The 115,343-nt window shown below is 48.3% G+C and carries 106 protein-coding genes, 1 pseudogene and 3 riboswitches (2 of these 110 cut by a window edge); of the genes and pseudogenes, 24 read left to right on the top strand and 83 right to left on the bottom strand.

Features of this window, described 5'->3' with window-relative positions; translation table 11 throughout:
• The 8 genes from QP794_RS23235 to QP794_RS23200 all read right to left on the bottom strand — a co-directional run.
• A protein-coding gene (locus tag QP794_RS23235; RefSeq protein WP_285079092.1) for a 3-oxoacyl-[acyl-carrier-protein] synthase III C-terminal domain-containing protein crosses the window boundary here: on the bottom strand, positions 1 to 875 show its 5' portion. It extends 70 nt beyond the left edge of the window; 875 of the gene's 945 nt are visible here — the first part of the coding sequence; the start codon lies at positions 873 to 875; its stop codon lies beyond the left edge, outside the window.
• An 18-nt stretch (positions 876 to 893) separates the two neighbouring features.
• The gene (locus QP794_RS23230; protein WP_285079090.1) at positions 894 to 1,772 is read right to left on the bottom strand and encodes a hypothetical protein; all 879 of its coding nucleotides are present in this window, start codon (positions 1,770 to 1,772) and stop codon (positions 894 to 896) included.
• The gene (locus QP794_RS23225; RefSeq protein WP_068964052.1) at positions 1,772 to 2,032 is read right to left on the bottom strand and encodes an acyl carrier protein; all 261 of its coding nucleotides are present in this window, start codon (positions 2,030 to 2,032) and stop codon (positions 1,772 to 1,774) included. Before QP794_RS23225 ends, QP794_RS23230 begins: the two co-directional genes overlap by 1 nt.
• 18 nt (positions 2,033 to 2,050) lie before the next feature.
• A complete protein-coding gene (gene lysA, locus QP794_RS23220) occupies positions 2,051 to 3,337 on the bottom strand; it encodes a diaminopimelate decarboxylase (protein WP_285079089.1) in 1,287 nt (428 codons plus the stop codon).
• A complete protein-coding gene (locus tag QP794_RS23215) occupies positions 3,337 to 4,725 on the bottom strand; it encodes a preATP grasp domain-containing protein (RefSeq protein ID WP_285079088.1) in 1,389 nt (462 codons plus the stop codon). Before QP794_RS23215 ends, lysA begins: the two co-directional genes overlap by 1 nt.
• A complete protein-coding gene (locus QP794_RS23210) occupies positions 4,664 to 5,407 on the bottom strand; it encodes a 3-oxoacyl-[acyl-carrier-protein] synthase III C-terminal domain-containing protein (protein ID WP_285079087.1) in 744 nt (247 codons plus the stop codon). The genes QP794_RS23215 and QP794_RS23210 overlap by 62 nt, the downstream gene beginning before the upstream one ends.
• Positions 5,404 to 5,673, bottom strand: coding sequence for a hypothetical protein (locus QP794_RS23205; protein WP_285079086.1), 270 nt, complete (start codon positions 5,671 to 5,673; stop codon positions 5,404 to 5,406). Before QP794_RS23205 ends, QP794_RS23210 begins: the two co-directional genes overlap by 4 nt.
• A 111-nt stretch (positions 5,674 to 5,784) precedes the next feature.
• Complete coding sequence (locus QP794_RS23200; RefSeq protein WP_285079085.1) at positions 5,785 to 6,081, bottom strand: hypothetical protein; 297 nt, start codon at positions 6,079 to 6,081, stop codon at positions 5,785 to 5,787.
• Between the two features lie 183 nt (positions 6,082 to 6,264).
• Here QP794_RS23200 and QP794_RS23195 point away from each other — a divergent pair, with 183 nt between their 5' ends.
• A complete protein-coding gene (locus QP794_RS23195) occupies positions 6,265 to 7,515 on the top strand; it encodes a helix-turn-helix domain-containing protein (protein ID WP_285079084.1) in 1,251 nt (416 codons plus the stop codon).
• A gap of 130 nt (positions 7,516 to 7,645) precedes the next feature.
• Here the strand turns inward: QP794_RS23195 and QP794_RS23190 are convergent, their stop codons facing one another.
• Both QP794_RS23190 and fosB read right to left on the bottom strand, forming a co-directional pair.
• On the bottom strand, positions 7,646 to 7,870 hold the full coding sequence (locus tag QP794_RS23190) for a hypothetical protein (protein WP_285079083.1): 225 nt from the start codon (positions 7,868 to 7,870) through the stop codon (positions 7,646 to 7,648).
• Positions 7,871 to 7,976: 106 nt separating this feature from the next.
• The gene (gene fosB, locus QP794_RS23185; RefSeq protein WP_285079082.1) at positions 7,977 to 8,399 is read right to left on the bottom strand and encodes a metallothiol transferase FosB; all 423 of its coding nucleotides are present in this window, start codon (positions 8,397 to 8,399) and stop codon (positions 7,977 to 7,979) included.
• Positions 8,400 to 8,567: 168 nt separating this feature from the next.
• Here fosB and QP794_RS23180 point away from each other — a divergent pair, with 168 nt between their 5' ends.
• The 4 genes from QP794_RS23180 (at position 8,568) to QP794_RS23165 (ending at position 14,376) form a co-directional block, all read left to right on the top strand.
• Positions 8,568 to 9,467 (top strand): glucose 1-dehydrogenase, encoded by a 900-nt coding sequence (locus QP794_RS23180; protein WP_285079081.1) that lies wholly within the window; start codon positions 8,568 to 8,570, stop codon positions 9,465 to 9,467.
• 199 nt (positions 9,468 to 9,666) lie between these two features.
• On the top strand, positions 9,667 to 11,277 hold the full coding sequence (locus QP794_RS23175; RefSeq protein WP_285079080.1) for a gamma-glutamyltransferase family protein: 1,611 nt from the start codon (positions 9,667 to 9,669) through the stop codon (positions 11,275 to 11,277).
• A gap of 411 nt (positions 11,278 to 11,688) precedes the next feature.
• Positions 11,689 to 12,696 (top strand): BMP family lipoprotein, encoded by a 1,008-nt coding sequence (locus tag QP794_RS23170; protein WP_218831780.1) that lies wholly within the window; start codon positions 11,689 to 11,691, stop codon positions 12,694 to 12,696.
• Between the two features lie 27 nt (positions 12,697 to 12,723).
• On the top strand, positions 12,724 to 14,376 hold the full coding sequence (locus tag QP794_RS23165) for a methyl-accepting chemotaxis protein (RefSeq protein WP_285079079.1): 1,653 nt from the start codon (positions 12,724 to 12,726) through the stop codon (positions 14,374 to 14,376).
• A 506-nt stretch (positions 14,377 to 14,882) separates the two neighbouring features.
• Here the strand turns inward: QP794_RS23165 and QP794_RS23160 are convergent.
• The 10 genes from QP794_RS23160 to QP794_RS23115 all read right to left on the bottom strand — a co-directional run bounded on the left by QP794_RS23160 (position 14,883) and on the right by QP794_RS23115 (position 26,981).
• Positions 14,883 to 16,562 carry an NAD(P)H-hydrate dehydratase gene (locus tag QP794_RS23160; protein ID WP_285079078.1) on the bottom strand — a complete coding sequence of 560 codons (1,680 nt, stop codon included), beginning with the start codon at positions 16,560 to 16,562 and terminating at the stop codon, positions 14,883 to 14,885.
• Positions 16,563 to 16,703: 141 nt separating this feature from the next.
• A complete protein-coding gene (locus QP794_RS23155; RefSeq protein WP_285079077.1) occupies positions 16,704 to 17,336 on the bottom strand; it encodes an NAD(P)-dependent oxidoreductase in 633 nt (210 codons plus the stop codon).
• A 256-nt stretch (positions 17,337 to 17,592) separates the two neighbouring features.
• The gene (locus tag QP794_RS23150) at positions 17,593 to 19,362 is read right to left on the bottom strand and encodes an alpha/beta hydrolase family protein (protein ID WP_285079076.1); all 1,770 of its coding nucleotides are present in this window, start codon (positions 19,360 to 19,362) and stop codon (positions 17,593 to 17,595) included.
• Positions 19,344 to 20,804, bottom strand: coding sequence for a hypothetical protein (locus tag QP794_RS23145; RefSeq protein WP_285079075.1), 1,461 nt, complete (start codon positions 20,802 to 20,804; stop codon positions 19,344 to 19,346). Before QP794_RS23145 ends, QP794_RS23150 begins: the two co-directional genes overlap by 19 nt.
• Positions 20,801 to 21,601, bottom strand: a complete 801-nt coding sequence (locus QP794_RS23140; protein ID WP_285079073.1) for a GNAT family protein — start codon at positions 21,599 to 21,601, stop codon at positions 20,801 to 20,803. The genes QP794_RS23145 and QP794_RS23140 overlap by 4 nt, the downstream gene beginning before the upstream one ends.
• Complete coding sequence (locus QP794_RS23135; RefSeq protein WP_285079072.1) at positions 21,579 to 24,311, bottom strand: class III lanthionine synthetase LanKC N-terminal domain-containing protein; 2,733 nt, start codon at positions 24,309 to 24,311, stop codon at positions 21,579 to 21,581. The genes QP794_RS23140 and QP794_RS23135 overlap by 23 nt, the downstream gene beginning before the upstream one ends.
• A 92-nt stretch (positions 24,312 to 24,403) precedes the next feature.
• Complete coding sequence (locus QP794_RS23130; protein WP_285079071.1) at positions 24,404 to 24,541, bottom strand: hypothetical protein; 138 nt, start codon at positions 24,539 to 24,541, stop codon at positions 24,404 to 24,406.
• A 165-nt stretch (positions 24,542 to 24,706) separates the two neighbouring features.
• Positions 24,707 to 25,999: an MFS transporter gene (locus QP794_RS23125; RefSeq protein ID WP_285079070.1), complete on the bottom strand. Its 1,293-nt coding sequence runs from the start codon at positions 25,997 to 25,999 to the stop codon at positions 24,707 to 24,709.
• Positions 25,980 to 26,357 carry a ribbon-helix-helix domain-containing protein gene (locus tag QP794_RS23120; RefSeq protein ID WP_285079068.1) on the bottom strand — a complete coding sequence of 126 codons (378 nt, stop codon included), beginning with the start codon at positions 26,355 to 26,357 and terminating at the stop codon, positions 25,980 to 25,982. Before QP794_RS23120 ends, QP794_RS23125 begins: the two co-directional genes overlap by 20 nt.
• A 210-nt stretch (positions 26,358 to 26,567) precedes the next feature.
• Positions 26,568 to 26,981 carry a GNAT family N-acetyltransferase gene (locus QP794_RS23115; protein WP_285079067.1) on the bottom strand — a complete coding sequence of 138 codons (414 nt, stop codon included), beginning with the start codon at positions 26,979 to 26,981 and terminating at the stop codon, positions 26,568 to 26,570.
• A 217-nt stretch (positions 26,982 to 27,198) separates the two neighbouring features.
• On the opposite strand from QP794_RS23115, the gene QP794_RS23110 reads away from it, so the two are divergent.
• The gene (locus QP794_RS23110) at positions 27,199 to 28,119 is read left to right on the top strand and encodes a hypothetical protein (protein WP_285079066.1); all 921 of its coding nucleotides are present in this window, start codon (positions 27,199 to 27,201) and stop codon (positions 28,117 to 28,119) included.
• 201 nt (positions 28,120 to 28,320) lie between these two features.
• Here QP794_RS23110 and QP794_RS23105 read toward each other — a convergent pair whose 3' ends face one another.
• The 6 genes from QP794_RS23105 to QP794_RS23080 all read right to left on the bottom strand — a co-directional run bounded on the left by QP794_RS23105 (position 28,321) and on the right by QP794_RS23080 (position 35,550).
• A complete protein-coding gene (locus tag QP794_RS23105; RefSeq protein ID WP_024632202.1) occupies positions 28,321 to 28,560 on the bottom strand; it encodes a YezD family protein in 240 nt (79 codons plus the stop codon).
• Positions 28,561 to 28,785: 225 nt separating this feature from the next.
• Entirely contained in the window at positions 28,786 to 29,661 is an 876-nt protein-coding gene (gene cysW / locus QP794_RS23100; RefSeq protein ID WP_285079065.1) for a sulfate ABC transporter permease subunit CysW, read from the bottom strand.
• A 219-nt stretch (positions 29,662 to 29,880) separates the two neighbouring features.
• Positions 29,881 to 30,717 carry a sulfate ABC transporter permease subunit CysT gene (gene cysT, locus QP794_RS23095; RefSeq protein WP_285079064.1) on the bottom strand — a complete coding sequence of 279 codons (837 nt, stop codon included), beginning with the start codon at positions 30,715 to 30,717 and terminating at the stop codon, positions 29,881 to 29,883.
• Between the two features lie 82 nt (positions 30,718 to 30,799).
• Positions 30,800 to 31,879, bottom strand: a complete 1,080-nt coding sequence (locus QP794_RS23090) for a sulfate ABC transporter substrate-binding protein (RefSeq protein WP_285079063.1) — start codon at positions 31,877 to 31,879, stop codon at positions 30,800 to 30,802.
• Between the two features lie 481 nt (positions 31,880 to 32,360).
• Entirely contained in the window at positions 32,361 to 34,235 is a 1,875-nt protein-coding gene (locus QP794_RS23085; protein ID WP_483311943.1) for a rhamnogalacturonan lyase, read from the bottom strand.
• Between the two features lie 256 nt (positions 34,236 to 34,491).
• Positions 34,492 to 35,550 carry a lactonase family protein gene (locus tag QP794_RS23080; RefSeq protein ID WP_285079062.1) on the bottom strand — a complete coding sequence of 353 codons (1,059 nt, stop codon included), beginning with the start codon at positions 35,548 to 35,550 and terminating at the stop codon, positions 34,492 to 34,494.
• A gap of 408 nt (positions 35,551 to 35,958) precedes the next feature.
• Here QP794_RS23080 and QP794_RS23075 point away from each other — a divergent pair, with 408 nt between their 5' ends.
• Positions 35,959 to 36,630 carry an S-layer homology domain-containing protein gene (locus QP794_RS23075; RefSeq protein WP_285079061.1) on the top strand — a complete coding sequence of 224 codons (672 nt, stop codon included), beginning with the start codon at positions 35,959 to 35,961 and terminating at the stop codon, positions 36,628 to 36,630.
• A 113-nt stretch (positions 36,631 to 36,743) separates the two neighbouring features.
• Here the strand turns inward: QP794_RS23075 and QP794_RS23070 are convergent, their stop codons facing one another.
• Positions 36,744 to 37,370, bottom strand: a complete 627-nt coding sequence (locus QP794_RS23070; protein WP_063566195.1) for a nitroreductase family protein — start codon at positions 37,368 to 37,370, stop codon at positions 36,744 to 36,746.
• Positions 37,371 to 37,619: 249 nt separating this feature from the next.
• Positions 37,620 to 38,084, bottom strand: coding sequence for an Rrf2 family transcriptional regulator (locus QP794_RS23065; protein ID WP_285079060.1), 465 nt, complete (start codon positions 38,082 to 38,084; stop codon positions 37,620 to 37,622).
• Between the two features lie 424 nt (positions 38,085 to 38,508).
• Between QP794_RS23065 and QP794_RS23060 the strand changes: the two genes are divergently transcribed.
• Both QP794_RS23060 and QP794_RS23055 read left to right on the top strand, forming a co-directional pair.
• Positions 38,509 to 39,234 carry an MBL fold metallo-hydrolase gene (locus QP794_RS23060; protein ID WP_285079127.1) on the top strand — a complete coding sequence of 242 codons (726 nt, stop codon included), beginning with the start codon at positions 38,509 to 38,511 and terminating at the stop codon, positions 39,232 to 39,234.
• Complete coding sequence (locus QP794_RS23055; protein ID WP_024632212.1) at positions 39,231 to 39,803, top strand: TetR-like C-terminal domain-containing protein; 573 nt, start codon at positions 39,231 to 39,233, stop codon at positions 39,801 to 39,803. Before QP794_RS23060 ends, QP794_RS23055 begins: the two co-directional genes overlap by 4 nt.
• 95 nt (positions 39,804 to 39,898) lie before the next feature.
• Here QP794_RS23055 and QP794_RS23050 read toward each other — a convergent pair whose 3' ends face one another.
• Together QP794_RS23050 and QP794_RS23045 are read right to left on the bottom strand one after the other, a co-directional pair.
• Positions 39,899 to 41,029 (bottom strand): hypothetical protein, encoded by a 1,131-nt coding sequence (locus QP794_RS23050; protein WP_285079059.1) that lies wholly within the window; start codon positions 41,027 to 41,029, stop codon positions 39,899 to 39,901.
• 117 nt (positions 41,030 to 41,146) lie between these two features.
• Positions 41,147 to 41,356, bottom strand: coding sequence for a hypothetical protein (locus tag QP794_RS23045; RefSeq protein ID WP_285079058.1), 210 nt, complete (start codon positions 41,354 to 41,356; stop codon positions 41,147 to 41,149).
• Positions 41,357 to 41,573: 217 nt separating this feature from the next.
• Between QP794_RS23045 and QP794_RS23040 the strand changes: the two genes are divergently transcribed.
• Positions 41,574 to 42,059: a CcdC family protein gene (locus tag QP794_RS23040; RefSeq protein WP_285079057.1), complete on the top strand. Its 486-nt coding sequence runs from the start codon at positions 41,574 to 41,576 to the stop codon at positions 42,057 to 42,059.
• 199 nt (positions 42,060 to 42,258) lie between these two features.
• On the opposite strand, the gene QP794_RS23035 is transcribed toward QP794_RS23040, so the two are convergent.
• The 9 genes from QP794_RS23035 to QP794_RS22995 form a co-directional block, all read right to left on the bottom strand.
• A complete protein-coding gene (locus tag QP794_RS23035) occupies positions 42,259 to 42,915 on the bottom strand; it encodes a response regulator transcription factor (RefSeq protein WP_094938118.1) in 657 nt (218 codons plus the stop codon).
• 30 nt (positions 42,916 to 42,945) lie between these two features.
• A complete protein-coding gene (locus QP794_RS23030) occupies positions 42,946 to 45,270 on the bottom strand; it encodes a sensor histidine kinase (RefSeq protein WP_285079054.1) in 2,325 nt (774 codons plus the stop codon).
• Positions 45,271 to 45,302: 32 nt separating this feature from the next.
• Complete coding sequence (gene comX / locus QP794_RS23025) at positions 45,303 to 45,485, bottom strand: competence pheromone ComX (protein WP_094938120.1); 183 nt, start codon at positions 45,483 to 45,485, stop codon at positions 45,303 to 45,305.
• A gap of 248 nt (positions 45,486 to 45,733) precedes the next feature.
• Positions 45,734 to 46,651 carry a polyprenyl synthetase family protein gene (locus QP794_RS23020; RefSeq protein ID WP_285079053.1) on the bottom strand — a complete coding sequence of 306 codons (918 nt, stop codon included), beginning with the start codon at positions 46,649 to 46,651 and terminating at the stop codon, positions 45,734 to 45,736.
• 141 nt (positions 46,652 to 46,792) lie between these two features.
• Positions 46,793 to 47,899 carry a site-2 protease family protein gene (locus tag QP794_RS23015; protein ID WP_094938122.1) on the bottom strand — a complete coding sequence of 369 codons (1,107 nt, stop codon included), beginning with the start codon at positions 47,897 to 47,899 and terminating at the stop codon, positions 46,793 to 46,795.
• A gap of 11 nt (positions 47,900 to 47,910) precedes the next feature.
• Positions 47,911 to 48,093 (bottom strand): hypothetical protein, encoded by a 183-nt coding sequence (locus tag QP794_RS23010; protein WP_094938123.1) that lies wholly within the window; start codon positions 48,091 to 48,093, stop codon positions 47,911 to 47,913.
• Positions 48,090 to 49,661, bottom strand: a complete 1,572-nt coding sequence (locus tag QP794_RS23005; RefSeq protein ID WP_285079052.1) for a S8 family serine peptidase — start codon at positions 49,659 to 49,661, stop codon at positions 48,090 to 48,092. Before QP794_RS23005 ends, QP794_RS23010 begins: the two co-directional genes overlap by 4 nt.
• Entirely contained in the window at positions 49,645 to 51,795 is a 2,151-nt protein-coding gene (locus tag QP794_RS23000) for a peptidase domain-containing ABC transporter (RefSeq protein ID WP_285079051.1), read from the bottom strand. The genes QP794_RS23005 and QP794_RS23000 overlap by 17 nt, the downstream gene beginning before the upstream one ends.
• Entirely contained in the window at positions 51,788 to 52,048 is a 261-nt protein-coding gene (locus QP794_RS22995; protein WP_094938126.1) for a helix-turn-helix domain-containing protein, read from the bottom strand. Before QP794_RS22995 ends, QP794_RS23000 begins: the two co-directional genes overlap by 8 nt.
• 244 nt (positions 52,049 to 52,292) lie before the next feature.
• Between QP794_RS22995 and QP794_RS22990 the strand changes: the two genes are divergently transcribed.
• The 3 genes from QP794_RS22990 to QP794_RS22980 all read left to right on the top strand — a co-directional run bounded on the left by QP794_RS22990 (position 52,293) and on the right by QP794_RS22980 (position 56,241).
• On the top strand, positions 52,293 to 52,481 hold the full coding sequence (locus QP794_RS22990) for a mersacidin family lantibiotic (protein ID WP_094938127.1): 189 nt from the start codon (positions 52,293 to 52,295) through the stop codon (positions 52,479 to 52,481).
• 63 nt (positions 52,482 to 52,544) lie between these two features.
• On the top strand, positions 52,545 to 52,781 hold the full coding sequence (locus QP794_RS22985; protein ID WP_094938128.1) for a mersacidin family lantibiotic: 237 nt from the start codon (positions 52,545 to 52,547) through the stop codon (positions 52,779 to 52,781).
• A gap of 190 nt (positions 52,782 to 52,971) precedes the next feature.
• Positions 52,972 to 56,241, top strand: a complete 3,270-nt coding sequence (locus QP794_RS22980; RefSeq protein WP_285079050.1) for a type 2 lanthipeptide synthetase LanM family protein — start codon at positions 52,972 to 52,974, stop codon at positions 56,239 to 56,241.
• 148 nt (positions 56,242 to 56,389) lie between these two features.
• On the opposite strand, the gene QP794_RS22975 is transcribed toward QP794_RS22980, so the two are convergent.
• Positions 56,390 to 57,403 carry an NADP-dependent oxidoreductase gene (locus tag QP794_RS22975; protein ID WP_285079049.1) on the bottom strand — a complete coding sequence of 338 codons (1,014 nt, stop codon included), beginning with the start codon at positions 57,401 to 57,403 and terminating at the stop codon, positions 56,390 to 56,392.
• A gap of 185 nt (positions 57,404 to 57,588) precedes the next feature.
• The gene (gene map / locus QP794_RS22970) at positions 57,589 to 58,335 is read right to left on the bottom strand and encodes a type I methionyl aminopeptidase (protein ID WP_285079048.1); all 747 of its coding nucleotides are present in this window, start codon (positions 58,333 to 58,335) and stop codon (positions 57,589 to 57,591) included.
• Positions 58,336 to 58,545: 210 nt separating this feature from the next.
• Between map and QP794_RS22965 the strand changes: the two genes are divergently transcribed.
• A complete protein-coding gene (locus tag QP794_RS22965) occupies positions 58,546 to 58,722 on the top strand; it encodes a hypothetical protein (protein WP_173405241.1) in 177 nt (58 codons plus the stop codon).
• 130 nt (positions 58,723 to 58,852) lie between these two features.
• On the opposite strand, the gene QP794_RS22960 is transcribed toward QP794_RS22965, so the two are convergent.
• Positions 58,853 to 59,695 (bottom strand): serine/threonine protein kinase, encoded by an 843-nt coding sequence (locus tag QP794_RS22960; protein WP_285079047.1) that lies wholly within the window; start codon positions 59,693 to 59,695, stop codon positions 58,853 to 58,855.
• 122 nt (positions 59,696 to 59,817) lie between these two features.
• The gene (locus QP794_RS22955; RefSeq protein ID WP_285079045.1) at positions 59,818 to 60,471 is read right to left on the bottom strand and encodes a MerR family transcriptional regulator; all 654 of its coding nucleotides are present in this window, start codon (positions 60,469 to 60,471) and stop codon (positions 59,818 to 59,820) included.
• A gap of 501 nt (positions 60,472 to 60,972) precedes the next feature.
• Between QP794_RS22955 and QP794_RS22950 the strand changes: the two genes are divergently transcribed.
• Positions 60,973 to 61,926, top strand: a complete 954-nt coding sequence (locus QP794_RS22950) for an L-lactate dehydrogenase (protein WP_285079044.1) — start codon at positions 60,973 to 60,975, stop codon at positions 61,924 to 61,926.
• 130 nt (positions 61,927 to 62,056) lie between these two features.
• On the opposite strand, the gene QP794_RS22945 is transcribed toward QP794_RS22950, so the two are convergent.
• From QP794_RS22945 to QP794_RS22920, 6 genes are all read right to left on the bottom strand, one after another.
• Positions 62,057 to 64,771 carry a PAS domain S-box protein gene (locus QP794_RS22945; protein WP_285079043.1) on the bottom strand — a complete coding sequence of 905 codons (2,715 nt, stop codon included), beginning with the start codon at positions 64,769 to 64,771 and terminating at the stop codon, positions 62,057 to 62,059.
• A 282-nt stretch (positions 64,772 to 65,053) separates the two neighbouring features.
• The gene (locus tag QP794_RS22940) at positions 65,054 to 65,788 is read right to left on the bottom strand and encodes an ABC transporter permease (RefSeq protein ID WP_285079042.1); all 735 of its coding nucleotides are present in this window, start codon (positions 65,786 to 65,788) and stop codon (positions 65,054 to 65,056) included.
• A gap of 1 nt (position 65,789) precedes the next feature.
• Positions 65,790 to 66,506, bottom strand: a complete 717-nt coding sequence (locus tag QP794_RS22935) for an ABC transporter permease (protein WP_285079041.1) — start codon at positions 66,504 to 66,506, stop codon at positions 65,790 to 65,792.
• Positions 66,503 to 67,417 carry an ABC transporter ATP-binding protein gene (locus tag QP794_RS22930; protein ID WP_024632223.1) on the bottom strand — a complete coding sequence of 305 codons (915 nt, stop codon included), beginning with the start codon at positions 67,415 to 67,417 and terminating at the stop codon, positions 66,503 to 66,505. The genes QP794_RS22935 and QP794_RS22930 overlap by 4 nt, the downstream gene beginning before the upstream one ends.
• Before the next feature lie 82 nt (positions 67,418 to 67,499).
• Positions 67,500 to 69,029, bottom strand: coding sequence for a HAMP domain-containing sensor histidine kinase (locus QP794_RS22925; RefSeq protein ID WP_285079040.1), 1,530 nt, complete (start codon positions 69,027 to 69,029; stop codon positions 67,500 to 67,502).
• A 14-nt stretch (positions 69,030 to 69,043) separates the two neighbouring features.
• The gene (locus QP794_RS22920) at positions 69,044 to 69,727 is read right to left on the bottom strand and encodes a response regulator transcription factor (protein ID WP_079348744.1); all 684 of its coding nucleotides are present in this window, start codon (positions 69,725 to 69,727) and stop codon (positions 69,044 to 69,046) included.
• 217 nt (positions 69,728 to 69,944) lie between these two features.
• Here QP794_RS22920 and QP794_RS22915 point away from each other — a divergent pair, with 217 nt between their 5' ends.
• On the top strand, positions 69,945 to 71,699 hold the full coding sequence (locus QP794_RS22915; RefSeq protein ID WP_285079039.1) for an alpha-glycosidase: 1,755 nt from the start codon (positions 69,945 to 69,947) through the stop codon (positions 71,697 to 71,699).
• 147 nt (positions 71,700 to 71,846) lie between these two features.
• Here the strand turns inward: QP794_RS22915 and QP794_RS22910 are convergent, their stop codons facing one another.
• The 32 genes from QP794_RS22910 to serS all read right to left on the bottom strand — a co-directional run bounded on the left by QP794_RS22910 (position 71,847) and on the right by serS (position 106,322).
• On the bottom strand, positions 71,847 to 72,359 hold the full coding sequence (locus QP794_RS22910) for a PadR family transcriptional regulator (RefSeq protein WP_285079038.1): 513 nt from the start codon (positions 72,357 to 72,359) through the stop codon (positions 71,847 to 71,849).
• Between the two features lie 107 nt (positions 72,360 to 72,466).
• On the bottom strand, positions 72,467 to 73,684 hold the full coding sequence (locus QP794_RS22905; RefSeq protein ID WP_285079037.1) for a YhgE/Pip domain-containing protein: 1,218 nt from the start codon (positions 73,682 to 73,684) through the stop codon (positions 72,467 to 72,469).
• Positions 73,685 to 73,941: 257 nt separating this feature from the next.
• Positions 73,942 to 74,892, bottom strand: coding sequence for an L-serine ammonia-lyase, iron-sulfur-dependent, subunit alpha (sdaAA, locus tag QP794_RS22900; protein WP_024632229.1), 951 nt, complete (start codon positions 74,890 to 74,892; stop codon positions 73,942 to 73,944).
• Entirely contained in the window at positions 74,882 to 75,571 is a 690-nt protein-coding gene (gene sdaAB / locus QP794_RS22895; RefSeq protein ID WP_024632230.1) for an L-serine ammonia-lyase, iron-sulfur-dependent subunit beta, read from the bottom strand. Before sdaAB ends, sdaAA begins: the two co-directional genes overlap by 11 nt.
• 112 nt (positions 75,572 to 75,683) lie before the next feature.
• Positions 75,684 to 75,825: riboswitch (glycine riboswitch) on the bottom strand.
• Positions 75,826 to 75,829: 4 nt separating this feature from the next.
• A riboswitch (glycine riboswitch) is annotated at positions 75,830 to 75,953 on the bottom strand.
• A gap of 338 nt (positions 75,954 to 76,291) precedes the next feature.
• On the bottom strand, positions 76,292 to 77,569 hold the full coding sequence (locus tag QP794_RS22890) for an MFS transporter (protein ID WP_285079036.1): 1,278 nt from the start codon (positions 77,567 to 77,569) through the stop codon (positions 76,292 to 76,294).
• Positions 77,570 to 77,598: 29 nt separating this feature from the next.
• Positions 77,599 to 78,690, bottom strand: a complete 1,092-nt coding sequence (locus tag QP794_RS22885) for a phosphotransferase enzyme family protein (protein ID WP_285079035.1) — start codon at positions 78,688 to 78,690, stop codon at positions 77,599 to 77,601.
• 228 nt (positions 78,691 to 78,918) lie between these two features.
• Positions 78,919 to 79,674 (bottom strand): phosphate ABC transporter ATP-binding protein PstB, encoded by a 756-nt coding sequence (gene pstB, locus QP794_RS22880; RefSeq protein ID WP_024632233.1) that lies wholly within the window; start codon positions 79,672 to 79,674, stop codon positions 78,919 to 78,921.
• Between the two features lie 12 nt (positions 79,675 to 79,686).
• Positions 79,687 to 80,574, bottom strand: a complete 888-nt coding sequence (gene pstA / locus QP794_RS22875) for a phosphate ABC transporter permease PstA (protein ID WP_024632234.1) — start codon at positions 80,572 to 80,574, stop codon at positions 79,687 to 79,689.
• A gap of 2 nt (positions 80,575 to 80,576) precedes the next feature.
• Positions 80,577 to 81,485, bottom strand: coding sequence for a phosphate ABC transporter permease subunit PstC (pstC, locus tag QP794_RS22870; RefSeq protein ID WP_094938148.1), 909 nt, complete (start codon positions 81,483 to 81,485; stop codon positions 80,577 to 80,579).
• A gap of 142 nt (positions 81,486 to 81,627) precedes the next feature.
• Positions 81,628 to 82,554, bottom strand: coding sequence for a phosphate ABC transporter substrate-binding protein (locus QP794_RS22865; RefSeq protein WP_094938143.1), 927 nt, complete (start codon positions 82,552 to 82,554; stop codon positions 81,628 to 81,630).
• Positions 82,555 to 83,313: 759 nt separating this feature from the next.
• Positions 83,314 to 84,606 carry an arsenic transporter gene (locus QP794_RS22860; protein WP_079348736.1) on the bottom strand — a complete coding sequence of 431 codons (1,293 nt, stop codon included), beginning with the start codon at positions 84,604 to 84,606 and terminating at the stop codon, positions 83,314 to 83,316.
• Between the two features lie 188 nt (positions 84,607 to 84,794).
• Positions 84,795 to 86,879, bottom strand: a complete 2,085-nt coding sequence (locus tag QP794_RS22855) for a methyl-accepting chemotaxis protein (protein WP_285079034.1) — start codon at positions 86,877 to 86,879, stop codon at positions 84,795 to 84,797.
• A 226-nt stretch (positions 86,880 to 87,105) separates the two neighbouring features.
• Complete coding sequence (locus QP794_RS22850; protein WP_285079032.1) at positions 87,106 to 88,149, bottom strand: EAL domain-containing protein; 1,044 nt, start codon at positions 88,147 to 88,149, stop codon at positions 87,106 to 87,108.
• Positions 88,150 to 88,358: 209 nt separating this feature from the next.
• On the bottom strand, positions 88,359 to 90,617 hold the full coding sequence (locus tag QP794_RS22845) for a bifunctional 2',3'-cyclic-nucleotide 2'-phosphodiesterase/3'-nucleotidase (protein ID WP_285079031.1): 2,259 nt from the start codon (positions 90,615 to 90,617) through the stop codon (positions 88,359 to 88,361).
• A 476-nt stretch (positions 90,618 to 91,093) separates the two neighbouring features.
• Positions 91,094 to 91,510, bottom strand: a complete 417-nt coding sequence (locus QP794_RS22840) for a pyridoxamine 5'-phosphate oxidase family protein (protein WP_076290637.1) — start codon at positions 91,508 to 91,510, stop codon at positions 91,094 to 91,096.
• A gap of 442 nt (positions 91,511 to 91,952) precedes the next feature.
• Positions 91,953 to 92,411, bottom strand: a complete 459-nt coding sequence (locus QP794_RS22835) for an NUDIX domain-containing protein (RefSeq protein WP_285079030.1) — start codon at positions 92,409 to 92,411, stop codon at positions 91,953 to 91,955.
• Between the two features lie 67 nt (positions 92,412 to 92,478).
• On the bottom strand, positions 92,479 to 93,246 hold the full coding sequence (locus QP794_RS22830; RefSeq protein WP_285079029.1) for a LamB/YcsF family protein: 768 nt from the start codon (positions 93,244 to 93,246) through the stop codon (positions 92,479 to 92,481).
• The gene (locus QP794_RS22825; RefSeq protein WP_285079028.1) at positions 93,243 to 94,271 is read right to left on the bottom strand and encodes a 5-oxoprolinase subunit C family protein; all 1,029 of its coding nucleotides are present in this window, start codon (positions 94,269 to 94,271) and stop codon (positions 93,243 to 93,245) included. Before QP794_RS22825 ends, QP794_RS22830 begins: the two co-directional genes overlap by 4 nt.
• Positions 94,268 to 94,978, bottom strand: coding sequence for a 5-oxoprolinase subunit PxpB (pxpB, locus tag QP794_RS22820; protein WP_285079027.1), 711 nt, complete (start codon positions 94,976 to 94,978; stop codon positions 94,268 to 94,270). Before pxpB ends, QP794_RS22825 begins: the two co-directional genes overlap by 4 nt.
• A gap of 39 nt (positions 94,979 to 95,017) precedes the next feature.
• Positions 95,018 to 95,848 carry a DUF2785 domain-containing protein gene (locus QP794_RS22815; protein ID WP_285079026.1) on the bottom strand — a complete coding sequence of 277 codons (831 nt, stop codon included), beginning with the start codon at positions 95,846 to 95,848 and terminating at the stop codon, positions 95,018 to 95,020.
• A gap of 3 nt (positions 95,849 to 95,851) precedes the next feature.
• The gene (locus QP794_RS22810) at positions 95,852 to 96,442 is read right to left on the bottom strand and encodes a histidine phosphatase family protein (protein ID WP_285079025.1); all 591 of its coding nucleotides are present in this window, start codon (positions 96,440 to 96,442) and stop codon (positions 95,852 to 95,854) included.
• On the bottom strand, positions 96,439 to 97,029 hold the full coding sequence (locus tag QP794_RS22805; protein WP_024632247.1) for a DUF1572 family protein: 591 nt from the start codon (positions 97,027 to 97,029) through the stop codon (positions 96,439 to 96,441). Before QP794_RS22805 ends, QP794_RS22810 begins: the two co-directional genes overlap by 4 nt.
• A gap of 27 nt (positions 97,030 to 97,056) precedes the next feature.
• The gene (locus tag QP794_RS22800; RefSeq protein WP_024632248.1) at positions 97,057 to 97,386 is read right to left on the bottom strand and encodes a DUF952 domain-containing protein; all 330 of its coding nucleotides are present in this window, start codon (positions 97,384 to 97,386) and stop codon (positions 97,057 to 97,059) included.
• 51 nt (positions 97,387 to 97,437) lie between these two features.
• Positions 97,438 to 97,995 carry a GNAT family N-acetyltransferase gene (locus tag QP794_RS22795; RefSeq protein ID WP_285079023.1) on the bottom strand — a complete coding sequence of 186 codons (558 nt, stop codon included), beginning with the start codon at positions 97,993 to 97,995 and terminating at the stop codon, positions 97,438 to 97,440.
• A 19-nt stretch (positions 97,996 to 98,014) separates the two neighbouring features.
• Positions 98,015 to 98,413 (bottom strand): ribosomal maturation YjgA family protein, encoded by a 399-nt coding sequence (locus QP794_RS22790; RefSeq protein WP_285079126.1) that lies wholly within the window; start codon positions 98,411 to 98,413, stop codon positions 98,015 to 98,017.
• A 6-nt stretch (positions 98,414 to 98,419) separates the two neighbouring features.
• Positions 98,420 to 98,971, bottom strand: a complete 552-nt coding sequence (locus tag QP794_RS22785) for a GrpB family protein (protein ID WP_285079022.1) — start codon at positions 98,969 to 98,971, stop codon at positions 98,420 to 98,422.
• Positions 98,972 to 99,103: 132 nt separating this feature from the next.
• Entirely contained in the window at positions 99,104 to 100,210 is a 1,107-nt protein-coding gene (locus tag QP794_RS22780) for an Ig-like domain-containing protein (RefSeq protein WP_285079020.1), read from the bottom strand.
• A 320-nt stretch (positions 100,211 to 100,530) separates the two neighbouring features.
• Positions 100,531 to 101,637, bottom strand: a complete 1,107-nt coding sequence (locus QP794_RS22775) for an undecaprenyldiphospho-muramoylpentapeptide beta-N-acetylglucosaminyltransferase (protein ID WP_285079019.1) — start codon at positions 101,635 to 101,637, stop codon at positions 100,531 to 100,533.
• Positions 101,586 to 102,611, bottom strand: a complete 1,026-nt coding sequence (locus QP794_RS22770) for a polysaccharide biosynthesis protein (protein ID WP_285079018.1) — start codon at positions 102,609 to 102,611, stop codon at positions 101,586 to 101,588. Before QP794_RS22770 ends, QP794_RS22775 begins: the two co-directional genes overlap by 52 nt.
• A gap of 169 nt (positions 102,612 to 102,780) precedes the next feature.
• Positions 102,781 to 104,166 carry a sensor histidine kinase gene (locus QP794_RS22765; RefSeq protein ID WP_285079017.1) on the bottom strand — a complete coding sequence of 462 codons (1,386 nt, stop codon included), beginning with the start codon at positions 104,164 to 104,166 and terminating at the stop codon, positions 102,781 to 102,783.
• Positions 104,159 to 104,806: a response regulator transcription factor gene (locus QP794_RS22760; RefSeq protein WP_285079016.1), complete on the bottom strand. Its 648-nt coding sequence runs from the start codon at positions 104,804 to 104,806 to the stop codon at positions 104,159 to 104,161. Before QP794_RS22760 ends, QP794_RS22765 begins: the two co-directional genes overlap by 8 nt.
• Before the next feature lie 217 nt (positions 104,807 to 105,023).
• Positions 105,024 to 106,322 (bottom strand): serine--tRNA ligase, encoded by a 1,299-nt coding sequence (gene serS / locus QP794_RS22755; protein ID WP_285079015.1) that lies wholly within the window; start codon positions 106,320 to 106,322, stop codon positions 105,024 to 105,026.
• 382 nt (positions 106,323 to 106,704) lie between these two features.
• Between serS and QP794_RS22750 the strand changes: the two genes are divergently transcribed.
• Positions 106,705 to 107,940 (top strand): MFS transporter, encoded by a 1,236-nt coding sequence (locus QP794_RS22750; protein WP_285079013.1) that lies wholly within the window; start codon positions 106,705 to 106,707, stop codon positions 107,938 to 107,940.
• Between the two features lie 183 nt (positions 107,941 to 108,123).
• On the opposite strand, the gene QP794_RS22745 is transcribed toward QP794_RS22750, so the two are convergent.
• Positions 108,124 to 108,612, bottom strand: a complete 489-nt coding sequence (locus QP794_RS22745; protein WP_285079012.1) for a DUF2798 domain-containing protein — start codon at positions 108,610 to 108,612, stop codon at positions 108,124 to 108,126.
• Between the two features lie 185 nt (positions 108,613 to 108,797).
• Between QP794_RS22745 and QP794_RS22740 the strand changes: the two are divergent.
• The 7 genes and pseudogenes from QP794_RS22740 (at position 108,798) to QP794_RS22710 (ending at position 114,553) form a co-directional block, all read left to right on the top strand.
• Positions 108,798 to 109,184, top strand: a pseudogene (locus QP794_RS22740) (VOC family protein).
• A 17-nt stretch (positions 109,185 to 109,201) separates the two neighbouring features.
• Positions 109,202 to 109,978: an NAD-dependent epimerase/dehydratase family protein gene (locus QP794_RS22735; RefSeq protein ID WP_285079125.1), complete on the top strand. Its 777-nt coding sequence runs from the start codon at positions 109,202 to 109,204 to the stop codon at positions 109,976 to 109,978.
• 55 nt (positions 109,979 to 110,033) lie between these two features.
• Positions 110,034 to 110,146: riboswitch (TPP riboswitch) on the top strand.
• 226 nt (positions 110,147 to 110,372) lie between these two features.
• Positions 110,373 to 111,413, top strand: coding sequence for an ABC transporter substrate-binding protein (locus tag QP794_RS22730; protein WP_285079011.1), 1,041 nt, complete (start codon positions 110,373 to 110,375; stop codon positions 111,411 to 111,413).
• 246 nt (positions 111,414 to 111,659) lie between these two features.
• The gene (locus tag QP794_RS22725; protein WP_024632265.1) at positions 111,660 to 111,950 is read left to right on the top strand and encodes a thiamine-binding protein; all 291 of its coding nucleotides are present in this window, start codon (positions 111,660 to 111,662) and stop codon (positions 111,948 to 111,950) included.
• The gene (locus tag QP794_RS22720; protein ID WP_079348698.1) at positions 111,950 to 112,708 is read left to right on the top strand and encodes an ABC transporter permease; all 759 of its coding nucleotides are present in this window, start codon (positions 111,950 to 111,952) and stop codon (positions 112,706 to 112,708) included. Before QP794_RS22725 ends, QP794_RS22720 begins: the two co-directional genes overlap by 1 nt.
• Before the next feature lie 43 nt (positions 112,709 to 112,751).
• A complete protein-coding gene (locus QP794_RS22715; RefSeq protein ID WP_285079010.1) occupies positions 112,752 to 113,651 on the top strand; it encodes an ABC transporter ATP-binding protein in 900 nt (299 codons plus the stop codon).
• A gap of 95 nt (positions 113,652 to 113,746) precedes the next feature.
• On the top strand, positions 113,747 to 114,553 hold the full coding sequence (locus tag QP794_RS22710; RefSeq protein WP_285079009.1) for a TatD family hydrolase: 807 nt from the start codon (positions 113,747 to 113,749) through the stop codon (positions 114,551 to 114,553).
• A gap of 72 nt (positions 114,554 to 114,625) precedes the next feature.
• On the opposite strand, the gene nfsA is transcribed toward QP794_RS22710, so the two are convergent.
• Positions 114,626 to 115,343 carry the 3' portion of an oxygen-insensitive NADPH nitroreductase gene (gene nfsA, locus QP794_RS22705; protein WP_285079008.1) on the bottom strand. Its footprint extends 26 nt past the window's final position, so the window shows 718 of its 744 coding nt (coding positions 27–744); its start codon lies beyond the right edge, outside the window — the gene reads right to left on this strand; it ends in the stop codon at positions 114,626 to 114,628.

The raw sequence follows: 115,343 nt of genomic DNA, 5'->3' as shown, positions 1-115,343 counted from the left end.
CCCTTCGTGCAAACCCAGTCCTGTTCCAGTCCCGAGCTCAAATTAATAAACGGATCCGTGGAGAAGGTATGACCGATGCGCTGAATGTTATCCAGATAGATTCGCTCCTGCTCAAATCCCGTTCTTCGTGAGAATTCCCTCCAGGTCGTCCAGTTGACGTTATGGGGAAAGATATGATCCACATCCTGAAGAGTCAAGCCTTCCTTGGACAGCAGCTCTTCCATGCCTTGAATGATATGATCCACATACAATCGATTAAATGCTGTGATCTCATCTGCGGTGGCGTGATAACCTGTATGGAACCGGGTATCCCGAAAGATATGCGTCGCCTGAACGACGTGCCGGTGACTATCCCGGCTTAACAGAACAGCTACAGCAGAATCGCCCAGGATTGCTGACTTGCGTAAATAGCGCCATTCAGAGGGAAGAAAATTGAATTGATCTGCGCAAACCAGCAGCACATTCTGAATGTGAGGCTGTGTTTGTGAAAGACGTTCAAGCCATTGAAGAGCTGCTATCGACGATGCGCAGTTCATTTGCGATATACCATAAAAAGGTACCTGATCCATTCCGAAACGTTGCAGCACACGCTGTATAAGCCTGTAATCGCCGGGTGTCTGCACCTGAAAGGAGTGCACATAGAGAACAAGGTCAATTCCGTTGAGGGGCTGCCTGGTCTGTAGGCGTTCCACAGCCAACGCGATCGTATCATCCAGCATCTGACTCGGGTCCGTCACGGGCACACCTTCCAGGTGATGGCATTTACGCAAAAACTGAAGTTCACCCTTTCCCAGTTCCAGGGCAGCCAGTACTTCTTCCGGCTGCTGGATCTGTTCCGGCAGATAGACGCCAATATCCACAATACCGAATGCCACAGTGCTTCCTCCTCCTTGTTACTGGCAATTCACCCTTGCATCATCGGTCTGGATTAACAGGGCGTGAATGAATGAATCGGTTTGCTCCAAATGCATAAGGCATATGTACTCACTCCTGTCCTTCTCCTCTAGAAGCTCCTGCAACGCGAAGAACGGAGCCGCACTCCAACGTGATGGATCATAACACCCCTTCCATTCACACTCCTCATACCATGAAGTGCCCGAACATTCCTGCTCCAAATCAGGGTGGATGAGCAAGGTGATCTGACTCTGATTAACGGATGTCTCCCTGCATAATTGATCCAGTACCAGAGCAGCTGTATCGGATATGGACTGGTCGGCATATCTCATCTCTACGCCCAGCAAGCAGGGTCCCCTGCCTGCTACACGGTCAAGCAAAATGACTGCAGCCGTATCCGGCCCAGGCGGTCCATTCAATTCCATGGTTTCATAGGGAAGAGCCGTCTGATCCATGATCAGCAGCATGCCCTTATTGAATCCCTCCCGGTTCAAATAATGCTGAAGCATGTGGAGTGCTGCAAAGGGGGCACCAAAACCAAGATCGTTTACAGCAAAGCTGATAAAGCGCGCCTGATAGCGATCCATCAAATAGTTCACAATGGAAATATCCGGGCGAATATTCGGAAAATTGTACGCCAGCAGCAGCACATCCACATCCTGCATGATCTGATCAAGTCCCGTTGCTTCCAACAGTTCCACGCTCATGTCATGATAGGCATTGTTATTACGTTCCTGCAAAAGATGAACATCGTACTTTACCGAAGTTTCAGCAAACATATCCCGGTGTAAGCGCAGCAAGTCGGGATGCTCAAATGGAGGATTACGGTCCGAAAAGAGCCTGACCCCCATCTCCCGAATAGCAACAGGCGAAGCCATCAAGCCGCAATCAGCTGCTTCTCGATATAAGCAGCCAGGGAGCCCACCGTATCGAATACATCCGGCTCCAGCTCGTCCGGATCGATTTCCAATCCCTCAATTCGGTCCTCCAGCGTCATCAACAGTTCCAGAACCGAAGTTGAATCCAGATAAAGCTCGTCAAATAAAGAAGTGCTTAATTGGATATCCTGCCTGGCTTCCGTGTTCAATACTTCAGCAATCGCACCCTTAATCTCTTCCAGCAATAGTGCAGTTGTCATGGTCATCATCTCTCCTTATCAATTGGTTATTGCAGAATGGGACACTTGTATCAAACGCTGTTTGCCCAGCAGATCCTCTGGAGTATCCCTATCCCGAATCAGATGTGCCTCTCCGCCAATGATCAGAACTTCCGCTGGACTTCCGTGACTCAAAAAGTGCGTTGGAGAAGCTGTTGGTCCATAAGCTCCGGAGTGAAATACACCAATCAGATCGCCCTGTGCAATAGGCGGAAGCGGAACACGTTTGCCAACAACATCATTAGGGGTACACAAGGGGCCCGTGATGTTAAACTCGGCTACAGGGGTTTCTCCATAACGTGTCAAGGATGCAATTGGAAAGTTGCGCTTCACGTATGATCCCGTGCCTACCGCTGCCATATGACAGTTCGTTCCTCCATCCGTCACGACAAAGTTCTCTCCATACGATTGCTTGACGTACAAAGCACGGCTGACTAACATGCCGGAGGTGCCTACCAGATAGCGCCCAAGCTCCATGAACAACCGGGTGTTTGGATGCCCAAGGCGAAAAGCTTCAAACTGGGGATTCAATCGTTCCGTCAGAGATGCTATGGATAACGGCTGCTCACCTTCATGATATGGAACACCCAATCCCCCACCGACATCAACCATGCGCAGCGTAATATCAAGCTCATGTTCAAGACGCTCCGCCAAGTCCAGAATATGGCGTGTATTCTCGACAATCGGTTCTACCTCCAGCATGCGGGTTCCCATGTACACGTGAAGTCCCATGATCTCCACATGGGAGTAATTCTCGAACAGCTTCTTCCCCTGAAACACACTCTCTTCATCCATGCCGAACTGGCGCGGTTTGCCGCCCATAGTCAGCCTTGATCCTTTTACGGAAAAGGAGGGATTGACCCTCAGCGCCACCGCTACGATTCGCCCTTCGCTGGCGGCAATCATCTCAATACGCTCAAGCTCCTGAAATGATTCGCACACGATAGCGTAAATGCCATAACGAATACAGGCTAAAATCTCTTCATCGCTCTTTCCGGGTCCAAGAAAAATAATACTTTCCGGAGCTACTCCCGCCTTTAAAGCCGTGTGCAATTCGGTCAGGGAACACACCTCGGCCTGCGCGCCCATTTCTCGGAGCATGTGAACTATCGAAACATTCGGATTAGCCTTTAATGAATAAAACAGCTCCACGTGGGGCGTAAGCGAACCCCGAAGCTCCTGATACACCTGTTGCAGTACTTCCCCGTCATAAACATACAGGGGCGTCCCGAATTTCTCGGCTATTTCCGAGATGGGCAACTGCTGAACCTGATATTCCGCAGACATCACATCACCTCATTTATGGAAGTTAAGACGCCTTCTACCGATGCGTCAATGGATTGCAGCCGTTCAGGAGAGGGCGCAATAATTACGCCATACAGGCGTCCGGAAAAAAGGTTCCCCTCACTTTTGAATGCGGCATTGACCGTGGCAAAGTTATTGATGAACAGCCCTTCGCCATTCTCTGGTGTGAACATCAGCTCGCCCAGTCTTGAACGCAGCTCGCCATATTCCAGCAAGCGCTTGAGCCGAAGTGTGTATTTTTTGGCGAGACCGAACATGCCGTCCGGAAGCCAACGATTTTGAATATTCGTCTGGTATGTAGACATGTTAAACCTTGCGTTGATTTCAAGGTTGGGCCAAACCGTACCATCCTCATCCAGAATGGCATCCATGCCTGCAATGCCGTAATATCCGTCCCGATACAAAGCTGCACCGATTTGCAGGGCTGCCTCCCGAATAATGCCAAGCTGATTATCATCCAGGCGAGAGGGCATGAGATGTCCCTGATGGACGCCCAGTTCTACCAGCGATTCCTTTATACCAAGGAATTCGACTTCACCGGACCGGTCGATAAGGATCTGGTAATTCAGGTCACAGATTTTGTCAATCCATTGTTCAAGTACGTAATTAATTCTGCGAATGTCCTTTTTACTCGCCTGCTTCTCCAGCATGCTCATACATTTGTGAAACCGGGCTTCATCAGAGATTACTGTAATGCCTTTACCTGATACCCCCATGGAATCCTTCAGCACAAGGCGTCCACCCTGCTCAAGCACCGGCTTCAGACGCTCGAAACCGGACGCAAGCTCCTCCAGAGACGTACACTCTACGCCTGGAATCTGGCGAATGCCCAACTCGGCGTTTAGGCGGCGGGAATACCCCTTGTCATTCACCTTGCGAAACACGTCTGCAGAAGGAACTGCAAGAGGAATTCCGGTAAGGCGGGAGAGCTCCTCTTCCTGATCGGATGTCCCGAAGGGGACCAAATAAGCCTGTGTTTCGGAATCCTCGGACAATTGCCGCAGCTTGTCCAGCGTATCTGGACAACTGAGGAGGTTTTCAGTAATATTCAGTGCGGGTTCATTGGATTTCGCAGCAATGCACCGCGACCGGCCAAAACCGAGCGACTGCGCCTCTGCCATGAACGCTTGATCCGGTAGACTCTTAAGCAAAATGATATCGTTCTCTCCAGCCAGAAACAGCCCCAATTCTTCCATCCGATTCACGACGTCTGCAGCAGAACCGATGCTCAATGAAGGCAGCTTAAGAACCCCCTGCTCACTCCAGTATTCCTCAACCTCAAAATTGTTCAGATATATAAAAGTAACATTATGCCGACCCGTTAGCGCCCACTTCAACTTGCTCGAAAAATCGGTCAACACTGTCGTCACGACCATCGCCTCCAATTCCTGCATATTGCATTACCGCTACGCTGAAGGTAACCCCAAGACCAACTGTAACAAGCAGATAATAATCATCCGGTTGCAGAAGCTCCTGCTCCAGAACAGCTTGAAGGTTGATATACGGATCTGAACAGAAGCAGTGACCAATCTCCTGCACATTTGATGTATACATACGCTCAAGGGGATACGATAGTCGGGCGGCTACTTTTTTCCAGGAGGATAGATTCACATTGTGCGGTACGATATATCGAATGTCCTGCAGTGTAAGACCCGCCTGCTCCACAGCTTCAAGAATGGCAGCACATAGCCGGGGCGTGTATATCTCCTGGAATTCCCTTTGTAGTTGAGGATTTCCCGTAAGCACATTGCAGTACTGACCGAGCGTAATATTCGTAAGGCCAACCATCCGGCTTCCATCTCTGCCATTGCCGACAAGGACAGCCGCGGCTGCCTCCCCCATCACGGTTGTGTTGGGAATCAGTTGCACAACGGGGCTAAACGTTTTCTCCCCGGTCAAAATTAAAATATGATCATCCGCTTCCAATGAAGGCAGCAAAGTCTCGGCAACATTCAGGGCAACCAGACCCGATGCACAGTTCTGCTGCGTAAGTGAAAACGCGATGGCATGCTGCAATCCATGCGCCCGTTTCAGGCCCTGCAAAACTTTCATAGGAAAGGGAAATTTTCCTGAATTGTGTGGCAATAAATGATATACTTAATCGAAGCAGGAGCTACCTTCTGATGATTAACCACCTGGGTAAGCACGCGCCCGAGCAGGGCGGCCAGATCTCCGTCTCTGTCTTGCCGAACCTGTTTCAAACCATGAATTTTTTCCAGCACTTTCGTCTGGGCAGTGTTGAGTCCCAGGGCATCGTTCAGTTTCCGAATGGGTACGACATGTTCTGGAATATAAGACCATATTTGCTTAATATGCATCGGCTCAAGACACCTCGTTATCACCAATGTGCGAATCTCTCTGAATATAGGGAGAGAGCTTCCGTGGAAGCTCCCATCTATGAATCTACGTAATGCGATAAGTAAGTAAAATCAGGCACGGGCTGCCGCAGCACGAGCTTCTGCTGCACGGGCTACTGCTGCGCGAGATTCTACTGCACGAGCCGCTGCTGCGCGAGCTTCTACTGCACGAGCCGCTACTGCACGGGCTTCTACCGCACGAGCCTCTACTGCACGAGCTTCTACTGCACGAGCCTCTACTGCACGAGCCTCTACTGCACGGGCACTGACTTCACGAGTCTCACCCAGTACGTTAGCTTCCATTTGTGCTGCTTCGATTTCTTTGCGTTTCAGTTGTTCCAGTGTAATGGGAGTCGCCTTAAGGACCATTCATTTCTCCTCCTTTCATCTTGGATACTATCATTCTATAATCTCCCAAATTGGAATTAAACGGTAAATGGAGGTAAATGCTCCTCACACTCCTTGTCCCTTGTTTTTGCCTACTCCATGGACTCAACACACAATTCACAATCTAGTTAAGTTCAAATTATATTTAAGGGACGGTGAATGAACATGGTCGGACCCAAAATCCGGGAAATTCGGGAGCAGCTTGGACTTTCGCAAAAGCAACTGGCGGGAGAGGACATGACGCGCTCATATATCAGTCTTATTGAAAAGGGCAGAGCCGTTCCCTCCCAGCGTATGTTGAAGATCATTGCGAAAAGATTGAATACACCCATGGAGTATTTTTTGGAAGGAAATGTAGGGACTGATACGGATATTGGTGAAGCCGTGCTGGATAAGGCCAAATTATATTTTGAGGAAAACAACGACCATGCTTGCATTCGCATGGCACATAATGTGCTCACATTGACCAAGGATACGATAGACCAGACAGAAGCCTACCTCCTGATTATGCGCAGCCATAACCGAATGGGAGAACATCGGGAAGCCATGGACAAGGGAGAAGCCGCCGCCTTTACAGTAACCCGCACCGGAGATCGGGGCCGTATCGTTCAATATTATCTGGAAATGGGGCGTTCCGCTTTTCATGCAGAGCTGTTCCATGCCGCTCGGAAATATTATGAACAGGCGTATACCTACAGCAGCAGGCTTAAACACCTGCAGGATGATCATATTCGTGCACTGACGTATCTTGGAACCACTCATTTGCGTTTGGGGAATGTCGATCAAGGCCTGGATTTTTATCATAAAGCAGAAAAAGAAGCCCGGATGACAGGACAGCAGGAACTTTATGGTGAGATTACGCTTGGACTGGGCAAAGCCTACTACATGTCTGAACAGGAAGGGCACCTGTCATTAAGCCAGGATTGGACCAAAACCTCGGCAGATGCATACAAACAAGCAAAGAGTGAATCGTATGTTCTGGCCCTCCACAACCTTGCTGTAATTCAGCTTCATATGGGGCAAAAAAAAGAAGCTCTTCCTTTGCTGGCTGAATGCGCCGATATATACGACAAACGCAAACTGCCCGACAAGAAGGCTTCCATATTGGAGGAGATCAGTAAAATTTATCTGGAGGAACGCGAACTGCTACAGGCAGAGGCTGCCATCAAAGAAGCCCTTCAACTCCTGGATCAGCGAGATGAAGGGATACTGCGGGCAAAACTATATCGTCTTCTCGGTCTGGTGTTCCATGAGAAAGACAATTCGGACGAAGGTTATTACTTTCTACGCATGAGCCACGACCTGCTAAAACGGATCTATGCAGAGCGTGAAGCGAACATAAGCCACCAATTACTCCTCTTAAGCAAACAGGATCGTAAGATGGACTACAATGACTACAAATCTTTTATCAAGTAGACACACACCCAATCTTCACCTAACAACTGCAAAACAAAACGAAAAGGTTTTATGAAATTCAGGGTCTCTGGGATAGAGGCCCTCATTTTCGACCTTAGCTTCAAAACGTCACAGGATTAAATAAACATGCTCATCTACGCGGGACCGGATCATTCAGATCAAGCAGAGTTACAGGTAGAAGTCCGTCATTCTGTTGAACCGAAAATCCAGAAAGCCCCGGGCGTTCCCCCGATATGGAAATCTCCCCCGTAACTGAAACCAGTACGACTGTGGCCATGCAGATTCCACTTGCAATTACCCGTAATTTGGATCCTTTGCTCTCCACGCCCATCTCTCCTTCTGTATCGTTTGGCATTAGATAGATATATCCTATATCCTCGCGAACCTGAGACCTATTCTACGGGTAATTACAATGACATTAAATACGTTAAATACCATTTACCTCCATTTGCGCAATCGTTTTATGAATAAAAGGTCATATGAGGTTTGTCCTCCCGGTAATAATCCAGCCTTTGTTTCATAGTTCCGGTATGCAGCTCGAACAGATGACCATCCGGATCGGTAAAATAAACGGATAATGCATCCTTGGGATCACGTGGTCTTCCGGGAAGAATGTCAGCCCCGGCTGCTCGCAGCTGTTGCACGGACTCATCAAATTCCTCTTCTTTTACGGTAAATGCAATATGTGTATACGTTCGTTCCGTATAGTTGCGAATGACGTCGTCTTCCTGATTTAAAGCGATCCACAGACCGGCAAGTTCGAAATACGCCAGCTTCCGGCCTTTCACTTGAATACGGGCACCGAGAGCCTGCTCATAAAAGGTAATGGACCGATCCAGATTGGATACGGAAAAGCACAGATGATTAATTCCCTGAATATTCATTCGGCTTCTGACACCTCCACATTTTAATGACCTGCTGCAATAGCTACATCCTTATTATGGTATATTTTGCGCTAAAAACAAATGCCCTTCTTCCTCCTGTCGCACCTTCTTCTGGGCGAATGCATAGTTTAGGCGTATGAACGAACGTGCGAGGAGGATGTAAAACAAATGAATCCTGTCTATCCTTTTTACGGTGAGAAGACGGTGTGCAAGGAACAAAAGCTGGCTTTCCCACCCCAGCATCAGGATCAGCAGCCTGGTCTGGAAACCCTGATGGTGCCTGAACCCATCAGCGAAGATCCTGCCTATATTGGCAGCTGCAAGCTGGAAGGCAAGGTGGCGATTATTACCGGTGGTGACAGTGGAATCGGCAGAGCGGCAGCCATAGCTTTTGCCAAGGAAGGTGCAGATATCACCATCGCTTATCTATATGAACGGACCGATGCCGAAAGGACACGTGATCGCATTGAAGAGCTGGGTCAACGGTGTCTGTTGATCGAGATTGATCTCCGCTTGAAGAAAAACTGCGAGGCGGTCATCCGTACAACCATGGAGACGTTCGGAAAGATCGACGTTCTGGTCAACAATCATGGCGTGCAATATGTACAGCCGAGCATTGTCGATATTACGGAAGAGCAGCTGTACCATACGTTCCAGACGAATGTGTTTGCCTACTTTTTTCTGATTCAAGCGGCTCTCCCTCATCTTTGCAAAGGAGCATCCATCATCAATACGGCTTCCATTACGGCCTATAAAGGTGAAGTGCAGTTGATCGATTACTCTTCCAGCAAAGGGGCTGTAGTCTCTCTGACTCGTGTACTCGCCAAATCGCTCGCTGCTCAGGGTATTCGGGTCAATTGCGTCGCACCCGGACCGATCTGGACACCGCTTATTCCTTCCAGCTTCTCCGCTGAAGATGTGCAGGTATTTGGAACTGAGACACCGATGGGCCGCGCAGGCCAGCCTTATGAACTTGCTCCAGCCTACGTCTATCTCGCTTCCCGCGACTCTTCCTATGTCACCGGTGAGTGCATTCATGTCAATGGCGGGGATATGGTAACCACCTAGTCATCTGGAGAACACTTTATATTGGGAAGATAAAATGTTCTGATATGAATGAAACTGTATTATCTCTGTCCATGGGCCATGTCAGGTTGGATTTCGTACGGTCAGCAGGAGAACAGCAGCTTCGCTGCGAAGAGGGTTAGGAGTAATTGATCCGGCAAGCCGGAACCTGACATCTTGCGACAAGGAGCTGAACAACCTGATGAACTACGATCCACTCTACCAACCGTATCCGTCATACCGTGTGCCCGTCTACGCCAAACAGGGCATGGTCGCCACTTCACAACCTTTGGCTGCGCAAGCCGGTCTGGATGTGTTAAAAAAGGGCGGCAATGCCATTGATGCCGCTATCGCAACTGCTGCTGCACTAACCGTGCTGGAGCCAACGTCCAATGGCATTGGGGGCGATGCTTTTGCCCTCGTCTGGACCGAGGGCAAGCTGCATGGCCTGAATGCCAGTGGGCCTGCGCCTCAGAGTATTTCAATTGAGGCGCTCAAGTCGGCAGGCCATACGGAGATTCCGAAGCTGGGGGTCATTCCGGTGACGGTGCCTGGCGCACCGGCGGGTTGGGCCGAGCTGAGCCGCCGATTTGGACGGCTCACGCTGGCGGAAGCGCTGGAACCGGCTGTCCGCTACGCGGAAGAAGGTTACCCGCTTGCGCCGGGGCTGGCCCGCCATTGGGCACGGGCAGCCGATATCTATGCACGCCAGGGTGATGCGGAAGCCGGGCGAGCATGGTTTGATACATTCGCCCCAGGCGGACGTGTTCCGGCCGTGGGCGAAATGTGGCGTTCGCCGGATCATGCGGCTACACTGCGCCGGATTGGCGAGAGCGGAGCGCGAGACTTCTACGAAGGTGAACTCGCGCAGCGTATTCATTCTTTTATGGCAGAGCACGGCGGTTACTTGACGAAAGAAGATCTGGCCGCATTCCAGCCTGAATGGGTTGATCCGATCTCGGTCTCTTATCGCGGATATGACGTGTGGGAGATCCCACCAAACGGTCAGGGGCTGATTGCTCTGGCAGCGCTCAATCTGTTGAAAGGCTTCGATTTTGACGAGGAAGAGTCCGTACTGGGGTACCATCAACAACTGGAAGCCATGAAGCTGGCATTTGCCGATGGTGAGCAATACATTACCGAGGAACGCAAGATGGGCGTAACCGTACAGGAGCTATTGTCCGAAGCGTATGCAGACGAACGGCGCAAGCTCATTGGCGATATGGCACTTCCGCCCGAAGCAGGCGATCCGCGGGCAAGCGGAACGGTCTATCTGGCTACAGCGGACGGTGAAGGCAATATGGTTTCTTTCATTCAGAGCAACTATATGGGCTTCGGCTCAGGGCTGGTTGTGCCGGGAACAGGCATTGCCCTGCAAAACCGGGGACATAATTTCTCGCTTGATCCGGATCATGCCAACGCGCTGGAGCCGGGCAAACGGACGTATCATACGATCATTCCGGGCTTCCTCACATGCGGCGATGAAGCGGTCGGTCCATTCGGGGTGATGGGCGGTTTCATGCAGCCCCAGGGTCATGTGCAGGTCGTCATGAATACGGTGGACTTCCACCTCAATCCGCAGGCTGCGCTCGACTCTCCGCGCTGGCAGTGGACCAAAGGCAAAACGATCCTGGTTGAGCCCGGATTCCCTCAGCATATTGCACAGGCACTCGCCCGCAAGGGGCATGATATACAGATCGCCCTCGACCCGTCGATGTTCGGACGCGGTCAGATTATATGGCGAGATCCGGACAGCGGTGTATTATGCGGTGGCACGGAAAGCCGGGCTGATGGCTCCGTAGCAGCGTGGTAATCCATTGCATGTGCAGCTAATTAAGAGCGGAAAAGCCTGGAGCACTGCATATGCTGGGTGAACGGGAAAACCATTAATATATATGAATGTATTGATTCATGCGAAAGTGTAGTTCATATGAAATTATGTTTGGATCACAGGCAGAGAAGAGATCAAATTGGTCTCTTCTTTGCCTTTTTTGTCTATCTTTTTTCTCGTTGACCCGCAAGATGCACAGGTTCCGTCGATAATGCATGCCTCTTCCAATGAAAATCTAATGTATAATTCATGGTTTTCATTGAAATTTCATTGTATTTTCGTAAATTTTCATCATTCCCCATTACGGAGACTCTGCTCCCGTCCGATATAAATATAGGGGAATTGCTCATCTCATACATCATCTCCATCTTATAGAAAAGAGGTCATAAGCACATGAAAACACAGTGGAAATACAAACTCGGGTTCACCATGATGATGATTCTGGTTGTCCTGGTGCTAGGAGCGTGTTCGACAACCGATAAGGCCTCCCCCGCAGATCAGCGAACCAAAGTCGGCATCGTTCTTACCGATGTCGGCCTAGGTGATCATTCTTTCAGTGATGCAGCATTTGAGGGTTTGGTACAGGCCAGAAACGAGAACAGTATTGTTTTTGATTACAAGGAACCGGGAAAGGATTTGACATCCGAGGCAGCCTTTGAGCAATTTGCGAAGGATAAAGTCGATTTGATCATTGGTCTGAGCGACACGGTAAAAGCCGATCTGGAGAAGGTTGCTCAGAAATATCCAGATCAACATTTCCTCATCATTGACGGGCATTCCGATCTCCCCAATGTGACCTCCATGTCCTTCAAAGCAGAAGAAGGCAGCTATCTTGCGGGCATTATTGCCGGCTTTGCAACAACCGAAGACCATGTAGGCTTTTTGGGTGGAATGGATATCCCCGTACTCCACAATTTTCAGCAAGGCTTTGAGCAAGGTGTCCAGGCTGCTAATCCGAATGCCACAGTCCATGTCGTGTACGCCGGAGATTTCGGCAATCCTGATCTTGGAGGACAGCTCGCAGCACAGATGATTCAGGAACAGCGTGTTGATGTCATTTACGTCGCTGCCGGACTTACGGGCATAGGCTCACTTTCAGAGATTCAAAAATTAGGGAAATACGCCATTGGCGTGGACCAGGATCAGTTCTTTTTAGCAGAAAAAGCCGTACTCACGTCCATGCTCAAAAATGTAGATATCTCTCTTCATAACGCCATCAATACATTCATTCAGAACCAGCATTCATTCCCGCAAAAAGAAATGCTCTTCGGTCTGGCAGAAAATGGAGTAGGTCTAACCGCTCTACATAACATCACCCTTACGAAGGAACAAGAGCAAACTTTTGATGATTTGAAAGCACAGATTGCTTCCGGCAAAACCAAGATTACCCTAGATCAATAAACCAATTGCTAAAATGGAGGCACGCTTATGAAATTGCAGGGAAAGCTGATATTGAATGCCATAGTTTCGTTACTGTTATGCCTCGCGCTGGTCGCTTATATCATTATTCAATTATTGAGCATGAATGCCAAAAACCAAAATCTGGTGCCTGCCATGTTAAAGGTTACTGAGCTGAACGCAAATCAGATACAGACCGAGCAGGCGCTCGATGTATATTCGTTCTCCATGACAGCTGGTAATCAGGATAACGTAGCCCGATTGCTGGACGAAGGTAAAACGATGGTGAAAGAGCTCACGGAAGGCTTGCTGGAAACGGACGAACAGCTTCGTCTAATCCAATCAATCCAAACGAAATTGACAGCTCTGGACAATGGTGCCACGGAGGCCATCACAGCCATGAACAGTTCGGACGCCAAACGTTTCAGCTCACGGGTCAAAGGTATACAAAATGATATCTATATGCTGGATGAGGTGACCCGGGATCGATATGAGCAATATACGGTGGATCTGGAACAAGACATCCAGCGAACCTGGCAAATTGCTCTCGTCGGAGCCATCGTCCTGCAGATTGCTGTCCTGCTGTTCAATATGAACGCTTCACGACAATTGGCAAGACGCATTCGCACCTTGAAGGAAGCGGCAGGACAAATTGCGAACGGTGACCTTACCCAGCAGCTTCCGGAGGCCCGAGGCAAAGATGAGCTGGATGACTTAAACCGCTCCTTCCGCCTTATGACGGGTAATATTCGCAGTATCATCCAATCCATCGGTGAGGCAGGAAACCGTGTTGATGGAATGGCACAGGACATTGACCGCGGTAATGATACCGTACAGGCCATAGTGCAGCAAGTGTCCCGAACGACCGAAGAACTGTCGATTGGCAGTCAGAAAATTGCTGAGGATCTAAGTGACACGGTTATGGTCGTAGATAAGATGCAGCATACGTTTGAAAGTAATCTTCAGGCGACTTCACAATCGGCCATATATGGCAACGAGGTTCTGAGTTCCGTGAAGGAAGGACACATTGCTGTACAGGAACAGCTTCGTCTGGCTGAAGTCAACCGGATTGCCATGTCTGAGGTAGAGCAGACGGTCCAGGAATTGGAGGAGAGCGCCTCCCGGATTGCTACCATGACTGCCTATGTGTCGGGCATCGCTACACAGACCACCCTGCTGTCTCTGAACGCCTCCATCGAAGCGGCACGTGCAGGTGAAGCCGGACGCGGCTTTGCTGTCGTCGCAGGGGAAGTGAAGAAACTGGCCGAGCAATCGGAGCAATCGGTACAGCATATCTTTGCAGCAGTCAGCGAAATTACAACGGCTATGGGCAAAGTAAAAAGCTCGGTGACGCAGAGCATTCAGCTCTTTGCGGAACAGGAGAAGGCTACTGGAAAAACCGGCGAATCCTTCTCCGGAATCCGTCACAGTGTGGAGCGGATCAGTACAAGCATTAACCAGCTTGCGGAAGACATGAAGCAGTCCAGTGAACTTAGCGCACAGGTTCAGCAGGCGATTGAAAACATCAGCGCTATTACGGAGCAATCAGCTGCAAGCAGCGAAGAAATTACCGCTTCAACAGCTGAGCAGCAGCGTTCGTTCAATGAAGCAAGCACCAAGGTGAAGTCTTTGCGGGATATCAGTGCGGAGATGCATCAGGAGCTATTACGGTTCCGGTTGTAGTGGAGGCGTGATAATAGAGAGAAGAGAAGCGGCTGTCCGAAGGCTGGAAGGGACACTTCCCTTCTCTGGTCGAGGCGCTATTCCATTCTAACGAATCGACCACACCTTAATTGGAGGATTGGGGTCGAATGCACAGTTTAACGAATTCCAGGCACGCTATTCTCATTATACGGATACAAACTTGGGCCAGAACCTGCAGAGCAGCGAAAATAACGCCGCTGTGATTCTTTAAAGCGCAGATTAATGGAAAATGAAGCTCATAGCGTGTGCTCGGTTCGTTAAACGGTATTCACACGAAAAAGGGATGTCCACGTCATGTTGATGACTATGGGACATCCCTTCCTTTATGTTATGAATCATTTATATCATTGTTGTGTCCAGAGGCATGCAGCACATGAAGGACATGTACTCTCTAACTGCACCTATCACACGAACTCAAAGCAACGTAAATTCAGCTTATGAAATACCGAATGTACCCAGAGTGCAGCAATAAGCGTGCCCCTGGTTTACAGGGCTTCCATGATATCCCCGGCGAGCAGGGATGCCGGTTCACCTCGCAGCAACGCGGCCCTCTCCGCTGCCTGGCCGTGTAGGAATACGCCAAAGGCAGCAGCTTGCTCCGCGCTCAGCCCTTGGGCGAGCAGACCGGCAATGATGCCGGTCAATACGTCTCCCGCACCGCCGGTTGCCATGCCAGCGTGCCCGGTGGTGTTGATGTACGCCTCGCCGGATGGCGTTGCGATGACCGTGCGTGCTCCCTTGAGCACCAGGGTCACGCCCTGCTCGCGGGCGTACCGTGCAGCGTGTCCAATTCGGTCACGCTGCACTTCGGGGGTCGACATGCCCAGCAGTCGGCCCATCTCTCCGGGGTGCGGCGTCAGGATGGTCGCCGCACTTCGTTTGCCCCAGTCGCGAGGCCCGGTTGGGCCAGCGTCTGCAAGCATGTTGAGGGCGTCCGCGTCGATGACGAGCGGGCGATCCGTCTGTTGCCACAGACAGCGCAGCCAGTCTGTGTCGTCCTTGAAGCGGCCGAGGCCCGGGCCGGTCGCAAGCACGTCGCGGCTTTCCGCGAGACGCAGCACGGCGTCGGCGGAAGCCGCGTTCCACTCGCCGCTGTCGCCATCGGCGGCGGCAGCGAGCATGAGCTCGGGCACGGTGCCGATGACATGCGGCAGCAGTGCCGCGGGCAGCGCCCATGTGGCGAGCCCGCAGCCAGCGCGCAGCGCGGCCTTGGCCGAGAGCAGGCCTGCGCCGCTCATGGGCAGACTGCCTGCGGCCAGCAGCACGTGGCCGTAAGTGCCCTTGTGGCCGTCCGGTGCCCGGAGACGGCCCGTGTCCACGCGCAGCGCACCACGCAGCACCTCATCCGTCAGCAGACGGACCGAGGGGCCATGCTCCGGCGCAAGCCGCGCTGGAATGCCGATGGAGCGCACCACGATGCGCCCCGCAGCAGATGCGCCCGGGTACTGAACCAGCCCGCACTTAAGCAGCGCGAGACATACGGTCACCCGGGCCTGAATGCAGGGCTCATATACCTCCCCGGTGTCGGCATTCAGCCCGCTTGGCACATCGGCGGACACGATCGGCTTGCCGCTGTCGTTCGCCCCCGCAATCAGCGCCGCGTATGCTCCGCGCGGCGCCCCACTCGAGCCGGTGCCCAGAAGCGCATCCACGATGCCTGTGCACCGGCTGAAGTCCACGACTTCGCGCCCGTGGACAAGGGCAGGGATGCCGAGCTGTGCTGCGGCATCCCGCTGCACTGCGGCTTCGCCCCGCAACGCATCAGGCGCATCGGCGTAGACCAAAGTCACGCCGAGCCCCGCCTCAACCAAATGGCGCGCCGCAACCAGCCCGTCGCCGCCATTATTACCCTTGCCGATCAGCATGTACCACTGCTGATCACCGGGTTGCTCCATCACGAGCGCCGGATCGGCGATGATGTCGCCACCAAGACCTTGCCGATCCCCGGGCCCGGTGTGCGCCCGCTTCACTTTACCATCGTTCCGGCCACCCTGCTGCCCCGGACTGCGGCTAACAACCTCTTTACAGCCTTCCCGGCACAGCCGGATAACTTCCTCGGCGATGGCTCTGCCTGCGTTCTCCATCAGACTGGCAGCCGGAATGCCAAGCTTGTGAATCGTATGCTCATCCACAGCTCTCATCTGTTCAGCGGTTACGATAAACAATGTTCATCCCTCCCCGGTGAAATTCTCCGAAAATTGCATCTGTGAATAGCTTATACTCTCACGATGACTCTTTAGTTTTCCAAGCTGCTTCGCTTCATTGAATGTTCTCGTCTGTTTTCCCAGCCTTGTAACCTGCAGCTCTTAATAACCTACTGTAAACCGAGATTGAATAAATTGTGGATCATCCAGTTCATCCACCAAAGCCGCTGCAAAATCGCCAACCGAAATGGAGCTCTCACCAAGATCATCTGTGATTACACGATTCATACCAACCCGGAATAGGCCTGTCCGTCTTCCCGTTGTGATCGTAGCTGCCGGACTCATGTAGGTCCAGTGAATATCCGACGCCTCAATCAGGTTATACGCATCTACATGGGCCTTCGCCAGTGGCTTGACTTCCTCCGGGAACCCTGGCGTGTCCATCAGCATTTCTCCTGAATCCGTAATCAAGCTTCCCGCTCCGCCAACCACAACCAGCCGTCCTGCTTTCGAACGACGAACACCCTCGATTAGTGAACGTGTAACTTCCAGCATCTCTTCCTCCGCACCGAACTTCGGTCCGTAGGCACTCACAACGGCTTCCTGTCCTGCTGTAAAATCGGCAACCTGATCCGGGTTAAGCAAATCACCCTGTACCACACGCAAACGCTCATGCTCCATCTCAACCTTCGAAGGCTCACGAACAATCGCCGTTACTTCATGTCCTCGGTCCATCAATTCCCACAATATCGTCTTTCCAATCACTCCGGTTGCTCCAAAAATGGCAACTTTCATATTAAATCCCTCTTTTCAGTAGATATCCTCTTGTCAACTTACCGTTATTTTAATACTTAATCCCATTGTTATATACCTTAAACGGCTCACGCCATCTTAAACCGTCTTCACTCTCTTGTAAACCATGAGTCTAGCTCATCTTCCCATTTTCGGGTACACTCGTTATTAAAACAAGGAATCACAACTCCCTTTTCCGTTCAAAAAGACACCCCAACCCATGCCAAAAAAGCCGCAAAGCGGCTTTGGCAGCTTACCTCTATTTTGCCTGTCCCACCTTTGTAAAGGTTAAAAAATCGACTGCTTTCTGGGCCCAGAACCGTTCCGAATAAATTTCATGCTCTAAGTCTTTAATGATATGAAGTTCCAGTCTGCCTGAGGGTTCGTCCAAAGCCAGCTTGTATTTCAATATTTCCTGATAGATTTGTTCCGTCAGCTCCACCGGACAAAGTTGATCTGCTTTCCCATGAATAAACAAGATATCACTTCCGCTTAGCGCAGAAGCGTAGGCTACCGGGCTTCGGGTCCTCAGCGCGGATTCATCCTCAAGAAGTTCACCGATCTCTTTTTGCAAAAAAAATCTGAGCTTCGCCCCTCCTCCTGTATACAGCTTGCCCAAATCCGTAAAGGGGGCACACGCTACCACAGCACTCCACAGTACCGGGTCTCTGCCCGCAGCCAGCAATGCAAGATAAGCGCCATAACTGACGCCATACAGAGCTACGTCTGAAAAAGAGGATAAGACCTGTTCCCGAATAAACCGGACCACATCTGCGTCCACACCGCCCCAATCGTTCTCATTACGACTCCTGTATCCACCAGTAAAGCCTGAGCTACCCGGATAGTTGAGCCCTATCACCCGTACACCAGACTCGGATAACCTCTTCATTACTGGACTATAACTGTCGAACAGACAGTTATGTGGGCCTCCGTGCAGGTAAATGACGGCCTGTACAGCACCTTTCGGATGGATATCCAGATAGGGAATGATCTCGGACCGATAGGTGGCTTCCCCGTATTCCACCTTCAGTTCTCCACCGTTGCGACAGCTAGTTATAACTTCCTGCTGCCCTTGAACCCAAGTAATGGCGTTGGTTTGATCTTGAAAACGAAATAGACCTGGTCTCGGAGCTGTCGCGATAGTCTCGTATTTGCCCACCAGCCCCTGCTTGTCCCTGCTGAGAACAGCCTGTGTCAGCGTCCCTGGATAATCTCGCAGCTGAAATACTTCCTTCTTCTCCTGTAATGCATATTGCACATAATGCCATCTGCCACAAGTTATACCTTCACACAGGATTTTCTGTGTATCTAGATCAATCTGTACCCTTACCAGTTCAGAGAACCCTTCACACTGTGGGGACAATTCGTGCACAACATCCTCACCCTGTTTCAGCCATCCCGGTTTGAATCCCTGCTCTGAAGGGATGGATACCGCAATGATATCCCCCTGCTTGTCCATGACTGGATAGGGATATGACGTTTGTATCCACTCCGCACTTTGAACCCCTTGGTCCTTATATGCATACACTCTCCCCTGCCCATCCATATTCAATCCGATTTCCTGTTCCGATGCAGACCAGAAAGCCAATTGCGGATGATTCAGTTCAGGTGTAATCCATCTAGCCTCATCCTGCTTCGGGTCGTACAGCCCCAATCGGACGGGGCCCTTTTTATTTCGGATGGCAAAAAGCAACTGCAACCTATCTCCTTGCCATGCCGCCTGCATAACAGCAAATGGCAATAGCAACGCTTGGGTATGAAAAAGCCTAACCTGAGCTTGCAGTTCATACAGATGCAGCCGTTTTCCAGTAGTGCCCCGGGTGATGATCAGAACCTGATCTGGTGCAATAAACTGAGTATGCTGCGTTTGACCAACCGGATCTGCCGTATGTTCATGCAACCAATGCCTGTCTGTGATCTTACCTGTCTCATCAATCATGCACCATTCGGTATGACCATTATCATAGGACAACAGCATTCCAGTGCGCTCCCGATTAACACTCATTCGTGTTAGGAATGTACGATGCAACTGGCCTCCCTCCCCTCATTCCAACGCTTCAGCTGCTCCCAATCATCCAACTGGTTCCGCAATGTGGCGATGTATTGATCCAGCACGGCAGTATCGGATGAAATATCTGTTTCAACATTGCTTATAGCCTGTCGAATCTTCTCAATCTGCGGCAGATTAACAGCAGGAAGGGACATGATTAATAGACGATATACTTCGGCGGCCCGGTCGTTTGACCCTCGTCGCACTTGTTCTCCAGCGATCTCCACCGCACGACTGAGCCGTTTGGCATGAATGAATACTGTTCTCAATCGAAGCAAACGAATCAGCAGTTGATATTCCTTCTCTTCTTCACCACGCTGCCGATGAATTTCCATCCTTAATTCGAGTATGGGAACGAGCCAATCAATATACTGGTCGGTGCATAGTTTCTCCGCAGCCAGCAGAGCTGTATCAGCCTCTGCCCATTGGCACGATTTGAGCTGCAGTCCCGCCATATTGAGCCCAGTCTGAATCTGAAAAGTACGCCGATCAGGTCCGTCAGGAAGCTGCTGAATACGTCGACTCGCCTGCCGCTCCAGTTCAATAGCACGCCCAGAGTTACCCTCCAGCATTTCAATCAAAGCTTCGCCATTATCCAGCGCACAGTATTTTCCAATACGGTACACCTCCGTTAATTCCTTATGGAAGAGCATCTTTCGGGCCTCTGAGTAACAGTATCGTGCTGCTGTATAATCCATGCTTTTCTTAGTAAGCAACTGCGCAAGTTCGAACCATAGAACCGCTTGCTGGGCCGCTGTCAAACGTTGAAATAACGTATTATGTTTAAAAAAATACAAACAAGCCCTATACCGTACCGGATCATCCGACTTGGACAGCAAAATCCAGGCCAGCCTATTGTAGAGCGCCAATGTTTTCTCTTGTCCCCCCTTTTTTCTTGCGTCGGCAAAATGCTGCTCCAATGAACTCCGAGTATGTTCAGGTGTTTCTCTGACGAGGGAGATTGGAAGCCGATGCACTACACTAGGAGTGGGCATTCTGTTAGAATATCGGTGAAAAAAGAGAAGTACACTGACGCCTCGTAGTTTCTGACGATACAGGATATGGTGGATGGCCCCAAGATCAGATGAATGTAAATGTGAAGCAACCTCCACCAGTACCCATTTCTTGTGCCCTGGAGGCCAGCCTGCTGTTCTAAATCTCAACAAGGCGTTTTTGCAGGCCACCAGATCGCTGGAGGGCAGCACCGGGTTTAGCTGATAGATTATGGGCAGAGAGTAATACGGATGATCGACGGATACCCCCACAGCCTGATCCTGCCAGTGTGTGTGCAGCTTTCGGACCTCGTGCTTCACTGCGTCTGGCTCCCCCTGGACAACAAACAACCCAGGCTCATGACTGGAACGAAGCCAATTGCTTCGCAGATCTCCATATTGCGTACTTTCCAGTAAAACGGGGTTCATGAGCGATCACGCTCTTTCGTAACCCGGCATACATTTGCAATTTCGGGAACCAGCTGCAAATTCAGTGAAGCCATTAATCGATAGCTGCTGATATTGTTCATGTCGAGCGAAGCTTTTACCATTTCATATTGTTCTGCTACACATTGTTGAAGGCCATAAGCAGCAAGCCAGCGGGCCCAGCCCTTACGTTTTGCAGTGGGTATGGTGCAAATGTGAGCAATCAGTACCGAACCGAACTCATCACTTAACAGGCAGCCTCCCAACCTTTTACCCTCCGATTCAACCAATCCGGAACCCTTCAGCACAGGTCCATACGCTCCGCCATAGATGTCTTTGACAGCCTGACGTGCGGCCTCCAAACCAGGACAGGTGGGATCGCTTTGTAAAAGGATCCGCGCTATCTCCTCCTCCTGCCCCTTGGCAGAAATCCAGGTTGCTGTATCACCTGGGATAGCCACAGGAGGGATATCTCTTAATCTGCCGTTAAATCGATGTCTACGTGCAACAATATCCACCCCGAATCCAAGCTTCTCCCACGGAAATGAAGCAGGAACTGTCGCATATAGAGTATCCCATTCAAGTGATCCAAGCAGCGGCTGGACCCGATTTTCCCAATACGTCATCGCACCTGCCCCGCTCCATAAATCGAGTGTATACTGCCGCTGCCCATGATCAATGATCATGAATGATGACCCGGATTCAAGGTACTCTGGCGCTGCTGCATAGTATCGATCCCCGCATTCGCCTTGTTCATGCCGTAATTGCGGAAGAACATCAGATATGGATGTTAATATCATGGTCCATCGCCTCCTTGCTAGGGTTGAAACCTGAATAAACCAACGGTTCTGCACTCATTGAAGGATAGAAAAGACGAAGCAGAAACGAGTAAATGCCCATATATCCGGTCATGTAATCCGGGGAGAACGATTCCATATCTTCCAGCGGCCACATCCACATGTCGTGTTTATCACTTCTCATCGCCAGCAGCATTTGTGCATAATGTTCCAGTCTGGCCTCATACCTGCCAGGATGGCAGCGTTCCGCCAAGAGAAGGAAATCCCCATTGCCAGCTAAGCCGTGACATTGCCCAAAGGAAGCGAAGATCGTCGTCTGTGCCACCGCATCCGCCGCTTCTTTGCCGAGCTTTGCAGATACCGGATCTTCCAGTACATCTGCAGCCGCCAGTAGAAAACGCCCTATTCCAGCAGATCCATTACACCAGTGTACCCAGAGCGCATCCGGTTTTGCAGGCGATGCAGGCCAAGTCTTCAGGCCATTCTTCCCGGTATGGCTGGTATAATCCAGTGTATAGACAATTCGTTTCACTGCCGATACATAGGCTTCCTTATGGGTTCGATCTGCCATCGCGAGCAGAAAATAACCAATCCCCGCGATGCCATGTGAGAATCCCAACGAATAATGGCCGCCATCTTTCTTGCTCGGCTGCTCTTTCACTTTCCACATACTCAGTCCATCTTCGTGCCGCTCTTCTTGAGTCAAAATATAAGCAGCCAATGCCTCGGCTCGTTCAAGCAGTTCCGTGCGGCCTCCGATGCGATGAAGCTCCAACAACATTAATCCCAGACCTGCAGCACCATGACTGATATTAGTTTGGGTCGGTTCATTCTGAGTTAACTCCAATGCCAGATTCTCCGCGACATTAAGCAACAAAGAATCATTCAGCGTCTCTGCGGTCTCAGCCAATCTCCATGGAACAGCCCCATATCCAAAGTATAGTCCGGTCGGTGTCTCGTCCGGAATGTATGGATGGTGAGCCATAATCCATTCCATAACTTCACGGGCATGTTGATGATACTCAATACGTTGCGTAATCTGACCAAGCTGGTTAAAACTGTAGACCATACCTGTCCATCCAAAGTTAAAATTTGCTGGGTGAAACATCCGGCTTATGCTGTTTTCCGGATATAATTCATGCCTATTTTCAAAATCAAGCGATCTATAGAGCCAATCAGCAATCCTTTGCGCCTGATGCAATACCTCGTCCCTGGTTAACCCCAGCTTCTGACTGTTTAATGACAGGGAAGCTCCTTGCAATTTGGTCATCGGATCTTTCGAAATCGTAGTCAAATCCTTGCGAATATCTTCCACCTGCTCATACGCGCCATTCATAATTTTTATGGAAATATAACCCATAAGATGCAACTTATGATTAATCACCAGATTATCCAGCAAAGCCTGACCACATTTCAGGTAGTCGCTCTGGTATTTGAAATAGGGGTCTACCGATGATGCCATATAATAGAAAACAGCCCCGATCGAATAGATATCATCCTGAACGCTTGATCTCTGACTGTGTTCCCGGCCACGAGGCACATATCCAGGCGTATGTCCGATCAATGGCTTAGCTTCCCTAACGCTACTTCGTACGTAAGCCAATTCGAGGTCAATCAGACGTACATTTCCATCTGGCAACACAACAATATTGTTAGGCGTCAGATCATTAATAATGACCCCTTTACGATGACAGGTCTCTACAATATCCAGAACATCCTGGCTAATTCGAACCATTTCCTTCCAGGTATAATCCGCGACGACATGTCTTCGATGAATATATTCCCGCAGGCTGATGCTATCAAAATACTCCAGAATCAAATATCGATTCTTCTCATAACCGAACAGATCAAGTGGCTGGGGGGTATATCCCGTCTCCTTCAACAATTCGAGTACATGATATTCATTTTCTAAATAGTCATGAGCAGAGCGTCCGGCACCATCGACACGCATTCGATGTACCGCTTCTTTCATAACGGCTTGTGCATGCCGAGCACTGGAAATGAGAAATACCCCTCCCTTGCCTGACTTCTTAAGTACACGCTTCACGCGTATATTCCGTATTCCGAACTCATTGTTATTGGAACTGGACACTTCTGAGGGAGATGGGTCCATCTGGATGGCTTGGATGTGAAGCAGCTCCTCAGGCTCGTTGACCCATTCGGGCTTGTACCTGCCAGGTGTACGGCGATCTTCCTCCAGATTACCGTCGGTATTCTGGATCGCATACACTTTCGCTCCCGAGTACCGGTCATAATAGAATCTTTCTGTGAAGGCACCATAACGATAAAATACGCATCCACTTCCGCGGTATGACTGATCTGTAGGAATAGCCGGGCCTTCGAATCCCATGGTACATGCATACATATCCTCAAGCAGATCCAGAAACTGTTTCTCGTTGGCCGCATAGATTGTGACACATTTGCCGGTTTGTGGAAGTGGAATGGAACCGTTAGAGGCCTCAATCAATTTCTGCCCATTACTAACAACTTTCCACTGTACCCTTTTACTCATTAAGATAGGTCCAATTCGCTCCAGCAGTTCAGCACCTTTAGCAGGGACCACTGATAAATGTATCTTCCATCCCTGTAAAGGAAGTTCTAAATGCTGCGGTCTAAAACAAATCCAATGGCCGTCATTAGACCATTGGATATCATCCGGAATATTTTCAATTAAACGATATATAGATACTTCAAATGATATTCTGGAACTCAATAAGGATCACTCCTGAGGATAAACTAAGAGAGGGAGACTTTTGATTTAATTAGATTAGATTACAAAGGCTATGTTGTTAGATTATAAAAACTTTATTCTTGCATTAACGTAGTAGGGCCACTTGTCCAGCTACATATAGTACACAGGCTTGTTTCCTCGAACATGTAATTATCCTCTTCAACCTCTAATGCCATCAAATCCTGTACAGATAAAATTTCCTTGTTTTCCATGATAAATTACCTCCCATGTGTCTCCCTCTCTTAAAAACTAAATTCTACATAAAATTTCATATTCCTCCTTTTAAATTCAATTATTTTACATAAATATTTTAGATTATCCATTTACTCTTCGCAACCCTGTGATATCATTTCTATTTAAAAAGGAAAAAAATGAAATTAAACTTCTGACGAGATGGAAGCTTTCTGTGTTCTGCTATGTGTACCCTGCTCCTCTCGAAAAGGACGTACGAACAGGCTGGTCAAGCCCATAATCACTACAAATATACCAATCCCCATGTACAACCAGGATGGATTATACGTTTCAATGAGCAAGCCTCCGAGCAATAAACCCAGCGGATTGCTGATGCCACTCATTAAGACCCCCATACTGTTCATGACACGTCCCCTCTTTTCTTCCGGTGTGGATAGAAGAATCGAGGTAACCAAAGGTACATTTACGAGGGCAAGCCCCAACATTAAAAAGAATGAACAGACGATGGCGATATACAGATTAGGAAACATAGGCATGAGTAGCAAACTTACACCTGAGATGAGATAACTGATTAGGAACCATCGAGCAAGCGAAAGCCGTTTGGCATATTTCCCGCTGAGCAAAGAGCCTGCAATACTACCAGCGGCAAAAGCAGATTGGAGAAAGCCATAGCCTTGTGGTCCGGCATGAAGAACCATGTCAGCAAAAATAGGAGTGAAGATGTGCAGAGGCGCCCCAGCAAAGTTGATAATGGCACCAAAAATGATGCAGCTGGCCAGAATTTTACGTGAGAACAAAAAGGTAATCCCTTGCAAACTGTCCTTTATGAAGCCAGAAATCCCTTTTTGTTTGACCACTTTGGTCACCGGAATATGAATAAAGACAATGGAGAAAGCAGATAGCAGAAAGGTAAGTGCATAGATGAAAAGGATGGACTGGACTGAGATGAACGCCACCAATATGCCACCTACAGCATATCCAAGCAATTCAATTGTTTTGGAAGATGAATTTAGAAGTGCGTTGGCTGGTGCTAACTGTTTCGACGGGTCGGGCAGAATTGCGGGGATGACGGTCTGGGTTGCCGGATTGAACAAAAATCCAAGAATCGCAATGAGCAAATTGGCAGCATAGATATGCCACGGTACCATCTGACCACTCATGAATAAAAGCGCCAATATACAGGCCACGCATGCTCTAAGTACATCTGTCCAGATCAAGAGCTGCTTTTTGGGCAGCCGATCACTGATTGTAGCCAGTGGTATACCCAAAAAAGCATAGATAAAGTATGGCAACATAGGAATCAGTGCTGCTGCGAGTGCTGACTCGGTTAGTTGAAGAATATACCACATCGTAGCCATGGAAAATAAAATTTGACCTGCACCGGATATCAGCCTGCCTGCAAGAAGTACACAAAAAGATGGAAGACGCAGAACAGATCCATAACTGTCGTTATGGATTTCATTTTTCGTCTGTTTCATTCACTCTCTCTCCTTTCCCTTCGATCTCACTTCCAGTTTCACTTTGCAGACGTGTCAACAAACCTGAATTGCGAATGGACTGTTGTATTTTGGCCTTTACCCGCTCAAGCTCTGCCGTATACTCCTGAATCTCGTTCAATAACGATTGATGAGTCCGAATCCCTTCCCTGATTAACATCGCCGTTGCATCAGATCGGTTCTTGGCCAGTTCAAGAAATACAAGCTGATCAATAATATTAATCTCTTCCTGACTTAATCTTACGGAGACAACCCCCTTGGTTCCCGAAAGATTTTTGCTCGCCTGATCCATGGATCGTTCTACCATTCGATTAAATTGAGTCCGCTGGTCTTTGTCCAAATTCTTATCCTCCATTCTGCAATTATTGTGATTATCGTAATTTGTAAATCGTAAATTGTATATTATTTACATTATACCTGCAAATAAATGGATGTAAAGCAAAAAAACCTTTGGATAACCAAAGGTTTGAATAATTGATTGCACGAATGGAGTTTGGCTGGACTAACTCATATACACAAGGCTAGGCTTAGTTCAGCTTGTTTCTGTCAACTATTCCCCTTGTCTCCACCACATGCCTTCCGATTTCGGACTGGTGTAGCTGAAGCCAAATTGAGCGTACAGACGGTCAGCAGGGACATCTGCCAGCAGGCTGACCAATCCACGAGCAGGCACATGTTCACGCAAATAGTTCATGATCTCGCTCATGATCAGTTTGCCATATCCTCTTCCCTGCTGGTCCGGGCGCACGGCGATATCCACCACCTGAAAGAAACAACCGCCATCTCCGATGACCCGACCCATGCCTACAATTTCATTTTCTTCACGCAGACAAACGGCAAAAAGACTATTCGGCAGCCCGATTTCGGCCCCCTTCTGGCTCATCGCACTGAGACCCGCGCTCTTTCGTAGCGCAAGATACTCGGCTGCAGAGGGCGGTGTATGTTCAATGTTGATGTGGTCCATGGATCATTCTCCCTTCCTATTAAATCTGTGATTAATTGCAAAATAAAAATTTCATGGTGATTACATCTTCTTTGATTAGGCACCTTGGACCTTCTTAAGACCGTAAATTCCTACTGTTCCTGCTTGAATTCACGCAATTCCTGTGTAATAGTGAGAGAAAGCTTAAGTGAACCGTGTTTCATGCTACACTACAGTTTTTGCAAAGGAGGAACTATTTGTGTTTCAACGCTGGATACCTGCTCTGTTCTCATATCCGGGCTTCGGGGCGTTACTACTCGGAATGATCGCTGTGCTGCTTGGACTATATATATGGTCTGCGACTGAAGTCAGACGAAGTCGTGACAGGCGAATACAAGCGATACGAGATACATTATACATAAGTACAACCCTGTTGGGACAACTCACCGTAAAAGAACATCGGAATGACGCTCTTACGGAACATGAGCATCATGAATTGTTAACCGCCATGCTGTCCTGCAGAACCGCAGTCCATCTATCTCCTCAGCTTCAGGATCAAATCCGCAGCTGTATCATTGATGTTGATCCTGCTCGGCTCGCATTGATGAACAGGGCTCTGGAACGAGAGAGTGCAGCATTATCGGATGAATTGAATCGGTACGCCCATCCAGACCATTGGGGAAGAGCGGTCTGGAATGTCATTCGTCCAGCTGCCGAACCCGCCGCCGTGGCTGCTGTAGTGTACCTGATCGTTGATTTTGTATTCCGTCAACAAGGTTTGATGTATCCTTTCTGGCACTCCTGGTTCAATGCTTTGCCATGGATGCGCTTCGTCTCCTTGATCATCACGGTGTTCTATGGTTATCTGCTCTGGTCCAGCCCAAAACAGCGTTCATCGGGCACAGTAACCAAAGCCCTATTCACCTTAATTGCCCTGTGCTCCCTCCTTCATCTGATCGGACTTGCTGCTGCTCCCTACGCATTGGGATTACAACTCATCCTGTTCATCTCTGGCTTCAGCCTGACAGGAACGCCTTCCCGCAGTGATCGCCCCTTCGTGGGACACAGCGATTCGGATAAGGAATGGAATAGCCGTACAGAAGCACAGGAGGATGAGAGTGTGGACATGGAGCTAAACCTCTATAAACCACGTACATCCGGAGCAATTCCCGAAAAGTGAACCTCTCTCTGAATTTGGTTTACCTGGTATCAGCAATCTCCATTCATTCAAAGCCCAAAAAAGAGAAGCCCACAAAATCGTCGGCTTCTCTTTTTTGGGTTCCACTTATTTCAGCATTTGCCTAATTCAATTTCCGATTTTATAAAAGGTCCGTGCACAATTACAAATTCAATCCCGAATTTACATGAAGGATGACGACGCCTACCCCTTCGCGCTCGTATTCGATCCGCGCAATGAACGAGGTGAGCTGCTTCGTGCAGTGCTGCCGGATTTGGAGGCGCTGCTGGAGGGCGTATTTTCAAAACGCTTGCGTTCGGTCCGCTCCATCTGCACGATCTGGCCTTCATGTACAACGATGTGCAGCGAGCCAAACTCCATGTCATTCAGTTGTCCGGCGATTCGATCCATCCATACCTCATCCACTTTTAACGGCTTAGCCATAGAGCCGCCTCCTCTTCTCGGGCTACTGCCCGCTATATTCCTCAAGTGTGCTGTCATCCAACCCGATTTATAATTCATTCTTATCCAACCCATATACTTGGTTTATACATTAGCAGGGCTTCCAGTAGCTGTCAATCCGAATTTTCTTGAATCGGAGACAATATCCAATTTCATTCGGAACCCTCTTAAAAACCAAAATGTTCGGCATGGATTTCGGAGCGTTAGTCACCTTTCGGGAATCGTTTTATGACCCAGCCAGCTCTTGAGCAGCAACGTTGCCAGAGCCAAAATGAGCAGCAAGGAGGCGACGGCAAACGAAGCAGAGAATTGATACTCGTTATATAAAATTTCGACATGCAGCGGCAGCGTGTTGGTCTCCCCGCGTATATGACCGGACACGACAGACACTGCTCCGAACTCGCCCATGGCCCGCGCATTACAAAGAATGATGCCATACAGCAGGCCCCACTTGATGTTGGGCAGAGTCACGCTCCAGAAAATCCTCCACCCAGAGGCTCCCAGCGTTACCGCTGCTTCTTCTTCTCTCGTGCCCTGATCCTCCATCAGTGGAATCAGTTCTCTGGCGACGAATGGAAACGTAATGAACAACGTTGCGATAACAATACCCGGCAGGGCAAAAATAATTTTGATATCATGCTCGGCCAGCCACGGTCCAAACCATCCATTCGAGCCAAAGACGAGCACAAAGATCAACCCGCCTACCACCGGCGAGATCGAAAAAGGGAGATCAATCAGGGTGATCATGAGCCCTTTTCCCCTGAATTGGAACTTGGTAATAACCCAAGCGGCTGCCACGCCGAATATCGTATTAAGCGGCACGGTAATCGCAGCAACCAGCAGCGTAAGTTTCAGTGCCGACATGGCATCCGGTTCGGTTAGCGCGGCGATGTAGACACCCCAGCCCTGCTTCAACGCCTCCATCAGCACAATCACCAGCGGCAAGATGAGCAGCCAGATCAGCACCAGACTTGCCAAGCCGATCAACAACCATTTGACCCATGTGGCTTCTGTCGTTGCACGGTTGGGACCCGGTCCGGTTCGCACACGGGCAGCAGGCGTTAATGGAACGGAACCCGCCATATTCTGTTCCTCCTTTTGGTTTATATAAGTTGAACAAATGATTTTACACTAAACCACTGCAATCTTCCGATTGCTGTTATCCCCGGATTTTTTATGAACCGATCCTAAAAAGGGGAAATCCGGGGATAAAGGCAAACGCTCCGCTTCTCCAGATTTTTCTGTCCTCTCCGTTTATCGTGTAAATGTTAAGTTCAACTTATATAGGTTGGCTTATATACATTAAGCTCTGCCTGCCTTTCGGCTCCAGCGTTGAAGTGAATTAATGATCAATAGCAGGACAAAAGAGACCAGCAGCAGCAGCAAGGCTACCGCCGTAGCTCCTGCATAATCGAACTGCTCCAGCTTCGCCATGATCAGCAGGGGGGCGATCTCCGTTTTCATCGGCATATTACCTGAGATAAACACCACTGAGCCATACTCGCCAATACCTCGGGCAAAAGCCAACGCAAAGCCGGTCAGCAGCGGCGGAATTAGGTCCGGAAGCAGGATCTTCCGGAATATCCGCCATCTTCCCGCTCCCAGCGTGGCCGCAGCTTCCTCCACCTCAGCCTCCAGCTCCTGCAAAACCGGCTGCACCGTGCGTACCACAAACGGAATCCCGATAAACATCAGCGCCAGAGTAATGCCCGCCTGAGAATAAGCCAGCTTGATACCCAGAGGCTCCACGAACTGCCCAATCCAGCCATTTCCGGCATATAACGCCGTTAAGGCAACCCCCGCAACTGCCGTCGGCAAAGCAAAAGGCAGATCAATGACGGCATCAAACAGCCGCTTCCCCGGAAATTCATAACGGACCAGTACCCATGCCAGAAGCAGCCCGAGGACCAGATCGATCAAGGCCGCTGCACCAGCAGTCAGAAAACTCACCTGGAAAGAAGCCAGTACCCGGGGATTCGTTGCCACCTCCATCAATGTGGACCAGGTCAACCCCGTGGAGTTAAACAAGAGCGCTGCCAGTGGAATAAGTACAACCAGGCTCAGGTAAAGCACACTGTAACCCATCGTCAATCCGAATCCCGGCAGTGTGCGACTCCGGGCCACCATCCCCTTGCTCATGGACGTTCATCCTCTCTGCCTTCAGTCGGTAGGACTGGTTGGCCGCCTACATGATCATGCAACAACGTCGACATAGATAACATTAGCTTCCCGGAACATAAATCTGGTCAAAGATACCGCCGTCATTGAAATGTTTGGCCTGTGTATCCCGCCATGTGCCAAATACATCACTCAACGTGAACAGCTCAAGCTGCGGGAACTGACCCTTGAACTTTTCCTTCACGCTGTCCAGTGTTGGACGGTAATAGTTCTCGGCAGCAATGGTTTGCCCCTCTTCGCTGTACAAATATTTCAGATAGGCGTCCGCTACTTCGCGGCTGCCCTTTTTGTCTGCATTTTTATCCACGACCGCTACAGGTGGTTCAGCCAGAATGCTGACCGAAGGCACAACAATATCAAATTTGTCCGGACCCAGCTCTTTTACCGATAAGAAAGCCTCGTTCTCCCAGGCAAGCAGCACATCACCAATACCACGCTCTACAAACGTAGTTGTCGCTCCACGCGCTCCAGAGTCAAGAACAGGTGCATGTTTGAACAATTCTGCAACGAATGCCTTGGCCTTCTCTTCGTCATTGTTGTTATGCTTGAGCGCATAGCCCCATGCCGCCAGATAGTTCCAACGGGCCCCGCCTGACGTTTTGGGATTCGGAGTTATGACCTGCGTATCTCCCTTGATGAGATCATCCCAGTCCTTGATGCCTTTCGGGTTGCCTTTGCGTACCAAAAACACGATCGTTGATGTATACGGGGAGCTGTTATGCTCGTATTTATCCTGCCAGCCCGCATCGATCAAACCTTTATCTTCGATGGCATCAATATCGTAACCCAATGCCAGCGTAACCACATCTGCATCCAGTCCATCAATGACTGAACGACTTTGTTTACCTGAACCGCCATGAGATTGCTTAACCGTTACTTCCTGACCTTTCTCTTTCAGCCAATACGCCGCAAACGCCTTGTTATATTGCTCGTAGAGTTCACGTGTCGGATCATAGGATACATTCAGCAGCTCGATCGCTTTTGCTCCTTCTTTGCTGCCTTCCGCTCCCTCAGATGTTCCCGCCGCATTCGTGCCACCACTATCCGATCCGCATGCCGCCAGTACTCCTGTTAATACCAATGCCAGACCAACCAGAATACCCTTATGAATTCTCTTTTTCATAGATAACACTCCCCCCGAATGGATCTGCAAGATTACCTCCACAGGCTGAACAGCATGGAACGCACCGAAAAAACAAAAAACGGAGGAACCCCCGCGAACTTCTCCCTCATAAAGTCATGCCGGCCCAAAGGCCGTGTATGCTTCATCCAGAATTCATACGCTACGGTGTTCCTCCGTCTATACGGTGAGAACGTTATTCTGTTCACGTTACGATCTCTCATGTGACTGTAAATGACTGCTTCCGCAATTCAAGCGAAGTCATTTTTATTATTCCTACCTGTTTAGTGAGTTATATACGTATCATAAGGGCAGTGCATATGGCTGTCAAACGTTTTTTTCCGTTTTTCTACCGAATATCTGTGTAAATGGCAGAAAAAAAAGAACAACGAACCCAAGTCCGTTGTTCCCTTGTCAGCGTTGTGTTTTATATGCTGTAAAATTATCCTAGGACTTGGCATGAGACCATGCCATTTCCCAATCTTTATTTGCCCGCATATCGAATATTCGGCACGGGAGGCGTACTCATGCCATCTCCCAAATAAAAGCCAGTGTGTGGCGGTTGGTTATAGGCTACATTTTGCCAAGCTACGCCAAGACGGTATACCGGATCATGCATCAGGGTATAGATGCGTTTGTCCGTAACGGCTGTTGTCGTGTAGATACGCAGCGCAGAACTGTCATTGGTCCGCCATACCACTTCTTCTCTCCAGTCTCCAAACAGGTCGGCCTGCAAATTCGGTGTAGATTTCGTTCCATTATTGGAAGAAACACCGGAAGCGGTCAATAGATTCACCGTTTTGCTATTGGCGTAATCCCATTTATCAATTCGGTTGCTGTCCAGCAGCTCGCGAAGCAAATCACCGTCCCACCAAATTCCAAAATTCGTGGAGGAAGGCAGGGTTGTCCCAATTTTCTGTCCTTTGGCTGTGTACAACCCGCCGTCTGCCCAAACTTCTGCACCCTTATAACGCGGATCGATATCGGCTGCCATACCGCGTCCAATATCCTTCGTTGTAGGTATGCCCCAGATCAATTGACCTGTACGTGCATCGCGGAATTCCACGCCTGCATTGGATGGTGTCTCATGAACCTGAAATACTTCTAGACCCGCACGGTCGGGGTCCAGATCGCTTAGATGCATGGCATCCCCATGATGAAGCCCTGTCGTGTAGAGCCCCTTCCCGTTATCATCCACCGCCATCGCTCCGTAAACGATTTCGTCTTTGCCATCGCCATCCACATCCGCCACACTCAGATTATGGTTGCCCTGTCCGGCGTAACCTGAATTACCCGACGTGTTGGAGTCAAACGTCCACTGCTTGGTTAGTTGTCCATCCCTCCAATTGTACGCCACCAGCACAGTCCGGGTGTAATAACCGCGTGCCATGACCAGACTTGGCCGCTCCCCATCCAAATATGCAATCGCTGCAAGGAATCGATCGACCCGGTTGCCGTAGTTGTCTCCCCAATCGGACACATTGCCGCGCGCCGGTTCGTAGTTCACCGTAGAAAGTGCTTTGCCGGTCTGTCCGTTGAAGATTGTAAGAAACTCCGGTCCTGACAGAACATACCCGCTTGAATTACGATAATCCTTGCTGGCATCACCGATGACTACTCCGGTGCCATCCTTGGAACCATCCGCTGTTTTCATCGCCACCTCAGCCTTGCCGTCACCGTCCAGATCGTACACCATGAACTGGGTATAGTGGGCCCCTGCACGAATGTTTTTGCCCAGACTGATGCGCCATAGGCGCGTTCCGTTCAATTTGTAGGCATCGATAAACACCTCGCCCGTGTAGCCGCTCTGGGAATTATCCTTGGAGTTGGACGGGTCCCATTTCACGATTAATTCATACTCCCCGTCCCCATCCAGATCCCCTGCACTCGCATCATTGGCACTGTACGTATAGGCTACTCCATCCGGTGTTGTACCGCCTGCCGGCACACTGAGAGGTACGGACAAGTAATTATTTCCCCAAACGCTCGCTGCGGCTGACGCCGCCTGTTCTGTTCCGCCCACTACGGCCCGAACCGTATATTTGGAACTGCTTGTCCCGCTTGCATCCTGGAGGTTGGTACTGTTCGTTATGGGCGATGCGTTTACTTTGGTTCCATCCCGATAGACGTTAAACGATACATTCGACCCTTCCGTACCCAGCAGCCGCCAACTGACAAATACACCCGTGCCTGTCTTTACCGCAACCACACCACGGTCCAGAAACTCCATCTGACGCGCACCTGCAGCATGCGTGACCGACGTGTTCCCAAGACCGAGCGAAGTAATCAGCAGCGCAGAACTCAGCAGGGATACCCCCGCAGTCCGCAAAGTGCACTTCCATAACGATCGTTTTCCCATAAAGCCATTGCCTCCCCAATCGAATTGGTAAGCCCGATGCCCTTGGTAGCGCCATCTTATATGTAAGCGCTTTAATACAATTATTTTAAATTAAACATATAATTCCATCTATAGGTCTAACTTAGTAATTTCATGTATAAAAAAAAGGAAAAAAGCCGAAAGATAACTCTTTCGACTTAAATGCCTCTTTAGCTCACGCTTAATTTCAACCTGAAGAAACAACCTGAAGTATCAAAGAACTAGGCTTCATCTCATCTTAGACTACAGGTACGATACATACTGGGCGGGACATCTCCAGCTTGAAACCATTATGTGTCAGACGTCCATCTTCGCCATTGATCTGAAAAGCAACAAGGTTGTTGCTGTCCTGATTGGCCACCAGCAGAATACCGCCAGGCAGCAGGTTGAAGTTACGCGGAGTCTGTCCAATGGTGGAGGTCCATTCAACAGCCTCCAGCTCACCGGATTCCTGGTCAATATGATACAGCACAATACTGTCGTCCCCACGGTTGGAAGCATACAGGAAACGCCCGCAAGGGGACACGCGGATGTCCGCCGACGTACCTTCTCCACTATGACCTTCAGGCAGTGTGGAGATATGCTGCAGCGTAGTGAACTCTCCTCTTCGCTCATCATACATGAACGCTGTAACGGTATTGCTCAATTCATTGACCACATATGCCCATTTTGAGTTTGGGTGGAAGACCAGATGTCTCGGTCCGGAGCCTGGAGGCTGAGTCATCTCCCGGTGTGTAACCAGACGGCCCTCTTCGTTACGGTACACAATGATCTGATCCAGACCAAGATCACATACAACAGCATACTGACCCGAAGGGTCTGGTTGAATGGAGTGGGCGTGCGGCGCTTCCTGACGGTCATCATTCTGTCCTCTACCCGTATGCTCCACCAGCGCGCTCATCTCCCTAAGCGTACCTTGATCCCCCACCGGGAATACATTCACACTGCCGCTGCTGTAGTTCGAAGTCAGCACCCATTTGCCGTCCTGCGTCACAGACACGTAACAAGGTGAAGCGCCCTTCGTCAACTTGCGATCCATCAAGTGCAACTCGCTCGTTGCGGCATCCCGCCGATAGACGAGCACCTCTCCCTCGTCCGTTTCGCTTGCAACATATAGACAAGTCCCATCCGGGCATAAAGCAAGATAGGATGGATTGTCCACCCCGTCCATATGATTTACAATCCGCATCTCACCTGTATCCTTATTCAACGCACATAGAAAAATGCCGGGTTGATCCGCTGATGCATAAGTACCTGTATAGAATAAAACTTCATTGGTTGCTGTCGTTTCCATCATTTCAATCTCTCCCTATTCATTCAAATGGTTGATCTTGCTCTATAATCACATGCTGTTACACGAAACTGTAAACCGTATGTTTGATTCCACTATTATGTACTTACCCAATTCATGTCGCCTTGCTTCAGTGGGTATCCTCCCTCACCATAATACAAAGTATGAAACCTTACAAGAGTTCAATCGGATGGCGAATGACCCAACGAAATCAAGTATGCAAAAACTCAATGTATCGCCTGATTCATTACCGCTGAAACGGTTGAACGGAGTAGTAACGATCCATTTCATATTGAAGATTCAATGGAAAATTGCAGCAACCTTTTGACGAATAGGGTCGTCTATAGGGGCAAATAGCTTTTATACAAAGGGATAATCCCGGAAAAGTGAGGCGAACCTGATATTAAAAAAAATATGTTGGCTACGTTAACCGCCGGAGCTTTACTCACTCTTTCTCTGAGCGCTGGTCCGATTCATGCAGCTCAAGCAGAATTCACTGATATTCAAGGTATTGCAGGCGCGGACAAGATTGAATCCCTGCATCAGGATGGCTTAATCAAAGGAGTGAGTGACAGCTTGTTCAAACCGGAACAGGAACTAAACACGGCTCAGGGCATACAGCTCATTGCAGATGGTCTGCATCTGAATTTGGACACGATTCGTTTTATCAAGCAGCCACTGCCCAGTGACTATTTCTCCAACGTAAAAGATGGCGTATGGTACAGTGATGCTTTTATCCGCGCCCAGTTCAATGGCATTAAGATGTCAAACGATATCGATCCTTCCAAAGCGTTGACCCGTGAACAATATACCCTTTTCTTGATGCAGGGCATTGAAGCCAAAGGCGGCCTACCGATGATTAACATTAAACCTGTAGAGATCACGGACGAAAAAGAGCTTACTCCAGAATATCAAGGCGCTGTCCAACGCTCCCTTGTCTTGAAGATTAACACACTTGATGCAGACGGCAACTTTAATCCAAAAGAAACGATTACCCGCGCCGAAGCTGCGGTTATGATGTATAACGCGATTGAGTATATGGAAGATTTCAATGCACCAAAAATCCCGGAAACACCAGAGAAATAATGCCCCATTGTTATTTTTATTTTTTAAAATACCAAACAGCCGCACGTTCCCTCTAAAAGGGGACATGCGGCTGTTCCGTTATATCTATAACGACAACTGATCCAAGATCAGTCTTAGAAAGAACCTTTAACAACAACTTCGGACAGCGGGAAACGACCTGCCGGACGAGCTGGAACTGCGGCTTTACCTACAGTGATCAACAATGTTGGCAAATAACGCGCAGGGATGTTGAATGTCTCGATCAATTGTTGCGGGTTGTAACCACCCATTGGGCAAGTATCATATCCCAGGGAACGTGCAGCAAGCATAATGTTCTGTGAAGCAAAAGATGCATTGCGAATCGCTTCGTCACGGGCGATTTGCGGATTTTGGTAAGCACCGTTGATCTGTCCAACCAATGCGTCACGAACTTCAGCCGGGATCGCACCTGCTTCAACAGCCTGATCATAAATCACGGCGTTGCGGTTCGCTTCCAGATCTCCGAGTACAGCGATCGTAACGGAAGAGTCTGTGATTTGACTTTGGCCGTAAGCGATTGGCAGCAGCTTGGCTTTGTCCGCTTCGGATTCGATCACGAGGAATTTCCAGTGTTGCAGGTTCCATGATGATGGTGCTTCGGAAGCGGCAGTCAGGATAGCATTCAGATCTGCTTCAGGCATAACAAAACCACTTTCGTACTTTTTGACAGCGTGACGTTCATTAATCACGCGAAGTGTTTCATTGTTTTCAATGCTGGACATGCGTTCCACTCCCCAAGTTCTTTTTTTATTTTTTTACGTTCGCAAGGCCAAACTCTACCGAGTACTCACCTTCCGAAAATAACATCAGCGCAGACGATCGCTTCCATCTGTGTTCACGTTATGCCCGGAATCGCCTGAAACATCTTCGGATCATACAACCGGAGCAAACGCCCTTATATAGCCTCTCCAACATGTTTGGCAACATCCATGCAGGTCTAGATCATGAAGAGCTGGTAACGATCAGATCTGTCATGATCTATCCTTCCTTGACAAGGGCTCCATGGACAAGGAACATTCTTTCCCATTACCGATACGATGCTTCACATCCTCAATAGATATGCGGTCAAAATAAGCGCTTAGCGCTACTTCTCCTCCATCGTAGATGCTTCCCATCACATCCTGCATATTGGAAGAAACGACGCATGTGGAGCCGGATTCTCCCGAACACCAGCTGGGTCCAAGTGATCCACCTGCTACCAGCCTGTACAAGTCTCCAAGCTTGATTTCTTCACTCGGACGGCTGAGCAGATATCCACCATGGGCACCTTCCTTGGTTGTCAGGTATCCGTGCTTCCGCAGAACACTAAGTACCTTGCGTACCCTGGCTGGGTGCGTACCAACACTTTGGGACAAATCCTCACTATTGGCCATACACTCATCCTTCATGGACAAAAAGACCAGACAGTGCACAGCAATGGTAAATTCACTGTTCATTACTTACTCCCTTCCCGGCATATCGTTCACCGATGAAAATTCAATCCAAGGTAAGTATAACTGTCATTATAGGAATAACAGTTATGTTTGTCAATACTCTCAGCCAAGGGGTTGGAAAGCCTGTCATTCCAGTATTACAGGCCTTTCATAGGTTAAATGAAATGGTTGAGTTCTATACGTGTTTTAGGGCAACAAAACAAAAAAAGTGAGCCGATCGCTTCGCGAAAGGCTCCAATAAGATAGACATATGAAAGGGCTTACGAGATTATTATAATCGGTTATTCCTATTTTGAAAACGCTTTTTTTGTAAAGTGGCTTCGGTTCTGAAAATATCCTATTTTTTAAGCAAATCAACATGGGTATTGCAAAAACTAATGACATTAGTTATATTACTAACAACATTAGTTTTAAGGAGGATTCAATGATGCGAATTACACGTGAGCATGATGTTGTCCAAGTTTCATTCCTTCCGCGTCTTTTCCCTGTGAACGTATATCTCGTTGAAGAAGAAGACGGGTTTACCCTTATCGATGCCGGAATGCCATTCAGTCTCAAGGGGATTCTGGCTACCGCACAATCCCTAGGCAAACCGATTACCAGAATCATTCTGACTCACGCCCATGGTGACCATGTTGGTGCACTGGATGGTCTAAAGGATGCGCTGCCTAAAGCCGAGGTCTGCATCTCCAGAAGAGATGCCCCGCTGCTCGCCGGAGATGCTTCCCTGCTTCCCGGCGAACCACAGACACCAGTACGTGGCAGTGTGCCAAAAGCGATCAGCACCCGGCCGGACCGCTTGCTCGATGACGGCGACCGGATCGGCTCCCTGGTCGCCATTGCTACCCCAGGCCATACGCCGGGCCACATGGCCTTCATGGATACGCGCAGCCGCGTGATCATCGCTGGCGACGCATACCAGCTGCACGGCGGCCTCGCCGTATCCGGCCGCCTGCGCCCGCTCTTTCCGTTCCCCGCGCTGGCGACGTGGAACCGAGAACTTGCTCTTGCCAGCGCCAAGCGTCTGGCTGAGCTGGAACCGTCCGTGCTCGCTGTAGGGCACGGACGAATGCTGCGTCAGCCCGCCGCGGCCATGCGCGCAGCTACGGCAGACGCGGAGCAGCGGCTGCGCCCTGCCGGGGGGCGCCTGTGAGCCCCCGCCAAGGGCTGGATCGCGGCGCTTTGTTAAGCGCCGCCGCCCAGCTTGCCGACAGCGACGGATTCCACTCGCTGACACTGGCCGCTCTGGCCCAGCGGCTGGATGTGCGCTCCCCGTCGCTCTACAACCACATCAACGGTCTTCCCGGGCTTCGCCAGGAATTGGCGTTGATGTCCGCCCAGCAGCTCAGCCGTGCGTTAACCGAGGCTTCCGCTGGCCGTTCAGGCGATGAAGCCATTCAGGAGGTCGCTGCCGCGTATATCGGCTTCGTCCGCAAGCATCCAGGGCTGTACGAAGCCTTCTTCCATGCGCCGGACCGTAATGAACCGCAGCTCGTTGTCGCCAGCACGGCTGCCCTGGATCTGCTGTTGCGTCTGTTGCAGCCCTATCCGCTAAGTGAAGCGGAAGCGCTGCATGCCGTTCGCGGTTTACGCAGTCTTTGCCATGGCTTCGCCTCCATGGGTGAGAAGGGTGGCTTCGGCATGAGCTTTGACCCGGATGAGAGCCTACAGCTGACCGTGACTGCTTTCCTGAATGGATTGCAACATCTTCATACAACCTGATATATATATCTTGATTCCAAATGGGAAGAGGGCTGCAGATCATCTGCAGCCCTCCTTATGTATCCTACCGTCCCGCTACCGAAGGAACGGTTACTCTATCGCCAGGGTACTCGCCCTGTTTGGATTTCCTGCAAAATCTTCTTCATTACGGGAACGTATACTTTCCAGTAAAAACGATCCGGAACACCCTCTTGATCGGGTGTAAGCTTCGTTTTCACGACATCCCATCCCTTGATACGGCGCCAGAATGAGTAATGTTCCAGCTCTCCGAATGACCCTGCCATATAATAAGTCCGGTTGTAGCCCTCATGCCGAATAAGAGCAGCGAATTCCGCCGGGATACCTGCGTCCATTAGTTTCTGCTGACCATTCTCCGTCAGATCCGTCTTATACCATGCCAGTACAGAAGCCTGTTGTTCAGGCACGACGATGTCAAACCATTCGCTGTAATGGATGTCCCTGGTAATGCCACTCCATTTCTTCCCTTCCTGTGTGAAGGCAAGTTTTATATTACCGGTCTTTACATCCCGGCCTTGCTTCAGTACAATCACTCGTCCGTCCTCATGAATCAGTACAATGCCCGCGCCTTGAAACAACCAATTCTTCTTCTCCCGAAGCTCATAGTTCATCCGTACCTTCCAGGGCACTTCATCCGCGCTTTGCAGGTCCAATACGGATTTCCCCTGCCATCCGCTGCTTCTCATCCCCAGAATCGGATACAATTTCTCTCTTGTCATGTTTGAAGCAGCGTTCGACAAGGCGCTATACTCGACCACAACCGTTACACCTTTGGTTGCAGCTTCGTTAATTTTGTGCGCATCGTATATTGTGAGGCCCTCATATGCTTTGCCTTGTATACGTTCATTCGGATCTGTCGATGAAATATTTTGATTCGCCGTCAGGTAAATTAAGTCCGTGTCGGTTACCTCATCCGGTAATGTCCGCTCACTACGAGAGACCCCATCCAGTATATGATATCCGTAGTAGTCTTCTTCGTACCGATAATGTTCCCCTGTCTGTTGGACAATCTTCTGCTGATTCAGAATCCATACCAGCCCCTTATGCCCCGCATAGGCGAAGTCCGGTTTACCTTTGTCGACAATCATGATATTAAGCGGTATTGGAGCCTGGGACTGCCACAAAATCCAGGGGATAACCAGGACCACTGATACTACGGTGAGGGAAGCCAATGCCCATACCGTGAGCGGCCTGTGATTTCTATTCATGAAGCGTATTCCTCCTTGCTCTGTTCCAAGGTATTTCTATGATCGGCATATTACCCCTTTCCGCTCTTATGGTCCTTCTTCATCCCATACTTCACCAAACGCCAGAACCGATCCTATTCATTCAACAAGCACACCGCTTCGCAGCTGACTCCAAGTCTCTGGTACTTTGTACAATAGATCGGATCGGGATTGTATATAATACGTCCACGCTCTTTCATCTGTTTCATGCGTTTGTATAGCCGCATAACAGGCCCGATTCAATCTGATACCTGCATATCCATCTTGGAACCGCCGATTTCCTTGATCCTGCTGCATTCGTAAGTTCATTTCCTGATTTGCCCTTACTCGAATAAACCGCTTCACACGGGGCACAATAATACAAATTTTTCAAAAGAATCCTGTATATACAATCCCGGCAAATGATACACTAAGCATTCTATCGGCTTTCTTCGTTTGTGATATAATAGGAACAGAAAATTCCGGTAATTCGTAGCATGTTCCGGATGTCCGGATAACATCTTATTCCAGAGAGAGGGCGTTTTACGTGGCTCAAATCAGTCCGTTTTACCTTCAGATCGGTGCAACCGTGGGTATGCTTATCATGGCCCTGCTTGCCATTTTCATTCGAATGAAAGCCAGTCATCGTCCGGTAACCATTCGCAAAATACTTATTCCTCCTCTGGGGATGAGCACAGGTTTCCTCATGTTTGTTGTACCGGAGACTCATGTTCCGCTGCTATGGGCACTTATTGCGCTGTTGGTGGGCTGGTTTATCTTCTCGTATCCCCTCATTCGCAGTACTCGGTTTGAACGAGTTAATGAAGAAATTTTTGCCACACGTTCACGGAGCTTTGCTTTCATTCTGCTTGGATTGCTGGCTATACGTCTAATCCTGCATGAAGTCATTCAGCGTTATGTGAGCATCCCTCAAACAGGTGGATTGTTCTTCCTTCTGGCCTTCGGCATGATCGTGCGCTGGCGGGTATATATGTACAAACATTACAAGGAAGTTGTTGCTGCCGAATCCTAGCAACACCCTAATAACAGAAAAAGACACGTTCTGGCACTTCACTTCACCGTGCAGAACGTGTCTTTTTTGTGGGTTAGGCGTATTTTTTCAAATGGAAGAAGGCAGAAGTTACCCATATTTGAAATCCATGCGAATTCGAATATCCATATGGTCCGCTCCATCTTTCACCAACATCAGCAGAGCCTACATCTTCCTTTCGTCATAAAATGGAATTGTCACGCAATAGCCCAATACGCATCGCTTCTGTTATCGCTTCGGAGCGGGAGCGTACGCCGAGTTTCTCGAAGACGCGGGTCAGACTGTACTCAACCGTACGTTGACTCATGAGTAGCTTTGCAGCGATTTCTTTGTTACTACGGCCACTTGCAACTTCCTGCAAAATCTCTTGTTCACGCTCTGTGATGGATACCTTATTCAAGGTCTGATCTTTACGTTTACTCAAATGAATCTCACTCCGACGCAATTGACGGAGCAAATGAACCGGAATAACTGCTTCATCACGCATCGCACAGCGAATTGCAGTCAGAAGCTGCTCACGGGTTGCTGTCTTACTCACAAAACCTGTCACCCCTGAGTCAATAAGGATGTTGAAGTTGGGACTTATGTCATAACCGGTGTAGATCAATATTCGATTTTCCGGATCGAGCGAGATTACCCGTTTAGTCAGCTCCAATCCACTGATCCCAGGCATATTCAGATCAAAAAGCAATAGGTCAAAGTTCTCGATTTGCAATCGTTCCAACGCCTCCATGGGAAGTGTAAGCGCCGTCACCTGAATCTCCGGGTCTTGCTCCAGCAGAAGCTTCGTTCCTTCTCCTACTGATGGGTGATCATCTACCAGCAATATACGAATCATTGGATTCTCTCCTTTCTTTCCACATTTACTTTATCCTTCATCTGCTCTGGTTACAGCATGACTACGGATCGGCAACCGGATTACGGCGAATAGTCCTTTTCCAGGCTGTGAGTACCAATCCAGGCTTCCCTCAAAGCTACGGACGCGCTCTTTTATTCCCGATATCCCCATATGACTAAATGAGTCCTCTGTCACCGACTCTTGCATCCCTATTCCATTGTCACGATATGTATAATGTAGCACCCCCTCCTCCAATCTAATGCCAATCTCAACTCTCGCAGCCCGCGAATGCTTGGCTGCGTTTCGAAGTAGCTCCTGAGTGATTCTATAAATGGCTAGCGTCTGTTCGTCATCAAGCAGTCCATCAACGGATTCTGTCGAGAAATCTATCACATAATCCATGCGTGTCTGAGTTTCAATAAACAACTGTTCCAAAGCTTGAGTAAGTCCCATTTCCATTAAAAGTGGAGGGCGCAATTCATTACAGGTCTCGCGGATCTGATGAATGACATCAAGTAGCCCTTCCTTAATCTGTTCCAGTTCATTACGTAAACCTTCAGACATCTCTTCATCAATAATAGCTGTCTCTAACCGCCGAAGCCAGATGATCTGATCCTGCAGGGCAGAGTCATGCAGATCTGAAGCCAAGCGTCGTCGCTCATTTTCAGACAAGTTGAAGATTAGCCGAAGCACCCAGGATGGAGCATGACTGTTCTTTTGTATTTCCGTCTCCATATCCACGATTAGCCCTTCAATTAAGTAAAGATTTTCATAAACAATAGCGCTATAATTGGCTAACGTACTGAGCCAGTTCCGTTCGTCCGGGTTAAATCGTGTATGATTTGCTTTGTCGTCAATCCAGAGTATATACAAAGAATCCTGACGCTTTCCAATAACAAGACAAATGCCACGAGACATGGTCAACAGATATCCTGGAGCGATTCGATTCATTTTTTTCCGTAACTCACTTGCCAGTTCAGTACGCTCTGTCTTCCTCAATTGATCAATCCGCACTTCGGTTTGATGCATATCCCAATCGAAGAAAGCCATATCTAACACAGGAAGCGAAGAATTTATTTCCTGCTCCAATGCTTTCTCAAGGTCAGAGCGTTTCATGACACGCGATACATTGTGAGAGAATCGTTCAAAACTGTCCCTTATATCCAGACGACTACCCAATTTTTTCTTCACTCGACGATCCATATTTTCCTTGACAAACAGCGTAATAACCAGAAGGAAATAAAACAAGAGAAACATACGGATGCCATCAATCCCGTTCGGCCCTCCGCTATTGGCTATCCACATCCCAAGCGTGGCCATCAACGCAGAAGGTATTATGGCAAGAAGAGCATGATAAATAAAGCGGTTTAGTATAAAATCAACATCAAACATCCTTCTCGTTGTCAGCATATATATATAAATAATCGGCAATGTTAACAAGAAGGCTGCAGCCACATCGTTAGATACAATTGGATAATTGATCAGTGATGGCAGGCTGTACAGACAGACAAACGGGAGAAAGGCCAGCGTATGTGCAATTAACGTCAATTTGAACAACGAATGCAAATGATCCAAGCGATGTTTGCGATACTTGTGAATTAGCTTCGCGACAATTAGAATGTTGGGTATCGCAAAAAATAAAATAAGTAATGTCGATCCATAAGAGTAGAATTCCACGTCAATGAGTTCACGGATCGACCTCATGACTATGTGGAACACGATGCAGATATAAAACAGAACAAGCCAGGGTTTGGATATAAACCGTTCTTCAAACTTTCTTAGATAGCTATTCATAAAGTGAATAAATAGAATCGGTACCATTAGAAAGGATAAATAGAAAAAAAGACGTCCAAAAGGTTCGTATCGGTCTGTAGTATAACCACCCAGATAGGCTAGAACTGTGAACAGAAAGAAGAGCGCCAAAAGAAATGCCGATGAATCTTTCCGTCGGTAGCGCCCCATTACGGCGACGAAAAAAAGAAAAAGTACAGACGCACTCAGTGGACCTTTAATGGAAAGTAGTGATACATGCAAAGGCAGCTTCTGGATCGTCAGAAGCTGCTCCTTTCCATCTGCCCCTATTTTGGTAATCGACTCAGCTCGTTCAATCCTTCCGTAATGTTGAACAGTGAAATTTCTCGCTGGTGAAGCCCCGTCGATGGCAATCACGACGTCTCCTGGCTCCATATAAGCTCGACCCCATCCCTCATCGCCAACAGAGCTCACTTTATAATACCCAGTTACATCTGTCTCAACTTCAATATGAATTAAAGGTGACCCAACAACGAGGAGGATATCATATACGACAATGACGATGTATATCAAAACTGCGGCTAGCCAATTCCCTTTCCTCAATTCAAAATCCTCCAACCTATTTTATGTATGATTTAATCGCCCCAGTTTGAAATCTGCTGACTGGTGATGGAGCGACCTTCCGATCGAAAAGTGAACACATCCAGTAATGCTCGGTGTTCGATCTCCCCTAGTCCGGCGAAAAACAATTGTCCACTTTTCAAACTGTTACACGCATTTTTTTCCTTCATCAACATCTCAATAGCTTCCTTCAACATTCCAGTCAGCCTCCTGTATCGTAGTTTAGTTTGATGAGCATTAAATCCCATTCCTAATATATTCTACGCCGGCTGCATACGAGTATGAGATGATCTTCTGATGTATGAACTGCGGTTGTCCGGCTTGTTTTTACTATATCAGTACAACAAAGAACATGAAACGACAACCCACATTGTAATTCCCGCAAAAGAATTTGCGCTCTGTTGCGTGATCTGCAACTTTACCTGCAATCCTCTTTACACAGGCATCAGGATTCTATCACAGCAGATAAACGTTTCTTGAACCCATCTTGAATGGGCAACTGCTCAACCAACCGGAGATAACGATAATAAGCGATGCGCATATGAACAGAAGCATATGTTAATGCACCGGAATTCTCCAATAACTCTAGTAGCTCGTTTATTCTGTTGCAAACTTGTTTGTACGTTAATCGACCTTCAAAATAATCAATCACCCAGTGGGATTGCCCATTCAGATGCGCGATTAAAGCAAGCACAGGAAGGGTTTTTTTTCGATTCCAAAAGTCGTTCTTCCCTTCCCGATTCATCACATCCAAAATATCATTTTTGATCTGAGCAGCTAAACCCAACTGCTCGGCGTATTCTTCTACTTCCACACGGCTCTCTCCACATGCGAGAACCGTACCTATTTGACAAGCCATCACAATCAAGGATGCTGATTTGTCGACAACTGTTTGTATATACTCACTTTCGCTGAGAATCCGGCTTGTCAAATCCATCATCTGACCGTTTACCGCTTTTATAGCCTGGGTGTTCAGCAGAGCGGCAGCCTTATATTTTCTCGTGGTCTCAAAGTCGCTATCCAGCAAGAGATGTTGGGACAAGAATACGAAACCAAGCGCAATATTTAGTACACACTCTTGTGGAATGAAGCTCCAAACGGCCACTGTATTATCACGATCTTGAAGATCATCGATCATGTCTAGCGCGAGCAAAAGCAATTCGACGGCAGCGACCGCCCTATAAATCGCTTTGCCTTCACCACCATAGATTTGATAGTGCAAACTTGTCAGATTTCCGATTTTAGTTCCACCTTGCAACTTGTACAAGACACATTCCACTGCTTGCTTGCAAAGTACCTCATCTGTAAATTCTTTCTCTATAGCCTGGCACAATATCTGTTCGATCTTCATGTCTTCCACCATAACACATCCTCCTTATTCTCTTTTTTTCCATTTTGAATATATTTTCCAATAAGATATCATATTTATCTTTTTTAGATCAACTTCCTAATAATTAAAGACAAAAAAACTCCTCTGGCTATATAGTAGCCAGAAGAGCTCCACTTAAGATTTATTCAGAAGTCTACCTTGTTCTAAAGTCTTTAGGCGCTGTTCTTCAAAACTGAGTAATGCGCCGTAAGGATGCAACGGGGAATACATACTTCGAATATAACTCAAGTATGAATCCGCTCTTTCATCCGAACAATGGGTAAAAGCCTCCACTTTGAGTAAAGACAATGGATCCAGTACCTGCTTGTTGAGCAGAAGATGTAAGAGAATGTCCGCCCCCCTATGGTCACTCACTTCTTTCAATCGAATGACCTCTTCAGACAGAATCATTGCTACTGTATTCTGGTGTAAGGGGGTTGTCCTTATTTCTTGCCAAAATTCGACTAAATTCTTTATCAGCCTGGTGACTAAAATATCTTCATGATTTCTTTCACCCTGCATCGCTGTGTAAAAATATAAAACATTCAGATTATGCAGATCTTTGCTCCATTTAGTATCATTTCTCTCCGCTACTTCATACAGATACCGCCGTGAATCCTTAAGCAGAAAATCCAGCTTCCTGACGTCCATAGCGCTGGCAGTAATCAACGCATTCCAAGCAAAGAAAAGTGAATAGTTGCGTCTACCGAGCAAAAGAGCGTTTGTTCCATCTGTAAATAACGTACCGATACCGATGGCGACTGACAAAAGACCAATCAGCCCCCACAGGCTGAGAAAATCGGATGAGAGCTTCAGAGCAAGCAGACCGAGAAGCAAACTAAACGTCGGACCAGCCGAAGAAATTACGCGTTGAGCTCGTATTGATGAGGCAAATGTGCGCTCGTCCTCATAAGCAGCGACTTCCGCTTTCATTGCTCCAAAAAAGTAGGCTTGTTTCCATTTCCATTCGAGGTGAAACGGTGAAAATGAAAACAGAAATGGTCCAAATATCAGATGGGTAACTCGGTTTCCCATAAACAGTGCACCGAGGATATGCCCGAATTCATGTAACATAACAGCTATTACCAGTGCAATTGCAATATTGAGCAAGAGGGTAAGAAGCGACAACACTCCCCCCCACCCTCCTAGTGTTGGTATACCTTCTGTATCCCCCAGCAAAAACGAAGTAGCCAGAGCGAAAACAATCGTCACTCCAACAAAAACCAGCAGGTTCTTTTTCAAAACACTTCCTCCTACGCCATGGGGCTGTCTTCCCCTGAATCTCCAAACATAACGTCCATCTCTTGAGTTCCTGCTAGTATTTCAAACGCACTCATCTCCAGAAATAGTCTTCCAAGCATATTCATTCTCTCATGAATCAACTGCTCCATATACTTTTCATAGAGAGCTTTTCTTGCTTGAATTCGCCCGTTCATGGGTTCAACCGCATTAGTGCTGCGTATACATTCACACCACCTACACCGAATACTTCATCGGCTCCAGGTTCCCCATAATCAGTTGCCGTCTCAAATAATATATCTTTCACCGCAGATGGACTCAGTCTGTAACCCTGCTCTTTCGCTTCAGCGATCAGTAGCCCCGCTGAAGCAGCCACCTTGGGAGCAGACAGACTGGTCCCTATCATAAATTCATAACCGACTGGCAGACCCACCAGCTTGCTTAGTTCTGACTGCGGAAGATGGGTAGGATATGTCGTCAAGCACATACTCGTTAAGTTCAGCTCACCTTTGGTGAACCAGGTACTCCCATAATCCCCACCCGGAGATGCAATCATATCACGCAAACCATAATTCGAATAAAAAGATTTTTCATGCTGACGATTGTAGGCAGAGACAGTGATGACACCAGCTAAACCGCCAGGTGCATGAACGGCAGCATCAAATGCATCCCATTTGAGCGCTTGGGCAAGACTGGATGGATCACCAATATTAAGCCCATCTGTACCAGAGGAAGCTACCACAGTCACCCCTTTTAATTGAGCATATGCCAACGCTCGTTCATAAGCGAGTAGCGCTGCTTGGTCATCAGGCTTCAATAAAGACTTATAAGTCCCTAAACTGAGATTAATCACATCGACGTTATCGTTTACCGCCTCTACTATGGCCTCAACGACCCAAGAACTATCCGCCTTTCCCGTATCGAATACTTTATAAGGAACCAATCCAAGCCCGGGTCCCACACCAAGCAGCTTTCCATCCGCAGAGATCGTTCCAGCAATCATCGTCCCGTGTCCAAGGTTATCATCAGTGGACTCTATGCCAGGCACAAATGATTTCCCGGTTCCGATAAGGCTATCCTTTAGATCAGGATGAGAAGCATCGATTCCACTATCCACCACAGCGATAACCACATCCCGGCTTCCGCGTTGAATATCATAACTTTTCCAATCATCAGTTACTTCTTTGATGTCCCAGCCCCATTTCTCATATAATAGCTCCTCTGCCCTAACTGTTTCTTCGCCACGATTAGCATTTAATCCTTCGAAATCCATTGTTTTGAATATTGACTTATCTAATTTCGGGCTCTCTCCCATGTCTTGAATATCTGCTAGATTTTGTTGCACAGCCTGTGGAGTGAGCGCAGCAGCAATCACTTCTGAATCGTCCAATTTAAGTTCCAGTTTCGGATCACTGCCAGTGTACTCCACCACATCTGTGAATGCTTGTAGAACAGCTAACTCCGCTTCTCTCACGAGTGTGGGGGAGGACCCACTCAACCGTAATAGCCCTGTTTCTGGCACTATAGTAGCTTGGATATCTTTCCATCCCTCTAAAAGAGTAGCTGCTTGCTCTGGAAACATACCTTCCTTGAATAAGATAAGTCTACTGTATGAATCCCCTGTTACACTAAGCTCCATGGCCGCAGAGGCATCAGCTACTCCCGTCACTGCTACGCCTGATATTCCTACTAATCCAGCTGACAAGGCCATAGATAAGGACAAAACGTAAACCTTCAAATTATTAACTTTAGACTGCCAGTTCATGCTCTTTTTCCCCCTTATTCATATATAGTTGGTAATATAACCCTTTCTGACTGATTAGCTGCATATGGCTACCACTTTCCACGATGCATCCTCTGTCCATTACAACGATTTTGTCGGCATCAATCACTGTACTCAAACGATGGGCAATAACGATCCGTGTACAGTTCATCTGCGACAAAGCTTCTTCAATTCTGGCTTGGGATAAATTATCGAGTGCACTGGTCGCTTCATCCAGCAGCAGAATATGAGGCTCAGTTACAATAGCTCTAGCCAGAAGTAACCGCTGTCTCTGTCCACCCGATAGGTTCGCACCACTTTCAGACACCATCGTCGAATAACCAAGCGGGAGCTTGAGAATTTCCTCATGGATATTCGCCTTGATGGCGGCCTGTACGACCTGTTCCAATGTTATTGAGTCGTTCAGCATACGTATGTTTTCTTCCACAGTTCGTTGGAACAGTCGTGTGTCCTGCAAAATCGAACCCACACGTTTTCGTAGCGACTGCAAATCCATGTTTTTTAACGAACGCCCGTCATAACGTACCTCGCCTTCGGTCGGCATATAGAAGCCAAGCAATAGTTTGGCCAGTGTTGTTTTGCCTGAACCGGAAGGACCAACGATTGCAATTTTCTGACCAGGTTCGATCTGAAAATCCAGTTGTTGCACTGCTTCAGCTGAAAAAGGGGTGTATCGGTAAGAGACATGATCCAATTCGATCTGGCCACTCAATCGTTCTACGACTTCGCCATTTTCTTCTTGCTCAGGCTTCGCTTCAATTACATCGTAGATGCGCTGCAAATAAGAACTGACCGTAAGCAACTGTGTATAAGCTGAGCCCAGTGAGACGATGGGGATCATGAAAGCCATCGCAAGTGCGTTAAATCCCAGTAGACTGCCAAGTGTCATCTGTCCACTCCACACAGCATGGCTTCCAGACCACAGCAGCAGCAACGGCAGTATGAACTGAATTCCAGTCGAAAAGGACTCAAGCAATGAGACCCAAACATTGCGCTTTTGTGTTACCGCTAATTGCCCCGTAAACAACCCGCGCCATGAATTGAAAATCCGATCTTCTGCACCTGCAAGCTTGATATCCGTGATCCCGTAGATACATTCAGCGAGAAAACTTTGTGTCCGACTTTGCTCGGTGATTTCGCGACTGGAGAACTTCCTGGTCACTAGTGTCGTCAAGATTAATACCAAGAATATTCCAATTCCCACACTGATGACCAATAATGCGAGTGAACTCGATTCCACCAGCATCAGCACAGCATAAGATATCAGCAAAATGAAGTCGATTACGACCGTCACCATGCGATTCGACAGAATCTGCCGTATGTATACGTTCGCATTAGTTCGAAACATCAACTCGCCGCCTGTGCGGGATTCAAAAAAAGAATAAGGAAGTCGGAACAAGCGTCCAATGAAAGTCTGCATCATACTCAAATCCATTACACTTTGAAGTCTGGCGACAGACCAACCTCTCAACATACAAAAAGCTTCGTAGAAAACAAACAGCGAAAGAAGAGCAAATCCGATCAAGGAAATCTGATCTCGAGCCATATCCATTAAAAGACTGTCTGTAATATAGGCAGTCAGCTTAGGTGCAATCAGACCAAAACTTTGCAGAATAAGAGACACACACAGAATTCCGATTAACCATTTCGGTTGTTTAATTGCAAGCTTGATGAAAAATCCCCAGTTATTTCTCCCTTTTCGCTGCTCAAACCCATTATCTGGTGCTAAACAAAGTATATGTCCACTATACTTTTCACGCATTTCTACCAAAGAGAGCGTCCTGCGTCCAAATGAAGGATCTACAATCGTGACCTTGTGTTTGCCTACTTTTTCGATGACGACAAAATGCTTATTTTCCCAATGGGCAATTGCGGGGAGTGGCAGTTTGCGTAGCTCGTCAACGTCAGCTCGATATGCTTTACTCTTCATGGAATAGCCGGAAGAAATCGTGATCAGTTGCAGAAGTGAACTCCCACCACGAACAACGCCGAAGCGTTCCCTGATCTCGTGTAACGAAACACGGCAACCGTAACTTGCCATAATCATTGCGACACAGGCAATTCCGCATTCTGAATCCTCCATCTGCTCAATAAAAGGGACCCTTAATCTAGGCATAAGTCAGCCCCCGCTTGTGTTGTCGCACCTCATCATAGAGAGCATCTACAGGTGGGCAGACCCATCCAAGATGGCAAGCAAGGATGCCGATCTGTACCCGGGAGATAATCTCCCATTTGACTTTAATGGAGAAGATAATCTCACCTACACGTCTACGACTGATAAATAAGCGCTGTGCAATTTCTATGTCCTTCATACCCTGTGCAACCAAAATCGCAACTTCCTTTTCTTTCTCACTTAGATGCATAGCCATTTCACTCCTATCGTTTATTGAGGTGCTTGAGCTTCATCATAGAGGCTCCTGCGTGGTTTCGCACCGAAAACAACCTCTGCAGATTACGCCATTTTCTTGCGATATGAACTGCGGGTTGTCTGGCTCCTATTGCGTTGTACAAAGCAAGTTAATTTCTGCCATTTTGCGTAGTACCGCGAAAGGCTCATGCCCAGTAAGATTAAGCCATGAACAACACACCAAGCACGAGAGGAGGTGATCGGATATGAATCGTGAACATGCACTTCGTTTTCTTGAAACGCAAAGTCCAGTGGGAGAGACTCTGGTAGAGCTGAGTCAGGAAGAATTGATGCGAGTACACGGCGGCGCCGATGTACAACCGGAAACTACGCCATTATGCGGATTCCTCGTAGGTGTTGGAATCGGAGTTATTCTCTCGGTGACAAGTTGTTAATGAGATCATGCCTTCCTTACTTTGTTACTAAAAAACAAAATAAAAAATATGGAGGAATTTAAAATGAAAAGAGAAGACGTCCTAAACGCCCTAGAAAGTGCGAATCCGGCAGGAGAAGCATTAGTTGAACTGAGTCATGCTGAACTGTCTCGTGTGTTTGGCGGCGGTGATGTACAACCAGAGACAACTCCTGTATGTGCGGTTGCTGCAACCGTTGCTGCGTCTTCAGCAACTTGCGCAGCTGTAGGCGGCGGGATCGCGGTAGGTGTTACAATCGTTCTAACAATCAAAAGCTGTTAAATCATCACGAAGATTCTCACAGGATTATCGATTCATTTTGAGTTGTTGCGAAGTGTACAACCACTGGGTTGTACACTTTTTGGCGTTGCTCTGAATTCTTGATTATGAATCATAAATTGCTATTTTGCGAAGTGCAATCTCTGATTCATTCTTGTTATGATGAACCCATCATATGAATCGGGGGGGAATTATGATGTCTACTCTAACGACTCAATCGCACGATTCCAAATATAGTGCTCTGAATGCTTCAGCTCTCTTTTTTGAAGAGCGGAAAGACTTTTTGGACACATTGGACCAGTCTGAGAATCAAGCAGAAGCGCGTAAAACAGCAATAGACCATTGGAGGAATGAAGCTCTACTACTAGATGATAACCAATATCAGGCTCGCCTGAATGCGTCGGGCTTGAGTGAAGAAGAGTTTGGTAATCTGCTTCTGCTTTCGTTGAATACCAAAGCACTGAGCACAAATAATTCGGTAGCAAAAGAGCACGTGCGAATCGGACTTAAAGAATGGGAAGAGGCGTTGCTTCTGAATCGCTCCATCCCTCTGCAAAGTGGAGCTCCGACCAAGCTGATTTCAGCATTCCGTCCTTTCCTGCTCTGGGCAGCTCGACAATGGGATACCTTCGCGGACGAATGCACAGAAGTACGCTTGATTGCAGATGTGGATCGTTTAAGAGAGAAGCTTCTTCAAGATCTAGCGGAGTGTCTATTACAGTTTGGGGCGCGAACGTTCGTCCTGGAACTTCATGTAGCCAAGCAGATGGGTGAGCTATACGGGGATACCCCTGAAGAACGATTTCGCAGTTTCGTAGAAAGAAAGTTGTGGGATACAGCTCAGATCGAATTTTTATACAATGAGTATCCTATGCTCGCCCGTATGTTGATGATCCGAACGATATTTATCGTCAACGCAACATTGGAAGCGATGGAGCGTTTTACCGCAGACCGCCCCAAATTGATCCTGACACTTGGGCTGCCACAAGATTGTGGTCGCTTGCAATCGTTTGTAGCCGGTATGGGCGATGCACACCAGGAGGGTCGTTCCGTCATTCGCATGCAATTGGAAGATGGTACCGAACTGGTCTATAAGCCAAAACCACTCGGAGCCTCGAAACACTTCAGTGATTTTCTTGGTTGGATGAACAGTCAAGGATTCCATCCCGAATTCAAACCGATGCGGGTGCTAGATCAGGAAAACTACGGGTGGGAAGAGTTTATCGTGCAGAGGGGCTGTACGAATTCAGACGAGGTAGAATGCTATTACACTCGGCTTGGTGGCTTGCTCGCCATACTATACAGTATGCGCGGCACTGATTTCCACATGGAGAACGTGATTGCATCCGGCGAACACCCGACCCCAATCGACCTGGAAACGGTGTTTCACAATACACCTACACTTCATTTCCCGGATACAGCCGATGTGGAAGCCAAGAAAAAGATCGTCGATTCGGTCATCGGCACGGGGCTACTCCCACTACTACTGTATCAGAACGAGGAAGGATTCGGAGTCGAAATGAGCGGTATAGGTGGTGGTGAGCAAGTACTTCCATTCCCGGTACTTCAAGTCGAAAACGACGAAACGGACGAGATGCGTTTCGTACGCAAGGCCAAGTCTACCAAGGGATCAGAAAACATCCCTATGCTGAATAATATTCCAACACATGCAGCCAAGTATGTGGATCATATTGTGGAAGGTTTCCGACAAGCATGTTCAATTTTTCGTCGCAATCGGACGCTGCTACTTGACAAGAATAATGGTCCACTCGCACCTTTCGCAAACGACACCGTGAGAATTATTTTGAGAGCTACACAGTTCTATGCGAACTTTTTGATGGAATCGGGACATCCGAATTATACACGCGATGCTTTTAAACGCGAACTCCTAATGGACCGTCTCTGGTTTACAGTACTCGATCCACGTGCTATTGCTTCGGAACGACAGGATCTGCTATATGGCGACATTCCCTACTTCACTACGACCCCTTCTTCACTTGATCTGTTCGATAGCCGAGGCCATCGTATTCCTGGATTCTTTGCCTCTTCCAGCTATGATTTAGCGGTGAAGCGTCTGCTGTCCTTAGATGACGAAGAGGAGCGACAGGTAGACTGGATCATTTCTTCCATTCTCGGCTCAGCTGACTGGCGTACAACAGGACAGGGATGCTGCAACAAGAGTAAAACTTTAATAAAGCTTGAAGAAACGGAAGCATCCACCGACCAGCCAGCAGAATCCCCTGACCAGAATTATGCTTTTCTGGAACAGGCTTCAGAAATCGGTGACTACTTGCTAAGGGAAGCAATCTTTAGCGCTGGAGGACATGACGCCACATGGGTAGGAGTCGGTATGAACTATAGGGGACAATGGAACGTCGCAGCGATGAAAGGTGGTCTATATGACGGAGTAGCAGGGCCATCCCTTTTTCTGGCGCAACTGGGACGTCTCACAGGCCAACGTAAATATAGTGACCTCGCTCAACGTTCTATGCGTACATCCATTGCTTCGCTGCCCTATAACACGAGCTTCGGCTCGGCATTTTATGGACAAGCTTCCGTGCTGTACAGCATGCTGCACTTGTCCAGATTAGGTTTGAGTGAAGAGGACTGGAGCGAAAAAACAGCTCTGATCCTGAATCATCTACGCATGGGCGTGCCATTCGACAACTGCTATGACGTGCTGGGTGGGGGTGCAGGTATCATACCGGTGCTATTAGATCTCTACCATGAGCAAGGAGTAGAAGAAGCACTGGACACGGCCATCCTCTATGGTGACCGACTGCTGGAATATGCGATACCTGTAGGAGACGGGCTCGGCTGGCCTTCTCCCTTGAAAAGTAAACAACCCTTGGGAGGCTTCGCACATGGCTCGGCTGGCATAGCTTGGTCGCTTAATCGACTCGCCAGAATTATTGGCGATCCACGTTATCTGGAAGCAGCCGAAGCTGCACTGAGGTATGACCGCTCGCTATACGATTCGGCGAAAAAAAATTGGACGGATCTGCGAAAATTGGAGGCTCCAGAAGCCCACTCGTCTAAGTTCTGGTGCCATGGTTCCACGGGAATCGGGCTGAGTCGTTTACTCCTGCTTCAAGATAGTGAGTCCTTTGGCGGCCGCACTGTGATGCTGGACGAAATCGAAACTGCCATCCACTCATCGCTGAATGGAGGCATCGGAGCAAGCCACTGTCTATGTCACGGTGATATGGGCATTCAGGAGTTTCTACTCCAATCCGGGCTGATCCTAGGACGTCAAGAAGACTTGAAAAAAGCCCGACTACTTGCTCAGCATGTGATCCGCGAGAAAAAATTGACTGGTCATTGGCAAACTGGCGTGCCCCGTGCAATAGCCACGCCGGGATTTTTCCTTGGCTATTCAGGGATAGGATACCAGCTTCTACGGACTGTCGATCCGACAGGCGTGCCTTCGGTCTTATCGCTAGCACGGCCTGCACTCTCTTAACATCGCTATCAAATTAAATCCGCCTCAACTAACCGACACTTGTAACTTTTTGTTATAGTTGTTGGGATAGCAAACGTTTGCACCGCACACAACTCTGTCGCGGTGCTTCGTTGTGTTACAGGAAGACTTATTGACTACACAGCCCGATTTACTCGGGGTCAGCAACCTTTACAAGCTGTTTGCCCAGGTTATCCCCGGAGAAAAGGCCCATAAAGGCTTCCGGCGTGTGCTCAAAACCTTCCACGATGTTCTCTTCGTATTGAATATGGCCTTCCTTAACCCATTTCGCTAATTTGGCCCGGCCCTCTTTGAAGGATTTGGCATAGTCGCCCACCAAAAAGCCTTTCATCAGTGCTGTATTGGTTAACAGCACCGTCTGCGGGCGCATACCGATGTCCGGCTTCTCCAAATTATATGACGAAATCTGTCCACAAATTGGAATACGCGCATTCCGATTAATATGGCGCAATACCGCATCAGAGATTTCACCGCCAACATTGTCGAAATACACGTCTACGCCAGCCGGGCAAGCCCGTTCTATGGCAGCAGACATATCTTCTTCACGCTTATAATTCAACACCACATCGAATCCCAGTTTTTCTTTCAGATAAGCACATTTTTCGTCAGAACCCGCAATTCCGATGACTCTTGCACCTACAATCTTGGCAATCTGCCCCGCTATCATACCTACCGCTCCGGCTGCTCCCGATACCACCACCGTTTCGCCGTCCTTTGGCTTGCCGATATCTTCCATGCCAAAATAAGCGGTCAACCCGGTCATGCCAAGCGCACCCAGGTAAGCTGTAAGTGGAGCCTCTCCTGTATCAATCAGGGAAATGTCTCCCGTATTTACGGCTGCATACTGCTGCCAGCCCCACATTCCGGATACCAAATCCCCTTTGCGCAGATTGGGCTCCGAAGACTCCACCACCTGACCAATTGTTCCGCCCTTAATCACTTCATTCAATGCATAGGGGGGAGCATAAGATTTCGTATCTTTCATGCGGCCCCGCATATACGGGTCTACAGACAAATATAGTGTACGTACCAGGACTTGTCCTGCATCCGGCTCAGGAAGCGGTGCATTAATGAATTGGAAGTTTTCTTTGGATGGGGCACCTTCGGGACGCGATGCAAGTACGATCTGTTTATTTTCAGACACCAAAATGACCTCCTTCTTGCCAGTGGACCAGGGTTAACCCTCTGTCAGCTGATCTCTTTCACCACCGGCTCTATGTGTAACGCTTCTTATTAGTTTAAACCGAAACAGGCGGATCACAAACGTGGGCCGCCTGGAAATATGCAAATATCATCTCATTGTAGCCATACAATGGATGGCAGGAATGATTATTGAGCAGTCAGAATCACAGGGCCATCCGCAGTAATGGCAATGGTATGCTCGTATTGGGCAGACAGACTTCCATCCTGGGTACGTGCCGTCCAACCATCCGAGTCCAGCTTGCTGCGATACGTACCAATGTTCAGCATGGGCTCAATCGTAATAACCATACCTTCCTTAAGGCGTGGACCACGGTGTGGTGGGCCGTAGTGAGGCACCTGCGGTTCCTCATGCATCTTCTCACCGATACCGTGACCGATAAATTCACGGACGACAGATAGACCTTCACCTTCCGCATATGTCTGAATCGCATTGGAGATATCCCCGATCCGGTTGCCAACCACTGCCAGTTCAATCCCTTTGTAAAGGGATGTTTTGGTGACATCCAGCAGGTGCTGTGCTTCCGGAGTCACTTGACCCACCGCGTACGACCACGCGGAATCGGCCAACCAGCCGTTCAGATTCACGACCATATCAATCGTAACGATGTCGCCATCCTTCAGTACATATTTTCCCGGGAACCCGTGACAGATCACATCATTAACTGACGCACATGTCGCATATTGGTACCCGTTGTATCCTTTTTGTTCCGGCGTAGCGCCATTTTTCTTCATAAAAGCTTCTGCAAACTGATCGATTTCCTGTGTTGTGATCCCTGGACGGATCATTCCTGCGATTTCTCTATGGCATTCGGCAAGGATTTCTCCGGCCTTCTTCATATATTCTATTTGTTCTTTAGTCTTCAACGTAATCATTACAGATTCTCCTTGTCCGTTAAAATCTTATCCTGTCTTCTATTGTAACGCGAAATGCCCCAAATAAAAAATTCCGTGTAATCCTCAACATCCTATTATACGCCAAGCCCCTGTTCAATGAATACTATTCCCCTTTAAAAAATTCGAAACCCGCTTCGACGGAGCCCCGTATATGCTTAAAACGGCTGAAGTCGAAAGGAGGGAAACCTCATGCTCAGGAAAATGTTAGGCAAACTTTTGGATTCCAAATCTTCTTCGCACCGTAAGCGATATAGCAGTTCCTCTGGCAAACGCAACTACAGACGATATTCATCTTCAGATGCAAAACACCGGGATAGCCGCCACGGCTCCGGTTATTATAAAAGCAGAAAATATAGCTCCAGCTAAGCGGGTATTCATTTTTTGAACCAGAAGTGTTCATACCAGCCTAGACTGGCGCTTAATCCGTATATGTATTGAAAGGGGTGATCTGCAACCGTCCTCACGGTTAGCAAATCACCCCTTATTTTTGGATTGATCATCGCAATTTCATCAGCACACGCTCAATATCCGCCTGTAATTCCGGTGCCCCGCCTTCGTATCCTGGACGGAGTCCAAGAAGTCGTTCCAGCATATCGTGAACTTCCGGCGTGAGCTTGAGTTCTTCCTGCCAGCTGGCTGGTTTTCGACCCTTGTCCGGCTCATAAGATGAATACAGCATGAACAAAAGAAAATGACCGAGATCCTGCAAATCCTGATCAGGTGCAGCCAGTTCATCCTCTGGTTCGGGCAATTCACGCATCCGGCGTTTCAGCTCAGGCAACAACGGCTCCCCCATGCGCCGCGCCAGGCCAAAATCAATCAAATGCACCTGCCCGTTACGTAAAATGACGTTCGGAATACGCACATCCCCATGAATAAATCCCTGCTCATGAACATGCACAATGGGAGCCAGCAGTTGTCTTGCCAGCTCCAGGCATTGCCGTTCCGTATATTTGAGACCTTGATCGAATATGCGCTGTTCCAGTGTCTCCCCAAGGATGTACTCGGTGACGATGTAACTGCGGGCCCGGTATGTGAACACATCCAGCAACTCAGGGATGGCTGGATGATCCATCCGATTCATCACATCCGCCTCCCTGTCCAGCAGGCGTGCAGCGAGTCTGCCCTTGCTGGGTTTGGATTCTTTTAAAGCCACATCCTTGCCGGTATGTTCATCTGTACACCGATATGTCAGTCCATAGCTTCCCATGCCGAGCAATCCATTTATCGTATATCGTCCGGCGATCTCCGTACCTTCCCGCCGGGGACGATCAGTCCATAGTCCGAGCAGTCTTTGCCAGCTTCGTCGCAGCTCCACAGATCCTCCCACGCCAGCCATCTGATTTCTCCCTGTTCTCCGGTTGTGCAGAGCAGATCAGCAGCCAGTCTTCTTCTTGTTGTTGTATGGGCTCATTATATCAAGCGATCTGCGCAAAATCACGACGAGGTTGGACCTTGTCCTTAGGCTTCTTTATGCTTTTTCGGCAGCAGCCCGAACAACATTCGGAGCGACGTTCCTTTGGGTTTGCGTTTTCTTCCCTGGAAGCTGCGCAGATTGGTGACCAGTTCACGGTCCCGCTCCTCTTCCAGCTTCTCATTCATCCACAGGCGCTGCTTCTCCATCTGCTCCTGGAGAGCAAGATGGGTGTCCGCCAGATGCTGCAGCGTTAACTCCAGTTCGTCAACCCGGTGCTGCAGCAGCTGGACCTGGTCATCCTGCTGTTCTACAGCGCCGAACGTCACTTCACTCACCAGCTGCCCCAAACCTTCATAGGATCTCAGAGTACCTGTTGGTTCAGGTTCCTCAGGAAATATTGCGGGCATCACTGTTGCCGCACACTCCGCCCCCAAAGCATCCTCCATTGCCATCACAGGCACGTTTGGAGTCAGTACGGTCACCACAGCGTCTGCAAGTGGCAGGTTATGCTCCCTAAGTTCTGTCATCAGGCGTTCGATGCACTCAATATCGTCTGATTTGAACAACCTGGACTTGTTGGCTGAACGTTCGAATCGGTATCCCTGTTCCTCAAGTGCTGCCGCATATTTACGAAGAGTACTGGCACCAATGCCCAGGCTCTTGGCCGTTTCCGTCGTTGCTCCTGCTTCTTCAATCATTATTATTCCCTCCCGGAATGAAGTCTTTTTGAATACAAGGTAGTGGCTTCAGCGTTCCCTTCTGGAACTGTCATCGGATCGGGTCAACCTGTCTCATGGATCAAGTACGCATGTTTCATTTGCTTGTCCGTATGTATTCGTCGGCCTCCTTGCGGATCCCTTTGACGCTTTTCTTCTGTTTCTGCGGATTCATAAGAACTTTTGTCAGATGGCTCATTCGTAAAAATAACCCTTCATCCGACAAGGATCACGAATGCTGTCATGTCGAAATTCGTTGGTGCAAACGCCGTCATTTTTTATGAAATGGAAATATTCATGTCAATTTTGTTAACTCCGTCGCTCCAATACGCTCCCGCGACAGAGGAAATCATTGCTGCACAGCTTTTCCATGTGTTATCTTATGTAACGTAGAAGCAATAGTTGCCATAAAAAAAAGGACTATACTTAACATAAGTACCATGAAGAACGGATAAATCAAATGTAAACGGGGGCTGAACGGCAGTGTTAGGCAAATCAGGTAAAGTAGCGGTGATCGGGGCGGGACTTGTCGGTTCAAGTTGTGCGTATTCCATGATTAATCAATCGATATGCAGAGAAATTATGATGGTTGACCGGACGTATGACCGTGCTGTTGCACAGGCGCTGGATTTTTCTCATTGCATGGACTTCACACATAACCGCACGAAGGTATATGCTGGCACTTATGCAGATTGCGGCAGCATGGACGTCATTGTACTGACTGCCGGAGCGAATCCGAAGCCAGGACAGACTCGTCTGGACATTCTGGAGGAAGCGGAGTCCATTGCCAAGGATATCGTTGTTCCCATTATGGACAGTGGATTCCGGGGGATTTTTGTCATCGCGGCCAATCCGGTTGACATAGTAACTTATATGGTATGGAAGTTGTCTGGCCTTCCGCGTGAACGAGTGATCGGTACAGGTACATCTATTGATTCATCCCGCCTCAAAACACTGCTGTCAGAGGTCTTCTCCATCGATCCACGCAGCGTGCACGGATATGCTCTCGGAGAGCATGGGGAATCCCAGTTCGTGGCATGGTCGCATGTCACCATTGGAGGCAAACCGATTATGCACATCATGGAACAGCACAAGGAACGCTTTAAACATCTGGATCTGGAGGATATCGCCCGCAAAACGAAAGATGCCGGATGGGAAATTTTCACTCGCAAAGGGTCCACCCAATTCGGAATCGGTAACGCCCTCGCGCATATTACCCGTTCGATCCTCAATGATGAACACAAAATCATTGCAGTCTCCGCAATCCTTGAGGGAGAGTATGGACAGAGCAACGTCTGTGCAGGTGTCCCGGCCATTATTGGTGGGGATGGGATTCAGGAGATTATTGAATTGAATCTGGATGCAACTGAACGTGAGAAATTCGAGCGGTCCTGTGAGGTTTTGTCAGGCAGCATCAATCGCCTTACCCTGGTATGACCTGTCCCTTCATTTGAAGACGTTTATAACCAGGTAACCATACAATATAAATACGCCAATGACGCTCCTTGATAGGATAGGAGGTTATTGGCGTATTTTGTGTTCGTCGTTCATTGGATCAGACGACGGCTCAGCTTGGTGCAAGCTGAGGTTCATCTGCCGGCCCCCATTGCTGCAATACCCGCTTTAGTTCGCTCAGCATGATCGGTTTGCTTATAAAGTCACGCATGCCCAACTCCAGGCAAGCTTCCTTGTCTTCCCGTTTGGCATTTCCGGTTACCGCTATAATAGCCGGAATCCGCTCCTGCGGGATTAATCGGTGTACAAGGTCTGTCGCTTTCAGTCCATCCATAACAGGCATCTGAAGATCCATCAGGACAATATCATAGGCATTTTGCGAAATAGCTTCAATAGCCTCGACTCCATTTGCGCATACATCCGCCTGATAACCGAGCTTCTCCAGATACTCTGTTAAAATCTTTCGATTTACTGGATGATCCTCGGCAACCAGAATACGCATCGCCACTTTATCTCCCTGGCGTGTGCGGTCATGACTAAATTGACGTGCAGATTGCTCTGCCTCTGCGGTCGCATCTACACTTGTGGCAGGCACAGCGAAGCGGAAGGTTGATCCCTCTCCATCTTTACTCTCCACACTGATACTGCCTCCCATAATCTCCACAAGCCGCTTCGAAATGACCAATCCAAGGCCTGTCCCGCCATATTTGCGGTTAATCACAGGATGCAGTTGAGAGAAGGACTGGAACAGCTGATCCAGCTTATCTTCTGGAATACCGATTCCCGTATCCTTCACCGCAAAATCCAGTACACTCGCTTCCGGTCTATTGCCGCGAATAATATCCACCGTAACATCGATGCTCCCATGATCCGTAAACTTTAAGGCATTACTCACCAGATTAACGAGTATTTGCTGAATACGCATCACATCCCCGACCATATATTCAGGAATATCGGGATTGAGGCGATATCGGATCTTCAGCTTCTTCTCTTCCGCTCTAGGGGAGAAAAGCTCCGCAACCTGTTCCAGCATGATGCGCAGCGAGAACGGTTCGTAGGCCAGAGCCATTTTCCCGGACTCCAATTTACTGAAATCAAGGATGTCATTCAAAATATTTAATAGGGCATCGCCGCTCTCACGAATGATCTCAGCGTATTCCCGCTGTTCGTCCGATAAATCCGTGCCGATCAGCAATTCAGTCATGCCTACAATTCCATTCATCGGTGTACGAATTTCATGACTGACCATGGACAGGAATTCCGACTTCGCCTGAGCCGCGAGTTCAGCCGTTTCCTTGGCGCGTACAATTTCGCGATCACCAGTCACATCATTGAACACGATAACGGCACCACGAATCTGACCCTCATCGATAATCGGTGTAACCTGGTATTCCACCAGAAAGCTGGTTCCGTCTTTGCGCCAGAACACATCCTCCTTCACTGTACGACACTTCCCGTCCATCACGGTCATATGAATGGGACATTCTTTTTTTGGAAAATAGCTACCGTCTGCACGTGAATGATGAATAATGGGATGCGAGCTTTTGCCGACAAACTCTTCCGCTTCGTAGCCGAACATGGAAGCAGCAGCTGGATTCATAAACCTGGTGATGCCATCTGCGTCCAATCCATAGATGCCCTCTGTAACCGAGTTGAGGATCAGGGCATGCTGTTTGCTAAGCTCCTGAATCTGTTCCGTATAGTCCTTACGCTCCGTAATATCCGACAGAATCCCGTAAACCCCCACGAGTTCCTGATCCACAATGATGGGAACATTAATGATGGATACATCCACCTTCCTGCCACTGGAATTCACGATTCGAGACTCATAGTGTTGGGGCTTGCCCTGCTTCACCAGTTCAAAATAAGCCTGTCCGCTGTGTACCTCGCATGGGTCCAGGTTCGAAAGAAAAGACTGCCCGATCAGCTTGCTTCGGGGAATATTCAGCATTTTGACCAAATTGCGATTTACGGCAGTATACTTACCTTCGAGACTCAGCGAATACACCGCAGCCGGATTATGCTCGAACAGAGATTTGTAACGCTGACGACTCTCTCGAAGCCGTCTCTCCGCATCTTTATGCTGGGTAATATCCCGACTAATGCTCACGATCTGCGTACTCTCGCCCTCATCCCCAGCCACAGGCTTTGCCAGAGTCTCCATCCAGACATAATGCCCTTTCTTGTGCAGCACTCGCATTTTGCAACCATTACCAATCATGGACAGTTCCATCGGGTCAGGATAATCTCCAGGGTAACAATAATCCTTGAAAGATTTGCCTGTGACTTCCTCCGGTCTATACCCCAGTAACGTATACACGGATGGCGATACGTACAACAGCTTCCCATCTATTGAGCAGGTCGTGATCAGGTCTTGGGCATGATCAGCCAGCACCTGATATTTCTCCTGTGTCTCTTGCAGCTTCCGTTCAACTGCCACAACTTCAGTAACATCTTTGGCAATTCCGTATATTCCCACAACTTCTTCTCCCACTGTAATGGGAATATACGTAATCTCCGCATGTTTAACAGAACCATCTTTATGGTAAAAAGCCATTGAATCATTGACGGAACGCCCAGACAACACCTCGCCAATGTATTTATTCCTCAGGCGATCACTTTCCGGAGGACAGATCCGATCACGACTTATTCCGATCAGATCTTCAATTTTATATCCTGATATCCGCTCAAACGAGGGATTGGCGTCAATATGATTTCCATGGATGTCCATCACATATATGGCATCCGGGTGATTAAAAAACAGCGATTGGTAATAACTTCCATCAGAAATAACGCGCTTTAGGGTTTCCGTTTTATTAATATCCAAGGCTTACCCCTCTTTTCTCAGCCTATATCTTCATCTAACAACCAAAAAATATAATTTTCGGCGAAATGGGCCTACCCTCGAATAACCATGAAAGCCTCCCTAGAAACAGCTTTTTTTATTTTATCAGATTCCAGGTCAAATTTGCTTACAATCTCATCATTTAAAAATTTGATATTTTAAAATTAAAATGAATAGATCCCCATCGACGCCATACGTTTTTTTTCCGCGTACGGTGTTGATGGGGATCTTTATTTAACGACGATCAGCCTTGAAAAAGGTGGATCAAATTTCTTTTTTTCTAAAATAAAAAACTCCGATTAAAATGAAGAGAACTGCACTGCCTCCAACGACCGCCAGCAGCGTCCCAAGCGGAACATTGTATGCTCCGAAGCCTCCGCCTTCTATCGGTGTCATGAGGATCATGGGCTGCGCCCAAGGATAATACGGGCCGAAGGTCTTCGAGTTGATAATCAGAATATTAGGTACGGTCAACGCAAAATTCAATGCCAGCGGAGCGGCAAAGCTGCTCCATACCAAGGAAACGAACATCTGGAGAGCTGCGAGTGGCACACAAGCAAATAACCCCAGCAGCAGCTTGCCTGTAAGGAATCCCCATGGAACAGGGTCCGTCATACCCTGGATCGTACCTGCCAGCAGAATAGACCCCAGCAATAATAATTGTGTGCCTGCCAGAAGCAAAATCACGATGGTCAGCTTGCCTGCATATACACCTGTTCGGGTAAGTGGCAAAACCAGCATTTGCTTCCATCCTCCCCCCGCATGCTCAAAGCGACAGACGAAAGAGGTAAATACACCGGTCAGGATTGGCAGCAATAACAAACCATGCAGAAAGACCATCGTGCCCATAAGTACACTCCATTGACCTGAAGGAGTGGACAGCAGCCCAATAAGCAAAGCAATTAACGGACTCAGCAGAACTAGAAGCCAGACAGGAGATTTGCCCATTTTGAGGCGTTCAGAGGACAGGATTCGGAAATAGCTCGTCGCAAAACTCATCTTAAGCCACATCCTTCCGGCTAAAGTGCATCATACCCAGCAACATGATCAGGAGACCCGAACCCACACCCATACCTGCATACAGGAAAGGCTTCGAGCTGCTCCAAGCCATCTGTGCCCAAGCGAGCGGAAAGTTCGGTGAGATACTAAGTGCGAACATGCCCATTACAGCGAGTACAATACCAAGCGTAACAGGAAGAGCCTGATTTTTGTTTACCATGGTAAGCCACAGCTCCAGCGATAACACCGGAAGCGCACCAGCCAGTGGCAGCAACCCCAGCTTGATTGCCTGTGACCAGGGAATCGCTCCAGCGTCGAATCCAAGCACCAGTCCTAGACCAACAATTCCCGTAGTTAATAACAAACAGGAGATGATAAGAAGCATACAAGCGAGCAGAAATTTGGCCAGGTATACCGCAGGTCTGGTAATCGGTATCGCCAGCAGCTGCTTCCATGAGCCCTGTTCATGTTCAACATTTGCGATCATCGAGCTGAGAATCGTCGCCCCCAGCATCAACGCAAGCGGTACAAACACAACTACATTCTCCAGCAAACTCTCCCACAGATTCCCTCCATACAGTTCTTTCAGGTAGTCCAAACGCAACCCGAAGTTCAGAGCCTGCATGACCGTGAGACCAATAGGCGCCAGAAAAACGAGAAACCAGATGCCTTTGCCACGAATTTTGAGCCAGTCGGACGATAACGCACGGCCCGTCATACCGTTGCCCCCTCACCGATGACCCGCATGAACAAGTCCTCTAAGGATTGACGGTGCTCTTCCACACGATAGACCGCATGGTCCTGCTCAACCAATCGACGAACCAGCAGTGCAATCGCGCTATTATCCATATACGGAAACGTGAGCGCCGCGCCTTCACGTTGACCGAATTGTCCCTGCTCTCTTGCCAGCTTCATCGCCTCTTCCGGCTCGGAGACCGTCAGCCGAATGGAGCTACCCGTCTGGCTGTGCAGATTAGCGATCGTATCCTGAAGGACCATCTTCCCCTCACGGATAATGCCGACCCGGCTCGCCATCTGTTCCACTTCACTCAGCAAATGGCTGGACACCAGTACGGTGATGCCGTGTTCCAGCGGCATGCGTTTGATTAACTCCCGGATCTCCTGAATGCCTGCCGGATCGAGTCCGTTCGTCGGCTCGTCCAAAATCAGCAGATCCGGCTGGCCCAACAGGGCACTCGCAATACCCAGGCGCTGTTTCATGCCAAGCGAATAACCTTTTACGGAACGCTTGGCATCCCGGGTCAAGTCAACGATGGAGAGCACTTCGGCAATCCTCGATTTGGGTACATCCAATATCCGGCGCAAGGTTTCCAGATTCTCCACCGCGTTCAGATGTCCATAATAAGACGGATATTCAACCAATGACCCTACACGTCGCAGAATGTCCATGCGATCCTTGCGGATATCCTTGTCGAATATACGGATGACACCTTTGGTCGGCTTGATTAAGCCAAGAAGCATGCGAATGGTTGTTGTTTTACCAGCGCCGTTGGGACCAAGGAAGCCGTAGATGTCTCCCTTTTTAATATGCAGATCAAGTTCACGGACCGCCGCACGGTCCCGGTATGTTTTCCATAAGTTAGCGGTTTGAATAATATTATCACTCACTGTTAATCACCTCGGATATCATCGTAACCTTCCAAGGTTAAAGCTGAAGTCGGCTGAAGTTTAAGTTTAGTTTAAAAAAATGTTATTTCAATTCACTTCCCGTAACCGTTCCATTGTAAATATACACCCGCACACCTGCCTCGGAACTATCCACCTTCTTGCGCAATCCCATCTCACGAACGAGCAGATCCACAATCGAGAGGCCAAGTCCTGTTCCTTTCGTTTCCGATTCATGCTGCATGCCCGGACCCTGATCCCGGATGACCAGAGCGGTTCGTCCCTGAATCTGCTCAGTGGATATACCAATGTATCTTCCTTCCGTTGCATAGCGGATCACGTTCTGGAACAGATTATCGAGAATCCGACGCATTCCCTGCTCATCTACCTGCCACATCAGAGGTTCATCCGGCAAATCAATATCGATGTCGAATTGTTCTTTCTCCCAAACGGGATACCACGCTGCTGCCGCTTCCCTGACAATACGGAGTATATCCCTTTCTTCCAGTTTCAAGGTGTACTTCCCGCTAGTAAGCAAATTGTACGATAACATGTTGTCGATGAGTCCGCCCAGGTCTTCCATCTTTGCCTCCATGCGTCCCAATGAACTAACGCCCTTGTCACTAAGCGCTTCTTTATGCAGAGCATGCATATGTCCACGAATGACAGTCAGGGGTGTACGCAGATCATGGGAGAGCCCGGCAATGAGACGTTTGCGCAGCTGCTCTTCCTCCTGTTCCCGGTGACGGCTGTCCGTTAGCTGATGCACCATCTGGTTGAATGATTCTTCCAGCTGTCCAATCTCATCAAATCTGCGAATATCAACCGGAAGTGGAATGCCCTCCTTGCCCGAGGTCATCATCGCCGTCTGCAACCGGATGAGCCGCTTGCGAATCCGCGCGAAGAACAGGATCGACATGACGATGAAGAACAAAAAGATGATCATCATCAATGCACCCAAATACAGAAGCTCCATAGGCCAGTTATTCTGCGGTTTCTGCAATAGCGTACGGGGCACCTCAATGACCATGAAACCTTGTCCCTTGTCCTTGCTGTTTCCTCCCACAAAAGCAATTACAGTCAGGGGATCGCGATAGAATGCCTCCTTCATAAATTGCAGCGTCTGGGACACATTCCATTGTGCAGGAATTTGCGTCTTTTCTGTTTTCAGATCGTCCAACGTCCATTTTAACGTCGTTATTGTCGTATTATTAGATGAAGACTCGGATACAACTACCCCTTCGCCAGGCAAAATAAAGACTGTTTTCCCGTTCTGATCCACACGGTACATGGAAGATAGAGGATACTTATGGTGCAGCTGCTCCATGCGTTTATCTATTGCTGCCGGAGTCGCCCCATCCAGCTTCTTCGCAGCCTGTGACCAGAGGTTACTAATATGGGTGGAGTCTCCATAAGGTGCTGTATTGCCATTATTCGATTGATTCACCACCACCACATAAATCACGGATACAATCGGAAGGACGACCGGAACAAACAAAACCGCACACAGAATGAGGATAATATAACGGGACATCAGGGACCGACCGAAACGAAGCTTGCGTTTTCCCGCGAAATGCCGTTCCTTTCCTCTTCCTTTCTCCTGTGTTCCTCGCATGCCGGACTGCCTCATCATGGCTTCTTCACGCGGTACCCTACACCACGAACGGTCTGGATGATCGTAGGGTTCGCCGGATCACGCTCCAGCTTCTCGCGCAGATGACGAATATGTACCATTAATGTCTTGTCCCCGTCCAGGTAAGGCTCGTTCCAAACGGCTTCGTAGATCTGCTCTTTGGTCCGAATCATACCCATATGCCTGAGCAGATAAGCGAAGATATGAAACTGTTTCCCCGATAAAATAATTTCTTCTCCCGTCTCCTCATTCACGATTCGGTTATCCTTCTCGTAAATGGACAGGTGATCCAGCTTCACCACGGTATCGGCTGAGATCGCAGTCCCTGCCTTCCGAAGCTGGACTTCAATCCGCGCAGCAAGTTCATCCGGATGGAACGGCTTGGTTACATAATCATCAGCAAAATCAAGCCCATGCAGCTTGTCATCAATGGACGTCCTGGCTGAGAGCATCACAACGGGAACGGTAGGATGTTCCTTTTTGAGTCGCTGACCCACCGTAAATCCGTCCAATCCCGGCAGCATGACATCCAGAATAATCAACGAGCAGCCCCCGGCTGCTTCAGCCGCGCCTTCGCCACTTGCGAGCCATACCACTTCATAACCTCGCTCCTCCAGGTCATCCCTGACCCATGTGGCAATTTCGGTATCGTCTTCAATATATAACAACTTCGTTTTCATGCGCGTATTCGTTTCCTTTCTGCACCCTTTGGGTTAATAATATCTGAAACATAATCAAGTATATTGTTTGTATAAAATGTACGAGCTGATTAGCATACAACTTTGGATGTCCTTTATTTTAAATTATACCTTAATCAACCGCTTCGCATAATTCATGCATCGAATGCTGGGACTTACTGACATACTACATATTGTATACGACGGGAGGAAATTCAACATGCTGCTGGAAGCCATCTATCATCAACCGAAACGGAATTGGGCCTACGCCTACGATAAGGATACCATTCGTCTGCGTCTGCGTGCCAAAAAGAATGATCTCACCGAGGTACATGCCCTGACCGGGGACAAATACGCTTGGGAACGTACCAAAGAGTTGATTCCTTTAACCAAATTCACATCCGATTCCATGTTCGATTACTATGAGGGGGAAGTAAAGCCTCCGTATCATCGGCTGAAGTATTCTTTTTTGCTGAAAAATGGTTCCGAACAGATTTGGATGACCGAAACGGATTTCCAGGAGCATGAACCCGACGATCCCGGTCAAATGTTCCAGTTTCCGTACATCCATCCTGGAGCTGTATTCACACCGCCTGCATGGGTAAAGGATGCGATTTTCTATCAGATCTTCCCTGAACGCTTTGCCAATGGCAACCCGGAGCTCGATCCTGAACATGTGGAACCCTGGGGTGGCGAGCCAACCCCGTTTAACTTCTTTGGCGGTGATCTTCAGGGCGTCATCGACCATCTCGATTACCTTGAAGAGTTGGGCATTAACGCCATTTATTTCACACCCATCTTCGAGGCAACGACCAATCATAAGTACGATACCGAAGATTACCTGCGAGTAGATCGGCATTTTGGAGATGCAGATACGGTCAAAAGGCTAGTTGAACTATGCCATAAACGCGGAATCCGGGTGTTGCTGGATGCGGTGTTCAATCATTCCGGGAAGACGTTTGCGCCGTTTGTCGATGTGCAAAAGTACGGGGAGAAGTCCAAATATAAGGATTGGTTCCATGTGCATGAATTCCCGCTGGATGTGAAGGATGGCATTCCTACCTATGAAACATTTGGCTTCGAGGCTCATATGCCGAAGCTGAATACGGAAAATCCTGAAGTGAAGGCGTATCTGCTGGAGGTCGCCGAGTACTGGATCAAGGAAGTAGGCACGGATGGCTGGCGGCTGGATGTCGCGGATGAAGTGGATAATGCATTCTGGCAAGATTTCCGCAAGGTGGTCAAGGCTGCAAATCCGGATGCCTATATCTTGGGTGAGGTATGGAATGAGTCCTCCTCCTGGCTGCAAGGCGACCAGTTCGATGCCTCGATGAACTATCCGTTTACGGAAGCCGTGAATCGTTTTTTTGTAAAAGGTGACATGTACGCTGACCAATTCGCGAACTCCATCGGTCGACAGCTATCCCGCTATCCGCTGCAAGCCAGCGAAGTGGCGTTCAATCTGCTGGACAGTCATGATACACCACGACTGCTCACCTTATGTGAGGGCGACCAGCGGAAGATGAAACTGGCTGCGCTGTTCCAATTCAGTTATATGGGTGCCCCGTGCATCTATTATGGGGACGAGATTGGACTGGACGGCGATCAAGATCCCGGTTGTCGAAAATGCATGGAGTGGGATGAGGCAAAGCAGGATCGCGAGCTGTTCACCTTTTATCAGAAGCTGATTGCAATTCGCCATGCCCATCCTGCCCTGCGTGCGGAAGGCAGCATACGTTTCCTGCAAGCCCGTGAAGGCGGAAGCCAGCTTGTAATGGAACGACAGGATGATAAGGAACGAATTCTGATCCTGTTCAATCGTTCGGAAGAAACGGCTATCGTCGAGCTGGAGGCGGGCGCCGGGGATTGGACGGAGTTATTTGGGGAGAATTATCGAACAGCCAAGGAAAAGGGAATCCTGGCCGTTGAGCTGCCCGCATATGGATATGCTGTACTCAGCACAGATATCGTGTAGCAGCTTGATGTTGTTATGGGCTTGGAATTTGCTACATTGAGAGCAACGCAAATAAGCGCTCGCAGACCTGTGATGGTTCTGTAGAGCGCTTGTTCTGCGTTATGGATGGATGATCCGATCAATTCATTTCACGATTACGAATGAAATTTACTGTGGCGTGGATAACTGCTGCTTGAGCAATTGAATCGTGGCCTCATATTGCACAAGTCCTACTTGCATACATAAACGCTGTGAAGGCGATATTTGTTCTCCAAGTTGCTTCATCTGGCGCTGCAGCTCGGCATACAGCAATTCTTTACGATTCAGCTCCGCCCGGACCCACCCTGTGACGGTATCTTCATCTGCCAGCTCTCCGAAATACAGACGCATCAGAAAATCAGAACGGAACACTTCGGCTTCCAGGGGACTCATCAAATAGGTACTGAACTCCGTAGAACCTTCCGGTGTTAATGTATACACATTTTTGTCAGGTTTCCCTTCTTGTCTTACGGATTCCTTGGTCAACAACCCTGACTTTTCCATCTTCGCGAGTGTGGGATAAATGGTGCCAAAGCTCGCATCGAAGAAAAACGAAAAATATTGTTCAAAGTACTGCTTGATCTCATATCCGGAACATGGCTGATTGTGCAGTATTCCGAGGATGACATGCTGTGTGTTCATCGGTGTACCGCTCCTTTCCAATTCCTCTTAACGTATCACATCCTCCCTTATACGTTCAACATCAGCAGGCATCTGCGATTGAGTTCCCAAGGGATGAAGAATGTTTGTCATCCATGGTCAGGCGAAGTCAGGTTCCCAGCCAGAGCGGCAGGGGCAGCAGCAGCTTTGGATTCTAAAGGAATGCCGGATTGTGCAGGACCTGAGCGTTTGATCCATGTGCACAGAGCTCCCAGAACCAGCGTCGCTGCTCCAATCACCACCAGAAGCAGAACATCATGACTAATCCCGCTGCCGCCAAGCACCAGATTCATCATGCCCTCCACTGCATAGGTTGCCGGTAGATAATTACCGATCTGTTGATAGAAATCAGACATGACATCACGCGGAATGGTTGCGCCCGATGACAACATCAGCAGAGGCAGTAAAGCACTGTTTAACCATGCCCCCGCATTTCCAAGCAGCAACAAGCTCAATTGCGCCACGAATAGAAAAGATAAAGTAATCAACAACTGAAATAGCCATAACATCCACCATCCATCCGCTGCTGATACACCCATAACATGCATCATCCCGGCTCCAACGAGCGATACGATAAATGCAGCACCCAGGTTGATGATATTGCGTGCCCAGAAGCGCTCCCATTTCCCCGCCTTGCTACTTAGTTCTCCAGAAACTTTTTGCAGATTCATGCCAAGCAGCATCGCACCTGTAAACGTAGCCGTCACAATCAGCATCGGCACCATCGAAAAGGCAAAGTTTTGAACTGGGTTCAGCATTTCCACCTCTGCCTCCACCCGGGAAGATAACCCCAGCGCCAGCGCATTGGCCTGATCGGCAGTCATACCCGATTGATCCAGCACTCCACGAATGCCATTTTGCTGTACTTCACGATTCAACGTCGCTGTAACTTGTGCGGATACGTTCTGCATCACACTTTTCACGGTAGCTACGTTGGATTCATTCATCACATACTTCACCTTCACCGGTTGCGATAAATCTCCCGCCTGCTGCATGAAACCCGATGGAATCTCAATAATCATGTATACATCCCGGTCGGTTAACAGCTGTCTGGCTTCTTCCATCGATGCGGATGGTTTGATCACAAAACCAAGTCCCGCTGCAAGAGACTTTGCTACAGGCTCAGCCTCAGCCCCATCTTCATTCACAATGGTCACCGCAAGCTGAGTCATCCGTGCATTAACCTGATCATACCCACTAAGCCAGATGGTATTAAAAAAAACCTGGAATAATACGGCCGTAATCAAGCCGACAATCGTAGCTCCATTTTTCATAAACAGAAGACTCGTTTGAAAAACACGTTTCATCTTATTCATCTCCTTAGGTTGTATTACGTTATCTCAGCTTTTTATATATCATATTGATATATGTCAGTTAATAATATATCTAATCGATATATAAACGTCAATACCCATTTATTTTTTTCTTTGTTCGAACAGCAAAAAAAGCCGATACGCCTCTTCATCAGGAAGAATTCGTATCGACTTTCATATCAAGATGGGAGCAGCATCGACGTTTATGATCCAGACTCCGAGTTAATTCAGTTCATGTTCGTTCATGGTTGTCATGCCTTGGGTTCAGGTTTGTTTTCAGCAGGGGACTCAGACTCCGCTTCAACCTCAGGCTCTGCACGCTTTGCCTTCGGTTTGGCGAGCTTCTCCATCATTTTCCGTCCCGTTGGTGTTTGAGCCAGCCCACCTTGAGCCGTTTCACGGTGCCTGCTTGGCATGGCACTGCCTACTTCCAGCATGACATCAATGACTTCGTCTGACGGAATGGCACTTCGTACCCCGGCCAGCGCCATGTCGGCCGCAGCCAACGCGGTTACGGCACCCAGTCCGTTACGGATGATGCACGGAATTTCCACGAGGCCTGCGACGGGATCGCAGATAAGGCCCAATGTGTTTTTTAACGCAAGACCTACTGCATGAACCACTTGCTCCGGCGTCCCTCCACGCAGCTCCACCATCGCTCCAGCGGCCATGCCGATGGCAGAACCCACTTCAGCCTGACAGCCGCCCTCGGCACCGGAAATAAATGAATTGTTGGCAATGACATAACCGATCGCTCCCGCACAGAACAGACCGTTCACCAGATGCTCGTCACTCCAGCCAAAACGCTCCTGGGAGCTGATAAATACACCTGGAATGATGCCGCAAGAACCGGCAGTCGGTGTCGCTACGATCCGGCCCATGGATGCATTCACTTCTGATACACATAGTGCATACGCCATGGCTAGTGCAGAGGCATCTCCAGAGCAAGTCTCGCCTTTACGAATGTACTCGGCCATTTTTTTACCGTCTCCGCCAGTCAAGCCGCTGCGTGATGTCGTATCTTCTGTCAGCCCTTTGTGCACAGCTTCCTTCATCACCTGATAGTAATCCGACATCTGCCGCACAACATCCGCTTTCGGGATATTCGTCTCCTGAACCTGCTCTTCGATCATCAGCTCGGCAATGGTTTTGGACTCTGCTGTACAGATGGTATTCAGTTCATGTAGATGTTTAAACCGCATCCGGCTCGACCCCTCTCTTCAAATCAATCACGCGAATGTCCAGCATATGATCCAGCGACCGCAGACGGTTTAACATCTCAGGATTCGGCACACCATCCATCTCCATCGCTGTCAGTGCTTCACCATCCCGGGCTTTCCGATCCACTTGCATGTACCCGATGTTCACACCTGACGAACTGATTGTGGAGGTTACGGAGGCGAGCACCCCTGCTTTGTCCGAATGGCGCAGCACAAGTGTTGGAAACTCTCCGCTGATCTGTACACGAAAATCATTCAATGCATGTACCGATACACTACCACCACCAATGGAAGCACCGATTAGTGAACACTCGCGGTCTCCGTGCCACAGCTCAATTTTGACCGTATTAGGATGAGGAGCAGGCAGACCACTTGTAAAAAACTCTACCTCCATACCCGCTTCCTCTGCATATTGCTCAGCATCCGGAATCCGTGGATCATCCGTCACATAATCAAGCAGGCCACCGATCAAAGCCAGATCCGTACCATGCCCCTGATACGTATCGGCGAAGGAGCCGTACAGCGTTAATCGGGCACGTTCAGGCGTGCACCCCAACCACTGACGGGCAATTCGACCCAATCTTGCTGCTCCAGCCGTATGTGAACTTGATGGACCTGTCATGGACGGACCAATAATTGAAAAAACGTCTTTAAAACGCATCGCAAACCCTCCATTTATAATCGTCATTTTCATCCAGACCTACACCCATAATGTCCCTTTATTACTGAATGATGACATGAAAAAAGGACAGAAGAAGGCCTTAAGGCCCTCTCTCTGTCCTCGATACCTGAGAGTTTCATGATAAGAAGCGCGGCGAATTGATGCATGCCCTGTATTCACAGGTAATGTCCCCTGCACACCGTGCTGCTTGACCATATACCCCTTGGGTGGCGCATATCGCGCACTCTCCAGAGTTGCGTCCAACGATGGTACATTTACCTGAGAGATTAACCACTGCGCCGGGTGCGTAGCAGCTTGCTCCTTCGGTGCCCGACAGCTGCCTTTTTACTTGGCATGCCCAGGACTCTCCCGCTCGCTATCATTCGCTTGTATGGAACCATTCTGATCGTGTACCAGAACGATAATTGAAGTTTTTATTACTTTCTCATTAAGATTAATCGACCGGAAGATCAGTGTCAACAAACTTAACGATTTCTTTGTGAATATTTACTTTTTTCCATTTTATAAACAGGATGAACCAACGATTTGTAAACTTTTATCACATGAATGTGTTAATGCGTTTCATTTAGAAAGCGTATACATTTGTTTGTTTTCTATGAGCAATATCCGTGGTTAGTACTATCTATGTTAAGATCCACAGAACGGTTCGGGTATTCAGGCAACCATTATTCTGTACTAGAATTACCGTATTTCTGCCTGTCACCCCACCATCGCCTTGGGCTTCGCCGGTTCATCATAATACCTGCTTCGGGAAGGAAACATGCTCGTCACCCACAATCCCAACGCTGCAAGCACCATCACTCCAGATACAACCGTATATACCATACGAAGTGACAACTGCTCTGCCACCACGCCTGCAACCAAAATGGAAACCACCTGCAGCACGCTTAACCCCAGTCCAAGTATACTGCTCACTCGGCCCATCAGATCGACAGGGATATTATTTTGATAAAAGGTAACCAGGCCCGTATTCGCCAGTGCCGAGCACAGACCGAGCAGAATAAAAGCAAACGCCGCCAGTTCAAACGAGAACGAACGGGCGAACAGTAAATAACCCAGTGCGACCAGAAGCACACCGCCACCCATCATGTGACGGATCGGCACATGTTTGGCGAACAGCCAAACCAGCATGGAACCTGCCAAATAACCAATCCCAGTGATACTCATCAAAGCTCCGTACTGCGATTCAGGCAGGTTCATCACCTGACGGATAAACACTACTTCCTGGGCATCGAGCGACATGCCGACCACCAGAATGATCTGAAACAGGGCATATATACCGACCACGTAGCTCGACTTCCGGCTAAAGCTCAGTACAGCCCTCCAATCCTGGGCAATCAACCGAGGTGTCAGCCTGTTTCCCGTCCCTTGATTCTGTTCTCCAATGCCCAATTTGGGAAGAAACAATAGAATCACAGCAGAAGCAGCAAAGGAAACCGCATTGGCATAAATGGCTGCAGCCGGAGATAAATAAATCAGCATCACTCCCGCGACTGCCGGGCCGGTAATAAATGCACCTGAGCTGATTAAGGCTTGCAAGGAGTTGAAGCGCTTGCGCCGTTCAGCAGGTACCAGCCGGGTAATGTACACCTGAGAGGAAGGGACAAATATGGAGGAAGACATACTGATCAGAAACATCACTGTATACATCATCCATAGGCTGGACATCAGGGGCAGCATCGCTACCAACAATGCCCGCAGCATGTCGGCACCAATCATCAACTGTCGCTGATCATAGCGATCGATCAGACTGCCTGACCATATCTTCGTGCACACCGACGCAATCGGCGAGATAATCCACAATCCTGCGACTGCCGCCGGGGACTGTGTCATATTCAACACCATCAGGTTAATCGCCACAATATATATGAAATCACCCAGATTGGATATGCCCACGCCGCCAAGCAGCAATCCGGCATGCTTCCAGCCACCAGACGGAATCTTCGAAGCTACTCTTTTTTCATGAATGTTATTCATAGCGCTTCCCACCCAACAGAAATCACAAATTATAACTCATAGAAGATACTCTCATTGTGTACATAGGGTCTGCAAAATTTGCTGCAAATAAGAGGCATTCGCTCTTTCATCCATTCGTACCTTGACTCATTCTCCATCTGAAATGCGAAATAGCCAAACGTAAAGATTAGCATGAATCCTTCCATTAACCGAATATCACGCTTCGTCAGTGGTTCTGTCTGCTCCGTATAACCCGACAGGAAGATATCCCGTTCCTCCCGATTGAAAATCGTAGCTGCCCCTCCGGCATCAAAGAGATAGTAGCCATAACCGTATAAACAAAAATCAATCATGGATATGCCCTGATCCGTCACCAGCAGATTGCCGCGGGTAATATCCGCGTGAATCACTCCCCAAGTCTCGGCAGTGTGAGGATACGTTTCGAGTTGCCGGTTAATGTTCTCAAACGTCTCACGGATCAGATCGAAATCTTCAGGAGTAAAGATGCCACGTCTAACGCCTTCCTCCAACTGCTCCAACATGACCAGATTCTCTTTGATCGAGCCGTAGGCAGGCCTTACTCCCGTTTGATCCAAGGCGGGGCTATCGGTATATAACTCAGGGATCATCGCCTTACCAATGTGCTGTTCACGGTCATTCACCTGCTGTCCGCTTTCAGACTTCTGTGAACCCACCTGCGGCTTGGGAGTTTCCTTTGGTCTTCGTCCATATTGATGCAGCGTCTGCAACTGTACGCCCAAATCATGAATCTGTGCTGTCGTCAGACGTTCTCCCTGTTTGATATCCCTGCCCTCAATCCATTCCAGAACAGTACAACAGATCTCTTCTCCCGCTTCGTCCAACCAGACGGTGACCCACTCTCCCGATGTATTGCGTACAGGTGTCTGCACTCGCAATGGGCTGGTAGCCCGTAATTCATGAAGGAGATTCATCTCCGCTTCCAGTGCAGGTCGTGTATGCTGGATGCCCGCCATGCTTGCAAAAGCGGCTTTATGTATACGCAATAAATACTTCTGTCCGGTTACATCATCCACCACTTGGTACGTTAGATTTTCATTATGTCGGATAAAGGAAACGGATGGCTTTTCTATAGAATAATGCGAAATAATTTCAATTGCCATGATGTCTTGGGATATCTTATGGGTAGTTATGATCCACATCTCCTTCTCTTATCAAATTAAAGGTGGCGCTTACAAATATCGTAGCATGATTGTTTTTATTTTGGCAAACTATTCCATATGTAGAATTACATAAAAAAAGCATAACCCCCGAACTGTCTCGCCCGGGTGTTATGCTTCCTTCCATCTCTATAGATCTATCTCTATCTCTTACTCCATCCAATATAACAATTAACCGAAACGTCCCATAATATATTCCTGCGTCAGACGGTTGTCCGGGTTGGTGAAAATATGCTCCGTATCCCCGTGTTCAATCATGCTTCCCAGATAAAAATAAGCCGTATAATCCGAGATGCGTGCCGCCTGCTGCATGTTATGGGTAACGATCACGATCCGCAGCTCTTTCTTGAGCTCCGAGATCAATTCCTCCACTTTGCCCGTAGATACCGGGTCAAGCGCAGATGCCGGCTCATCAAGCAGCAAAATCTGCGGATCCACCGACAACGCGCGAGCGATACAGAGCCGCTGCTGTTGTCCACCTGATAGGGCCAGAGCAGACTCATTCAGTCTGTCCTTCACTTCGTCCCAGAGTGCAGCGCGACGCAGGCTTTTTTCCACAATTTCATCCAGTGCCTTCTTACTCTTGATACCGCGATAGCGGGGGCCAAACGCGATATTGTTGTAGATGGACTTGTGGAACGGGTTGGGCTTCTGCCACACCATGCCAATCTTTTGGCGAAGTTTGATCACATCCGTACCCGGCTCATTCAGATCATTGCCGTCCATCCAGATATGTCCCTCCGTACGGGAACCGGCAATCTCGTCGTTCATCCGGTTCAACGACCGCAGGAACGTGGATTTACCACAGCCGGATGGGCCAATGAGGGCTGTTACACTGGCTTCAGGGAAAGTCAGGCTAATCTGCTTCACAGCCTGAAAATGCCCATAATATATGCTTAACTGTTCCGTACCGAAAGGTATGGCCATGTTGGTTCCTCCTTATTTCGAAGCTGTCATTCGGCGGTAGACTACCCGACCGATCCAGCGTGCACTCAGATTGAACGCCAGCACGAGAAGTACAAGCACGGCTGAAGCTCCAGCTGCTACTTCTTTGGAGTCTGGGCCAATGCCTTCACTGTTTACTTTCCAGATGTGCACCGCCAGCGTCTCTGCCGGACGCAATGGATTGATCGGCGATCTTGGACTCGTTGGATTCCAGTCCGTGAAGTCCAGCGGCGGACTACTCATACCCGCTGTGAACATCAGAGCTGCTGCTTCACCGAAGATCCGGCCCGATGCCAGGATCGTACCCGTGATTAAGCTGGGCAATGCAACAGGCAGCAGAATGGAAGTGATAATCTTCCATTTGGACAATCCGAGTGCAAGACCCGCTTCCTTCTGCTCTTTCGGAACGGCCCGGAACGCTTGCTCCGTTGTCCGTACCATAAGTGGAAGATTGAATATAGCCAAGGCCATGGCACCCGATAACAGGGAGAATCCGAGACCAAATGTATTAACAATTAGCAAGAGTCCGAACAAACCAATGACGATAGACGGGAATGAGGATAACACTTCGACAACCAGTCGAATAAAGCTTGTAATCCGGCCCGGCTTGGCGTACTCGGCCATATAAATACCGCCGCCCCAGCCAAGGGGAATGGTAATAATCAAGGTCAGAACAAGCAGGAAGATCGAGTTGAATAATTGCGGTCCAATCCCGCCTCCACCTTTGAGCAGCTGTGGTGCGCTGGTCAGGAAGTGCCAGTTAATCTGGCCAATCCCACGTACCAGAATGAAGCCAAGCAAACCGAGCAAGAGAACAACAATGAACAGAGCCAGAACAACGATAATGGAAGTGGCAACTTTATCTACTGTTTTAGCCTTCATTTTCATACCCGGTTCCTCCTTTCAAGCAGGCGAACCAGAATGACGAAGACAAAGGTCATCACCAGCAGGACAAGCGCCATACTCCACAGTGCATTATTATGAACAGATCCCATTGTGGTGTTACCCATACTCAGGGTGATTACACTCGTTAACGTTGAAGCCGATTCGAGCAGGGATGTCGGCACATGCGGTGCATTACCGATAACCATCTGTACGGCAAGAGCTTCACCAAATGCGCGAGCCATACCAAGTACAATACCTGTCAGCAAAGCTGGAAGAACCGTAGGGATAATGACACGATAGATTGTTTGCCAGCGAGTTGCACCCAATGCATAGGACGATTCACGCAGACCTTTCGGCAGTGAAGACAGTGCATCTGCCATAATACTTGTTACAGTAGGCAAAATCATAACGGACAGAACCAAACATCCGGCTGCAATTCCGACGCCGGCTCCGCCAAACATGCTGCGCAACAAAGGAACGATAACACTGAGACCGATAAATCCGTATACAACGGAAGGAATACCGGACAGCAGCTCAATCGCAGGTTGCAATATTTTTTTACCTTTACCCGGTACAATCTCGGTCATGAAGAGCGCTGCACACAAGCTAAGTGGACTTGCGATCAGAGCAGCAAGAAATGTTGTTATGAATGACCCTGTAATGAACGGTAAAGCTCCAAAGGCAGCGGGTTCCCCCGTTGGATTCCACGTTTTGCCGGATAAAAATTCGCGCAAACTTACGCCATCCTGGAAAAAGGTCGATAAGCCTTTGGACGCTACAAAATAAACGATGGAAAACATGACAACGATCAGGAAAACGACACAAATCGACGTATAGATCCGTCCCGTCCACTCTTCCCAATAATGCTTTTCTCTCAAGGGCCGGCGCGGTTTCAACTTGTTGTTCATTACCGTTCCCCCTTCGGTCTGTTCCATAACAACCATCCTTCTATAGTAGAATTCATGCAAAATATGGGATAATTCCAGAGCAAACCGCGCAAAGAGGCAGGACCTGGGTCCGCCTCTCTCGCTGTATGCGCAAGTTCAAAGATTATTGAGTTACAGTACCTGCTGCGTCACGTTTTACTTTCATGCCGGATACTGGGATGTAACCAAGCTCCGTCACGTCGTTTTGTTGAATTTCGTCACTCAGGATGTAGTCGAGGAATGCTTGTGTTGCTGCATCCGGGTCACCTTTTGTGTACATGTGCTCGTAAGCCCATACCGGATAAGTTCCTGCTTCAACGTTCTCAACTGTTGCTTCTACACCTTCGTATTTCAAAACTTGCAGGCTGTCATCCAGGTAGGACAGAGCCAGATAACCAATTGCGCCTGGCGTTTCAGCTACGAGCTTTTTAACTGTACCGGAGGAATCTTCCTGAATCGAACCTTGGATATCTTCAACTTTTGTTCCCAGTGCAAAGTTCTCGAATGTTGCACGAGTACCGGAGCTGCTAGGACGGTTTACGATAACGATGGCTTGATCTTTACCGCCAACATCTTTCCAGTTTGTGATTTTACCAGAGAAAATGTCGATCAGTTGTTGCTTCGTCAAATCTTGAACACCTGCATCTTTGTTGCTTACTGGTGCAATTGCTACAACAGCTACTTGGTGATCTTTCAGTTCGCTTACTTTTGCTGCGTCATCAATCTTCTCTTCTGCGAATACGTCAGAGTTACCGATTGTAGCTTGTCCGTCAGATACTTGTGTCAAACCAGTACCACTACCGCCGCCTTGCACTTGTACCGTTACTTTCTTATATTCATCAACTGCCATAAATTTTTGTCCAGCTTGCTCTACCAGAGGTTGCAGTGCTGTTGATCCAACAGCCAGAATGTTTCCGCTAAGTTCAGTAGCAGTTTCTCCTGATCCATTGTCTGTGGCACCCTCTGTACCAGCGTCATTTTTCGATCCGCATGCTGCGAGAACCAGTACGAACGTTAAGGTCATCAAAATGAACGGCAACTTTTTAAACATGTTTTATTTTCCTCCCCCAATTTAGTGACGGTGATTTGCTTTTATTTTTGTTCACCATCAACTCTTTATTCATTGTAGTTTCGTTATGTCATCTCAAAATCAATGTTTTGTAAACGCAGTGTTAAAAATGTTGAGCTGTGGATCGAAATGCATTTGAGACAAATTGCTTGCTGAAGTGGGTACTTCGGGAACGGATGTTGTTTCAATCCATATTGTGTCCAGATTTTTATCACTTAATGAATAAATCGCTAATCTTTTCGGGTGGCCGTTCCGGTTACGGATCGTTCTTCCGATCGCTGTTGTCTCCAATTTTTTTTGATCTGATATTCATAATGTTAAAATTCGGAGACAAAGGCGAACGCTGCCGCTTCTTCAGAATCGATTCCGTCCCCTCCACTACGTTCGGTGTTTTATCTACCCATCAAGAACAAAAGATAATTTTGATCTTTTCTTACAGGGAAAATCCTTACACAGAATAAGCTTCGCTTTTACACAATCGTTCCGTTCTCTGCGCTGTATCAGCGCTGGTTGTGTCCCAGGCATTTTAATCCTCAGCCTCCTGGGGATGGCAAAAAGAGAAGGCCAGCAATATTGATGCCGGCCTTTGTGTACATCCTTTAATGTAGAGAGAGAATTATTTCTTCTATAGAAGAAATAAAAAAAACTGCTTCATAGCCAGTGTGGAGCACCAGCGCATGAGAGCAGCTTTTTACAACAAGTTGGATCACAGGATGATTGCTAATGTAAAATACGATTGTACTAACCCAAAATCCATAACCATAAAGCCAATCCGGCCAAGGTAATTAAGAGTGTGGGAATGGTTAAGATGATGCCTGCCTTGAAATAATATCCCCATGTAATCTTCACACCTTTGCGGGATAACACATGGAGCCACAGTAATGTGGCGAGTGAGCCGATTGGTGTCATTTTGGGGCCTAGATCAGATCCAATAACATTGGCATAGATCAGCGCCTCACGCACAATGCCTTCGGTATGTGCACCCTGAATCGCTAATAGGTTAATTAACACGGTGGGCAGATTGTTCATTACGGATGACAACACAGCTGCAATCATGCCCATGCCAATTGAAGCAGCCAGCAGACCATGGTCTGCTATCGCGTCAAGCCAGCGGCTCAGGTAATCGGTTAATCCGGCATTGCGCAGTCCGTACACCACGATATACATGCCCACCGAGAACACCACAATGGACCATGGAGCCTCCTTGATTACGCGTTTCATGTTCACAGCTTCGCTCTTTCTGGCTAATATGGCGAACAAAAGAGCCACTGCACCGACGATAACGGATACCGGAATCGGCAAAAACTCACTGGATGCATAGGCAACTAGCAACAGCACCAGCATGAACCAGGCGATGCGGAACATCCGCGGATCACGAATGGCTTCCTGTGGATCACGTGCTGATGTGATATCGTAGCGAAGCGGGATGCTTTTGCGATAAAACAAGAACAGCATCCCTGTACTCGCCACGATGGAAAATAGATTCGGCACAACCATCCGCACCGCATATTCCACAAATGTAATACCGAAATAATCGGCAGAAACGATATTGACCAGATTGCTGACAACCAGCGGCAACGAAGTTGTATCCGCGATAAATCCACTAGCCATAACAAAGGCGAGCACCATACGCTCATCGAACTTCAATGCCCGTACCATCGCCAGCACAATCGGGGTAAGAATTAGCGCTGCACCATCATTAGCGAAGAGAGCGGACACCGCCGCCCCGAGCAAAATGGAATAGATGAACAGCCTGCGGCCATTTCCTCCTGCCAGCCTTGCCATATGAAGAGCAGCCCATTCGAAGAAACCTGTCTCATCGAGTATTAACGAGATCATGATGATGCCAACAAAAGCCAGTGTAGCATTCCATACAATGGAAGCTACATCAGATGCATCGTTCAGACTGACAACACCACATATTAAGGCTAGCAAAGCCCCGCCCATGGCGGACCATCCGATGCCCAATCCACGAGGTTGCCAGATAACCAGTGTGATGGTCAGGACAAAAATAAGAATTGCAACATATGTCATAAAGCCTCCTGCGCCCGCTATATTCATCATGTTTGGAGCATGATATGTGAATGGTCTGCCAGATATGATTACACCGCAATTCATACGCGTAAACCACGATATAGTTATACAGGGCTGCAGGAGAAAAGTCTATCTTTATTTCCTTCTAATCTCTGTAGAAAATGCGGTGAAATATTATCGTCTAATGGTTAGGACTTGTCCCCATCTTTCGCTGTGTCCTCCACCATTTTGAACATACCCAGCAACCCTTGTAATTGCTCCGCCATACTGTTCAGATGTGCTGAAGACGAAGCGATCTCCTCTACAGATGCCAGCTGTTCCTGAGAAGATGCCGAGACCGATTCCGTATTTGCAGCAGATTCTTGGGTCACGATGGAGATATCGTTCATTGCTTTGGCAACGTTGGAAGCGCCGCTCTCCAGTTGCTTTGTCGTTTCGGACAAATCATCCAGCGTATGAGCAGCATCCTCCACAGCCTCCCGAATCTGAGCAAAGGATTGTCCAGACGTGTTCACAGCCTGAAGTCCGTCTCCAACCCGAGTCTGAGCTGCTTCCATAGCGCTCAGGGCAGCATCCATATCCTGACGGATATTATGAACCAATTCACCAATTTGTGCTGCCGAGCTTCCCGATTCTTCCGCAAGCTTGCGTACCTCTCCAGCTACGACAGCGAAGCCACGACCAGCGTCACCCGCTCTAGCCGCTTCAATGGAAGCGTTCAGCGCTAGCAGGTTGGTCTGCTTCGAGATTGTTGCAATCACATCTACCATGCTGCCAATCTCAACGGAGCGTGCATTCAGTGATTGGATCACCGTCGCCAGTTGTTCCACCGTTTCCTGAATGCTATTCATCTGCTCCACCGCCTCACCTGCAGCTTCATTACCTGAATAGGCGGCTCCGGATGTATGCCGCATGTTCGTTGTAATGGATTGCACACGCTCGGACATCATCCGAACATCTTCCGCCATTTGGCTCATTTGTCCTGATCCATCTGTTACACTCTTCACTTGCTGCTCTGCACCCTCGGCAAGTTCCTGAATGGCCATCGTTGAGTGCTCAATAGCTTTGGTCGTTTGATCCGCACTAGCGGACAATTCCTGTGAGGAGGCAGAGACCTGCTCTGCCGTCTCCTGTACACCCAGAATCATCATGCGCAGATTGTCGACCATCCGTTCAAAATACTTCGCCAGTTCGCCAACTTCATCTTTGCGTCTGGTCTCCAATTTCACCGTCAGGTCGCCTTTACTTACGGCTCTCGCGGATTCCTGCAGACGTTTGATTGGACGCAACATGGAACGCGTTAGCCAGATAATGAAGACCAGCGTAAGTATTGTGGCAGACAGGATAACGATTATAGTAGCCACCCGAATATCCTTACTTGCATTGGATACTTCACTTTGGAACATTGTGCCGCCAATCTTCCACCCGGTTTCTTCATTAGTAGAGAAAATCATCGTTTTGGGATCATCATTATAGATGTAGCTGAACTCACCTTCCTTGCTCCCATACATTGGATCCAGAACGGTTGTCGGTTCTTGTGTACCGGCTTCCATGACTGGAGACACGATATAATTTTTGTCCGCATCCATGATGATGATATACCCTTCTTTGCCAACCTTAATGGATGCCTGTTCTCGCAGTTCTGTCAGATCCATGGACAAACCAACAACACCGGATTGATCATCAAGCGTTTTGGAGACAAAAACAACAGCAATGCCGTCCGTATTTTTGGATACAGGTGAAACTACTGTAGTACCTGGCTTCTCCATTGCAAGCTTGTACCATTCCCGTTCCCGGGGATCATAAGCGGACCCTTGTGAGCTTCCCGCAGATTCCTTACCACGGACCATGACTCCCTCTTTGGTTCCCACAAAGATATTTAAAGCATCCGGATGTAAACCCAGATACTGTTTCAACTTCATTTCAAGCTCAGGACTTTCATTTTGTCCTTTAATCATGTCTTTCTCAATCAAACCGGCAAAATAGTTGATATCATGAGTCTTCGCATCCACATGTGTGCCAATGATTGAATTCGTTGTGTCTACACTTTGTTTGGCACTGTCCATTAATTGGTCTTCCACCGTATGGTCCGCGATAAGGAGCGTAACCATTCCAATGGTTAGACTTGGCAAGAGCAGCACCGCCAGAAAGGATACCAATAATTTGTTCCTTATGCTCCAGACGAAGCCTTTTTTCTTTTTCGGTTTATTATCTTTTGGCTTGGCTAACTTACTTGCTGCCTTTTCTTGCTCATTCCCCCGAATGTTATTCATCTTGCTTCTCCCCCTCTAAATATAAATCTGCCCTTTTTCTTTTTATGTAGGACCTCTCCAACCTGATTAAATACGGTGTCCTATAGAGACCGCTGTAGTCTGAAGGCCTATCCTATATATCGGCTGAATGAGCATATTTATTTGATTGTAAAATGTACATGGCATGTCAAACAAGCCACTCCAATTATGCGAAGTGACTTTCTGGTACATCCATAATTTATTTCATTCAGGCAGAGGTTTTACCGTAGGGACCTTGTGGCGGGTATGCTGTTGGCTTACCAAAGTAATACCCTTGGGCCAAGTCGATACCCACGGATCGACAAAATTCAAATTCCTCGAATCGTTCGATCCCTTCCGCAAGTACCCGCCCGCCAAAACGGCGTGACATTTCAACTATGTCGATAATTTGCTGCTGTTTCGTCAAATCCTGATCACAACGATCAATGAGACTCCGATCTATTTTGACAAAATCCGGCTCCAGCCGATTCATTACTTCGATCGTCGAGAATCCGGCCCCCACGTCATCCAAGGCAACCGACATTCCATGAGCACGATATACCTCAAAAATACGCTGCAAGATGGACATATGCTGAATCTGTTCCGTTTCCACCACTTCAAACACAAAATCCTTAGGGTCTAGCGAAAGGCGTTCAATCGTCTCAAACGTGTGCGTCAGGCAATATTCGGGGTTATAGATAGAGGAAGGCAGGAAATTCACGAAACGTTTGACACCATGCGGTAAAAGAACGGCACTCGTCTCAATAGCAGCAATACGTGCTGTCCGATCCAGAAAAGAATGCAGTCCGGTATCCCGTGCAACTTCGAATAATTCATATACACTGAAGGACCTGCCCCGTTCAGCAGGACGAAGTAAAAATTCAAATCCGATAATCTGCTCCGACGCATCTACGATCGGCTGCATATGACTGCTGAATTGATGTTCCAGAATAATGGAAACCAGATCAGCATGCCTGAGGCGAGCTTCCTGCATGGAAAGACTAATCCAGCTATCGTCATTTGCCTGGCCATACAGTGGAGTGACCTGAACCATTAACGTTTCCGGCAGGGTCGCTTCAATCTTCAGGATATCCTCAATACAACGCTCTACAGATTCAAGGTTCAAAAAATGCATCCAGATGAATTCTTCTGAATATTCAACATGTCTTTCCTGCATTTGCAGTGCTTCCAGCAAAGCGGGGGAAATGGGACGCATATAAAGGGTACCTTGATTCTCGATAGGATGAATTGGACTGCAGCCACTGCAATTCATGTAGAACCCCCTTGCCAGTTTGTGAGTCTATCTCATTAATGATTAATAGTATATACCCAAAGTTTGTAAATATTATAGCACGGGTCTACAAATTTATCTCTACTGTTTTGATGACTCCAACTATGATGGTTACTGGTGCATCAACGGTTCATAGCATGAAGAAGACCGACAGTCTAAGACTGTCGGTCTTCTTTTACCGCTAACTACTCTTAAGAAGCGGGAATTACGATTTTCTGTCCAACTTTCAGGTTGTGCACATTTGTAATTTTGTTAGCAGAGACAAGCTTGCGCCAGTCCACACCATATTTCAAACCGATGCGATAGAGATTATCTCCTTTTTTCACTACATATACCACTTTGCCGCCTGCTGGTTTCTCAGGTTGTGGCTTGGTTGTAGGTTTAGTTGGAGTTGGATCTGGCTTCGTAGGCGTTGGAGCAGGCTCCGTGCCTGTTTCTGGAGTCGTTGCTGCTTCTCCTGTCAATTTCAAGCCATACTCAGCAAACCCGTCTTTGTTCGTCCCGATGAAGGACATCGCCGGGTTCGCTTCAACCAATGCTTTGGCATCTGGGGAAGATGCAAATACCACTTCAAGGTCGTTAAGAGCAGCTGCCGTTACACCTGCGGAAGGCTTAATTGGTGCAAGCGACCAGTTGCCGTCAGCCGTTGGGTTAATCGTTTTGTTCTCACGGATGTAATCAATGATAACCTGACGGTTCTCATCCGGTGCAGCCAAGACGATACGTTTACCGTCCGGGTTAGCCAGTTTGGATGAAGAAGCACGATAGTTATTCGTTGCTACGATGAATTTTTGAGCTGGATCAACCGGTTTGCCATTGAAGCTCAGGTCTTTAATACGGCTAGCCGATGCATTGACAATTGTTGCTTTGCCATCGTATTTGGCTGGTTGAGTCAAATCAATTTGGTACGTGACACCATCGATAACGTCGAAGTTATACGTCGGGAAGTCCATATTGACTAGCTGTTGCTGTCCGCCTTTAGCCGGATCGATCTGATTGAATTGACCAGCAGACCATTCCAACCATTCTTTCAGCTCTGCACCATTAACCATAACGGCATGTACCGTATTTGGGTACACGTACAGGTCAGCTACGTTTTTGATAGCAATTGTGCCTTTAGGGATATTCGTGTAATACGAAGCACCTGAACGTCCACCTGCTTTGAACGGAGCTCCTGCAGACAATACAGGGATATCTTCATATTCTGTTCCTTGCAAATGTTTTTCGACATACCATTTCTGTGCATTCGTTACAATCTGAATGGATGGATCATCCTGAACCAGTGCAAAGAAGCTGTTGATTGGAGCTGTTGTTTCGCCAACTGGGCCACGAACATACTCAAGTGTACCTTCATGTTCGTCATGAACAGCATCAACGATCTCTTGATCCGCATCTACCAGAGCTTTTTTGTTAGCTGTGTCATAGATAGGGCGTGCTTCCACCGCGGAGTCTACCACTTTCCATTTGCCGTCTACCTGTTCGAGGTCCAGATCGATAATCCCGAGGTGGTCGCCCCAGAAGCCTGGTTCAACGGAAGGAACACCATTGATTGTACCTTTTTCAAGGTCTACACCTTTTTTACCGGCAAAATCAGCGCTCGGGAATACTTTGTGGGCATGTCCGAACAGAATGGCATTAATGCCTTCAACCTGGCTCAAATACAATACCGAGTTTTCCATCAGATCCGTTTGCGGAATATCTTCAAAACCGGAGTGAGGAATAGCCACAATAATGTCGGCACCTTCAGCCTTCATTTTAGGGATGAATTTTTTTGCAGTTGCGATAATGTCTTTGGCAATGACTTTGCCTTCCAGATTAGCGCTGTCCCACTGCATGACTTGTGGCGGTACAAATCCGATGACACCCACTTTGATGGTGTGCTCTTTGCCACTCTCGTCGGTCACTTTTTTGTCTAAAATTTTGTACGGAGTGAAATAGTTCTTGTCGTTCGTCTCATCGTCGTCACCGTCATCTACATATACGTTGGCATTGATGTAAGGGAAGTTCGCACCTTCCAGCGTCATGTCAAGGAAGTCCAAACCATAGTTAAACTCATGGTTACCGATGTTTCCTGCATCATAATCGAGCAGGTTCATCGCTTTATATACAGGGTGAGTCTCACCCTTTTTGAGTGGATCAATCTTCGCTACATAATCCCCAAGCGGGTTACCCTGAATCAGGTCACCGTTATCGAACAGCAAGCTGTTCTTTGCTTCATCACGGGCTTTTTTGATCAGTGTAGCCGTCTTCGCCAATCCATACTGGTCTGTCTCTTTGTCGGAATAGTAGTCATAGTTAACTAAGTTGTCGTGAATGTCTGTTGTTTCCATGATCCGCAATTTAACCTTAGTAGCGTCCGCAGCCGATACAGGTACCGGAAATACCGCAAGCACGTTTAATGCAACCAAAGCGGCAGTCAGGCTCGATAATACTTTTTTACTCTTTCTCAAAATAACCCCTCCCGGTTATGTACATTGAATCATGCATTAGTGAGCAAACGAATAAGCGCAGAAATGCGAAAGATCTCATGGGTTGTGCGTACTGATTTTCTGATCGTATGCATCAGAATTTCAGGTTAGTTTATCTCACATGAACATCTATTCATATCTTTGCGTATCGTTTACATTCCAAATCATAACGCAATGTTTAGCCATTGAAAAGCATTATTTTTTACGTTATCCGCACATACCTGACTCAGTTTACATTATCATGCGTGATTTCGACATCTTTTGCATGTTTTTGGATGAAAACAGTTTACACACTCTGTTAAAAACGTATATTACATGCGGCTTACATCTATATCCATATTAGCTGAATCCTTTCATACAAAAAACCGTGAAGCCATCTGGCGTTCACGGTTGGCTATTTCTTTTCCGAGTAGTTGGCACTGCCTCCCACTATGAAAAGGTGATTTTAAACATTAAAATTACTGCTCCCACACCTGATGCTCATGATCTTTGCCAGTGTATTCAATCCGATTGGGGGTAATGTCCAGAATGACATAATTGGGATCGTTCGGGCCGTCAAACCATGCTTTTAATTCATCATTCCATACCTGTTCACGCAAACCTTCATTTTTCGTCACTTCACAAGTTCCTTCGATCTCGACCACTTCCTTGGAGCCACCCGCTTCATAACCAAGCAAAAGGCTGACGTTCGGATTATTTTCCAGCTCTTCTACCTTGTGCGTACGACGGTTTGTTGCCAGATGAATGTTCATTCCATCGTTAAAAAGCGCCATATAGCGGGATTTCGGTTTACCGTTCTCCACCGTGGAGAAACTGCAAAAAGGGTTGTTTTCCAATGCTTTTACAATGTTTTGTTCCAATTCAGTCTGGTTCATGGGGGTTGCTCCTTTCGGTTAGGGGGTATATAAGCTGAACTAACTATCATTACACTAAAGCACTCCGCTGACAGACAACCTGCGTGGGCAGCCGTTACGGGTACGGATCGTTCTTTCGATCGCTGTTATCCCCAGATTTTTTCGATTCCCTTTTCTTAAGGGAAAATCCGGGGATAAAGGCGAACGCTATCGCTTCTACAGAATCGATTCCGTCCCCTCCACTACTTCAACAGTTCTTCCAATTAGGATGCCAAAGCCAAAGTTTAGATAGAACTAGTCATTTCCTAACATGATGGCTTCGCTTAATTAGACTTCCGTCCGCTCTGTTGCCGTGTAACTCTTGGTTTCCACTTATATTAAGATGTTGTATATAAGCCTGTACTTATAGTGTACCCACCTCACCTATGGTGAATCCATGAACCCGTTCATAAACGTGACAGTTTTAATTCAAATCTCCCAGGTAAATGCGTGATGAATTCTTATTTTGCAACAACTCACCAATTGTTTTCGGATATAAACGAACCTGAGACAGCTCTTCAAGGGCAATCCATTCTACAGCTACCTGATGGTCGTCTGGACTGGTGCCTTCGAAGATCGTAGCTTTCGGATCTATTAACATGCATTCAAAATAAAATTCAACCTGGTGCACATCGGCATCCCACTCGGCAAATTCGTGGTTTTTTCCAATGTACTCCCGGATATGCAGCAGTTCTCCCACGGTCACCGCCTGTCCAATCTCCTCCAGACATTCACGGGCAACCGCATCCTTGAGCTCCTCGCCTTTCTCTTGTCCTCCGCCGGGGAAAACAAAAGCTGCACCATATTGATCCTCCAACCGGATTACCAGCAGACGTCCATCCTGTACGATAACGGCCTTTGCCGAATTACGTATCGGTTTCATGTTATAGTTTCACTCCTTACAAATTCGTATAGTTCGCCCCCTACCTAGCCCTCGCTTACTGTAGCAATTATCTAGCAACTCCAGGCGCAGACAGCGTAACTCCCTCAGATTCAAGCAACGTACAAATCTCTTGAGCAAATGTAAGAGCATGCGCACCGTCACCGTGAATGCAAATCGTCTCTGCTTGAATGGGGACAAGTGTGCCCTCCGTTGACAGCACGATACCCTCTTTCACCATGCGCAGCACTTGAGCAAGGGCTTTTTCCGTCTGCTCGATGATTGCCCCGGGCTGACTGCGCGGTGTTAGTGTCCCATCAGGTGCGTAGGTCCGATCCGCAAAAACTTCACTTACGCTGCGCAGTCCAATGCGATCCGCTGCCTTTATCATTGCACTTCCGGCTAAGCCATATAGATACAGATCCGGTTGTACTTTATAAATGGCCTCGGCGATACCCTCAGCGAGCTGAGCATCTTCAGCAGCCATGTTATACAAGGCCCCATGAGGTTTCACATGATGCATACGCCCCCCGTATGAACGGACAAAAGCATCCAGCGCGCCAGTTTGGTATACAACCATGTCATAGGCTTCCCGTGGCGTAATGTCCATACGTCTCCTGCCAAAGCCTTGCAAATCCGGCAGACCGGGATGGGCACCGATCGCAACCTGTTGATCCATGGCTTGCTGTACCGTTTGCCGCATCGTTGCCGGGTCACCCGCATGAAATCCACAAGCGATGTTGGCTGAAGTAATCAACCGCAGAATCGCCACATCCGACTCCATTCGGTACACCCCGAAACTTTCACCCAGGTCACAATTGATATCCACCGTGTTCATTGAAGGCCCCCCATTTCTGCCAATCTCCTGCGAACCAGCTGATCGGTCAGCTTCCAATTCAGCTCCTGTTCCAGGAATAGTTGCTGCGCTTCTTCATATGTAATCTCCTTAAAAGCAACTTTTGCCCCGGGCCGTGCCTGTGCCAATATGGGCAAATCCACCCGGGCCACCTGTGCGATTACAGGATAGCCTCCGATGGTCTGATGATCGGCCATCAATATAATGGGCTGACCGTCTGCCGGCACCTGCACCGTGCCATAGGTGACGGCTTCAGACAACCGATCCATTGGCTGATCGAGTTCCAGCTTTACACCTTCCAATCGATATCCCATCCGATCCGATTGGGGAGAGATCACATATCGTTCTTGATGAAATCGTTCAAGGCTATTTTTATTAAACGCTGCACTATCCTTGCCCGGCATGACACGAATGACAGGATCAGCTTGGTAGGCGGGCCATTCCCTGCTAGACAAATACCAGGCAGGTGCATGCATCCGTCGGTTGTTCTTTTCAGCGCGCAGGCTCAGATTATGCAACGTCGCTTGCGCTTCGCGAGAAGCTTCCCCCACAGGCAACCTGTCGCCCACCTGTAAGGCACGCCCTTTCAGCCCACCAATACCTGTTTTGAGATCCGTGCTTCGGCTGCCCATGACCTCAGGTACTGCGGTTCCACCAGCAACCGCCATATAGGCCCGCAAACCAGAGTGGCATCGACCAAATCTCAGCACACTTCCAGCAAGAATCACGGTCGGACGCCATAGGGGAACAGGCAGGCCATCCACCGCTGCCGTCAGATCCGCTCCACATAAAGAGATCAGCTGATTTTCATGGAAATGAAGCTCCGGTCCCGTCATCGTCATCTCCAGCACAGCTGCATCACGGGAATTTCCAACCAATACATTCGCTGCTCTGGCTGCAAAGGTATCCATAACCCCACCTGGATGTATCCCGTACCGGCGAAATCCCGTTCTTCCTTCATCCTGCACGGTGGATAACAGACCTGGGCGAATGACCTCAATACTCATCGTTCGCCCTCCTTCTGTTCTAGATATTCCTGAAGTGATATCGACACAAAACGAACCCGATCACCCGCTGCAAGCAGGCTCGGGGGATCTTCCGTTGGACGAAATAGTGCCAGCGGCGTTCGACCAATACATTGCCATCCGCCGGGAGTCGATACCGGATAAACTCCGGTTTGTTTGCCACCAATGCCCACCGTTCCTGCTTCAACCCGAAGTCGAGGTGTGGGACGTCTGGGCGTAGCAATCTTCTCCGATAATCCGCCCAAATAAGGAAAACCAGGCGCGAATCCAATCATGTGAACCAGGTAATCGCCAGATGTATGAATTGCTATGACCTCATCTGGCGTAAGCCCATGTTTAGTAGCGACGTATTCCAGGTCGGGGCCGAGTTCACCACCATAACATACCGGAATAATAACTGTTCTGGTGCAATCCTCTGCTGCTTCTTCCATTGTATTCAAATGATGAAGCAGTACCCTGCATACCTCGTGGTACGGAATGATCAACGGATCATAAAACAGCGTGACTGAGGCAAACGAAGGTAACCATTCGAAGACACCCGGTATAAGGCTCTTTTCCAGTAAAGCACATACCGACATCACCCTCCGGTGCACCGCTTCAGATATGGCATCCCCACAACGGATGATAACCCCTGTTTCGCCCAGAGGAGACAGCAAATCCTCAGTCCATGAATACGGCATTTCGGTCATGCCATCTCCCTCCTTGTACACAAGTTTATTATCCGTTGATCATTGTTTCTCCAAAGCCTGCAAAATAAGTGAACGGACAGCAGGAAAAGGCTCTGCGTCTTCCGTCCGTATCGCAAGATAGAGCGTCTGCAAAAAGACGCGCACATTCAGGCTCATTTGGCTGATTTCCAGAAGAGATTTCCCCTCCGTCATTTCGTTTGGATTTAGTGAATCGATCCAAAACGAAATATCGTTTTGCTCCAGCAGATTGCGCCGAAGGATGGTGACCACTGCACGGGCAATCCGCTGATCCTCATCATGGATGTAAACTAGACTTGATTCGGTAATTTTCACTGCGAGCGCATGCAAAAGTTCCCGCAAAGCGGCCTGCTCCATATAAGGCGACTGCGCAAGGTCTTCAACCGCATCTGCCGCGTGTGCCGGAGCGTGCGCCCAGCCCTTATCATCGGCATAGCCACGAACATCTTCTTCACGCTCCAGATACGTAGTCAACCGCTGATGAATAAACTCTATATCTTCCTTTTTCAGAAAAGACCGCTGACGATCTACACTCAGAATTGGAGGCAGGAGCAGCACAGAGAAGGTTCGGGTAAACACACTGTCCGTGCCTCGTTCTCCGATTCCATGAAAAAGGTGCTGATCATCCAGCGCCATTTGTAACAGCTTCCCGAGCTGTTCTTCCGAAAATACACCCTGTCCAATCCAGGTCGCAAATGTAACATAGATCAGTTCATCCCGCAGGACCGGGTCCGGACTGCCAATATGCTGCATCATATGCAACGCCAATTCGTAAGGCTGTTCCACTTCATGGATGGATAGATTAGCCGACTGAATCTGCTGCAATTTCTGTTTTAATGCCAGAGCATCCATCTCTCAAGACTCCCTGGAGGAATCTAGATGTACGCTACAATTGTATAGCCCACACTGCCAGGATTCCGCTTCCCAAGAAATCCGGGTGATCGACGTGTTGGACAGCTTTGCGCTCACATCAAGCTCAGGCACCAGACCTCGCAGTGTATTACGAAGAATGGCGCCATGACTGACAACGATCACTTTACCATCGGGATGCTGGCGTACAATATCTTCTAACGCGGCACTACCCCGCACCGTGCCTGCATCCGCAAGCTCCCGGCCCAAATCGAGATTACTCCAATCCGCTCCCCAACGAGCTAAACGCTCAGCTTCGGTCGTACCTTCCACCTGTCCACCGCCCATCTCACGCAGCCTCGGGTCCAACTGAATCTCCTGAATTCCCAAGCGATCTCCGATGATGCGAGCCGTCTCACTTGCACGCTCCAGGTCACTTGCATAGATGGCATCCCATTTTTCCTCACTCAGTCTTGCGGCAAGCAATACTGCCTGTTCTCTTCCTTCCTGATCCAGCGGATTATCCGTTTGTCCCTGGGAACGTTTCTCTTTATTCCACGCCGTGCTTCCATGGCGAATCAATGCGATCTGTGTCATTGCTGTTCCTCACCTTTTTCTATACGTAATTCATCATCTGTAAAATGTTTTCGTGCCTTCGGTTTGGCAAATTTGCCACCATTATATTGACTAGAACCGTTTCTCGGAATGGAAAGACTGTTCCATGAGGTTTCTTTCAGCATTTTGGCTGCATAGATAATCTGTCCCACATGATAAGGATAGTGCGCCAATTGCCGGATGATTGCCTCCATAACGGTATGTCCTTCATTGCGAATATATATGATATGCGACAGTTGCTCCGGTGTAAAAGAACGAATGGCTCCAAGCAGACAGTTCCAGCCTTCCTCCCATTTGGCAAGCAGCTCTTCTCGGGTCGAGATATCATTCACGAATTCGGCATCTCGCTCACGCCACGGCTTCTCTCCATCAGTTGTCAGTACATCCGTCCAACGGGACAGCATATTGCCCCAGAGATGCTTCACAATAACCGCAATGCTGTTGGCATCTTCATTCCAGGATTGAAACAGCTGCTCAGACTCCAATTGCTCCATAGCCTTCTCCCCAAGCTGCTTGTAATACAGAAATTGCTTCTCGGCTGTATCCAGAAATACCTGATTCATATCCACACGTTCACAACCCTTCGCAAAATGTCTTTATTCAGGAAAAGAAAACGTCCCGTCCTCATTCGGTTCAAAGGAAATAACTTTTCGTACAGCGTCCAAATTAAGTTCACCATAAATATGTGGAAAAAGTTCATTCAACTCATACAGGTCCTCATACACCAGTTCCGGCTTCAAGTCCCTCTCATCAATACCAAGCAATAACAAATCCGTACGCCCTTGATAAAATTGAGCGGCTACCCATGGAATCTGTTCTTTGGTGGAACAATGAATGAAACCGTCCGTCTCCAGGCTATCCGGTGCATACACGCTCTGCTTGGATACCTGCTCCCATACCGCTCGGGAAATAATACTGTAGATCATTGTTCCGCCTCCTTCAATTTCTTCTATGTATCCTGCACGTCATTGGAAGTATTATAGATCATCCCGGATACGTGAGTACAATTTTTGATCTGTAAATATACCTTTGATCTTCAATTGTTTGCGCAGTAAACCTTCAACTGACATGCCCAGCTTCTCCATCACTCGTGCAGATCCGATATTGCCTGCATTACATTTCCCCTCCAGCCGATTGCAGTCCAATTCCTGAAAACAGTATTCAACAATTGGCTGCATCGCTTCTGCCGCGAGGCCTTTGCCCCAATAACTGCCGGCTATCGCGTATCCCAGTTCGGCACTCTGCATGGGTTCATTAAGATGAAAAATACCGCCTCGACCGATTAGCTTCCCCGTTTCCTTCAGAATAAAGGCCCATATATAGACCGTTTTCTTCTCATAATTGTCCAACACTCTTTGAATATATTGAACGGAGTCGTCCAACGTCTCATGGCAGTTCCACAAACTTTGCTGACTCACCCTCGGGTCGGAGGCAAACATAAAATAATCATCGAGGTCGTTAAGCGTAAGACGTCTCAGTATCAACTGCTCTGTCTCAAACTCAGGTGATTCTGCAAAAAGCTTCTCAATATTCACGTAGCCCCACTCCCCATTATCAAGCCTTCTTATTTCTTAGGAAATAACGGTCAATCCCATACACAAACAGAATGCCGACAGCATACCTCAGCAGATCCATCACCAGAAATCCATGTCCCAAAATAAGCGCACCCAGCACCGTTGAACGCACTTCGTTCAGCCAAGGGGTCTGAATTATTTGTGAACATTCGATGGCCCAGCTGAAAATCAGACTAACTATCATCGCCCACTCTCTGCTGCGATTAACCCATAACATGCGTATCCCAAAATAGATCATTCCTGCCCACAAGGCGTCACCAAAATGCTCACGCACAAAACCCGGCAAAAGTGCACCAAAGTGCCTGGATGCCAACCCTGCCGCCATAGTTATGATCACGGCGGTGAAATAAATGAGCCTGTCTTTGCTAAATACGGTCATCACGAATTAAATGCCCTCATCAAGCACTTTTAGAATAAATTCCGTTTTGGCAGTGGTATACACTTCTCTGTCGTCCTTATTCTCATCAGCAAGCTTCACCTTCAGGGCTGCGTATACCTCAACCAGATCCGGGCGTTGTCTCAGCACGTCCCGAAACTGGATTTGGCGATCCCAACGTAACTCTTCTGGGCGCATCAGATGAAGATGTACTGCTCTCTTGCCATCTTTCACCCTGACCCAGAATCGTCTGTATTCCCGACCATCCAGTTCAGGGGGAACGTAGTTCCATCCTACCGGATTCAGCTGATTGGCAATCAAGTCCATATCATCCCATGACTGCACCTCCGCCATCAAATCAATAATGGGCTTGGCGGGCAACCCCGGAATAGACGTGCTTCCGATATGTTCGAATCTATGAATATTGAACTGCTGTAACAGGTCTCTCAACTGCCGGATTTCTTCCTGAGCTAGTAGGTCCCACATGGGATTGGCCTCAACAATCTCTACCGATTCTGTCGCCCACGCAGGCCAATTTTCCGGTTGCAAGTGATTTGTCATTCAGATGCTCCCTCCTTTACAGGATTGAATTTAGATTTTTTTATACCTAAAAGGGGCGTATGTCTACGCCCCATCTGTTTCTGTTCATGATGATGAAATGACCTCAATTGATTTGCTTGATTCGATGAAACTTTATTTTACCGTTACCGGTATCGTCACTTTTTTATTGCCCCATTTGGCTGTGATTGAAGTTTTGCCTTTACCTACGGCCACAATCTTGCCACCCGTTACTGTGGCTACACTTGGTTTGGTGCTGCTCCACACAGCACTGCTCGTTACAATCGTCGTTTTACCTGTATCATACTGCGCCATTACACTCAGTGTTGTACTTGCCTGCGGCGATAACACGAGTGTTTTCTGGCCTGTAATCAGCTTTTTGAGCAAAGGAACGACGGTAACCTCTGCCTTTATTGTGTGATTTTGATAAGTTCCTGTCAAGGTGGCTTGTCCTTCCGTCAGTGTTTTCACTGTACCATTTTTGACGGTTGCTACAGAATTGTTGGAAGACGTCCACGTCACCTGTTTCGAAAGATTAATCGTTTTCCCATTGGCATATGTACCGATGACCTTCAACGCTTTGGATTTCTTAATATTCAGCTGCATGACAGCAGGTGTCACTTCAACTTTGGTGATCTCATCCGTGATGGCTACGGGAACTTTAACCGTCTCAGAGCCATATTTGCCTTGTAGCAGCACTCTGCCAGGCGTAATTCCTTTAATTTTCCCACTTTCCAGCACAGCGGAAGCACTGGATACCGTCCATACAATCTCCGACGTGACGTCTTCTTCCTTGCCATTTGCACGCACAATGCTTACTTTGGGAAGCGTACTTTCACTCCCTTTGACAAAATTATAGGAACTCGGGGAAGCTTTAATGCTTTTAATTTTATCCTGAACCTTAACCAGCAATTGTGCTTTGGCACCATTTACCTGTGCATATATCGTTGCTTCTCCTGCTGCTACAGCCTTTACCTTGCCTTTTGTTATGGTGACAACCGCATCGTTACTCGTGGACCATGTGACTCCGCCGGTAACATCCTGTTTGTTATCAAATCCTTCAACAACCGCCATGACTTGAAGCGTAGTTGTCTGGGACACACTCATCTGCTGCGGACTGCTGTTGGTAATTTCAATGGACGTCACATCACCCGTGGCTGCCAGGGCAAGCGAAGGGGCCAGTACTGCCAATACTAAAATAAGGGCCAAGGTGCCTCGTATTGCTTTTTTGATTCCATTCATTGCAATCTTCATCTCCTGTAATCCAATATTTTACTTCTATTATATTATATCGGAAACACATTACATAAAAGTGAATAATGTTGGAGCAAAATCTCGGATATGAGGAACATTCGACATCTGTTCTCCGATGCAGCCCTCCCTATATTCCAAAATAAGCAGAGGCATTCTGCAAGTCATATGGAAGTGACTGAAGAATGCCTCACGGAGAGGATAGAAAAAACCTGGAAAAGCGAAGTGTTCGCCTTTATAAACGTTTTGAGATAATCAGGATAGATACGATGAGCAAAAAGAACATCACCAGCAACAGTTCGGGAAATATTTTATTCATCTTCAGCCTTTTCCACCGAGGAAACCGTTGTATGAATAAGCTCCAGAACCTTTTCAACGGCGTTCTCCGTGCCACTCGCCTTCATATGGTCTATCATACGCTCCCTCTCCTTATATACGAGGTCAATATCTCGAAGGAATGTCTGAGCAGTCAGCTCCTCCTCATGGAGAACCCTTGCATACCCTCGCTCCTGGAAATACTTCGCGTTCAGCGTCTGTCCAACACGAGATCCGCCATGGGCATGGGGAATGAGAAGCATCGGCTTCCGAAGTAATAGCCACTCATGGATCGCATTGGAGCCTGCACGTGACACAACCATATCTGCCATAGCCATTAAATCCGCAAGTTCTTCATGCACGAATTCGAATGACTTGTAGCCTGCAATCCTTGGGAAGGATGAGTTCAATTTACCTGTACCACATATATGAATGATTTGATAACGCTTGAGCAGTTCCGGCAGTGTTTCAAGTACCATCCGATTGAGCCTTTCCGATCCCTGACTACCACCCATAATCAACAGAATAGGTCTGTCGGAGACAAATCGGCAAAAATGAATCCCCCGCGCACGGCTGCCAAACTTTAACTCCTCCCTGATTACAGGGCCTACGTACACCGTCTTTCCCGAAGCTTCCGCGGAGGCAAACGTTGTTGTATCCATAAACGTGGTACACATGATTTGAGCGTATCGCCGTGACAGCCTGTTGGCCAGACCTGGATGAAGATCCGGCTCCAGAATTAGAACAGGAACCCGGTTTAAGCTGGCACCTATTACAGCAGGAACAGCCACAAAGCCTCCTAACGAAAAGCAAACATGAGGTTTAATTCGCAAAATGAGTAGATAAGCCTGCAACAATCCGAGCATAAGCCTGAACACATCGGAAACATTCGCCCACGCCCAATATCTTCTCAACTTGCCTGTCGCAACCGCATGATAGTGAACAGCCGGAATTTTGCTGATTAAATGGCGCTCGATCCCATGCTTGGAACCGATATAATGAATCTCCCATTCCTCCTGGAGCAGTCTGGAGATTAGAATGAGATTGGCTGTCACATGACCGGCGGAGCCGCCTCCTGTAAATATGATCCTCCGCTTGAACACAGAAATCCCCCTCTCCACAGCATATCGCGTACCTCTGCCTTGGTCAGGATGACATCCTCCGAATGATATCCTCTGCCAGCAGAAGCAGATGCCCGACATCCCTCTTTTTCCACTAATTTGGATGAAGGGGAGGCAGTGACAACAAAGTAGGACTTCTCCTCTTCCACTTCACAAACGTTTTCCCAATCTGAAATCAGTGTCTCATACAGCCGTTCTCCCGGCCGGGCACCGATGAAATGGATCGGAGCATCCTTGTGCCCAGCATCCTCTGCCAAAACCTGTGCGATATCCGTTATTTTGCAGGATGGCATTCGAGGTACAATAATCTCGCCGCCCTCACATTGCTCCATCGCCGATAGGAGAATCTCCACGCCCTCTCCAAGGGGAAGAAAAAAACGTGTCATTCTGGAATCGGTAACGCTGAGAGGCTGCTCTAACTCAAGCTGGCGTTTGAATAACGGGACTACGCTGCCCGTTGAGCCAAGAACGTTCCCACTTCGTACACATGCAAAGCTTGTAGCAGAGCGGGTGTCCGCTAATAATATCAACTTTTCCCCGATGGCCTTGGTCATGCCGTACATGCTGGAAGGATTCGCTGCCTTGTCTGTAGAGACATATACTACCTTCTGCACGCCATTCTCGATTGCAGCATCAATAACGTTCTGCGTTCCGATAATATTGGTTTTGACCGCACAATCCGGTTGGTCCTCGCAGACCGGAACATGTTTAAGTGCCGCCAGATGAAAGACATAATCTATATCCTTGCAGGCACCCGCCAGCTCCCATCGGTCTCTGATATCCCCCAGTACAAACTTTACTCTCGGGTCAGAGATGGCTTGCCTCATTTGAGCCTGAAGCGATTCATTTCGTGAAAAAATACGTATCTCTTTTGGCTCCTTAACGAGCAATTGTTTGACCAACTCTTCTCCCCATGAGCCTGTGCCTCCCGTTATTAAAAAGGTTTTATTGAACATTGGATATCCCTCCATGAATTAAGTTCTGCTTTGGTGATAAGCCTATCCTAAGGCCATTGTGTTACATCAGTATGACGACAGGGAAACCATTGACTTCCCCCAAGTTATCTGTGCACATTCAGGCCGGATCACACGAAAAAAACCACCATCTGCATGGCGGCATCCACAGTTAACGCTGTATTAAAGGTAAAGAAAAATAAAACATAACCTTTCCATCGGCTACTCCAAGACCATATTCAGCGTGGTGGTTCTCCAGAATCGTTTTGGCTATAGACAAGCCCAGTCCCGTTCCACTAAACTTTTTGCTGCGCGAGCTATCCATTACATAGAAGGGCTCCCAAACCTGATCCCACTGCTCGTGTTCTTTTTTATCCGTTTCATTGGCAATGCCAAAATGTGCCGCTTCCCCTTTTAGCTCAAGTGTAATGGTTATTCGGTCGCCACTTGTATATTTCACCGCGTTGGTCATCCAATTATGCAGAACAGACTCCAGCTTCCGTCGATCAGCCAGCACCCAGGTCTCGTCAGCCCAACGATCCTCCACTTCCACATGCAAATCATGCTGCTGAAATACGGTTTCATAGGTATGAAGGGTCTCCGTGAGCAGTTGGCGAAGATCAACAGGTTCAAAATCGTATACTTCGGCCTGCAGACGGGATAACTCCAACAGTCGGTCAATTAATCCAGCCAGCTCCTCGCTTTGTTGCTGAATTACTCCAGCATAGGTTCCGTCATCCAGGCCATCCTGAATACCAGAGGCATAGACTCGAATCAGAGAGAGCGGTGTTTTCAATTCATGCGAGATATCCGAGATGAACGTTCGCAGATTGGCATTTTTTATTTCCAGTGAATGCTGCGCCTGCTGTAATTTGTCGCTCATCACATTGATACTGCGCCCTAATGACTCAATCTCATCACCTGTCTTTATATCAACCTTCGTAAACGATAAGTTGGAAATGGCCTCAGCCGTTTCACTTAGCTTCGCGAGCGGTTTAACGATCCGGGCGGTGTACAGCACGGACAGCAGGATGAGCAGCAGCAGCATACCGAGCCATATATACGCATTGAACTGATTAATAATTCGAATCGTCTCCGTTGAATGCGAGATGGATTCCCCAACTGCAAACACCGAATCCCCCACCTTCACAAAGTTGACGAGAAAGCTTGATTTTAACTTGGTCTGATCATAGAATTTATTAACCCGTGCACCCTCACGCAGCGCAGAGATACTCTCTTCTGTCAGCCAAAATTTACTGAGGGCAATCCCCTTACGGTTATATTGCCATAACAATTGATCGTTAATATCATTTACACTATCATTCAACGAAGCATAAGCGATAGCGACTTCGTATTGCGTTTCAAGGCTCTCCATCCGTTGTATTGGAACGTCATGTCCTGAGGCAGAGATTTCAGTTGTTAAATTGGCCAGCTTTTGCTTTTTTTGATACAAAAAATAGGTAGGCAGAAAAAATGTATTGACGATAAAGGATAGGAAGAAGACCACACACAATGCACTGATAATACGCACGAGCAGCTTACGGGTCAGTTTACTCATCTTGATCCTCTAGGCAATAACCCATTCCCCGGTACGTTTTGATCGAATCTTCTCCAATTTTCTCACGCAGTCTGCGGATATGTGTGTCTACAGTGCGCTCCTCGCCGAAGTAATCGAAACCCCACACCTGATCCAGCAAAATTTTACGAGTTACAATCTGACCCTTATTCATTCCCAGAACCTTCATTAATTCGAATTCCTTATGGGTGGCCCCTACATCCACTCCACGACGATAGATCTTCTGGCCATCCAGATCGACGGTCAATTCTCCCACAATGATCTTGGAGGAAAGTTGCAGCAGTTTCTTAACACGCAGAAGCAGGATACGCGAATCAAAGGGCTTGCGCAGATAATCATCCGCCCCGGCTTTCAAGGCAACAAATTCATCATCCGATTCCCCTTTGGCTGTCAACAGCAGTACCTTCGCCCGGCTCGTACGCTTGATTTCCCGACACACCTCGATACCGCTGCGACCTGGCATCATCCAATCCAAAACCGCCAAATCGACCTGGTTATTATAAAAGAGCTCCAAGGCTGTTTCCCCATCCTCGGCCAAAAGCACCTGAAATCCCTCTTTAACGAAATAAGCTTTCAAGATTTGCAGCATCAGCGGCTCATCATCCGCAAGTAGCAGATTCATATCTGCGCCTCCTTTCCAAACTGGATTCTACTATACAATCTGTACGTTACAGCTGTGTGACATACCCGGCTTGTTTGCCATTTCCAACGGTTCTGTACTGCAGAACCCCATAACATAAAAGTGCCGCCCACTCTACTAGTCCTAAAACCACAGGCAAAACAAAAAGGAACCCCGGAATAGAGTTCCTTTTTGTTTCTCAACACAGCCTGTAATCCGTTTAATTCTCTTCCTCCTGATGTGGCAAAATCAAATATTCGGCACCACCCATATAGGGCTGAAGTGCGGCTGGGATGCGAATGCTTCCATCCGCCTGCTGATGATTCTCCAACAATGGAATCAGGATGCGTGGCGAAGCTACAGCTGTATTGTTCAACGTATGGCAGTACGCAAGCTTGCCTTCGGCATCGCGACAGCGAATATTCGAGCGCCGAGCCTGGAAGTCATGCAGATTCGAAGACGAATGTGTCTCTCCGAATGCATTGCGGCTTGGCATCCAGGTTTCAATATCGTACTGTTTGTACGTTTTCTGCGACATATCGCCTGTACACACAGCCACCACACGATACGGCAGCTCCAGCAATTGCAGCAATTCCTCAGCGTGTCCCGTAATTTCCTGCAGCATTCGCTCCGATCCTTCTGCATCCGGTGCACAGAGAACGACTTGCTCCACTTTGGCAAATTGGTGCACCCGGTACAACCCGCGCACATCCCGCCCACCCGAGCCGACCTCACTGCGGAAACACGTCGATACGGCAGCCAGCTTGATCGGCTCCTGCACATCAACAATCTCATCCGCATAATACGAGACCAGCGGCACTTCCGATGTTCCCACCAGCCACTTGTTCTCGCCTTGCAATTCATATACCTGATCCCGTCCTGTGGGGAAGAACCCTGTGTTCAAGAGCGTGTTCTCCCTCACCATCAACGGGACCTCCATTGGCGTAAATCCGTGCTTCAGCAGCAGATCAAGCGCAAGTTGCTGTACAGCCCGGTGCAGGAGCAATCCTGCGCCTTTCAGTACATAGCTTCGTGTTCCACCGATTTTCACTCCACGTGGGATGTCGATTAGATCATGCCGTTCACCAAGTTCCACATGATCTTTAGCCTCATAATCGAACACCGGTAGCTCACCCACACGTCTTAGCTCCACATTATCCTCGTCCGATGCGCCCCTTGGTGTATCCGGCGATACGACGTTGGGAACCAACCATTGCAGCCTTGTCACTTCCTCTTGCACAACGGCAAGCTTGGCTTCAACTTGTTCTAACTGACCATTCAGCTGTTTCACCTGTTCCCTTAAACTCTCGGCCTGTTCACGCTCACCAGCTTGCATCAGTCTACCGACATCTGCAGATAACGAATTACGTACTCTACGCCCTTCTTCCGTTTCCAGTAAAAGAGCTCTGCGCTCTTCGTCCCGTTCCAACAATTCACGAATACTGATATTGATCCTCTTCCCGTCTGCCGCAGCTTGCACCTCTTCTGCATGCTCTCGAATCCACTTCATTTCCAACATGGTCACCGTCTCCTTTGGCTGTAAAAATACAAAGAGCGCCCTCATCCCTTGGGACGAGGAGCGCTCTGCTCGCGGTGCCACCCAACTTGCCAAACCAGAATATTCTGGTTCAGCCTCTTGGTCCGCGATAACGGGCGGTTCCGGTTAACTTGGGGATTGGTTCGCTCCCCTGGCGAAAACGCCTCCGAGTTGGATGCTCTTCAACGGCATGGTCCGATCTGTAATTGTTGTTTTTCAGTATATACGAACTTTAGCCTCCATTGCAAGTTATCCGTGCACACCCTTACATGTCCTGTTATGATAGAGATTGTTTGTTTTTAGGAAATGCTCCTGAATGGCAGACTTACTACATATACATAATCTTTAGAAGGAGTTTTTCTTCATGAAAAAATTACTTTGGATTGGATGCTTGTCCTATTTCCTCATCGGGCTTGCCCATGTGGTTCTCGGCTCCATCCTGCCCGTTGCACTCGAACATTATGGGAAGGATTATAGTCAGGGAGGCACACTGATATTTGCCCAATTTGCCGGGTTCCTGGGTGGTGTACTGTTATCTCCGTGGTTGAATAATCGCTTTGGCAAACGAGGCGGTCTATTAATTGCCGCGGCTCTGCTCTGCATTGCAGAGTTATCCTATATGCTGCTACCTCCTTGGGGCTGGATGTTCGTCATTGCACCAGCAGCCGGATTCGGATTCGGCATGATCGAGGCTGTTATCGGTACAATCATCATTGCTGCAATTAAAGACAATACGGCGGTTGCCATGAGCCGACTCGAAGTGTTATTTGGTATCGGGGCCATGGTTATGCCGCTCATTGCCAGCGGACTGATCTCTGCCGGATACTGGCGTATGTCATTTCTGGTGGTTGCCGCCTGTGCAGCGATGACCTTTATCTTCTGGGCCAAAAGTTCATTCGGTGAGCTGGACAGCGAGTTGAGTCGACGTAGCTCGGGCCAGACTTCTGGACACGCTCCAGTAGCTGAATCGCCAGATGGAACGAACCCTCCAGACATGAAGCCAACCCGTTCAACCTATCAAGGCTGTAATTTGGCTCTTCTGTCTTTATTTGTTCTATTTTTCTTTCTTTATGTCGGCACCGAGATGAGCCTGGCCAACTTCATGCCAGCCATTCTGATTGAGAAAATGAACATGAAGGAAGCAGGTGCCGCGCTTAGTGTTACCTGCTTCTGGATTGCCATGTCTGTTGGACGACTGTTTGCCGGATATATTGCGGAGAGATTCCAATATCGCGTCTACGTGCTGTACAGTTGTCTGGCAGCAGTTGTACTGCTGATGATATTTCCTTTTACCAACCAGATCTGGTCGGCATTTCTAATCATTCTGTTACTCGGCCTTGCACTGTCGGGTGTGTTCTCCATTGCCCTCGTTTTCGCCAGCAAAATGCTGCCTGGAACAGAAGAATCGACGCCCAGCATCTTGATTGCATCAGGTGGGGTTGGCGGTGCCATTCTGCCTTTGGTTACAGGCTGGAGCCTGGATCATCTGGAGGTGAACCAGTCCGCATGGATGCTTGCCATTTTTGCAGTCGGCCTGCTCATGATCAGCGTAATCGCCTATCAATGGCAGCGCAGGCATACTGTAAGTTCAGCATCGTAACATCTATTGAAGGATGATAAATAAGATTCCAATTACACAGAGCTGTAAAAAGATAGGTTTCGTAGCCGTGAATGCTATGGAGCCTTTTTTAATTTAAAATGAACTATTACTTCTTTATTTTAGAGCAGTGGACGATTGCCCAGGAAATACTTTCAGGAGCTCTAAAATCGGAACTAACATTATTTAGGTTGAAGGGACTACATTCCCCTTATCCTTAATAAATTTACCGAATACATATCGAACGAGTGGTCCTAGAATAATAATTTGGTAAGGAAGCGCCAGGCTGAAATTACGAACAATCGTATGAAGATACGTACTTAGTACGGATGCTCCATTTAACTGATTCGCAAGATAAGCGGAAATCATTCCGTACAAGGACATGATCAGAACCATTCCAATAACCATGAAAAATGACATAGCGAGAACGCCCAAAATTTTATTGGATTTGTCAAAAGGTAAGGAAAATGCAATTTTTCTCGCTACAGGTCCGACAATGAAGGACTCCACCAGGAACGCAATGATAAAACACAATATGAATTGAAGCAGTACTTCAAGTGCGGACATCTTGCTCAATAACCCATTGTGCCATAAATTGAAAGTCATCATGACGACAACCATCCCTGTACACATCATCAACCCAAAATAAACATGTTCCTTTTTCGTTGTTGGCAATTCCCTCATCCTTTCTGTTTACCTTCGTAATTATAGAGATCACACCCCCCTCTTCATAAGTGAACATTCTGTGAACAATTCTAACTTTTCCAAATAAAAATCGGATTTGACAACCCCGTAGTCCAGCCCTATGATATTCCTTAAAATGGCAGAATGATTCATCTACTACAAGGAGGATTTTGGATATGAGTTTTCAAAAGCGCATTGACCACGTCGGCATCGCCGTTCGTGATCTGGAGACCACACTCCGCTTCTATACGGAGATTGTTGGTCTTGAATTGAAAGACCGGGTAACCCATACCAACGGCGTCATTTAGCTCGCCTTTCTCGGCTTCAACGGAAGCAACGAGACCGAGATTGAGTTGATTCAGGGATACAGTGACAAGCTGCCTGCCGAAGGAACGGTGCACCATTTTGCCATTCATGTCGATGATCTTGATTCTGAATACGAGCGCATTAAGGCAACGGAGGCCGAATTTATTGATGGAGAGATCATTGCACTGCCTAATGGTTACCGTTATTTCTTCATCTATGGACCTGAAAAGGAATGGATTGAGTTCTTCCAGCGCTAAGAATTGGAGCTGATTTGATGAACATTTTAATTACCGGAGCAGCCGGAAAAATTGGACGCGACTTATCTCAACATTTATCAGAGGCATTTCACCTGCGACTTACGGATCTGAGTATCGACAGACTGCATACGTATTCTGGGACAGGCCATGAGATCATGGCACTGGATGTGACCGATCCCGAAGCTTGTCAGCAAGCGTGTGAAGGTATGGATGTGGTTGTACATCTAGCGGGAGCCCCCTCCCCGTATGCCGGCTTCTATGAATCTTTATTGGACATCAATATCAAAGGTACATTTAATGTATTCCGTGCGGCCAAGGATCAAGGCGTACGAAGAGTCATCCTGGCAAGCAGTGCACAGACGATTGAAGGGTATCCCATTGATGCCCAGATCTACCCGGACATGCCGACACGCCCACGGAATTTGTACGGGGTTAGCAAATGTTTTGGTGAATCGCTCGCCGCCTATTTTGCATATACCGAGGGGTTACATAGTGTTGCAATACGTATTGGGGCATATGATGATTTCCAACCGGATGGGCCGCCACTTGAGGCTCGTGATATGAGCGCGTATATTAGTCCGGCTGACTTGTGTGATCTGGTGTTCAAATCGATTATAGCTACAGATCTGGAGCCTTTTACCATACTGCATGGGATCTCGAATAATCGGTTCAAACGATTGAATCTGGAATCCACGCAGAAACAAGTGGGGTATGACCCGAAATCCGATGCTTTTGCACTCAGTCAGATTTCCCTCTACGATACGCCACGATTCGTCCCTCCATCCAGTTCCTGACTGGACATACATCGGCCTCTGGCCTATAATTACACCTAGTAATGCCCGTAACTTCATAGTTTCCCAGGGGAGTCGGAATTGGCCGGCTGAGAGTGTATCCCACCAAGATACTGACCCTTAGACCTGATCTGGATCATGCCAGCGTAGGAATCGGAGTATATCGAATTGGCCCAGCCCAGTCTCTTTGCTGAGTGCCACATCTCTAACGCCTGCACGCGTCCCGGATTTACGGGGCGCTTTTTTAATGTTCTTTTATATAGTCAGAGAGCTAAAAAAAGTGACGTCATCCGGATCATAGCTGGTATAAATCTGTCGATTTATGCAAGAAGCTTGGATATGAAGCCAAGGAGTACCCCGCGCCACTGGCCGGACAATATGAAGGAGAGAAATGAAGATGAGATGGCGTAAAATGATGGGACTGCTGCTCTTGTGCGTGCTGCTGGTAACTGTGGCCGCATGTGGCAGCAAAGAAGCTGTACCTTCAGGAGAGAACGGCGGCAGCAACACCGAAAACAGTAGCGAAGGTGACAATGCAGCCCTCAAGGATATTAAAGTGGTGCTGGACTGGACACCAAATACGAATCATACCGGCTTATATGCGGCCGTAGATCAAGGCTTTTATAAAGCCGAAGGCTTAAATGTCGAGATTGTTCAGCCAGGTACCGGAGGCGCGGATACCATGGTTGCTTCGAACGAAGTGCCTTTTGGCGTAAGTTATCAGGAGAGTGTGACCCAGGCCCGCACACAGGGCGTGCCGCTCGTGTCCATCGCTGCAGTTATTCAGCATAATACATCCGGATTTGCTGCTCCGGTAGATCGAAACATCAAGTCTCCCAAAGATTTTGAAGGCAAAACCTATGGTGGCTGGGGCTCCCCGGTAGAAGAGGCCGTGATGCAGTCCATTATGGAGGGCGAAGGTGCGGATGTATCCAAAGTGAAAAATATTAACATGGGCGATGCAGACTTTTTCACCGCTGTGAAACGCGATATCGATTTTGCCTGGATTTTCTACGCGTGGACAGGAATTGAAGCCGAACTTCGCGGAGAGCCGATCGACATGCTGTATGTGAAGGATTATTCCGAAGCACTGGATTACTACACACCTGTGCTTGTGACGAATGAACAGACGATTCAGAACGATCCCGAGCTGGTTAAAGCGTTCTTGAAAGCCACTTCTGAAGGATATCAATATGCGATTGAACATCCCGAAGAAGCTGCCAACATTCTGATCAAGGCCGTACCGGATTTGGACAAGGATCTTGTACTCGCAAGCCAGAAATGGCTGAGTCCGAAATATCAGGAGGACGCACCACGCTGGGGTGAACAGAAGCAAGAAGTATGGCAGAACTACACGGATTGGATGTTTAGCAAAAAACTGCTCGATGAGCAGGTAGATGTGTCCAAGGCGTATACGAACGAATTTCTACCCCAATAAAAATAGTTTAAATTTAACTTTTTTTACACCAGAACGAAGAGTGCAGAACCCATCTGAAGAAGCGAAGCGGTCGCCTAAAAGCTTTCTGAAAGAAAGCTCCTTCGGAAGCATATGCTATCCCCGGATTTTCCCCATGGGGAAAATCTGGGGATAACAGCGATCGGAAGAGGGTACTGCAATCGGAGTGGTTTAGTGTAAAGCTGGTTTAACTCATGCAATTTAACCCGAAAGGAAAAGTGATCTTTCATGGCAAGCACACTACTTAGCATTCAAGTCATTCCCAAAACGCCCAATGGCGAAAATTCCTATCCATACGTTGATCGTGCCATTGAAGTTATTCAGCAGTCAGGCTTAAAATATCAGGTCAATCCACTCGATACCACAATGGAGGGAGAACTGGAGGAGCTGCTGGAGGTTGTTCGCAAAATGCATGAAGTTCTTGTGGAAGCCGGCAGCCCAAGCATCATCTCACAGATCAAGATCGCCCATAGCCCGAGCGGTTTCAGCATGGACACCCTGACGGAGAAATATCGCTAATGCATGCCTATTGGAAAAGCGTATGGCCGCCCTTCGTGGCGGTTATTCTCTTTATAGCGGTATGGCAGGGAGCTGTCTCCCTGTTTCATATCGAAAAATGGATGCTGCCTGCGCCTTCTGACATCGCCCATGAAGCGGCCTCTCAGGCCGAGCGGCTTGGCATGCACGCATGGGCAACCATCCAACTGACATTGATCGGGTTTGCAGCAGGCACACTTACGGGATTACTGATTGCGATGGTTCTGCATCTGATTCCATTTTTGAAATCTGCACTCTATCCATTACTTATTCTTAGTCAAAATATACCGACCATCGCGCTCGCTCCGCTCTTGCTGATCTGGTTCGGATTTGGGCTGCTGCCCAAACTGATTACCATCATTTTGGTCTGCTTCTTCCCGGTGGCTGTAGCTGCCATGGACGGGTTGACCCGCACCGATGCGGCGATGATGAACTATATGCGCATGGCTGGCGCCAAACGAGGCTCAATTTTCTGGAAGCTTGAGCTCCCACATGCGCTGCCCTCGGTGTTCTCAGGGATCAAAATTGCCGCTACGTACAGCGTCATGGGTGCGATCATCGCGGAATGGATTGGAGCAGATAAGGGTATCGGGTATTATATGATGCTGCAAAAATCGGCCTATCGGACGGACCGTCTGTTCGTGGCAATCATGATTATTGTGGCACTGAGTCTGCTGCTCTTCCTGCTCATTGCGCTACTGGAGAAGCTGCTCGTTCGCTGGCGACCGCAGAAGCGATAATTTTGAAATATGCCCTATATAAAGGTTAGGAAGTGATGACAAGATGACACCCGAACACAACGAGCGGGCAGCTGCTGCGCCGGATGCGAGTACAACCACTCCAACGGGTAGCGGAGATCCTGAACATAAAGCCGTGACCTTAACTGCTAATCATTCATCGCCAGCATTGGAAGTTCAGAATGTGCATGCCTCGTTCCGCGAGCGGCGTAGCACATTACCCGTTCTGGATGGCTTGTCCCTGAACGTGGAACAAGGAGAATTCGTAGCCATCGTCGGTCCCTCCGGCTGCGGCAAAAGCACCCTTTTCCACATCATCGGCGGTTTGCTGAAACCACAGGAGGGCCAAATTCTGATGAATGGTCAGGATGTTACCGGACAGCGCGGCAAGATCAGTTATATGCCGCAGCAGCCTGCCCTCTTCCCGTGGCGTACCATTGAAGACAATGTGCTGCTTGCTGGTGAGGTGTCTGCGGACACACCGCCACGGTCCGAAGCGCTTGCCAATGCCCGGAAGTGGTTGGGCAGTGTCGGACTGGCCGGATTCGAACGAGCCTATCCGCATATGTTATCGGGCGGCATGCAGCAGCGGGTTGCATTTCTCCGCGCCCTGCTCAGTCCACAGGAACTGATGCTGCTGGACGAACCATTCAGCGCGCTGGATGCACTGACCCGCAGCGACATGCAGCGCTGGCTGCTCGATATCTGGGAACAGAATCGCCGCTCGGTGCTGTTCATTACGCATAATATCGAGGAAGCCTTGCTGCTTGCTGATCGCATCTATGTTTTATCGAACCGGCCTGCAGCCGTACTGCACGAGGTCGATGTTCCCTTTGAACGTCCACGGCACGAAGCGATCACGGAGGAACCTGCTTTTCTTGAGCGTAAGCGGCAAATTTCCCAGTGGATGAGAGAAGAACAACAGAAGACCCGCCTATCCAAATAGTGCGGGTTTTTAAGTTATTATTTTCCTGAAATGGGTGATCCAAGAGAGACTAAGTTACGTAACATTGGTAAAAGACAAAAAGGAGGGGTTTATCCATGCACTCAACCGCTTTTGCACCCTTGATCGATGCACATCTTCACCTGGACAAATATACACCTGAAGAACAACGCGAGATGCTGCATTCCTTCTCATCCCAGCAGGTTGAAGCCGTCATCGCCGTCTCCATGAATCTGGCATCTGCCCAAACCAATCTGGAACTAGCTTCACAATACCCTCGTACCGTATATCCGGCCTTTGGTTTCCACCCTGAACAGGCCCTGCCGTCCCTGGCAGAGCTGGATCTGTTCTTCCACTGGATCGAAAAGTATATCGGACAAGCTGTAGCGATTGGGGAAGTTGGATTGCCTTATTACAACCGACAGGAAGCCGAACAATCCGGACAACCCTTTGATCAGAGCGGCTATATCGATCTGTTGGAGCGATTTATCCAGCTGGCGAAGCGGCACAGTAAACCGATTGTACTGCACGCTGTATACGAGGATGCCGATATCGCCTGTGACCTGCTGGAGCAATACCATTATCGCCGCGCTCATTTCCACTGGTTCAAAGGTTCCAAGCGGACCGTCCAGCGCATGGCTGATAACGGACACTTCATCTCATTCACACCCGATATCATCTATGAAGAGGAAATTCGCGAACTGGCCCGCCAGTATCCTTCGGAGCAAGTTATGGCAGAGACCGATGGACCTTGGCCCTTCGAGGGGCCCTTTCAGGGAAGAATGACACACCCTGCCATGACCAGACAAGTGATTCAGGCCTGGAGCGAAGTGACTGGTATGGGCACAGAGCGGGCTGCGCGCCTCTTTTATCAGAATACGAAACGCTTCTACGGTCTTCCTTAGACGCTATTCATAAGCACCAAAAAAAAGAAGTCAGCCGGCATCCGCCGTACTGACTTCTTTGGAATTCACTCTTTAACGCTTCAAGAACCCTTTACCTTCGAGAAAAGGCTTCATCTGCAAGCGTACCGGCTCTGTGAGACGTTTCGCCATCATTTCGGACCATGGTGTCGAACGTTCCCCCTGGGTACGCTCCTTCATGTATGCAGCGGTCGTTACGTCATAGCTCTCTACGCCCTTGAGCGTCTGTTCAGCATTATAGCGACCATGGTGAAGCACCGCATCAAGCGGCAGACGCGGACGAATGCCCGTCTCCTGATCCGCAACACCAATGCACATGCCATAGACCGGATAGACACCTTCAGGCAAGCCTAACACTTCGTTGACTTCTTCAATGCGGTTACGCAGCCCGCCAATATAGACAATACCGAAACCTAACGACTCGGCCGCAAGCGCCGCATTTTGTGAAGCAAGCGCAACGTCAATTGTCGCTACCATAAAGTTCTCAGTGGAGTCCTCATAGGATTCCTTCTCCGGCAAGTGACGTTTAGCAGCATCACTCAGACGATAAAGATCAGCACACCACACAAGAAACACAGGACATTCGTTGACGTAAGACTGATTGCCCGCCAATTCAGCCAATTTGGCCTTCTGCTCCTGTTCGGTAACAGCAATTACAGTATAGGCCTGTACACTACTTGAAGAGGAAGCCATTTGCCCGGCTGCCACGATTGCTGCCAGCTGTTCCTCGCTTACCGGGTCTGGCTTGAATTTCCGTACAGAGCGGTGTTTC

It is taken from the genome of Paenibacillus sp. UMB7766-LJ446 (assembly GCF_030226665.1).
Lineage (GTDB): Bacteria > Bacillota > Bacilli > Paenibacillales > Paenibacillaceae > Paenibacillus > Paenibacillus vandeheii.
The sequence above is the reverse complement of the archived record's forward strand: the minus strand, read 5'-3'. Positions and strand labels throughout refer to the sequence as shown.

Coding starts and splice junctions, on each gene's coding strand:
- QP794_RS23075 (WP_285079061.1), top strand. CDS start 35,959: ATGTTGGCTACGTTAACCGCCGGAGCTTTACTCACTCTTTCTCTGAGC.
- QP794_RS22710 (WP_285079009.1), top strand. CDS start 113,747: ATGCACTCAACCGCTTTTGCACCCTTGATCGATGCACATCTTCACCTG.
- QP794_RS23205 (WP_285079086.1), bottom strand. CDS start 5,673: ATGCATATTAAGCAAATATGGTCTTATATTCCAGAACATGTCGTACCC.
- sdaAA (WP_024632229.1), bottom strand. CDS start 74,892: ATGCGGTTTAAACATCTACATGAACTGAATACCATCTGTACAGCAGAG.
- QP794_RS22955 (WP_285079045.1), bottom strand. CDS start 60,471: ATGATTGAAGAAGCAGGAGCAACGACGGAAACGGCCAAGAGCCTGGGC.
- QP794_RS22980 (WP_285079050.1), top strand. CDS start 52,972: ATGATGTCTACTCTAACGACTCAATCGCACGATTCCAAATATAGTGCT.
- QP794_RS23065 (WP_285079060.1), bottom strand. CDS start 38,084: ATGAACAGTGAATTTACCATTGCTGTGCACTGTCTGGTCTTTTTGTCC.
- QP794_RS22985 (WP_094938128.1), top strand. CDS start 52,545: ATGAAAAGAGAAGACGTCCTAAACGCCCTAGAAAGTGCGAATCCGGCA.
- QP794_RS22840 (WP_076290637.1), bottom strand. CDS start 91,510: ATGAACCAGACTGAATTGGAACAAAACATTGTAAAAGCATTGGAAAAC.
- QP794_RS23050 (WP_285079059.1), bottom strand. CDS start 41,029: ATGAATAGAAATCACAGGCCGCTCACGGTATGGGCATTGGCTTCCCTC.
- QP794_RS23190 (WP_285079083.1), bottom strand. CDS start 7,870: ATGCCAAACGATACAGAAGGAGAGATGGGCGTGGAGAGCAAAGGATCC.
- QP794_RS23115 (WP_285079067.1), bottom strand. CDS start 26,981: ATGGACCACATCAACATTGAACATACACCGCCCTCTGCAGCCGAGTAT.
- QP794_RS22920 (WP_079348744.1), bottom strand. CDS start 69,727: ATGAAAACGAAGTTGTTATATATTGAAGACGATACCGAAATTGCCACA.
- QP794_RS22790 (WP_285079126.1), bottom strand. CDS start 98,413: ATGACCGTATTTAGCAAAGACAGGCTCATTTATTTCACCGCCGTGATC.
- QP794_RS22915 (WP_285079039.1), top strand. CDS start 69,945: ATGCTGCTGGAAGCCATCTATCATCAACCGAAACGGAATTGGGCCTAC.
- QP794_RS22725 (WP_024632265.1), top strand. CDS start 111,660: ATGGCAAGCACACTACTTAGCATTCAAGTCATTCCCAAAACGCCCAAT.
- QP794_RS22885 (WP_285079035.1), bottom strand. CDS start 78,690: ATGGCAATTGAAATTATTTCGCATTATTCTATAGAAAAGCCATCCGTT.
- QP794_RS22830 (WP_285079029.1), bottom strand. CDS start 93,246: ATGAACACGGTGGATATCAATTGTGACCTGGGTGAAAGTTTCGGGGTG.
- QP794_RS22910 (WP_285079038.1), bottom strand. CDS start 72,359: ATGAACACACAGCATGTCATCCTCGGAATACTGCACAATCAGCCATGT.
- QP794_RS23090 (WP_285079063.1), bottom strand. CDS start 31,879: ATGAAAAAGAGAATTCATAAGGGTATTCTGGTTGGTCTGGCATTGGTA.
- QP794_RS22825 (WP_285079028.1), bottom strand. CDS start 94,271: ATGAGTATTGAGGTCATTCGCCCAGGTCTGTTATCCACCGTGCAGGAT.
- QP794_RS23125 (WP_285079070.1), bottom strand. CDS start 25,999: ATGAAACAGACGAAAAATGAAATCCATAACGACAGTTATGGATCTGTT.
- QP794_RS23130 (WP_285079071.1), bottom strand. CDS start 24,541: ATGGAAAACAAGGAAATTTTATCTGTACAGGATTTGATGGCATTAGAG.
- pstA (WP_024632234.1), bottom strand. CDS start 80,574: ATGAAGGCTAAAACAGTAGATAAAGTTGCCACTTCCATTATCGTTGTT.
- QP794_RS23020 (WP_285079053.1), bottom strand. CDS start 46,651: ATGGTGGAAGACATGAAGATCGAACAGATATTGTGCCAGGCTATAGAG.
- pxpB (WP_285079027.1), bottom strand. CDS start 94,978: ATGACCGAAATGCCGTATTCATGGACTGAGGATTTGCTGTCTCCTCTG.
- serS (WP_285079015.1), bottom strand. CDS start 106,322: ATGTTGGAAATGAAGTGGATTCGAGAGCATGCAGAAGAGGTGCAAGCT.
- QP794_RS22850 (WP_285079032.1), bottom strand. CDS start 88,149: ATGAATTGCAGTGGCTGCAGTCCAATTCATCCTATCGAGAATCAAGGT.
- map (WP_285079048.1), bottom strand. CDS start 58,335: ATGATTACGTTGAAGACTAAAGAACAAATAGAATATATGAAGAAGGCC.
- QP794_RS23000 (WP_285079051.1), bottom strand. CDS start 51,795: ATGCCTAGATTAAGGGTCCCTTTTATTGAGCAGATGGAGGATTCAGAA.
- QP794_RS22800 (WP_024632248.1), bottom strand. CDS start 97,386: ATGATCTACAGTATTATTTCCCGAGCGGTATGGGAGCAGGTATCCAAG.
- QP794_RS23195 (WP_285079084.1), top strand. CDS start 6,265: ATGGTCGGACCCAAAATCCGGGAAATTCGGGAGCAGCTTGGACTTTCG.
- QP794_RS22865 (WP_094938143.1), bottom strand. CDS start 82,554: ATGTTTAAAAAGTTGCCGTTCATTTTGATGACCTTAACGTTCGTACTG.
- cysT (WP_285079064.1), bottom strand. CDS start 30,717: ATGAGCAAGGGGATGGTGGCCCGGAGTCGCACACTGCCGGGATTCGGA.
- QP794_RS23035 (WP_094938118.1), bottom strand. CDS start 42,915: ATGATTCGTATATTGCTGGTAGATGATCACCCATCAGTAGGAGAAGGA.
- QP794_RS22770 (WP_285079018.1), bottom strand. CDS start 102,611: ATGTTCAATAAAACCTTTTTAATAACGGGAGGCACAGGCTCATGGGGA.
- QP794_RS23225 (WP_068964052.1), bottom strand. CDS start 2,032: ATGACAACTGCACTATTGCTGGAAGAGATTAAGGGTGCGATTGCTGAA.
- QP794_RS22735 (WP_285079125.1), top strand. CDS start 109,202: ATGAACATTTTAATTACCGGAGCAGCCGGAAAAATTGGACGCGACTTA.
- QP794_RS22785 (WP_285079022.1), bottom strand. CDS start 98,971: ATGACAAATCACTTGCAACCGGAAAATTGGCCTGCGTGGGCGACAGAA.
- QP794_RS23180 (WP_285079081.1), top strand. CDS start 8,568: ATGAATCCTGTCTATCCTTTTTACGGTGAGAAGACGGTGTGCAAGGAA.
- QP794_RS23230 (WP_285079090.1), bottom strand. CDS start 1,772: ATGGCTTCGCCTGTTGCTATTCGGGAGATGGGGGTCAGGCTCTTTTCG.
- QP794_RS22935 (WP_285079041.1), bottom strand. CDS start 66,506: ATGACGGGCCGTGCGTTATCGTCCGACTGGCTCAAAATTCGTGGCAAA.
- QP794_RS22960 (WP_285079047.1), bottom strand. CDS start 59,695: ATGGCTGGCGTGGGAGGATCTGTGGAGCTGCGACGAAGCTGGCAAAGA.
- QP794_RS22765 (WP_285079017.1), bottom strand. CDS start 104,166: ATGAGTAAACTGACCCGTAAGCTGCTCGTGCGTATTATCAGTGCATTG.
- QP794_RS22995 (WP_094938126.1), bottom strand. CDS start 52,048: ATGGCTATGCATCTAAGTGAGAAAGAAAAGGAAGTTGCGATTTTGGTT.
- sdaAB (WP_024632230.1), bottom strand. CDS start 75,571: ATGCGTTTTAAAGACGTTTTTTCAATTATTGGTCCGTCCATGACAGGT.
- pstC (WP_094938148.1), bottom strand. CDS start 81,485: ATGAACAACAAGTTGAAACCGCGCCGGCCCTTGAGAGAAAAGCATTAT.
- QP794_RS22780 (WP_285079020.1), bottom strand. CDS start 100,210: ATGAATGGAATCAAAAAAGCAATACGAGGCACCTTGGCCCTTATTTTA.
- QP794_RS23155 (WP_285079077.1), bottom strand. CDS start 17,336: ATGAAAGTTGCCATTTTTGGAGCAACCGGAGTGATTGGAAAGACGATA.
- QP794_RS22730 (WP_285079011.1), top strand. CDS start 110,373: ATGAGATGGCGTAAAATGATGGGACTGCTGCTCTTGTGCGTGCTGCTG.
- QP794_RS22940 (WP_285079042.1), bottom strand. CDS start 65,788: ATGAGTTTTGCGACGAGCTATTTCCGAATCCTGTCCTCTGAACGCCTC.
- QP794_RS22860 (WP_079348736.1), bottom strand. CDS start 84,606: ATGACATATGTTGCAATTCTTATTTTTGTCCTGACCATCACACTGGTT.
- QP794_RS22905 (WP_285079037.1), bottom strand. CDS start 73,684: ATGAAACGTGTTTTTCAAACGAGTCTTCTGTTTATGAAAAATGGAGCT.
- QP794_RS22990 (WP_094938127.1), top strand. CDS start 52,293: ATGAATCGTGAACATGCACTTCGTTTTCTTGAAACGCAAAGTCCAGTG.
- QP794_RS22965 (WP_173405241.1), top strand. CDS start 58,546: ATGCTCAGGAAAATGTTAGGCAAACTTTTGGATTCCAAATCTTCTTCG.
- QP794_RS23045 (WP_285079058.1), bottom strand. CDS start 41,356: ATGAACTTACGAATGCAGCAGGATCAAGGAAATCGGCGGTTCCAAGAT.
- QP794_RS23170 (WP_218831780.1), top strand. CDS start 11,689: ATGAAAACACAGTGGAAATACAAACTCGGGTTCACCATGATGATGATT.
- QP794_RS23165 (WP_285079079.1), top strand. CDS start 12,724: ATGAAATTGCAGGGAAAGCTGATATTGAATGCCATAGTTTCGTTACTG.
- QP794_RS23080 (WP_285079062.1), bottom strand. CDS start 35,550: ATGATGGAAACGACAGCAACCAATGAAGTTTTATTCTATACAGGTACT.
- QP794_RS23145 (WP_285079075.1), bottom strand. CDS start 20,804: ATGAACCCCGTTTTACTGGAAAGTACGCAATATGGAGATCTGCGAAGC.
- QP794_RS23085 (WP_483311943.1), bottom strand. CDS start 34,235: ATGGGAAAACGATCGTTATGGAAGTGCACTTTGCGGACTGCGGGGGTA.
- lysA (WP_285079089.1), bottom strand. CDS start 3,337: ATGTCTGCGGAATATCAGGTTCAGCAGTTGCCCATCTCGGAAATAGCC.
- QP794_RS22815 (WP_285079026.1), bottom strand. CDS start 95,848: ATGGATGCTCTGGCATTAAAACAGAAATTGCAGCAGATTCAGTCGGCT.
- QP794_RS23140 (WP_285079073.1), bottom strand. CDS start 21,601: ATGATATTAACATCCATATCTGATGTTCTTCCGCAATTACGGCATGAA.
- QP794_RS23200 (WP_285079085.1), bottom strand. CDS start 6,081: ATGGTCCTTAAGGCGACTCCCATTACACTGGAACAACTGAAACGCAAA.
- comX (WP_094938120.1), bottom strand. CDS start 45,485: ATGTTGAAGGAAGCTATTGAGATGTTGATGAAGGAAAAAAATGCGTGT.
- QP794_RS23060 (WP_285079127.1), top strand. CDS start 38,509: ATGCGAATTACACGTGAGCATGATGTTGTCCAAGTTTCATTCCTTCCG.
- QP794_RS22835 (WP_285079030.1), bottom strand. CDS start 92,411: ATGAAACCGATACGTAATTCGGCAAAGGCCGTTATCGTACAGGATGGA.
- QP794_RS23105 (WP_024632202.1), bottom strand. CDS start 28,560: ATGGCTAAGCCGTTAAAAGTGGATGAGGTATGGATGGATCGAATCGCC.
- QP794_RS23175 (WP_285079080.1), top strand. CDS start 9,667: ATGAACTACGATCCACTCTACCAACCGTATCCGTCATACCGTGTGCCC.
- QP794_RS23005 (WP_285079052.1), bottom strand. CDS start 49,661: ATGAACTGGCAGTCTAAAGTTAATAATTTGAAGGTTTACGTTTTGTCC.
- QP794_RS22855 (WP_285079034.1), bottom strand. CDS start 86,879: ATGAATAACATTCGGGGGAATGAGCAAGAAAAGGCAGCAAGTAAGTTA.
- QP794_RS22750 (WP_285079013.1), top strand. CDS start 106,705: ATGAAAAAATTACTTTGGATTGGATGCTTGTCCTATTTCCTCATCGGG.
- QP794_RS22810 (WP_285079025.1), bottom strand. CDS start 96,442: ATGACACAGATCGCATTGATTCGCCATGGAAGCACGGCGTGGAATAAA.
- QP794_RS23070 (WP_063566195.1), bottom strand. CDS start 37,370: ATGTCCAGCATTGAAAACAATGAAACACTTCGCGTGATTAATGAACGT.
- QP794_RS22715 (WP_285079010.1), top strand. CDS start 112,752: ATGACACCCGAACACAACGAGCGGGCAGCTGCTGCGCCGGATGCGAGT.
- QP794_RS23210 (WP_285079087.1), bottom strand. CDS start 5,407: ATGAAAGTTTTGCAGGGCCTGAAACGGGCGCATGGATTGCAGCATGCC.
- QP794_RS22925 (WP_285079040.1), bottom strand. CDS start 69,029: ATGCGAGGAACACAGGAGAAAGGAAGAGGAAAGGAACGGCATTTCGCG.
- QP794_RS22760 (WP_285079016.1), bottom strand. CDS start 104,806: ATGAATCTGCTACTTGCGGATGATGAGCCGCTGATGCTGCAAATCTTG.
- pstB (WP_024632233.1), bottom strand. CDS start 79,674: ATGGCCATACCTTTCGGTACGGAACAGTTAAGCATATATTATGGGCAT.
- QP794_RS23010 (WP_094938123.1), bottom strand. CDS start 48,093: ATGAACGGGCGAATTCAAGCAAGAAAAGCTCTCTATGAAAAGTATATG.
- cysW (WP_285079065.1), bottom strand. CDS start 29,661: ATGGCGGGTTCCGTTCCATTAACGCCTGCTGCCCGTGTGCGAACCGGA.
- QP794_RS22720 (WP_079348698.1), top strand. CDS start 111,950: ATGCATGCCTATTGGAAAAGCGTATGGCCGCCCTTCGTGGCGGTTATT.
- QP794_RS22890 (WP_285079036.1), bottom strand. CDS start 77,569: ATGAATAACATTCATGAAAAAAGAGTAGCTTCGAAGATTCCGTCTGGT.
- fosB (WP_285079082.1), bottom strand. CDS start 8,399: ATGAATATTCAGGGAATTAATCATCTGTGCTTTTCCGTATCCAATCTG.